Source organism: Thiomicrorhabdus sp. ZW0627 (assembly GCF_029767005.1).
Lineage (GTDB): Bacteria > Pseudomonadota > Gammaproteobacteria > Thiomicrospirales > Thiomicrospiraceae > Thiomicrorhabdus.
Genome location: NZ_JARUQR010000001.1, coordinates 1,153,270 through 1,268,612, shown reverse-complemented (window position 1 = coordinate 1,268,612; position 115,343 = coordinate 1,153,270). Strand labels below are relative to the sequence as shown.

At 48.6% G+C, this 115,343-nt stretch carries 107 protein-coding genes and 1 tRNA gene (2 of these 108 only partly in view); 61 read left to right on the top strand and 47 right to left on the bottom strand.

The genetic code is table 11. The annotated features are described in order from the left end of the window. The 3 genes from coaBC to QCB45_RS06005 all read left to right on the top strand — a co-directional run. Nucleotides 1–30: the 3' end of a bifunctional phosphopantothenoylcysteine decarboxylase/phosphopantothenate--cysteine ligase CoaBC gene (coaBC, locus tag QCB45_RS06015; protein WP_279419942.1), read on the top strand. 1,185 nt of this gene lie to the left of the window's left edge; 30 of the gene's 1,215 nt are visible here — the last part of the coding sequence; the start codon falls outside the window, past its left edge; the stop codon is at nt 28–30. 152 nt (nt 31–182) lie between these two features. After that, complete coding sequence (locus QCB45_RS06010) at nt 183–1,304, top strand: hypothetical protein (protein WP_279419941.1); 1,122 nt, start codon at nt 183–185, stop codon at nt 1,302–1,304. Between the two features lie 98 nt (nt 1,305–1,402). Further along, on the top strand, nt 1,403–3,478 hold the full coding sequence (locus QCB45_RS06005) for a BCCT family transporter (RefSeq protein ID WP_279419940.1): 2,076 nt from the start codon (nt 1,403–1,405) through the stop codon (nt 3,476–3,478). 82 nt (nt 3,479–3,560) lie between these two features. Here QCB45_RS06005 and QCB45_RS06000 read toward each other — a convergent pair whose 3' ends face one another. After that, nucleotides 3,561–4,196: a YchE family NAAT transporter gene (locus QCB45_RS06000; RefSeq protein WP_279419939.1), complete on the bottom strand. Its 636-nt coding sequence runs from the start codon at nt 4,194–4,196 to the stop codon at nt 3,561–3,563. Between the two features lie 260 nt (nt 4,197–4,456). Between QCB45_RS06000 and QCB45_RS05995 the strand changes: the two genes are divergently transcribed. Beyond that, nucleotides 4,457–4,675 carry an SHOCT domain-containing protein gene (locus tag QCB45_RS05995; RefSeq protein ID WP_279419938.1) on the top strand — a complete coding sequence of 73 codons (219 nt, stop codon included), beginning with the start codon at nt 4,457–4,459 and terminating at the stop codon, nt 4,673–4,675. 36 nt (nt 4,676–4,711) lie between these two features. Here QCB45_RS05995 and QCB45_RS05990 read toward each other — a convergent pair whose 3' ends face one another. The 5 genes from QCB45_RS05990 to arfB all read right to left on the bottom strand — a co-directional run bounded on the left by QCB45_RS05990 (nt 4,712) and on the right by arfB (nt 7,990). Further along, nucleotides 4,712–5,368 (bottom strand): hemolysin III family protein, encoded by a 657-nt coding sequence (locus QCB45_RS05990; RefSeq protein WP_279419937.1) that lies wholly within the window; start codon nt 5,366–5,368, stop codon nt 4,712–4,714. Nucleotides 5,369–5,411: 43 nt separating this feature from the next. Beyond that, nucleotides 5,412–5,924: a DsrE family protein gene (locus QCB45_RS05985; protein ID WP_279419936.1), complete on the bottom strand. Its 513-nt coding sequence runs from the start codon at nt 5,922–5,924 to the stop codon at nt 5,412–5,414. A gap of 123 nt (nt 5,925–6,047) precedes the next feature. Next, nucleotides 6,048–6,740, bottom strand: a complete 693-nt coding sequence (locus tag QCB45_RS05980; protein WP_279419935.1) for a type 1 glutamine amidotransferase — start codon at nt 6,738–6,740, stop codon at nt 6,048–6,050. A 115-nt stretch (nt 6,741–6,855) separates the two neighbouring features. Next, the gene (locus tag QCB45_RS05975; protein ID WP_279419934.1) at nt 6,856–7,617 is read right to left on the bottom strand and encodes a pseudouridine synthase; all 762 of its coding nucleotides are present in this window, start codon (nt 7,615–7,617) and stop codon (nt 6,856–6,858) included. After that, nucleotides 7,577–7,990 carry an alternative ribosome rescue aminoacyl-tRNA hydrolase ArfB gene (arfB, locus tag QCB45_RS05970; protein ID WP_279419933.1) on the bottom strand — a complete coding sequence of 138 codons (414 nt, stop codon included), beginning with the start codon at nt 7,988–7,990 and terminating at the stop codon, nt 7,577–7,579. The genes QCB45_RS05975 and arfB overlap by 41 nt, the downstream gene beginning before the upstream one ends. 202 nt (nt 7,991–8,192) lie before the next feature. Here arfB and dut point away from each other — a divergent pair, with 202 nt between their 5' ends. After that, on the top strand, nt 8,193–8,654 hold the full coding sequence (dut, locus tag QCB45_RS05965; protein ID WP_279419932.1) for a dUTP diphosphatase: 462 nt from the start codon (nt 8,193–8,195) through the stop codon (nt 8,652–8,654). A 61-nt stretch (nt 8,655–8,715) separates the two neighbouring features. Here the strand turns inward: dut and QCB45_RS05960 are convergent, their stop codons facing one another. Next, entirely contained in the window at nt 8,716–10,641 is a 1,926-nt protein-coding gene (locus QCB45_RS05960) for an EAL domain-containing protein (protein ID WP_279419931.1), read from the bottom strand. Continuing rightward, nucleotides 10,638–11,150, bottom strand: coding sequence for a hypothetical protein (locus QCB45_RS05955; RefSeq protein WP_279419930.1), 513 nt, complete (start codon nt 11,148–11,150; stop codon nt 10,638–10,640). Before QCB45_RS05955 ends, QCB45_RS05960 begins: the two co-directional genes overlap by 4 nt. A gap of 191 nt (nt 11,151–11,341) precedes the next feature. Here QCB45_RS05955 and QCB45_RS05950 point away from each other — a divergent pair, with 191 nt between their 5' ends. Continuing rightward, the gene (locus QCB45_RS05950) at nt 11,342–12,721 is read left to right on the top strand and encodes a phosphomannomutase/phosphoglucomutase (RefSeq protein WP_279419929.1); all 1,380 of its coding nucleotides are present in this window, start codon (nt 11,342–11,344) and stop codon (nt 12,719–12,721) included. A gap of 36 nt (nt 12,722–12,757) precedes the next feature. Here the strand turns inward: QCB45_RS05950 and QCB45_RS05945 are convergent, their stop codons facing one another. Continuing rightward, nucleotides 12,758–13,948 (bottom strand): aminotransferase class I/II-fold pyridoxal phosphate-dependent enzyme, encoded by a 1,191-nt coding sequence (locus tag QCB45_RS05945; protein ID WP_279419928.1) that lies wholly within the window; start codon nt 13,946–13,948, stop codon nt 12,758–12,760. Nucleotides 13,949–14,114: 166 nt separating this feature from the next. Between QCB45_RS05945 and QCB45_RS05940 the strand changes: the two genes are divergently transcribed. From QCB45_RS05940 to QCB45_RS05925, 4 genes are all read left to right on the top strand, one after another. Then, a complete protein-coding gene (locus tag QCB45_RS05940; protein WP_279419927.1) occupies nt 14,115–14,600 on the top strand; it encodes a YajQ family cyclic di-GMP-binding protein in 486 nt (161 codons plus the stop codon). 66 nt (nt 14,601–14,666) lie between these two features. Beyond that, on the top strand, nt 14,667–15,563 hold the full coding sequence (gene argB / locus QCB45_RS05935; protein WP_347710074.1) for an acetylglutamate kinase: 897 nt from the start codon (nt 14,667–14,669) through the stop codon (nt 15,561–15,563). Nucleotides 15,564–15,592: 29 nt separating this feature from the next. Beyond that, nucleotides 15,593–16,405 (top strand): mechanosensitive ion channel domain-containing protein, encoded by an 813-nt coding sequence (locus QCB45_RS05930; protein WP_279419925.1) that lies wholly within the window; start codon nt 15,593–15,595, stop codon nt 16,403–16,405. Between the two features lie 138 nt (nt 16,406–16,543). Then, on the top strand, nt 16,544–17,305 hold the full coding sequence (locus tag QCB45_RS05925; protein ID WP_279419924.1) for a sulfite exporter TauE/SafE family protein: 762 nt from the start codon (nt 16,544–16,546) through the stop codon (nt 17,303–17,305). 145 nt (nt 17,306–17,450) lie between these two features. Here QCB45_RS05925 and QCB45_RS05920 read toward each other — a convergent pair whose 3' ends face one another. The 4 genes from QCB45_RS05920 to nfo all read right to left on the bottom strand — a co-directional run bounded on the left by QCB45_RS05920 (nt 17,451) and on the right by nfo (nt 20,360). Further along, nucleotides 17,451–18,083: an OmpA family protein gene (locus tag QCB45_RS05920; RefSeq protein ID WP_279419923.1), complete on the bottom strand. Its 633-nt coding sequence runs from the start codon at nt 18,081–18,083 to the stop codon at nt 17,451–17,453. A gap of 138 nt (nt 18,084–18,221) precedes the next feature. Then, a complete protein-coding gene (locus QCB45_RS05915; protein ID WP_279419922.1) occupies nt 18,222–18,734 on the bottom strand; it encodes a histidine phosphatase family protein in 513 nt (170 codons plus the stop codon). A gap of 33 nt (nt 18,735–18,767) precedes the next feature. Further along, complete coding sequence (gene pyrE, locus QCB45_RS05910) at nt 18,768–19,406, bottom strand: orotate phosphoribosyltransferase (RefSeq protein WP_279419921.1); 639 nt, start codon at nt 19,404–19,406, stop codon at nt 18,768–18,770. A gap of 114 nt (nt 19,407–19,520) precedes the next feature. Further along, nucleotides 19,521–20,360 carry a deoxyribonuclease IV gene (gene nfo / locus QCB45_RS05905; protein ID WP_279419920.1) on the bottom strand — a complete coding sequence of 280 codons (840 nt, stop codon included), beginning with the start codon at nt 20,358–20,360 and terminating at the stop codon, nt 19,521–19,523. Between the two features lie 148 nt (nt 20,361–20,508). On the opposite strand from nfo, the gene QCB45_RS05900 reads away from it, so the two are divergent. After that, nucleotides 20,509–21,018 carry a hypothetical protein gene (locus QCB45_RS05900; protein WP_279419919.1) on the top strand — a complete coding sequence of 170 codons (510 nt, stop codon included), beginning with the start codon at nt 20,509–20,511 and terminating at the stop codon, nt 21,016–21,018. 105 nt (nt 21,019–21,123) lie between these two features. Beyond that, nucleotides 21,124–22,215 (top strand): NADP oxidoreductase, encoded by a 1,092-nt coding sequence (locus tag QCB45_RS05895; protein WP_279420018.1) that lies wholly within the window; start codon nt 21,124–21,126, stop codon nt 22,213–22,215. Between the two features lie 25 nt (nt 22,216–22,240). Here QCB45_RS05895 and ppx read toward each other — a convergent pair whose 3' ends face one another. The 3 genes from ppx to yidD form a co-directional block, all read right to left on the bottom strand. After that, nucleotides 22,241–23,746 (bottom strand): exopolyphosphatase, encoded by a 1,506-nt coding sequence (ppx, locus tag QCB45_RS05890; protein ID WP_279419918.1) that lies wholly within the window; start codon nt 23,744–23,746, stop codon nt 22,241–22,243. A 196-nt stretch (nt 23,747–23,942) separates the two neighbouring features. Then, nucleotides 23,943–26,063, bottom strand: a complete 2,121-nt coding sequence (gene ppk1, locus QCB45_RS05885; protein WP_279419917.1) for a polyphosphate kinase 1 — start codon at nt 26,061–26,063, stop codon at nt 23,943–23,945. Nucleotides 26,064–26,192: 129 nt separating this feature from the next. Beyond that, entirely contained in the window at nt 26,193–26,516 is a 324-nt protein-coding gene (yidD, locus tag QCB45_RS05880; RefSeq protein ID WP_279419916.1) for a membrane protein insertion efficiency factor YidD, read from the bottom strand. A gap of 164 nt (nt 26,517–26,680) precedes the next feature. Between yidD and QCB45_RS05875 the strand changes: the two genes are divergently transcribed. The 4 genes from QCB45_RS05875 to QCB45_RS05860 all read left to right on the top strand — a co-directional run bounded on the left by QCB45_RS05875 (nt 26,681) and on the right by QCB45_RS05860 (nt 31,528). Next, on the top strand, nt 26,681–28,024 hold the full coding sequence (locus tag QCB45_RS05875; RefSeq protein ID WP_279419915.1) for a dihydroorotase: 1,344 nt from the start codon (nt 26,681–26,683) through the stop codon (nt 28,022–28,024). A 133-nt stretch (nt 28,025–28,157) separates the two neighbouring features. Further along, nucleotides 28,158–29,363 (top strand): HDOD domain-containing protein, encoded by a 1,206-nt coding sequence (locus tag QCB45_RS05870; protein ID WP_279419914.1) that lies wholly within the window; start codon nt 28,158–28,160, stop codon nt 29,361–29,363. An 18-nt stretch (nt 29,364–29,381) separates the two neighbouring features. Further along, nucleotides 29,382–30,752 (top strand): NAD-dependent succinate-semialdehyde dehydrogenase, encoded by a 1,371-nt coding sequence (locus QCB45_RS05865; RefSeq protein WP_279419913.1) that lies wholly within the window; start codon nt 29,382–29,384, stop codon nt 30,750–30,752. 2 nt (nt 30,753–30,754) lie between these two features. Continuing rightward, nucleotides 30,755–31,528, top strand: coding sequence for an EI24 domain-containing protein (locus tag QCB45_RS05860; RefSeq protein WP_279419912.1), 774 nt, complete (start codon nt 30,755–30,757; stop codon nt 31,526–31,528). Between the two features lie 139 nt (nt 31,529–31,667). Here QCB45_RS05860 and QCB45_RS05855 read toward each other — a convergent pair whose 3' ends face one another. Together QCB45_RS05855 and ppnN are read right to left on the bottom strand one after the other, a co-directional pair. Beyond that, entirely contained in the window at nt 31,668–32,891 is a 1,224-nt protein-coding gene (locus QCB45_RS05855; protein WP_279419911.1) for a DEAD/DEAH box helicase, read from the bottom strand. Between the two features lie 21 nt (nt 32,892–32,912). Then, complete coding sequence (gene ppnN / locus QCB45_RS05850) at nt 32,913–34,283, bottom strand: nucleotide 5'-monophosphate nucleosidase PpnN (RefSeq protein WP_279419910.1); 1,371 nt, start codon at nt 34,281–34,283, stop codon at nt 32,913–32,915. 45 nt (nt 34,284–34,328) lie between these two features. Between ppnN and QCB45_RS05845 the strand changes: the two genes are divergently transcribed. Both QCB45_RS05845 and QCB45_RS05840 read left to right on the top strand, forming a co-directional pair. Next, nucleotides 34,329–35,432, top strand: a complete 1,104-nt coding sequence (locus tag QCB45_RS05845) for an AI-2E family transporter (protein ID WP_279419909.1) — start codon at nt 34,329–34,331, stop codon at nt 35,430–35,432. A 67-nt stretch (nt 35,433–35,499) separates the two neighbouring features. Then, nucleotides 35,500–36,591 carry an MBL fold metallo-hydrolase gene (locus tag QCB45_RS05840; protein ID WP_279419908.1) on the top strand — a complete coding sequence of 364 codons (1,092 nt, stop codon included), beginning with the start codon at nt 35,500–35,502 and terminating at the stop codon, nt 36,589–36,591. A gap of 220 nt (nt 36,592–36,811) precedes the next feature. Here QCB45_RS05840 and folE2 read toward each other — a convergent pair whose 3' ends face one another. From folE2 to QCB45_RS05825, 3 genes are all read right to left on the bottom strand, one after another. After that, nucleotides 36,812–37,771 carry a GTP cyclohydrolase FolE2 gene (gene folE2 / locus QCB45_RS05835; RefSeq protein WP_279419907.1) on the bottom strand — a complete coding sequence of 320 codons (960 nt, stop codon included), beginning with the start codon at nt 37,769–37,771 and terminating at the stop codon, nt 36,812–36,814. Between the two features lie 135 nt (nt 37,772–37,906). Further along, on the bottom strand, nt 37,907–38,968 hold the full coding sequence (locus tag QCB45_RS05830; RefSeq protein ID WP_279419906.1) for a GTP-binding protein: 1,062 nt from the start codon (nt 38,966–38,968) through the stop codon (nt 37,907–37,909). A 17-nt stretch (nt 38,969–38,985) separates the two neighbouring features. Beyond that, the gene (locus QCB45_RS05825) at nt 38,986–40,338 is read right to left on the bottom strand and encodes an FAD-dependent oxidoreductase (protein ID WP_279419905.1); all 1,353 of its coding nucleotides are present in this window, start codon (nt 40,336–40,338) and stop codon (nt 38,986–38,988) included. A 129-nt stretch (nt 40,339–40,467) separates the two neighbouring features. Between QCB45_RS05825 and QCB45_RS05820 the strand changes: the two genes are divergently transcribed. The 4 genes from QCB45_RS05820 to QCB45_RS05805 all read left to right on the top strand — a co-directional run bounded on the left by QCB45_RS05820 (nt 40,468) and on the right by QCB45_RS05805 (nt 43,932). Beyond that, on the top strand, nt 40,468–40,806 hold the full coding sequence (locus tag QCB45_RS05820) for a metalloregulator ArsR/SmtB family transcription factor (protein ID WP_279419904.1): 339 nt from the start codon (nt 40,468–40,470) through the stop codon (nt 40,804–40,806). Nucleotides 40,807–40,916: 110 nt separating this feature from the next. Then, on the top strand, nt 40,917–41,939 hold the full coding sequence (locus QCB45_RS05815; protein WP_279420017.1) for an ArsJ-associated glyceraldehyde-3-phosphate dehydrogenase: 1,023 nt from the start codon (nt 40,917–40,919) through the stop codon (nt 41,937–41,939). Nucleotides 41,940–42,027: 88 nt separating this feature from the next. Further along, nucleotides 42,028–43,230, top strand: coding sequence for an organoarsenical effux MFS transporter ArsJ (gene arsJ / locus QCB45_RS05810; protein ID WP_279419903.1), 1,203 nt, complete (start codon nt 42,028–42,030; stop codon nt 43,228–43,230). A gap of 81 nt (nt 43,231–43,311) precedes the next feature. Then, the gene (locus QCB45_RS05805) at nt 43,312–43,932 is read left to right on the top strand and encodes a LemA family protein (protein WP_279419902.1); all 621 of its coding nucleotides are present in this window, start codon (nt 43,312–43,314) and stop codon (nt 43,930–43,932) included. A gap of 49 nt (nt 43,933–43,981) precedes the next feature. On the opposite strand, the gene QCB45_RS05800 is transcribed toward QCB45_RS05805, so the two are convergent. Beyond that, the gene (locus tag QCB45_RS05800; protein WP_279419901.1) at nt 43,982–45,124 is read right to left on the bottom strand and encodes a YeeE/YedE family protein; all 1,143 of its coding nucleotides are present in this window, start codon (nt 45,122–45,124) and stop codon (nt 43,982–43,984) included. Between the two features lie 311 nt (nt 45,125–45,435). Between QCB45_RS05800 and QCB45_RS05795 the strand changes: the two genes are divergently transcribed. From QCB45_RS05795 to QCB45_RS05685, 23 genes are all read left to right on the top strand, one after another. After that, the gene (locus QCB45_RS05795; RefSeq protein ID WP_279419900.1) at nt 45,436–47,550 is read left to right on the top strand and encodes a choice-of-anchor O protein; all 2,115 of its coding nucleotides are present in this window, start codon (nt 45,436–45,438) and stop codon (nt 47,548–47,550) included. Nucleotides 47,551–47,635: 85 nt separating this feature from the next. Continuing rightward, entirely contained in the window at nt 47,636–48,151 is a 516-nt protein-coding gene (gene mrtJ, locus QCB45_RS05790; RefSeq protein ID WP_279419899.1) for a JDVT-CTERM system glutamic-type intramembrane protease, read from the top strand. 174 nt (nt 48,152–48,325) lie between these two features. Further along, on the top strand, nt 48,326–48,982 hold the full coding sequence (locus tag QCB45_RS05785) for a DUF2202 domain-containing protein (RefSeq protein ID WP_279419898.1): 657 nt from the start codon (nt 48,326–48,328) through the stop codon (nt 48,980–48,982). 135 nt (nt 48,983–49,117) lie between these two features. Beyond that, a complete protein-coding gene (locus QCB45_RS05780) occupies nt 49,118–50,620 on the top strand; it encodes a thymidine phosphorylase family protein (RefSeq protein WP_279419897.1) in 1,503 nt (500 codons plus the stop codon). A gap of 154 nt (nt 50,621–50,774) precedes the next feature. After that, nucleotides 50,775–50,851: transfer RNA gene (locus QCB45_RS05775), tRNA-Arg, on the top strand. Between the two features lie 182 nt (nt 50,852–51,033). Then, complete coding sequence (locus QCB45_RS05770) at nt 51,034–51,582, top strand: NTF2-like N-terminal transpeptidase domain-containing protein (RefSeq protein ID WP_279419896.1); 549 nt, start codon at nt 51,034–51,036, stop codon at nt 51,580–51,582. Between the two features lie 152 nt (nt 51,583–51,734). Continuing rightward, entirely contained in the window at nt 51,735–52,727 is a 993-nt protein-coding gene (locus tag QCB45_RS05765; protein ID WP_279419895.1) for an HlyD family efflux transporter periplasmic adaptor subunit, read from the top strand. Nucleotides 52,728–52,729: 2 nt separating this feature from the next. After that, the gene (locus QCB45_RS05760; protein WP_279419894.1) at nt 52,730–53,674 is read left to right on the top strand and encodes an ABC transporter ATP-binding protein; all 945 of its coding nucleotides are present in this window, start codon (nt 52,730–52,732) and stop codon (nt 53,672–53,674) included. Further along, a complete protein-coding gene (locus tag QCB45_RS05755; RefSeq protein WP_279419893.1) occupies nt 53,671–54,768 on the top strand; it encodes an ABC transporter permease in 1,098 nt (365 codons plus the stop codon). Before QCB45_RS05760 ends, QCB45_RS05755 begins: the two co-directional genes overlap by 4 nt. A 78-nt stretch (nt 54,769–54,846) precedes the next feature. Continuing rightward, nucleotides 54,847–56,235, top strand: coding sequence for a F0F1 ATP synthase subunit beta (gene atpD / locus QCB45_RS05750; protein WP_279419892.1), 1,389 nt, complete (start codon nt 54,847–54,849; stop codon nt 56,233–56,235). A 10-nt stretch (nt 56,236–56,245) separates the two neighbouring features. Continuing rightward, nucleotides 56,246–56,647 (top strand): hypothetical protein, encoded by a 402-nt coding sequence (locus QCB45_RS05745; protein WP_279419891.1) that lies wholly within the window; start codon nt 56,246–56,248, stop codon nt 56,645–56,647. Nucleotides 56,648–56,653: 6 nt separating this feature from the next. Next, nucleotides 56,654–56,929 carry an AtpZ/AtpI family protein gene (locus tag QCB45_RS05740; RefSeq protein ID WP_279419890.1) on the top strand — a complete coding sequence of 92 codons (276 nt, stop codon included), beginning with the start codon at nt 56,654–56,656 and terminating at the stop codon, nt 56,927–56,929. A gap of 7 nt (nt 56,930–56,936) precedes the next feature. Continuing rightward, nucleotides 56,937–57,626 carry a F0F1 ATP synthase subunit A gene (locus QCB45_RS05735; RefSeq protein ID WP_279419889.1) on the top strand — a complete coding sequence of 230 codons (690 nt, stop codon included), beginning with the start codon at nt 56,937–56,939 and terminating at the stop codon, nt 57,624–57,626. Between the two features lie 3 nt (nt 57,627–57,629). After that, nucleotides 57,630–57,896, top strand: coding sequence for an ATP synthase F0 subunit C (gene atpE / locus QCB45_RS05730; RefSeq protein WP_279419888.1), 267 nt, complete (start codon nt 57,630–57,632; stop codon nt 57,894–57,896). Nucleotides 57,897–57,921: 25 nt separating this feature from the next. Beyond that, nucleotides 57,922–58,677, top strand: coding sequence for a F0F1 ATP synthase subunit delta (locus QCB45_RS05725; protein WP_279419887.1), 756 nt, complete (start codon nt 57,922–57,924; stop codon nt 58,675–58,677). Further along, the gene (locus QCB45_RS05720) at nt 58,670–60,172 is read left to right on the top strand and encodes a F0F1 ATP synthase subunit alpha (RefSeq protein WP_279419886.1); all 1,503 of its coding nucleotides are present in this window, start codon (nt 58,670–58,672) and stop codon (nt 60,170–60,172) included. The genes QCB45_RS05725 and QCB45_RS05720 overlap by 8 nt, the downstream gene beginning before the upstream one ends. Beyond that, nucleotides 60,156–60,992: a F0F1 ATP synthase subunit gamma gene (locus QCB45_RS05715; protein WP_279419885.1), complete on the top strand. Its 837-nt coding sequence runs from the start codon at nt 60,156–60,158 to the stop codon at nt 60,990–60,992. The genes QCB45_RS05720 and QCB45_RS05715 overlap by 17 nt, the downstream gene beginning before the upstream one ends. 169 nt (nt 60,993–61,161) lie before the next feature. Next, a complete protein-coding gene (locus QCB45_RS05710) occupies nt 61,162–64,173 on the top strand; it encodes a PAS domain S-box protein (RefSeq protein ID WP_279419884.1) in 3,012 nt (1,003 codons plus the stop codon). Nucleotides 64,174–64,207: 34 nt separating this feature from the next. Further along, nucleotides 64,208–66,514 carry an EAL domain-containing protein gene (locus tag QCB45_RS05705; protein ID WP_279419883.1) on the top strand — a complete coding sequence of 769 codons (2,307 nt, stop codon included), beginning with the start codon at nt 64,208–64,210 and terminating at the stop codon, nt 66,512–66,514. A gap of 168 nt (nt 66,515–66,682) precedes the next feature. After that, entirely contained in the window at nt 66,683–68,125 is a 1,443-nt protein-coding gene (locus QCB45_RS05700) for a deoxyribodipyrimidine photo-lyase (RefSeq protein WP_279419882.1), read from the top strand. A 39-nt stretch (nt 68,126–68,164) separates the two neighbouring features. Further along, nucleotides 68,165–69,001: a MerR family transcriptional regulator gene (locus tag QCB45_RS05695; RefSeq protein WP_279419881.1), complete on the top strand. Its 837-nt coding sequence runs from the start codon at nt 68,165–68,167 to the stop codon at nt 68,999–69,001. Between the two features lie 147 nt (nt 69,002–69,148). Continuing rightward, a complete protein-coding gene (locus QCB45_RS05690; protein WP_279419880.1) occupies nt 69,149–71,827 on the top strand; it encodes a diguanylate cyclase in 2,679 nt (892 codons plus the stop codon). A gap of 53 nt (nt 71,828–71,880) precedes the next feature. Continuing rightward, nucleotides 71,881–72,462, top strand: coding sequence for a mechanosensitive ion channel domain-containing protein (locus QCB45_RS05685; protein WP_279419879.1), 582 nt, complete (start codon nt 71,881–71,883; stop codon nt 72,460–72,462). A gap of 9 nt (nt 72,463–72,471) precedes the next feature. Here the strand turns inward: QCB45_RS05685 and QCB45_RS05680 are convergent, their stop codons facing one another. Then, the gene (locus QCB45_RS05680; RefSeq protein WP_279419878.1) at nt 72,472–73,029 is read right to left on the bottom strand and encodes a RimK/LysX family protein; all 558 of its coding nucleotides are present in this window, start codon (nt 73,027–73,029) and stop codon (nt 72,472–72,474) included. Between the two features lie 39 nt (nt 73,030–73,068). Here QCB45_RS05680 and QCB45_RS05675 point away from each other — a divergent pair, with 39 nt between their 5' ends. After that, the gene (locus QCB45_RS05675; protein WP_279419877.1) at nt 73,069–74,358 is read left to right on the top strand and encodes a mechanosensitive ion channel domain-containing protein; all 1,290 of its coding nucleotides are present in this window, start codon (nt 73,069–73,071) and stop codon (nt 74,356–74,358) included. Nucleotides 74,359–74,405: 47 nt separating this feature from the next. Here QCB45_RS05675 and msrA read toward each other — a convergent pair whose 3' ends face one another. Both msrA and QCB45_RS05665 read right to left on the bottom strand, forming a co-directional pair. Continuing rightward, nucleotides 74,406–75,650: a peptide-methionine (S)-S-oxide reductase MsrA gene (gene msrA / locus QCB45_RS05670; RefSeq protein WP_279419876.1), complete on the bottom strand. Its 1,245-nt coding sequence runs from the start codon at nt 75,648–75,650 to the stop codon at nt 74,406–74,408. 298 nt (nt 75,651–75,948) lie between these two features. Next, nucleotides 75,949–76,470: a peroxiredoxin gene (locus QCB45_RS05665; RefSeq protein WP_279419875.1), complete on the bottom strand. Its 522-nt coding sequence runs from the start codon at nt 76,468–76,470 to the stop codon at nt 75,949–75,951. Nucleotides 76,471–76,596: 126 nt separating this feature from the next. Here QCB45_RS05665 and QCB45_RS05660 point away from each other — a divergent pair, with 126 nt between their 5' ends. The 3 genes from QCB45_RS05660 to QCB45_RS05650 all read left to right on the top strand — a co-directional run bounded on the left by QCB45_RS05660 (nt 76,597) and on the right by QCB45_RS05650 (nt 82,448). Continuing rightward, on the top strand, nt 76,597–77,583 hold the full coding sequence (locus QCB45_RS05660; protein ID WP_279419874.1) for a DUF1722 domain-containing protein: 987 nt from the start codon (nt 76,597–76,599) through the stop codon (nt 77,581–77,583). A gap of 22 nt (nt 77,584–77,605) precedes the next feature. Beyond that, nucleotides 77,606–78,322 (top strand): dihydromonapterin reductase, encoded by a 717-nt coding sequence (folM, locus tag QCB45_RS05655; protein WP_279419873.1) that lies wholly within the window; start codon nt 77,606–77,608, stop codon nt 78,320–78,322. Between the two features lie 130 nt (nt 78,323–78,452). Further along, on the top strand, nt 78,453–82,448 hold the full coding sequence (locus tag QCB45_RS05650; RefSeq protein WP_279419872.1) for an EAL domain-containing protein: 3,996 nt from the start codon (nt 78,453–78,455) through the stop codon (nt 82,446–82,448). Between the two features lie 20 nt (nt 82,449–82,468). Here QCB45_RS05650 and hemH read toward each other — a convergent pair whose 3' ends face one another. Further along, entirely contained in the window at nt 82,469–83,587 is a 1,119-nt protein-coding gene (hemH, locus tag QCB45_RS05645) for a ferrochelatase (RefSeq protein ID WP_279419871.1), read from the bottom strand. Between the two features lie 210 nt (nt 83,588–83,797). Continuing rightward, complete coding sequence (locus QCB45_RS05640; protein WP_279419870.1) at nt 83,798–85,150, bottom strand: Y-family DNA polymerase; 1,353 nt, start codon at nt 85,148–85,150, stop codon at nt 83,798–83,800. A gap of 258 nt (nt 85,151–85,408) precedes the next feature. Here QCB45_RS05640 and umuD point away from each other — a divergent pair, with 258 nt between their 5' ends. The 7 genes from umuD (at nt 85,409) to QCB45_RS05605 (ending at nt 94,203) form a co-directional block, all read left to right on the top strand. Then, nucleotides 85,409–85,843: a translesion error-prone DNA polymerase V autoproteolytic subunit gene (gene umuD, locus QCB45_RS05635; RefSeq protein ID WP_347710073.1), complete on the top strand. Its 435-nt coding sequence runs from the start codon at nt 85,409–85,411 to the stop codon at nt 85,841–85,843. 169 nt (nt 85,844–86,012) lie between these two features. Beyond that, nucleotides 86,013–87,851 (top strand): diguanylate cyclase, encoded by a 1,839-nt coding sequence (locus tag QCB45_RS05630; protein WP_279419868.1) that lies wholly within the window; start codon nt 86,013–86,015, stop codon nt 87,849–87,851. Between the two features lie 94 nt (nt 87,852–87,945). Then, nucleotides 87,946–88,335: a glycine cleavage system protein GcvH gene (gcvH, locus tag QCB45_RS05625; RefSeq protein WP_279419867.1), complete on the top strand. Its 390-nt coding sequence runs from the start codon at nt 87,946–87,948 to the stop codon at nt 88,333–88,335. A gap of 101 nt (nt 88,336–88,436) precedes the next feature. Next, a complete protein-coding gene (locus QCB45_RS05620) occupies nt 88,437–89,630 on the top strand; it encodes a class I SAM-dependent rRNA methyltransferase (protein ID WP_279419866.1) in 1,194 nt (397 codons plus the stop codon). Between the two features lie 32 nt (nt 89,631–89,662). Next, a complete protein-coding gene (locus QCB45_RS05615; protein WP_279419865.1) occupies nt 89,663–91,963 on the top strand; it encodes a PAS domain S-box protein in 2,301 nt (766 codons plus the stop codon). A gap of 4 nt (nt 91,964–91,967) precedes the next feature. Further along, nucleotides 91,968–93,032 (top strand): HD domain-containing phosphohydrolase, encoded by a 1,065-nt coding sequence (locus QCB45_RS05610; RefSeq protein ID WP_279419864.1) that lies wholly within the window; start codon nt 91,968–91,970, stop codon nt 93,030–93,032. Continuing rightward, nucleotides 93,022–94,203 carry a hypothetical protein gene (locus QCB45_RS05605; protein ID WP_279419863.1) on the top strand — a complete coding sequence of 394 codons (1,182 nt, stop codon included), beginning with the start codon at nt 93,022–93,024 and terminating at the stop codon, nt 94,201–94,203. Before QCB45_RS05610 ends, QCB45_RS05605 begins: the two co-directional genes overlap by 11 nt. Before the next feature lie 69 nt (nt 94,204–94,272). On the opposite strand, the gene lysA is transcribed toward QCB45_RS05605, so the two are convergent. Then, nucleotides 94,273–95,535 (bottom strand): diaminopimelate decarboxylase, encoded by a 1,263-nt coding sequence (gene lysA, locus QCB45_RS05600; RefSeq protein WP_279419862.1) that lies wholly within the window; start codon nt 95,533–95,535, stop codon nt 94,273–94,275. After that, nucleotides 95,532–95,762, bottom strand: a complete 231-nt coding sequence (locus QCB45_RS05595) for a lipoprotein (RefSeq protein WP_279419861.1) — start codon at nt 95,760–95,762, stop codon at nt 95,532–95,534. Before QCB45_RS05595 ends, lysA begins: the two co-directional genes overlap by 4 nt. Nucleotides 95,763–95,811: 49 nt before the next feature. On the opposite strand from QCB45_RS05595, the gene QCB45_RS05590 reads away from it, so the two are divergent. Then, complete coding sequence (locus tag QCB45_RS05590; protein WP_279419860.1) at nt 95,812–96,474, top strand: dienelactone hydrolase family protein; 663 nt, start codon at nt 95,812–95,814, stop codon at nt 96,472–96,474. Between the two features lie 11 nt (nt 96,475–96,485). Beyond that, entirely contained in the window at nt 96,486–96,968 is a 483-nt protein-coding gene (locus QCB45_RS05585) for a HugZ family protein (RefSeq protein WP_279419859.1), read from the top strand. A 17-nt stretch (nt 96,969–96,985) separates the two neighbouring features. Here QCB45_RS05585 and QCB45_RS05580 read toward each other — a convergent pair whose 3' ends face one another. From QCB45_RS05580 to QCB45_RS05535, 10 genes are all read right to left on the bottom strand, one after another. Further along, the gene (locus QCB45_RS05580) at nt 96,986–97,408 is read right to left on the bottom strand and encodes a hypothetical protein (protein WP_279419858.1); all 423 of its coding nucleotides are present in this window, start codon (nt 97,406–97,408) and stop codon (nt 96,986–96,988) included. A gap of 44 nt (nt 97,409–97,452) precedes the next feature. Then, complete coding sequence (locus QCB45_RS05575; protein WP_279419857.1) at nt 97,453–98,394, bottom strand: PilZ domain-containing protein; 942 nt, start codon at nt 98,392–98,394, stop codon at nt 97,453–97,455. 44 nt (nt 98,395–98,438) lie between these two features. Continuing rightward, entirely contained in the window at nt 98,439–98,705 is a 267-nt protein-coding gene (locus QCB45_RS05570; protein WP_279419856.1) for a FeoC-like transcriptional regulator, read from the bottom strand. Between the two features lie 2 nt (nt 98,706–98,707). Then, nucleotides 98,708–101,050 carry a Fe(2+) transporter permease subunit FeoB gene (feoB, locus tag QCB45_RS05565; protein ID WP_279419855.1) on the bottom strand — a complete coding sequence of 781 codons (2,343 nt, stop codon included), beginning with the start codon at nt 101,048–101,050 and terminating at the stop codon, nt 98,708–98,710. Continuing rightward, on the bottom strand, nt 101,047–101,289 hold the full coding sequence (locus tag QCB45_RS05560) for a FeoA family protein (RefSeq protein WP_279419854.1): 243 nt from the start codon (nt 101,287–101,289) through the stop codon (nt 101,047–101,049). Before QCB45_RS05560 ends, feoB begins: the two co-directional genes overlap by 4 nt. Nucleotides 101,290–101,458: 169 nt before the next feature. Beyond that, complete coding sequence (gene metW / locus QCB45_RS05555; protein ID WP_279419853.1) at nt 101,459–102,082, bottom strand: methionine biosynthesis protein MetW; 624 nt, start codon at nt 102,080–102,082, stop codon at nt 101,459–101,461. Beyond that, on the bottom strand, nt 102,079–103,236 hold the full coding sequence (locus QCB45_RS05550; RefSeq protein WP_279419852.1) for a homoserine O-acetyltransferase: 1,158 nt from the start codon (nt 103,234–103,236) through the stop codon (nt 102,079–102,081). Before QCB45_RS05550 ends, metW begins: the two co-directional genes overlap by 4 nt. 31 nt (nt 103,237–103,267) lie before the next feature. Next, complete coding sequence (locus tag QCB45_RS05545; RefSeq protein WP_279419851.1) at nt 103,268–103,846, bottom strand: YggT family protein; 579 nt, start codon at nt 103,844–103,846, stop codon at nt 103,268–103,270. A 1-nt stretch (nt 103,847) separates the two neighbouring features. Then, a complete protein-coding gene (gene proC / locus QCB45_RS05540) occupies nt 103,848–104,675 on the bottom strand; it encodes a pyrroline-5-carboxylate reductase (protein WP_279419850.1) in 828 nt (275 codons plus the stop codon). 200 nt (nt 104,676–104,875) lie between these two features. Continuing rightward, nucleotides 104,876–107,131 (bottom strand): Calx-beta domain-containing protein, encoded by a 2,256-nt coding sequence (locus tag QCB45_RS05535; protein WP_279419849.1) that lies wholly within the window; start codon nt 107,129–107,131, stop codon nt 104,876–104,878. Between the two features lie 211 nt (nt 107,132–107,342). On the opposite strand from QCB45_RS05535, the gene QCB45_RS05530 reads away from it, so the two are divergent. Further along, nucleotides 107,343–108,371 carry a hypothetical protein gene (locus QCB45_RS05530; protein ID WP_279419848.1) on the top strand — a complete coding sequence of 343 codons (1,029 nt, stop codon included), beginning with the start codon at nt 107,343–107,345 and terminating at the stop codon, nt 108,369–108,371. Between the two features lie 233 nt (nt 108,372–108,604). On the opposite strand, the gene QCB45_RS05525 is transcribed toward QCB45_RS05530, so the two are convergent. Continuing rightward, on the bottom strand, nt 108,605–109,306 hold the full coding sequence (locus QCB45_RS05525) for a YggS family pyridoxal phosphate-dependent enzyme (RefSeq protein WP_279419847.1): 702 nt from the start codon (nt 109,304–109,306) through the stop codon (nt 108,605–108,607). A 231-nt stretch (nt 109,307–109,537) separates the two neighbouring features. Here QCB45_RS05525 and ppk2 point away from each other — a divergent pair, with 231 nt between their 5' ends. Both ppk2 and QCB45_RS05515 read left to right on the top strand, forming a co-directional pair. Further along, nucleotides 109,538–110,332: a polyphosphate kinase 2 gene (gene ppk2, locus QCB45_RS05520; RefSeq protein ID WP_279419846.1), complete on the top strand. Its 795-nt coding sequence runs from the start codon at nt 109,538–109,540 to the stop codon at nt 110,330–110,332. A gap of 55 nt (nt 110,333–110,387) precedes the next feature. Continuing rightward, nucleotides 110,388–110,624, top strand: a complete 237-nt coding sequence (locus QCB45_RS05515; protein WP_279419845.1) for a hypothetical protein — start codon at nt 110,388–110,390, stop codon at nt 110,622–110,624. Nucleotides 110,625–110,633: 9 nt separating this feature from the next. Here the strand turns inward: QCB45_RS05515 and QCB45_RS05510 are convergent, their stop codons facing one another. The 7 genes from QCB45_RS05510 to QCB45_RS05480 all read right to left on the bottom strand — a co-directional run. Continuing rightward, a complete protein-coding gene (locus QCB45_RS05510; RefSeq protein WP_279419844.1) occupies nt 110,634–111,380 on the bottom strand; it encodes a hypothetical protein in 747 nt (248 codons plus the stop codon). Nucleotides 111,381–111,432: 52 nt separating this feature from the next. Continuing rightward, nucleotides 111,433–112,719: a dihydroorotase gene (locus QCB45_RS05505; protein ID WP_279419843.1), complete on the bottom strand. Its 1,287-nt coding sequence runs from the start codon at nt 112,717–112,719 to the stop codon at nt 111,433–111,435. Beyond that, the gene (locus QCB45_RS05500; protein ID WP_279419842.1) at nt 112,716–113,756 is read right to left on the bottom strand and encodes an aspartate carbamoyltransferase catalytic subunit; all 1,041 of its coding nucleotides are present in this window, start codon (nt 113,754–113,756) and stop codon (nt 112,716–112,718) included. The genes QCB45_RS05505 and QCB45_RS05500 overlap by 4 nt, the downstream gene beginning before the upstream one ends. After that, nucleotides 113,753–114,268, bottom strand: a complete 516-nt coding sequence (gene pyrR / locus QCB45_RS05495) for a bifunctional pyr operon transcriptional regulator/uracil phosphoribosyltransferase PyrR (protein WP_279419841.1) — start codon at nt 114,266–114,268, stop codon at nt 113,753–113,755. The genes QCB45_RS05500 and pyrR overlap by 4 nt, the downstream gene beginning before the upstream one ends. 66 nt (nt 114,269–114,334) lie before the next feature. Next, complete coding sequence (gene ruvX / locus QCB45_RS05490; protein WP_279419840.1) at nt 114,335–114,748, bottom strand: Holliday junction resolvase RuvX; 414 nt, start codon at nt 114,746–114,748, stop codon at nt 114,335–114,337. After that, nucleotides 114,741–115,298: a YqgE/AlgH family protein gene (locus tag QCB45_RS05485; protein ID WP_279419839.1), complete on the bottom strand. Its 558-nt coding sequence runs from the start codon at nt 115,296–115,298 to the stop codon at nt 114,741–114,743. The genes ruvX and QCB45_RS05485 overlap by 8 nt, the downstream gene beginning before the upstream one ends. An 18-nt stretch (nt 115,299–115,316) precedes the next feature. Further along, nucleotides 115,317–115,343, bottom strand: the final stretch of a protein-coding gene (locus tag QCB45_RS05480; RefSeq protein WP_279419838.1) for an FAD:protein FMN transferase. Its footprint extends 1,017 nt past the window's final position; the window shows 27 of its 1,044 coding nt (coding positions 1,018–1,044); the start codon falls outside the window, past its right edge; its stop codon occupies nt 115,317–115,319.

Genomic DNA, 115,343 nt, shown 5'->3' with positions numbered 1-115,343 from the left:
TTGACCGAAATTTCTAAAAAAAATACGTAAATTTTACAATTCCTTGAGAGTCAGTGCTTATGCGGCTTGGCGGCATTTTTTAGGGCTTACCTCGCCTCAAAACCGCATTCCGTCGGTTTGAAACCCCTGTTTTGATTTGTTATGGTGAAAAAAGTAACCAAAATTAGGGCAGGCGTTTTTTCATGAAATCTATCCACTTTTCTACAGTTTTTGTCGGTGCTTTATCGGCACTGTTTTCAGCTCAGATCTTGGCGTCAAATCAACTGACGCTTGGAGCCTGGTATAACTATGCCAACGAAAACGACAATCTTCCCGGGAATGACTATACCAAGAATGGTGAGTTCGGTGATGGTGCGGTCATTTTGTATGCGGACGGAGCGGCCGAAAAGGGACAGGGTAATTGGTCGTACTCGGCAGAGCTGCGTGTCGGGCCAGGCTCATTTACCGATACCGCAAATAATTCGACGGGTGACGAAGTTTCTTTACACAAAGCGTGGATCGGTTTTGATTTTGAAGACGATTACAAATTGATTATCGGTAAAAGTCAGGTACCTTTCGGGTGGAAAACTTCCAATTTCTGGCCGGGTGATATGTTTCAGGCCGGTTACGGTGATCAGATGGATGTGGGACTGAAACTTGAAGCCCGGAAAGGGAAGCTGAATTATAACCTGGCTTATTACCTACAGGACGACTGGTGGGCGACCAGTACCGATACGACTGACGATAACCGTCACTGGGGATCGTCCACAACGTATCGAAAAGTCGGTACGTTTGTAGCCGATTTGAATATGGATGTGGTGCCGAATCATACCGTTGGTGTGTCATTGCAAGCGGGTAAATTAGAAGACTTGACGGCCGAGCGTAGCAACGTATTGGATAAATTGAACAGTCGTCATGAATCCGACGGCGACCACTCTGCCGCTGTTCTTTACTACAAGGGTAAGTTCGGTCCGACGTTCGTGAACGCCGAAGTGATTCAGACCCGGCGTAAGATGCCGAGCGACTTGGTGGCTGTGGACAATATCGCCAGCAAATATGAAACGATGCGTTATGCATTCGAGATCGGTCGTAGCTCCGGAAATTGGACCTACTATTTGGACGCAACTTGGGCGGATTCAGCTACCAAGGGTAATGACAACGGTATGGTCGCTGCCTATGCACCGGGCATCCGTTATGACTACGGTCCAGGTTGGATCTATGCCGAATACCTGACTCAGAACGGCTACATTGATCGTTACGGTGATGTGGTGAGCGACGATTATAAGTTCAGCGCCGTTTACCTTTCCATGGACTGGTACTACTAAATCAAAACCGTTTTTTAGAGCCGTAACCGGCTTGCAATCTATGAGGGAGACGATCGGTCTCCCTGTCACTACCCAATGCAAAAAGCAAAGGTGCTTCTATGAGTGAAATCGTACAGAAAGAACCCGCGAAATTGAATCCGGCGGTGTTTTTCACTTCTTCCGGTATTATCATTTTATTGATGGTCTACGCAGCCCTTTTCCCGGAACAGGCCGAAAACTCCTTCCAAGGCTTGCAAAGCGCTTTGATCGATAACGGAGGTTGGTTTTATATTCTGACGGTCGCCATTATCTTGATTACAGTCGCGTTTCTTGGGCTTTCCAGGTATGGAGAAATCAAGCTGGGTCCGGATCATGCGACGCCGGATTACACCAATATCACTTGGTTTTCGATGCTCTTTTCTGCCGGTATGGGAATAGGTCTGATGTTTTTCGGCGTGGCCGAACCGGTTATGCACTTTTTATCGCCTCCTGTTCAGGACGGCGGAACCGTAGAGGCCGCAAGGGAAGCGATGCGAATCACATTTTTTCACTGGGGATTACATGCCTGGGCGATTTATGCCATCGTTGCCTTGATACTGGCGTTTTTCAGTTATCGACACGGTCTGCCACTGACTCTCCGTTCCGCTTTGTATCCGATTATTGGGGAAAAGATTTTCGGACCGATCGGTCATGCCGTTGATGTGTTTGCTGTTATCGGAACCGTATTCGGGATTGCCACTTCGTTAGGGTACGGGGTTCTGCAAATGAATACCGGTTTGAATTACCTGTTCGGTATTTCGGTGGACGTGGTTTCCCAGGCGTTGTTGATTGCGGCTGTAACCGCTTTGGCAGCGGTTTCGGTTGCTACGGGGCTGGATAAGGGAATCCGTCGTTTGTCCGAGCTCAACATGAGTCTGGCGGTGTTGTTGATGTTGCTGGTTTTAGTGTTAGGTTCCAGTGTCTTTTTGCTACAGGCTTTGATTCAAAATGCCGGAGCTTATCTGTCGGATATCGTGCGTGTGACTTTCAACCTTTATGCATATGAAAAAACCGACTGGATTGGTGGTTGGANGATTCAAAATGCCGGAGCTTATCTGTCGGATATCGTGCGTGTGACTTTCAACCTTTATGCATATGAAAAAACCGACTGGATTGGTGGTTGGACGATTTTGTACTGGGCTTGGTGGTTGTCGTGGGCTCCGTTTGTAGGACTTTTCATCGCTCGCGTCTCGCGTGGTCGCAGCATCCGACAGTTTGTTACCGGCGTACTTTTTGTACCGGTCGGTTTCAGTATGATGTGGTTTACCTTTTTCGGTAATTCGGCCATCGACATGATTCTTAATCAAGGCATGAACAGCTTGGGAGAGGCTGTATCCGATGATGTAGCAACGGCGTTGTTCGTATTTCTAAGCCAGTTCCCGTTCGGTTCGGTACTTTCGTTCATTGCCATCTTGATGGTCGTTATTTTCTTTGTGACTTCGGCTGATTCCGGTGCCATGGTCGTGAATATGTTGTGTTCCAACGGGCGTGACGACACGCCTCTCTGGCAGCGCATGTATTGGGTTGTTGGGGTAGGGTTGATTGCCGTCATCCTTATGCTGGCGGGTGGTTTAGGCGCGTTACAGACCATGACCATTGCCAGTGCGATGCCGTTCGCGATTGTGTTATTGATCGCTACCTATGGTTTGATGAAGGCATTGCGCGTGGATCTGGCCAAGCGTGATAGTCTGCAGGCCAACGTGTCTCCGGCACCAAGCGGTAACAGTGATAGCAGCTGGAAGGACCGTCTGCATAACATCGTTGATTATCCAAGTAGCTCTGCAGTTAGACGTTACATTCAGACCATCGCAAAGCCTGCGTGTAAGGAAGTGGCTGAGGAGTTGCAAGCTCAGGATTTGGAAGTAGAAGTTGAAACTTCGCCCGAACTTGAGCGAGTCCGTTTGATTGTTCATCACGGTGAAGAGGTTGATTTCATTTATGAAGTCCGAAGCCGTTCGCACTTACGTCCCGAATTCACTCAGACAGAATTGCCTTCAGAAGAGATGGATGAGAGCGCGCATTATTATCGTGCGGAAATCCATCTACGTGAAGGTGGTCAGGATTATGATGTGATGGGGTGGTCGAAAACGGCGATTATTAACGACATCATCGATCACTATCATAAGCATATGCATTTCTTGCACGTGTTGAGATAGACGTTTTACCGTTTTGCTGGGCAAGGGAGTTGTTTATGAGCAATTCCCGAAAACACGAAGGGGCCTTTTACGGCCCCTTTTTTTATTGCGCCAGAATTGGAAACAGACCGCGCAGACCGTTGGCGATAAATTCGACGGCAATGGCCGCCAATATTAACCCCATGATACGGCTGAAGATATTGAGGCCGGTAGTACTGGAGTGGTCTGTTATCCACGGCGCCATTCTCAGTGACGCCCAGATGATGATTCCCAATAATACGATGCCGAAGGCAATGACCAGATAGTGACCGAATGCGGTGGATTTATGCGCTGCTAAGATGACGGTACTGATGGCTCCGGGACCGGCCAGAAGTGGCATGGCAAGTGGTACGATGGCAACAGATTCCTTTTGTTCAGACTCGTCCGCTTCTTCCGGTGTTTGTCTGGCCGGACTGGTTTTGCCGTGTAACATGGCGATTGCCATCAACAGAATCAAAATACCGCCGCCGACCCGGAAAGAATCGATGGTGATTCCGAAGAATTTGAGCAGAGCCTCCCCGAAGAACAAGGAGACGAGCAAGATGCTGATGAATCCGATGGCCACCAGATTGATTGTGACCTGACGTTCCTTTTCGGTTTCGTCAGCGGTCATGCTGATGAAAAGCGGTATCGCGCCGATAGGGTTAACGATAGCCAATAAGCCGATAAAGATTTTAAAGTAATCTGCATAGTCCAGCATGGATACTTCCCTTTGAAGAGTGCTTAATGGTTCGTTTATTCGAGTTGCCAATCCGTTCCGGTCGAGTCAATTTATCACGCCTTCGGGTTTGCGTCGACGTTTCTACCGTGAATTATGTTTTGGATTTTAAATTCCTGTGAATTTTTGAGACACAAAGACCTAGTAGAAGTTAATGAAATGCAGTAACGTAGTTTGAGCAGGACGAGTGAATCGAATACTATCGATTCGGTTTTGTTCAATCAGTCTCAAAGGAGATCGGTATGCATTGGTATACAGATATGTATTGGGCAGGAGGTATGGGTATGTGGATATTTTGGATCGTTTTATTGATTGTGATATTCGTACTGATCAGGATGTTGTCCTCCTCGAATCAAAATGTCTCTTCCGAAACCCCACTGGAAATTCTTCAAAAGCGGTATGCAAAAGGCGAAATTGACCAAGAGACCTACGAGAAGATGAAAAACACTTTGGAATCCTGAATAGGTCGGACAAGTTGGTATGCGGTTACTGTGTATTTAGGCCGCATACCAATACACGGCAAAGTAATGACTGACGCTGCCGCCGAGAACGAACAGATGCCAGATCAGGTGACCGAACGGTAACTTGCCGTCTGTCGCATAGAAAATGATTCCGATGGTATACAACAATCCTCCGGCCAGAAGCCACAACAGGCCAGCTAACGGCAGACTGTTCAGTAAAGGGTGGATAGCCACAACAATCACCCAGCCCATCAGTAAATAGAGTGTGTTGTAGAAAATCGGCCGGGTTGCGCCGTCGAATAATTTGAGTATTATGCCGATGACGGCAAGCCCCCAAACGACCCCGAACAACGACCATCCCCAGGCACCGCTCAGTACCCCGAGGGTAAAGGGGGTGTAAGTGCCCGCAATCAGCAGAAAAATGAGAGAGTGGTCGATCGCCCGCAAGATGCGTTTGGCTTTTCCAGCCGGCATGGCATGGTAGAGCGTTGAGCTTAAATAGAGCATGATCAGCGTTGCGCTGAAAATGCTGACACCTACGAGGTAGCCGGTATTGCCGGTATTTGCGGCATGGATAATCAGAAAGGGCGTCCCGAGGATGGATGCGATTACACCCAGTCCGTGACTGATACTATTGGCCATTTCCTCGTTTCTGGATTGGGGGCGGTCTTTATCAAGCGTCATAGAAAGCATGTCCATTCCTTTAGAGTCGTGGTTTGGTTTAAGCCGGGTGCACTCACACGAATTTGATGTAAGCGTAGCCTTTCATTTCAAGGTCGACGATGCGCGTGTAGGCATCGAATACGATTTTCACTCCGGGTAGTATCTCACTGGCGTCCCAGTGATGGGCTTTCATGGTCACATGGCAAAGCTCTACGCTGACACCATGATCAAGCAGCTCTTGTACGACCTTGGTATTGGGGTTGACGTCGAATGGGTTGCCGGTGGCATTTTGATAAGCCTCGTCTTTCAGTAGCCAGTAGCCTGCGGCTCCGTGTATCACCAGACTGATATGGAGCTGATCCATCGGCACATTCTGGTCTTTATAGGCTTCCAACAGACCACGCGCATAATAAAGCGCTTTGCCTATACCTGCTTCGATATCGTTTTGGTTGATGTCGTAAACGATCTTGATGTCTTTCTTTTGTTCTACTTTGATGACGTTCGGAGCCGCGTAGGCGATGTCCGAAAGGGTTAAGGATAGGACGAATGCGACGACCCATTTTAGAAGATGAAACCTGTTAAACATGACGATTCTCCTTTTGGCCACTTAAATAAAGAAAGCTGGCTCAGAGTTTTGTGTTTACAGAATTTTCCTGGTGATGGTAAGTTCAGCCACTCATTGACTGAACTTAAAGTGTAGCGGTTATTATCAATTAGTGCCAGTCAAAAATGCGAGAATTTCCGACATGAGTTGCTGATTTTTCACATATTTTTCATCAGAGGCTTCGAGGATATCCTGTTTTGATTGGATGTATTTCGCAGGAATCAATTCATCGCCATATTGTTCTGCCAACATTTTGGCTGATTTCGGAGTGGTTTCGATGTGAAACTGCAGTCCGATTGCCGATGCGCCTAATTGAAAGGCCTGGTTTTTACAGCCTTCACTGCTTGCCAGCAGGATCGCCCCTTCAGGAAGATCGAAAGTTTCCCCGTGCCAGTGAAACACGTCTGTGGATTCCGGGAACTGGAAGCTGTTTTCATTCGCATCGGTAGCCGGCTTGACCGGAAACCAGCCGATTTCCTTGTTTTCTCCCGGATAGACATTAGCGCCCATTGCATTGACGATAAGTTGAGAACCTAGGCAGATACCCAATACCGGTTTGCCGGATTCGATGTACTTTCGCAGATACTCTTTTTCCGGCTTGAGCCAAGTCAGAGTTTCTTCATCGTTAACGCTCATCGGCCCGCCCATCAGGATCAGAAAATCGATATCGGCGATATCGGGTAAATCGGTTGATTCGTAGATCGGCGTGCTGGTAATTTCATAACCGGCGGAGACCAGCCAGGGTTCGATTCCGGCCAAGTCTTCAAGAGGGTCGTGTTGTATAAAATGCGCTCTCATGGGTTTTCCTTCGTTATGCTTGTTCTTTTTAAGAATAAAAGTTTACTTATTGTAAATAATGCATCGAGCCTTGGAAAGAAAAAACGAGTGGATTTTGAGCTTAGATTACACGGATTCAGTGAGTGACGTTTGCGATGTTTTGTACTTCTTCTTCGCTGAGTGTTCGACTCTGACCGGGCGCGAGCTGTGGGTCAAGTGACAGGTTGCCGATAGATTGCCGATGAAGCTTGACGACCGGATTGCGGAAGCGGCCGAACATGCGTTTGATTTGGTGGTATTTCCCTTCCTGTAGCGTTACCAAAGCCTCGTAATCCGAAAGGATCTGTAATTGAGCAGGCCTGGTGGTGATGTCTTCGTAGGCGAAATACATGCCTTCTTGAAAGGCGGCAATGTAGTCTTCGCTAAGCGGGTTTCCGAGGGTGACATGGTAGGTTTTGGGCACTTTGCTTTCCGGTGAAGCGAGAAGGGTGGACCAACGTCCGTCGTTGGTCAGCAGCATCAGGCCGGAAGTGTATCGGTCCAGTCGTCCAACCATGTGCAGGCCTTCCCGTTCTTCGGACTGCATTAAGTCGAGGATGGTAGGGTGTTGTGCGTCTTTGGTGGCGCTAACGACGCCGACAGGTTTGTGGAGCATGAAATATTTTGGGGTTTTGCCTCCAAAAATCTGTTCATCGACCTGAACAAGCGAAAATTCATCGACCAGTTGGCAGACATCTTTTGCCACGTCTCCATCCACGCGGATACGGTTTTGAGCCAGCATCGGTTTGACGTCTCGGCGGTTGATGTTAAGGCGGACACTGAGGTAACGGTCCAGTCGCATACGCTGCCCGGCCATGTCAAAAATCGACTTTGCCGCGTAAAGACTTGATCTGTCCACGTTTGGTTTTGCTGTCAAGACGCTTTCGCTGTGAACTTCGGGTCGGTTTGGTTGCGCGTCTTACCTTATGCACCACCGAGACGCTTTTGATCAGGGTCTGAAGTCTCTGTAACGCATCTTCCCGGTTGGCTTCTTGGGTACGGAACTGCTGAGCTTTGATGATGATAATGCCGTCTTTGGTGATGCGGGAGTCTTTCAGGTTCAACAGGCGTTGTTTGTAGAAATCCGGTAAAGAGGAGGCGCGGATGTCGAAGCGCAAGTGAATTGCGCTGGAAACTTTGTTCACATTTTGTCCACCGGCACCTTGCGAACGGATGGCGGTCAGTTCGATTTCGTTGTCCGGAATGGAAACGTTGCTGGATATGATGAGCAAAGCCGTGCACCTTTTATGTGAAACGTGGATGAGATAATCATTATCCCATCAAGTTTGGATGGGATTCAAACTTAAACCTGACAGGCCTGTTGGGAACGGGCGGAAGAAAAAGGATTTTGGTGTAGAATAGTTTGAGTTTGAATTAACCGAATGAATCGACGGTTGAAGTCTGTATAACGTTTAAGTGCAAAGGAAAGACGCAATGACCATGCAAGTCCAATATAAAATTTTAGATCCACGTTTGGGCAAAGAGATCGAGATGCCGCATTACGGAACCAAAGGCTCCGCCGGATTGGATTTGCGTGCTTGTATCGACGAAGATATGACGATCGAACCGGGGCAGACGGTTCTGATTCCGACGGGTATGGCGATTCATTTGGACGATCCGGGCTTGGCGGCGATGTTGTTGCCGCGTTCTGGCCTGGGGCATAAGCATGGCATAGTGTTGGGGAATCTGGTCGGATTGATCGATTCGGATTATCAGGGGCCATTGATGGTTTCTTGCTGGAATCGAGGCGACACGGCTTATAAGGTGGAAGTGGGTGAACGCATCGCCCAGATGGTGATTGTGCCTGTTATTCAGCCGGTTTTCACACAAGTGGAAGAGTTCGGTGATGCAACCGAACGCGGCGAAGGCGGATTCGGACATACCGGAACCAAATAATCGGTTTTTGGCTCGTTTCGTTAGACGGAAAAACCCGGCAGGCCTGCCGGGTTTTTTATTGTCACGCGTTTTTGATATGGCTTAGGGCGTAGTCGTTGAAAGCCTCTACCGGCAGCGGTTTCGAGAACAGGTAGCCTTGGAAAGCGTGGCAATGTTGTTGCTGGAGATAGTCGACCTGATATTGGGTTTCGACGCCTTCGGCAATGATTTCGATGTTCAAGGCATTCGCAATGTGAATGATGGCTTCGACCATGCGTTTTTGTTGGTTGTCGGCCTCGATGTAGTCGATGAAGCTCTTGTCGATTTTGATCGATTTGATCGGCAGCTGGCTGAGGTAACTGATCGAGGAATAGCCGGTTCCGAAGTCGTCCAGGTGAAAAATGAAGCCGGCGTCGGCCAGAGCCTTTAAATCTTCGATCGGCGTACTCTGATAGGCGATGAGTTCATATTCCGTGATTTCAAATACCATTAGCGACAGATCCGCGTTCAGTTGACGCATCAGTTCGGTCAGGTTTTCACGGAAGTCGGGCGCGGCGATGTGCTTGATTGAAAGGTTGATTGCCACTTTTAGATTCAGGCCTTGTTGTTGCCAGGCCTTCTGCTGCTGAACGGCTTCGGTGATGACCCATTCGCCGAAGGCGGACGTGTGGTAGCCCTTTTCGATGTAATCAATGAAGTCGTTCGGCATAATGAGCCCTTTAACCGGGTGGTTCCAGCGGACCAGGGCTTCGGCTCCGATGACTTCCAGAGTTTTGGCGTCGATTTGCGGCTGGTAGTAGAGTTCGAATTCGTCATTTTCCAGAGCGCGTTTGATCTCCAGATCCATTTCGTGTTCGAGTTGGATCATTTCGCCAAGTTGTTCGTCGTAAAAGCTGTATTGGTTTTTACCATGCTGTTTAGCGTGGTACATGGCAATGTCGGCGCTTTTGATGAGACCTTGAATGGCCGATTTACCCTGAGCGTCTTTCGGGTATTGGGCGATACCCATACTGAAAGTGACATAGAATTCGGTGTAATTGATCTGAATCGGTAGGCTGAAGGCCTGCGTGATGCGTTCCAGAATCTGGTTCAGCTCTTCATATTGAGTGAATTCGTCAAACACTAAAAGAAATTCATCTCCACCCAATCGTCCCATGATGTCTTCTTCGCGGATGACGCTGGTCAATCGCTGCGTGTATTCAATCAGCAGCTGGTCACCGGCTTCATGGCCCAGTAAGTCGTTGACGTTCTTGAAGTCATCAAGGTCGATCAGAGCGATGAAGAACGAGGTTTTGTGGCGCTGGGCGCGAACCAATTGTTTTTCGAGTAAGTTTTCGATGTTCTTACGGTTGGGGATGCCGGTTAAAGGGTCGTAAAAAGCCAGAGAAAGCAACTCCGATTCATGCGCCTTGTTGAGTTTCAACAGTTTGCGTTGCCCCCAATACAGTTTGGTGGCAAGGCCGAGCAGCAGGAAGACCACCACGGCGACTACTTGATAGAGCTGGAATACCTTGTATTCCTGGGTACGGAATTCGATGTAGTTTTCACGGATGGTGTACCAGGCATTGCGTTCGCGTGTTTCCGAATCAAGGTAGATGTCTTTGACAAGTGCACTCAACTCGGTGATTTTGTCTTTCGGAATGTCGAGCCGGTAGGTCTGGATCATGTGGACGGCTGTTTCGAGTTCGGGTTGTACGTCATCGACAAAGCGTTGGTCGATCGTGTAGCGGGTATTCAAAAAGGCGATGGAGGCTTTGAAATAATCGATGGCTTCGTCGATTCCGCTTTCGTCTTTGAGGTGAATGGCTTTGAGGTAACTTGAAAGCCCTTTTTCCGCCATTAAGCTGACTTTGAATGTGAAGCGGATGCTGTCGACGTTGATGACGGTTCCGGTCGATTGCGCGACTTCATCGGGAATGTTTTTAATCGAATAGTAGTAGTACGCGATGGCGATGGCCAACAGAGTCGTGATGGTTAAGGGGAGTTTCAGTTTTTTCAGCACAGTCATTTAAACTCGATTCGGTTAATCATCCATGCCCATTGATAGAGCTTCATTTCGTAATCCTTGTTGACGTCTTTGTAATCCGGAAAAACGAGGTAGAGCGGGCCTTTTTCACTAATGGTCATATAGCGACCGTTTTTTCGTGTTGCGAGCAGGATACGGAAATCATTCCATTCGGCTTTTTTAAACGTAACTTCATAATCGTCAATCGCTCTGAAGCGGATGGCTTTTGTTTCCGGCGTTGCGTATTTTGCCACTAAATCCGTTAGAAGAACACCGCTATAGTTGTCGGTGCTTTTTTCCCAAGGGTTGTAGAGGCGGTATTCTCTGATGGGAAGGTTGCGTTCAAGTGTTTTGAGGGTCTGGCGTTTGGGAACGGAGGCTTGTAACTGGCCGGAGAATCGGATGACTTTATCGCCTTCTGCTTCGTTGGCGTGAACCGGAAATACACTGCTCAATAGAAGCGTCAGCAGGGTCAGGTGTATCATGTGGATGAATCGGACTGAAAAAGTCATGCGGTTCTCCTAAAAGTCGTCATCATTAATGATAAGAAAAAAATGTGCTTTGTTTCATTTATTTTTTATGACTGTTTTTAAGGTAAGGATACAGGTAACTCTATTTCACCGAATTGGAAACGGATAAAAAGCAAAACCGTTTTGTAAAAACTGACTTACAATGTGGGCAAAATAGTAGAGGCTGACACGATATGACACAGGTGGTTGAGAGCATTTTCCGAGCGTATGACATCCGTGGAGTGGTGGATGAAGCTCTGACCGAAGAGACCGTGGAATTAATCGGACGGGCATTGGGATCAGAAGTAATTCAGGCCGGACAGACTAAAATCGTGATCGGTCGTGACGGTCGTCTTTCCGGCCCACGACTCATTGAGAGGCTTGCCAAGGGCTTGCAATCGACTGGGGTGGATGTGATCTACCTGGGTGAAGTGACGACGCCAATGATCTATTTTGCCGCGGCAACAATGGATGACGTCAACTCCTGTGCGGCCATCACCGGCTCCCACAATCCGCCGAACTACAACGGTATCAAGATGGTGGTCGACGGTGATACCTTGTCGGGCGAGTGGATTCAGATGTTGTTGAAACGTATTCAAAACGATGACTTTGAGACCGGTTCGGGAAGTTTTTCACAGGCGGATATTTCTCAAGCCTATCACGATGCCATTGTGGGTGAAATCAAATTGAAGCGTCCTTTGAAAGTGGTGGTGGATGCCGGTAACGGCGTAGCGGGCGAATACGCACCAAATATCATTCGTGATTTGGGATGTGAAGTGCATGAATTGTTTTGTGACGTTGACGGTACCTTTCCGAACCATCATCCTGATCCTGCGAAACCGAAAAACTTGGTCGACCTGATCTCGAAGGTTAAAGAAGTCGGTGCAGATATCGGTCTTGCGTTTGACGGTGACGGTGACCGTTGCGGCGTGGTAGATGATCAAGGCAAGGTGCTCTATGCCGACCGCCAGATGATGCTGTTTGCCCGTGATGTGCTGAGCCGACAACCGGGTGCGGAAATTCTGTTCGATATCAAATGCACCTCCCTGTTACCGAAAGAGATTGAAGCCGACGGCGGCAAGGCGACCATGTGGAAAACCGGTCACTCGTTTATGAAAGCGAAGTTGAAAGAGACTGGTGCGGCCTTGGCGGGCGAAGTGTCCGGCCATATTTTCTTCAAGGAGCGCTGGTACGGATTTGATGATGGCATTTACGGTGCCGCCAGAATGCTGGAGATTGTTGCGGGACAATCTCAACCGGCCAGTGAACTGTTTGCCGAACTCCCGGACGCTTACAATACGCCTGAAATGGACGTGGAATTTGCCGAAGGCGAACACTATGCATTTATGGAAAAGTTCAAGAAGATCGCGCACTTTCCGGATGCGGAGATTTTTGATTTGGACGGTATTCGTGCCGATTTTGCCGACGGTTGGGGATTGGTACGTCCTTCCAATACCACGCCTGTTCTGGTGATGCGTTTCGAAGGCGAAACGCCAGAGGCTTTGGCACGTATTCAAGACGAATTCAAACGATTGATCCATCAGGTCGATCCATCCTTGAAACTGCCGTTTTAAACAGGCCTGTTCGGTTTTTGGGAGCTGAAAAAGCCTTTACCGGGTTTGGATGAAATGCGCAATCTTGTCGACCGCTTGCAGTAAAAGCGCTTCGTCCGTGGTATAAGCCAAACGCAGATGCTGTTTGGCCTGATGGTCTCCAAAATCGGTGCCGGGCGTAAGAGCGACTCCTGTTTGGTGCAATAACTCGGCGGCAAAAGCTTCGGAATCGTCGGTCCATTCGGAGACGTCCCAATAGAGATAGAAAGCGCCCTGCGGCAGAGTTTTGAGCTTGAATCCAGCCTGCTGCATGGCGTTGAACAATACGTTGCGGCGTTTCTCGAAGATTTGTCTGCGTTGTTCCAGCTCTTCCAGTGCATCATCGTCCAATACTCTTAGAGCGCCATATTGAGCCGGAGTCGGTGCGGCCAGAAATAAGTTTTGACCGAGTCGATCGAGAATCGGCATCAGTTTCTGTGGCGCCACGCACCATCCCAAACGCCAGCCGGTCATGCCGAAGAACTTGGAGAAAGAGTTGATGACGATGACGTTTTCCGGCAGGCCTGTCTGAGCGAGAATGCTTTCCGCCGGACGGTCGTAGACCAGCCCTTGATAGATTTCGTCCACCAGCAAGTACGCATTGTTTTCTGCCAGAAATTGCGCCATTGCCACCAGTTCGGACTGTTCGATTACCGTGCCGGTTGGGTTGGCTGGAGAGGCGACCATGACCAGTTTGATGCCTTCTTGCCAGTGCTGTTTGAGTTTTTTCAGTGTCAGTTGGTAGTTGCTGTGGTGGTCGACCGGCACGGTCACCAATTCTCCGTAAAGCAGGTTCACGAATTGGCGGTTACAGGGGTAGGCCGGATCGGTCATCAGAACCTTGTCGCCCGGATTGAGTATGGCGGTGAGCACAAGTTGTAAGGCACTTGAGGAGCCGGGGGTGATGAAGATGCGATTTGTATCGACTTCAGCATGGTAGAAGCGTTGATAGAAGTCGGTTAGCTTTTCCCGTAATGCTGGGAGGCCGAGTGTGGGCGTATAGTGGGTCAACCCTTGCTGCATGGCTTCGAAAGCGGCTTGATGCACGCAATCCAATGACGGGAAGTCCGGCTCGCCGATTTCCATGTGGATGATGTTTTTTCCTTGGGCTTCCAAGGCCTTGGCTTCGCCCAGGATTTTCATCACCCTGAACGGTTGAATGGCTTCGGCGACTTTGGAAACGGGGGCTTGGAATGCGGTTTTGGACATGAGGAAACCGGTTTCTATCTGTATTGAAAGGCTGTCATTATAGACGCGACGGCCCGGCAAGCCAAACGTCGTTGGGGTCTATGGAGACCTGATTGAAAACAAGTGATAAAATAACGCTTTGATTTCAACAGGCCTGGTGAGAATTGAGGCCAGATAAGGAGAGAACATGCCTTCATTTGATATTGTTTCTGAATTGGATAAACATGAATTAACCAATGCCGTGGATCAGGCGAACAAGGAAGTGACTACCCGTTACGACTTTAAAGGCACGGACAGCAGTTATGAGCTGAAAGGTACGACCGTGACCATGAAGACCGAATCGGATTTCCAGTTGAATCAGATGTACGATATTCTGGTGCAAAAAGCCAACCGACGTGGAATCGATGTGAAATGCATGGACGTCAAGGATCCGAACATCCAGTTGAAGACGGCGACTCAGGTCATCGAGATGAAAGAAGGCTTGGATGCGCCTTTGGCGAAGAAGATCATCAAGGCAATCAAAGATTCCAAAATCAAAGTGCAGGCGGCCAATCAGGGTGATAGCATTCGCGTTACCGGCAAGAAGCGTGATGATCTTCAGCAGGTGATGCAGATGCTGCGTGGCATGGAAGATCTGGAGCTGCCATTGCAATTCAATAATTTCAGGGACTGATCCGGTTCGTCCCGAAGTTTTATTCCACATTACAAAAGAATTAAGCCCATGAGAGTGCAAAACACCATGAACCTAAATAAAGAACAAGCTCAAAACATCGCTTCGGTCCTGGCGGAAGCTCTGCCGTACATCCAGCGATTTTCCGGTAAAACCATCGTGGTGAAGTACGGCGGAAACGCGATGATCGACGAAAAGCTGAAAGAGGGCTTTGCGCGGGACATCGTGTTGATGAAGTTGGTTGGGATCAATCCCGTGGTGGTGCATGGCGGCGGCCCGCAGATCGGTGATTTGTTGAAACGGGTCGGTAAGGAGTCGGAATTTATCCAAGGGATGCGTGTGACTGATACCGAAACCATGGACATTGTCGAGATGGTGTTGGGTGGATTGGTCAATAAAGAGATTGTCAACCTGATTCACCGTCATGGCGGAAACTCGGTGGGCTTGACCGGTAAGGACGGTAATCTGATCTGCGCCAAGAAGATGCATATGGAGTTGAACGCGCCGGAACTGAATGCGCCGGAAATCATCGATTTGGGCCATGTGGGCGAAGTCGAAAAGATCAATACCGAGGTTTTGGATATGCTGATCCAAGGCGACTTCATTCCGGTCATCGCACCGGTGGGTGTCGGTAAGGACGGGCATTCCTACAACATCAACGCCGACTTGGTGGCTGGTAAGGTTGCGGAAGCGTTGAAAGCGGAAAAATTGATGTTATTGACCAATACGGCCGGATTGTTGGACAAAGAAGGGCAGTTATTGACCGGATTGAACACGAAAAAGGTGGACGAATTGATAAGTAATGGTACCATTTATGGTGGCATGTTGCCTAAGATTCAGTGTGCTTTGGATGCGGTGCAGAATGGCGTCAAATCCTCGCATATCATCGATGGTCGAGTCGAGCATGCGGTGATGTTGGAAGTGTTCACTGACGAAGGCGTTGGGACCCTGATCACTGCGGAATAAAACATTTAATGTTCTCAAGGGAGAAGGTTATGGATATTGAAGTCATGTTGAACGATTACGCAATTCCATGGGGAATCAAGATTGCTCTGGCGTTGTTGATTTTCGTAGTGGGTCGTATGGTGGTCAAGGTCGTCGTCAAGCTACTCAAGAAGTTGCTTGGCCGAACGGGCAAAATGGACGAAATGTTGGTCAATTTTGTCGCGTCGATTGTTAATGCGGTTTTACTGTTGTTTGTCATCATCGCATCGTTGGATCAGTTGGGTGTGGATACCACCTCACTGGTGGCGTTGATTGGTGCGGCCGGTTTGGCAATTGGTTTGGCCTTGCAGGGATCGATGCAGAACTTTGCGGCCGGTGTGATGATTTTGGTATTCAAACCTTTTAAGAGCGGTGACTTCATTGATGCGGGTGGGGTGACTGGCGTGGTGGAAGCTGTGCAGATTTTCAGCACGACTATGCGCACAGGTGATAATAAAGAGATGATCGTACCTAATGGCGCGATTTATTCTGGACCGATTACCAATTTTTCGGCGCGCGACACTCGTCGTGTGGATATGGTCTTCGGGATCGGTTATGACGACGACATCCGCAAAGCCAAATCCATTCTGGAAAAACTTGTGGCGGAAGACGAGCGCATTCTAAAAGATCCGGAGCCGGTTATTGCTTTGTCTGAATTGGGTGACAGCAGTGTGAATTTCATTGTCCGCCCGTGGGTTAAGTCAGGAGACTACTGGAAAGTTCTTTGGGATATGAACGAGAAAGTGAAATTGACGTTTGATGAAGAAGGCATTTCCATTCCTTATCCTCAAATGGATGTGCATCTGCATAAGCAGGAAGATTAATCGGGATTAAATTGAATAGCGATTCATTCCGTTTTAATCTATGCTAGAAAAGCCCCTTAAAAGGGGCTTTTTTATTTTCGTATGAAAACCTGCGATTCGACATCATCGGAACCGGGTTTGGTTTTTTGGAATTCGTGAATGTTTATAGATCAATTTGTGCTGTTTGTCGTTTCGTTGGTCGCTAACCTATTCTCGGCCTTGGCTGGCGGCGGCGCGGGGCTGTTGCAGTTGCCGGCATTATTGTTTTTGGGACTGCCGTTCGGCACGGCGTTGGCGACGCACAAGGTCGCCAGTGTTTTTCTTGGGTTGGGGGCGACAATACGCCATTTGAAGTCATCGACTTTCAATTGGCGGTTTTCAGCCTATATCCTGGCATGCGGCTTGCCCGGTGTGGTGTTGGGTGCGAGTATCATCTTGCAGGTAGACGACCGGTTATCCCAGTTTCTGCTGGGTATCTTGACGCTTGGATTGGGGCTTTATTCATGGTTCAAGCCGGAATTGGGGCAGAACGTTGAGTTAAAAAACCGTCATACGGCAGGCTTGATTATCGGCGGGTCGGTCTTGTTTTTGATCGGTGCCCTAAACGGTTCTTTGACGTCAGGAACGGGACTGTTCGTGACCTTGTGGCTGGTGCGTTGGTTTGGGTTGGATTATAAGACTGCAGTAGGCTATACGTTGATTCTGGTCGGTATTTTCTGGAACGGTTCCGGTGCCTTGACATTGGGTATTCTGGGCAATATTCAGTGGGACTGGTTGCCAGCGCTGATTCTTGGATCGTTGATTGGTGGTTATCTGGGCGCACATTTATCGATTGTGAAGGGCAATCGCTTGGTTAAGAGAAGTTTTGAGGTGATTACTGTATTGGTCGGCGTTTCGTTAATCATCAAAGCTTGGATTTGACGATTCTTATTGAACTTAGTTATTTGCGATCACAAGTGCAAATCATTAGTGGATTGTTTGCATTTTTGCAGTGTTTATGGAGGCTAAAAAAATACCCGCTTTTGCGGGTATTTTTTATCGTAATCAAGATTGAATAACGTTAAATTTATTCAACGATTTCAACTTCAACACGACGGTTTTGTGCACGACCTTCTTTCGTTGAGTTGGTCGCAATTGGAGCGGTTTCACCTTGACCGGTGACGACCATGCGGCTTGGAGCGACGCCTTTGTTACCTAGGTAATCCGCAACTTCTTGAGCACGTTCTTCAGAAAGACGTTGGTTATAAGCTTTTGTACCAGCGCTGTCTGTATGACCCGTGATTGCGATTTTACAACTGCATTCGCGGTTCATGTATTTTGCGAAAGCATCCAGTTCAGGAACGTCATCTGTTTTAAGGTTATATTTGTCATTGTCAAAGTGAGCAACAAATTTAGGTGGTGCTACCGGTGCTGGAGCCGCGACTGGAGCTGGTTTTGGTTCTGGAGCAGGTGCTACAACTGGGGCTGGCTCAGGCTCTGCGACAGGTTTAGGTTCTTCCCAACCTTCACATTTTGCGATAGCGGTTTCTTTTGTCCAGTCGATAGAGCGGACGCAGCCACCGAAATTATCACGAACCACATTGCCGTCAGAGTCAACTACATAAGCTGATGTACCTTCACTCGGAATGTTTTCAGCGTGAGCTGGTGCAAATGCGGCCATTGAAATAATGGCTGCCAATGGGAGTAACTTCGTTTTCATAGTTAATTTCCTTTCATTTTTTCTAGTTTGGGAAAATCTACTTCCTCTCGAATGGAAATATAACATTTTTAAAATTGAGTTAATAGGTTTTTTTACCTATTGCATGGGTGAAAGGCTAATGTTAATAGGGGGGAGCACTTATTCTGTAAGTTGGATATCTTTGGGGCGTATGAATTGAAGTAACTTTCCATCTCCTCTGGATAAACTTTGCCAATTATCCGGAAGAATGAAGTGTGCGAGACTGGCTGTCGGGAAAAGGTGGGTTTCCGATTCCTCTGCTGCGCTGTTCAAAAAGTTGAAAAGTCTTTCTAGACCGGGGTTGTGTCCGATTATCATAAGACGATCAACGTCTGGCGCATCGGCCAGAATGTTGATTAAAGTATTAAGATCCGCTAAGTAGAGGGTATCGAGGGTTTGGGTCTCTGATCCGCATTCGGAGCAAATACGTTTTAGAGTTTGTTGCGCCCTTGTGGCCGGCGAAGTGAGGATCAAGTCCGGTATGATGTTTTGCTGCTGTAACCATTTTCCGACTTTGGCCGCGCTCTTCTTGCCTTTGTTGCAAAGCGGGCGGTCGATGTCTTCTAAATTCTCATCCTTCCAGTCCGATTTTGCATGGCGAAGAAGGATGAGTTCACGGAGTCGATTGGACATTTATCTATCTTCTCTGGTGTGAGTCATAATCGTTTAGCCGATTCCGTATTGCTTACGGTATTCGACCATGGCGTCCAGATAAGCCTGCATATCAGGCTGGGTGTTCAGGTATTCAATAATATCGTTCAGGTCAATGATGCTGACCACCGGAATGCCGAATTCGGCTTCCACTTCCTGAATAGCCGACAATTCGCCCTGGCCTTTTTCCATTCGGTCGAGCGCAATCAGGATTCCGGCCGGTCTGGCGCCGTTGGCGGTGATGATGTCGATCGCTTCGCGAATGGCCGTGCCGGCTGTGATGACGTCATCGACGATCAATACATCACCTTCCAGCGGATGGCCAACGATGTTCCCGCCTTCACCGTGGTCTTTGGCTTCTTTTCGGTTGAAAGCGTAGGCTTTATCGATATTGTGGTTTTGAGCCAAGGCAACACTGGTCGTTGCCGCTAACGGAATACCTTTGTAGGCAGGTCCGAAAAGGACATCGAATTGAATGTTGGATTCGGCAAGAGTATCCGCATAGCCATTGGCGAGGGTTGCCAACTGTCCACCTGTATTGAACAGGCCTGCATTGAAGAAATATGGGCTTTTGCGGCCGGATTTTAGCGTGAATTCGCCTAGTTTCAGGACGCCGGCTTGCATGACAAATTCGATAAATTGATTTTTATTCATTGAGAAAAAGGTGTTCTTTGTTTAAGGGGTTCGCTTATCTTACTCCATGCATTTTCTCACCCGCAAGCTTTTTGCCTGGAGTAATGGTGAAATAAGTGCAGTTTCCAATCTATCTTACGATTTCGCAAATGACTTTAAGGTTTGGATCTCTTTCGACCAGATGTCCGGGTCGATGGTTTCCAAAGTCATGGGAATCTCGTCAATACGCGGATCCCGCATGAGTTTTTTGAATGCTTCCCAGCCGATTTCACCGGCACCCAGGCTGTGATGGCGGTCGAGTTTCTGGCCAAGCTTGGCTTTGGAATCGTTCAGGTGCATGCCCTTTAGGTATTCAAATCCGACCACGTTTTCAAAATCACTCATGACGCCTTCGTAGTCGTTTTTAAGGTCGTAACCGGCTGCATAGGCATGGCAGGTGTCGAAGCAAACGCCAATACGGGTTTTGTCTTCGACTTTATCGATCAGGTAGGCGAGTTGTTCGTGTTTATAGCCCAAGTTGGAACCTTGTCCGGCAGTGTTTTCGATGACGGCAGTGACACTTTTAGTCTGGTCGAGCGCGAAATTGATTGATTCGGCGATGTAATCGAGACATTGTTCTTCGGAAATTTCTCTTAAATGACTGCCTGGGTGAAAGTTGAGCAACGTGATCCCGAGTTGTTCGCAACGTTGCAGTTCGTCGATAAAGGCATCCAGTGACTTCTGGCGTTTGTCGACATCGGGATGTCCCAAGTTGATCAGGTAACTGTCGTGCGGCAGAATCTGTTTGGAAGTGTAACCATAACGTTCGCAGTTGGCTTTAAACTGTTCGATGCTTTTTTCGGTTAGCGGTTTCGCAACCCACTGCCGCTGGTTTTTGGTAAACAGCGCAAAGGCGGTCGCGCCGATTTCATGCGCACGAATAGGGGCGTTTTCAACACCGCCTGCTGCGGAAACGTGGGCTCCGATGTATTTCATGATCCATTCCCGTGAATTTATTCTCAATAATTTAAAAGTTGGCACACTCCCTGCATATGTCTCAGTAACAGAATGATATCTAATCATCGATAGACAAATAATTGACACCTCTTTTTGCGAGGTGGGATATGGCACAAGGAAGAAAAGTATGGCGATTGATTTGAGAAAAGTCGAGCCTTTAGGGTCAAAAAGCGTGTTGTTGGAGCAGGCGATGCGTCGTCACCGCAATAACGGTGGCTATACTCATGACAAGAAAGATCTGCACAGTGATATGGATATGTCGGATATGGTGACACCGGATTTCGAGTGGTTGAATGAAGACAAGACCGCTTTGAAAAATCTGGTTGCACAGATGGATGCTTCAATTGGTCAGATGGCTCAGCAGATGCGTACTTTGGAAGAGCAATCCAGCAAGTCTCGTAGCATGGTGGAGAAAGAGCAGCAGTTGCTGTTCAAGCAGATTCGTACCTTGAACGGTCTTTTGAAAAAGCAGGTGGATATTTTTTCTTCGGTTGAGCGTCAAATGTCCGATATTGAAATCAAGCAGAATAGCATCATTCCTCAGGTTGGAATCGGCTTGGTGGCGGGTTTGATGTCGGCTGTGACGATTTTGGTGACGGCACCCTGGATGACCGTGCTGATCGAAAGGCTCCAGTAATTTTTTCAGGCCTCTTTATCTCTAAGGGGCCGACACTTCGCTGACACTTCTTATTTGCATGCTAGAATGATTTCACTCAAGTAACTTTAGGTGAATCTTTTTGTGATGCGTCTTATTGTCAAAAGTAATCAAAACCTGACACCGCTTTGTGAAGACAAGGCAATTTATCATCTTGTTCTGGTTCCAGAGCCGGGAGAACTGCTGGAATACCGGCCGGGCGACTGGCTGACGATTCAGGCTGCAAACCAACCAGAATGGGTTGAACCGATATTGGAGCGTCTTGGGCTGCAGGGTGACGAAACCATCGAACTTAGAAAGGTTGGAATCGTCAGCGTACGCGATGCTTTGGGCAAATACCTGGAAATCTCTCAATTGAATCCCGCCATCTTGAACAAACTTCAGCGTCAGTACCAGCTGGGTGATTGGGCTGATCGTCAAGCGATGATGGACTTCGCTTACGGCAGGGATATTCTGGATTTGTTGGATGTTTTTCCAAGCCTGAATGCCATGGGCGTTGAATTTTTGAGTCTGTTGTCACCTTTGGGGCCGCGTTATTATTCGATTGCTTCGGCAACGGAAGCGGTGGGTAACGAGGTGCATCTGGTGGTCAAGCAAGTTACTTATATCAACGAACACATCTCTCCAAGAGTCCATCACGGTGTGGCCAGTTACGCAATCAGCCAATTTTCTGTTGGTACCGAAGTGGCGACTGAATTCAAACCAACCCCGACATTCCAGTTGCCGGAAGATCCGGATACGCCGATTGTCATGATCGGAGCTGGGACCGGAGTCGCGCCGTTTATTGGTTTTATGCAGCACCGAGTCGTCAATGACGCTAAGGGAGAGAATTTACTGTTCTTCGGCGAAACCCACCAGGCCTGTTCGTTTTTATTTGAAGACGTGTTGACGACTTGGCAGGATCAAAACAAGTTGGCATTGTTTACCGCATTTTCAAGGGATCAGCAGGACAAATGTTACGTTCAGGACCGAATTTGGGAGCAGCGGGACGTTTTGTGGGATTTGATGCAGAAGGGTGCGCATATCTATATCTGCGGAAGCCAGTACGGTATGGCCAAAGATGTGGCCGAGACCTGGGCGAGGATTATTGAATCGTTTGCCGGAATCGATCACGAAGCCGCTCAGCAGATGTGGCAGTCGTGGCGTAAAACCAAGCGTTTGCAGATGGATGTTTATTAAGGGGACGACGATATCCCCCATTCAACTATTCGAACGTTAATTTGAAGCCGGCGGCATCCAAACGCTTGGCTTCGATCTCCAAATCCAGTCGCGTCAATGGGTGTTGATCCAGCCACTGATCTTCGAATTCCAAATGAAGCTGGTTATCGTTTTCGATGTAAAGGATCGGTTTGAGGGCTTCGAAATCACGACCACGGTGAATCCGTACGGCCAGTCTTAGTAAAACCGTCAAATACAACAGTTTTTGCGGTTCAACGTCGATTTCTTCATAGGCTTCCGCGATGAATTTTCCGCGGTGGTTCAGCACCAGTATGCTGAGCATTTGTTTTTCCTGCTGGTCGAAACCGGCCATTTCCGCCTGCGAGATCAGGTAGGCACTGTGTTGGCGATAGCGTTTGTAGCTGATTGCGATGCCGCATTCGTGCAGCTTAGCCGCCCATTCCAGCATTTTCTTGAAGTTGTACTCACTGTTACGAAGTTGCCAGATGTTGTGCGCCTGCTTGAAAAGAGCCATGGCGGTTTGGGCTACATGTTCGGCTTGTTGGGTATCGACGCGCATCCATTTCTGCATCGCCGTTACGCTTATTTCACGGGCGTCTTCGGAAAATAGCCGGCCGAGTGTATCGAAGACCAGGCCCTCGCGCAGGGCGTTGGATGAAACTTGCATTTGTTCAATTCCAAGCTCTTCGAAGGTGGCGATAAGAACCGCTAGTCCGCCGGCCAGAACCGGACGGCGTTCATCTTTAAGTCCTTCCAAAGACAGGTTGTTGGCGTTGCCTGCTTCAATTAGGGCGTCCCTTAACTTGTACATGCCCTCAAGGGTGATGCCGCTTTCGCTCCACTGGTTGAGTTCGAGTATCTGGCCGATGGATTTGATCGAGCCGGAGGCGCCGATCGCCGAGTCCCAACCGAGTTTTTTGAGCTTGGCTCGGTGAGGGCGCAAGGTTAGACGACAGGTTGAAATCGCTCGATTCATATTGAATTCGGTGATTTCGTCGTTAGGAAAATAGGTCTGGGTGATGCTGACACAGCCCATTTCGGTACTGGTCAGGTGGCTGTGAGAGAAGCGCTTTCCGATGATGTATTCGGTACTTCCTCCACCGATGTCCATGACCAGACGTTGCTCGTCGTTGTTGGGCAAGCCGTGCGCCACACCGAGATAGATCAGGCGTGCCTCTTCCTGTCCCGCGATGATCTGGATGTTGTGCCCCAAGGCCTTACTAGCCTGTTTCAGGAACTCGCGACTGTTCTTGGCGTTACGCAAGGTGTTGGTGCCAACGGCGCGAACATTCTGCGGCGGGATGTTATTGATGCGTTGGCCGAAACGTTCCAGGCAGGCGATCGCCTTATTGAAGGCTTTCTCGCTCAACTTTCCCTCGTTATCCAGCCCGGCGCGAAGACGAACCATCTCCTTATGTTTATCAATGACTTGCATTTGTCCGTGGGCTTCACGGGCGATGATCATATGGAAACTGTTGGAGCCTAAGTCAATAGCGGCGTAGAGGTCGTTGTCTTTTTCGTTTTCTGTCATTTTTATACTGCAAACTTAGGGTGGGGCGCTCACCGGCTTCGTCGAAGAAGAAGAGGGTCCACATTAAAATTCTCAGGCTTCAGCGCTTGGAAGACCGTTTTCCAGCCTTTAAAAATGTTGATAGTTTACCCCTTTTTACAAGGGGGGGGGCGATAAAACTATTTAGGCATGCCAATAAGGCAAGAGCGCGTTTTTCTTAATGACTGTACTTTTCGATCAGAGCCTGTTGAGCGCTGAAAGCCGCCGCTCCGTTCGGGATGCGTTTGGTATAGCTACCGTCGGGTTGCAGAATCCAGGCGTTGACGTTGTCTTCCAAGTAGATTGCTAAGCCTTCCGTGTAGACTTGCTGGAAGCAGTTCTGATCCAGAATCGGGAAACAGGTCTCCACTCGTGACATTAGGTTGCGGCCCATCCAGTCGGCACTCGAACAGTAAAGTTCCGGTGCCCCGGTGCTGTTCTCGAAATAATAGACCCGATGGTGTTCCAAGAAACGGCCGACAATGCTGATGACGGTGATGTTTTCGGACAAGCCGGGAATGCCCGGGCGTAAGCTGCACATGCCGCGGATGATCAGGTCGATTTTGACACCAGCCTGGGAAGCTTCGTAAAGAGCATCGATGATGCCCTGTTCTTGAAGACCGTTCATTTTGGCGATGATGCGTGCCGGTTTGCCTTGGCGGGCGTGTTCAGCTTCGCGCTTGATGCGTTCGATCATGCCGGTCTGCAGGGTGAATGGCGATTGAAGCAACACTTCCAAGCCTTTACTTTCTCCCAGACTGGTGAGCTGCTGGAAGATTTTCGAAGCGTCACGACCGATGGCCGGATTGGCGGTGAACAGTCCGAAGTCGGTGTAGAAACGGGTGGTGATGTGATGGTAGTTACCGGTTCCCAAGTGGGTGTAGTGACGCAGCTTGTCTCCTTCGCGTCGAACCAGAAGGATCATCTTGGCGTGGGTCTTGTAACCGACCACACCATAGACCACATGCACGCCGGCATCTTGCAGGCGTGTGGCCTGAATGATGTTGGTGTCTTCATCGAATCGGGCTCGGAGTTCCACCACGGCAGTCACTTCTTTGCCGTTGCGGGCGGCTTTTTCCAGTGCATCGATAATGGCCGAGTTTTCACCTGTACGGTACAGGGTCATACGGATGGCGAGCACATCTGGGTCCACAGCGGCTTGTTGGAGAAAATCGATGACCGGCGTGAAGGCGTCGTAAGGATGGTGTAATAGTAGATCCTTGCGTTTGATGCGGTCAAACAGGTTTTCGGTCTCTTTCTTACGTTGGAACAGACGGAAGGATTTGTTCGGTTTTTGTTTGTTGAGCTGCTTCGGTGTATAGGGTTTGAACAGCAGGTCCGGACGGTCAATCAGGTCCGGAACGGCATTTAGACGATGCAGGTTCACCGGACCGTTGACCTGGTACAGCGCATCTTCACTGAGATTGAACTGGTCCAACAAGTAGTCGACCATGTGACGCGGACAGTTATCGGCTACCTCCAGACGGATCGCACCACCGTACTGACGTCCGGTCAGCTCACCTTTAAGGGCACGCATGATGTCTTCGACTTCTTCTTCGTCGATGAACAAGTTGGTATTACGGGTAACCCTGAATTGATAACAGCCGGTGACGGTCATGCCCGGAAACAGGGTAGCGACATTGGCGTGTAGAATCGACGAAAGGAATACGAAATCGTTTTCACCGTCGGTTGCTTCACTTGGCAGTTTAATCAAACGTGGCAGAGAGCGCGGAACCTGTACAACCGCCAGACCGTTGGAACGACCGAAAGCATCCTTGCCTTCTAGAGAGACGATGAAGTTCAAACTCTTGTTGAGAATTTTAGGAAAAGGGTGAGACGGATCGAGCCCCATCGGACTCAAAACGGGATGCAGTGAGTCGATGAAAAAGTTGCGGATCCATTCCTTATGCTGGTCGCTCCAGTGATTGCGGCGTAAAAAGCGAATGTTTTCTTTTTCGAGTTCCGGGATGAGGACGTTATTTAAAGTGTGGTACTGGTCTTCGACGATTTCATGCGCGGTTTCGCCGAGCATGTCGATCGCTTCCTGGGGAGACATATTGTCGGGTTTGGTACGTGCATTGGGTTCGCATTGAAGTTCATACAAACTGGCAAGGCGTACTTCGAAAAATTCGTCCATGTTACTGCTGGAGATACACAAAAATTTAAGGCGTTCCAGAAGCGGGATGTCCGGATTTTTAGCCTGGGCCAGCACTCGACGATTGAATTCCAAAAGACTGCGTTCGCGGTTGATGTAGCGCGGATAAGTTTCAGTCGTAATCGTCTCGTTTTCTGTTTGCATGGCTGCCCCTTTGTTGCCGTTGATCGAAATGCACGTACATTGCCGTAAATCTATCGGAAATGTGCTTGTTAATTGTAGCTTATTTTTGAGCAAAAATATGACAGCGTCATGAATATGAAGGTGGAACTTCTATTGTTTGGAAGGGTCGGTTTCCATTGGCTTTTCGGTTTCATCTTTCACCGCTTTGTTTTCCTGATTGTGTTCGTGACAATCGGATTTTGAGCGGCAACCGCATTCAGGGACCGGATCGACGCCTCCCGGATTGGCTGGATGGCAGCGGCCGATGCGTTTGATTGCCAGCCAGCTTCCGCATAAAACGCCGTGTTTTTGGATGGCTTCAATTGTGTAACTGGAGCAGGTTGGGTAGAACCTACAGCGAGGTCCGATCAGCGGGCTGATAAACAGTTGATAGAAACGTACAATACCAATGAGTAACCACTTGATTGGATTCATAGTCTGGCCTTAAAAGGGTGAAAACGGGGCTGGGGTTTTATTCTACCCGCGTCCCCGGGATTTTTGTGAAAAAGACCCACCTGAATAGAGGCATTCAGGATAAAATAACCCGCAAACATGGAAGCTGGATAAGGCTTGAAAGCGTCAAAAGGAAGAGTGTTGTTATGAGTGAATCCCTAAAAAGCATATTGATCTCGCAGGCCACCCTTGTCAATGAGGGTGAAAGCCGGGTTGCGGATGTTCTGATTCAAAACGGGCGTATTGCTAAAATCTCGGATAACATAGAGGCCGACGCTGATAAAGTCATTGATGCCCGGGGCTTGACCTTGTTGCCGGGTATGATCGATGATCAGGTGCATTTCAGAGATCCGGGGCTGACCAGTAAAGGGGATATCGCGACCGAATCCAAAGCGGCGCTGGCAGGCGGAACCACGGCGTTCATGGATATGCCGAACGTCAAACCGACCACGACGACGATCGAAAATCTGGAAGCCAAGTACAAGATTGGCGCGGAAAAGTCCTGGGTTAACTATTCTTTCTATTTCGGCGCGACCAACGACAATATCGAAGAATTGAAAAAGGTCAATCCACGAAATGTTTGTGGTGTTAAAGTGTTCATGGGGGCGTCGACCGGGAATATGCTGGTGGATCGCGAACAGGCGTTGCGTGAGATTTTCACTTACAGTCCGACTCTGATTACGACTCACTGTGAAGATACGCCTATGATCCAGGCTCAGGAAGCTAAGTACCGAGAGCAGTACGGCGAAGATGTGCCGATGGAAGCACACCCGGAAATCCGTTGCCGTGAAGCCTGTTACAAATCATCTTCTTTCGCCGTGGATTTGGCAAAGCAGACGGGGGCGGATTTGCACATTTTGCATTTGACCACTGCCGAAGAGATGGAGCTGTTTGAACCTGGCCCGGTTGAAGGTAAGAAGATCACCGCTGAAGCGTGTGTGCATCATCTGTGGTTCACGGAAGAGGATTACGCCACCAAGGGTGCGTATATCAAGTGTAACCCGGCGATTAAGAAACAATCTGACCGTGATGCGATCCGTCAGGCGGTTCGTGAAGGTCGTATCGATATCATCGCCACCGACCATGCACCACATACGGACGCCGAAAAACAGAATAAATATTTTACCGCGCCTTCCGGCCTTCCTCAGGTTCAACAGTCCCTGTCTGCCCTGTTGGATATGGTGCATGACGGAGTGTTTGATTTGCATACCGTGGTTCAGAAAATCGCGCACAATGTCGCCATCCGCTATCAGATCGAAGACCGCGGATTCATTCGCGAGGGGTACTGGGCGGACTTGGTATTGGTGGATATGAATAAACCACATACCGATGATAAAGAACACATTCTTTATAAGTGTCAGTGGTCTCCATGGGAAGGGCATACTTTCAAGTCGACAGTCATAGGGACAATTGTCTCGGGTGAGTTGAAATATTATCAGGGTGAATTCGCCGAATTCACGCCGGGACAGCGTCTGCTGTTCAATCGTTGATTACAATGTTGGCAAGGATGTCGAAAAAATAGCAGGGCTGCTGGGTTTTTAGGCTTTTGTAGAGCTTGAATGAATAATATAAACGTCGTAAAGTTTTAGACAATGCGGCGAAGAGGGCTCAAGGTGAAAATATATGGACAATTCTAATGTTTATATCGGTCGACAACCGATTCTTGATGGGAATATGAAGCTGTATGCTTACGAGCTCCGATTTCATCAGGGAATGAATCCAAACGTTCAATCCGTGTCGGCAACGGAAGAACTGATCGATAAGACAGAAGAAGATATAGGATTTCAAGCCATTGTAGGAAGTTATCCTTCCATGTTGCACCTGCCGGCTAGCATGTTATCAGCCGAACATATCGATAAATTCACCTCCGACCATCTGGTGGTTCTAGAGGTCAAGACCGACATTCTTGATAAAGTGGATATCCTGCGAAATCTCAAAGAGCTTAAAGTCAAAGGTTATCATTTCCTTCTGGATGAATATACCGCTAACGAGGCCTGTGAGAAGCTTTCCACCATCACAGCTTATGCAAAGATTCGAGTAAAAGACTTTTCTGAAATCCAGTTGAAAGATATGGTTGAACACCTTCATGAGAAGGGCATCAAGGTGATTGCAAAAGCGGTGCAGAGTGAAGATGAGTTCAAACACCTTAAACAGATAGGATTTGATTATTTTCAGGGCTACTTCTTTACCAATCCAACTGTCGTCAATGGACGAAAGTTGTCCGGTAACCCTCTCAACCTGTTACAGCTTATGGCTAAGGTTAATTCCCCCGAGACCGACTTTGACGATTTGACGACCGTCATTTCACAGGACGTCGGTTTAAGTCATAAATTGCTGATGGCAATCAATCATCCTGCAAACGACATTCCGGTTAAAGTTGAAAATATCGCCGACGGTCTGAAGTATATGGGCTTGAAGCGATTGAAGTTCTGGGTCAATCTTTTGATGTTGTCGAGCCTGGAAGACGTTCCGCAGGAACTTCTCACAACCTCGTTATTAAACGCCAAGTTCTGTGAGTTGATGTCCAGTCAGAGCGGGAAGTCGCACGACAAGGACAGCTTTTTCCTGGTCGGTTTGCTGTCGAATCTGGATGCCTACTTTAAAATGCCGATTAAAGAAATCGCCGAAGCTTTGCCTTTGAGCGAAGATCTGGGCAATGCGTTGATTAGTCATGACGGACCAATGGGACAGGTGTTGGAGATTTTGGATGTTTTGCAGCATCGACCAGACGAAGCCGAGAACCTTACCTTTGAAGGGATGGGAATCACCCGGATCAGCAATAATTTTCTTTCCGCTGCGGCTTGGGCTCAGCAAGCGGTCACAGCGTAAACGTTTTTAGGAGTAGTCATGGCAATGCAGTCGATCAACCCAGCGACGGGTGAATTATTAGCGGAATTTGATGTCTGGGATCAGGAAACTCTGGATGATGTGGTCACTCAGGCAGGTTACCATTTTCCGGACTGGTCCAAGTTGACACCAATCGAAGACCGCTGTGCCTTGATGAAACGCGTTGCCGATGTGCTCCGCGACGACAGCGATCTGCTGGCGGAATTGATTACGTTGGAAATGGGTAAGACCTACGCAGAAGCGGAAGCGGAAATTGAAAAATCGGCATGGGTTTGTGAATTCTACGCTGAAAACGGTCCTGCGTATTTGGCCGACGAAATGGTCGAAACCGATGCCAGCAAAAGTTATATCGCTTACCTGCCTTTAGGAGCCATCTTAGCGGTTATGCCTTGGAATTTCCCATTCTGGCAGGTGTTTCGTCAGGCAGCGCCTGCGTTGGTGGCAGGTAATGTAGTTTTGTTAAAACACGCTTCAAACGTGCCTCAGTGCGCTTTGGCCATTGAAGAAGTCTTCCGTAAGGCCGGATTCCCTGAATACAGTATGACGACTCTGATGATTTCGGCTTCTCAGGTTGAGAGCGTTATCCGTCATCCTGCTGTGCGTGGTGTGGCGTTGACCGGTAGTGAATCAGCAGGCCGTAAGGTCGCCAGCATCGCCGGTTCGGAATTGAAAAAAACGGTTTTGGAGCTGGGTGGTTCGGATGCGTTCATCGTATTGGATAACGCCAATATAAAAGATGCAATCAAAGGGGCGATCAAAGGTCGTTTCGTGAATATGGGGCAGAGTTGTATTGCCGCCAAACGTTTCATTGTCGATCAGTTCATTGCCGATGACTTCATCGAGCAGTTCAAGCAGGCGATTGAATCGCATTTTGTGGCCGGAGATCCGATGGATCCGGAAACCACTTTGGCACCGATGGCGCGCCAGGATTTGCTGGATGAATTGCATGACCAGGTAATGCGTTCGGTTGAATTGGGGGCGAAAATCGTCACGGGCGGTTATCAGTTGGATCGTCCAGGTTGTTATTACGCACCGACTATCCTGACCAATGTCACCAGTAACATGCCGGCTTATAATGAAGAGTTTTTCGGCCCTGTGGCCATTGTATTGAAAGCCAGCGAGCCGGCGCATGCTTTGGGAATCGCCAATTCGGTCGATTTCGGATTGGGTGGTTCGATCTGGAGCGACGACATCGCCACGGCGGAGACTATGGCACGTGGTATGGAATCGGGAGCGACCTACATCAACAGTACAACGTTCTCTGATCCAAGATTACCGTTTGGTGGAGTTAAGAATTCCGGTTACGGCCGCGAGCTTTCGGTTCATGGTATCCGCGAGTTCACCAACATCAAGTCAGTCTGGATCAAGTAGTCATGACGACTTTTGACCTGTTCTGGAAAACGCTGGCGGATTTGAAAGAGCCGGCGATTTTGTGGCGATTGTTCATCCCTTTCGGAGCTGCAATCGTTTTGGTGTCCTTGATGGGGTACGGTCTATTCGGATTCTTCATGATGAGCGATTTCGTCACTCAGAATCCGATGGTTCAGGACTTCAATAGCTGGACAACGTCCGCTGAAGAGACCATTGGCTCGATCCCCTTGATTGGTGGGATGATTCTGTGGATTTTGGGATTTGCGATCACCGTGATTGCGGGTGTGTTGGGCGTGTTGCTTGGCAGTTATCTGATTCTTCTGTTTGCGATGATCATCACCGGTTTCATGACCGATAGTTTGGTGAAGGCGGTGCATGACAAACATTACCCGCACACTCATTATGAAGGACATGGCACCATGTCCGGTATGTTGTGGAAGCTTCTGAAATTCGGCCTGTTGATGCTGTTGCTGTTTTTGGTGACGGTTCCGATGCTGTTCATTCCATTGATCAATATCCTATGGTTCTGGCTTCTTGGATTCTTGTTCTTTCGCTATTCGGTGGTTCTGGATGTCGGTCAGGTGATTTTGCCGGAAAAGATCTTCAATGAAGTGAAGTCGCTTGGTAACTGGACGTCTACCTTGGCACTGGCGGGTTTCTTCGCTTTAAGTCTGTTGCCGGTATTAAGTTTGTTTGCACCGGTTTTGGCGGTGATTGCCATGGCACATTATTATCTGGATGTGTTATCAACTATGCCGAAGCAAACGGAATCGTAATCAGAAAAGACAAAAAGTTATGGAAATGAAAAAGCGGTGTATCACACGGGATACACCGCTTTTTTTATGTCTTTAAGGCTGTAAAGCGAGCCGAAAAGGGTTTTGGAAAACCGGACAGGCCTGTCCGATTTAACCGGTTTTATTTTTTACTTTTCTTTTTGGCTTTGGAAGCCGGTTTCTTTTTCTTCTTTTTACTGGAAGCTTTTTTAAGCACATCTTTGAGCTTGAAATTGGCTTCTAGTCCTTCGATCTTGGCGACAGGAAGACTCTGTTGAAGGTGGTATTCGATACGCTGCAGGTGCTCGATGTCATGACGTTCTACCAGGTTGACGGCGATCCCGACCTGTTGAGCGCGTCCGGTTCGGCCGATACGGTGGATATAGACGTCACCGCGGAACGGCATGTCGTAGTTGACCACGTGCGTGATATTGAGCAGATCCAGTCCACGAGCCGCAACATCGGTAGCGACCAAGACTTTGATCTTGCCGGTCTTGAACTTATGCATCTTATCCATACGCACCGCTTGGATGAAATCGCCGTGCAGCACCTGAGCCGAGATGTTGCGCGATTGTAACCAGTCGGTGACTTCGATGGCGCGTTCTTTTTTGTTGCAGAAGACGATCGCGCTTTCGCAGGAAGCATCATTGAGGATGCTCTCCAGCAATGCTTGCTTGTGTTCCTTATCATTGGCCAGGTACACCACCTGTTGAATTTGTTCCGATTTTTGGTTCGGCGCTTCGATCTGGATGGTTGCCGGTTCCTCAAGAATCTCCTCGGCGAATTTGCGCACACCGCTGCCCGCCAGAGTAGCGGAGAACAGGCCGGCCTGGAAATCGCCAGGTATGGCATCCAGCAGTGCCAGCACGTCTTTTCCAAGCCCCATGTCCAGCATGCGGTCGGCTTCGTCGATGATGACCATCTCGATTTCGGATAGGTTAACTCCGCCTTCCGCCATCAAATAGGTCAGACGGCCGGGCGTCGCCACCAGGATGTCGAACGGTTCGGAAAGGGTCTTGAACTGATTTTTCTTGTCGAAACCACCGGTGATGATGGCGGTTTTGAAGTTGCAGAAAGTTCCAAGCTGTTTGATAACCTTGTGAATCTGAAACGCCAACTCCCGTGTTGGAGCTAACAACAGTGCACGTGGATGGCGGGCATGTTTGGGTTCGTCCAGCAGGTATTGCAACAGCGGTAACACGAATGCAGCCGTTTTACCGGTTCCGGTCGCGGCGCCGGCCAAAACGTCTTGGCGTTCCAGCATAGCCGGAATGACCTCTGCCTGAACCGGTGTCGGTTTATGGAAAGCCTGTTTTTCAATGGCACTCAGTAGTGCTTCATCTAGGTCGAAATCTTCAAATGTCATGCGAGTCTCAGGGTGGTTTTATCAACGAATAATCTTATAGCAGGGATTATACGTGCTTGCGTCGATTTTCATGCGTTTTTGTTCAACAAAACTCTCCAGAAGCACATCCATTGCCTGCATGATTTCAGGGTCACCATTCAGTTCGAAAGGCCCGTGGAATTCGATCTCGCGAATCCCGTCCGCCTTAACGTTACCGGCGACAATACCCGAGAAAGCCTTGCGCAGTTGACTTGCAAGCTGGTGAATAGGCTGGTTCTTGTGTAGATTCAGGTTCGCCATATTGGCGTGAGTCGGAACAAACGGCTGTTGTTGGTCGAGTTCGATGTGTAGTCGCCAGTTGTAGTAGTAGGCGTCGCTAGTCTCTTTGCGATCGTGACGTACTTCCTGCATGGCTTGCTTCATTTGTTGCGCGACCAGGTTGGTGTCGTCGACGACGATGTTCAGCAGTTCCAGAGCCGGTTCGCCCAGTGTCACGGAAATGAATTCACGGATGCTGTCGAAGTAACCTCTGCTGTTTTCCGGACCGGTCAGAATCAGCGGGAAAGGCATATCTTTATTCTTTGGGTGCAACAGGATGCTGATCAGGTAGAGAATCTCTTCCATGGTACCGACGCCGCCCGGGAAGACGATGATGCCGTGTCCAATGCGCACGAACGCTTCCAGACGTTTTTCGATGTCCGGAAGGATGCACAGTTCGTTGACGATGGCGTTCGGTGCTTCGGCGGCGATGATGCCCGGTTCGCTGATGCCGATGTAACGGCCGTTGGCGTAACGTTGTTTTCCATGCCCAAGCACGGCCCCTTTCATTGGGCCTTTCATTGCGCCCGGACCACATCCGGTACAGATGTCGAGACCGCGCAAGCCAAGCTCATAACCTTGGTGTTTCGAGTAGTCGTACTCTTCTCTTGAAATGGAGTGTCCACCCCAGCAAACAATGACGTTGGGAATGGCGCCAGGATGTAACAATCTGGCGTTACGCGCGATATGGAAGATCGCGTTGGTGATACCCAAGCTGTCGTTCAGGTCATACTGTCCCGATTCCAGGATTTCGTTGCGGGCATAGACCAAGTCGCGCAACACGGCATAAAGATGCTCTTTAAGACCGACGATCATTTCGCCGTCGACAAAGGCGTGTTGCGGCGGATGGGTGATGATGAGCTGTACCCCGCGACCTTTGACCGCGACATCGATTTCGAAATCGGGATAGGCCTCCAATAGCGCCAGACCGCTGTCTTCTTTAGAGCCGGTATTAAGAACAGCAAGAGCACACTGGCGAAGCAAGTCGTTCAAGCCGCCCGCACTCATGTCACTGAGCTGTTCGGCTTCTTGATAGGAGAGTATCTGTAGCGAGCCTTCCGGGCGAATTATCACTTTTTCAATTTTTTGGTTCATGGTAGGGTACTCTTTATTTTGCTCGAATACTTTCTGAGGTCTATTATGCGTTCAAATGCTCCCTATGAGGAAGGCTTTTTACTCATTTTACTGTTGTTAGCGCTGTTTGGCTTGTTGTGGTTATTTTCGCCTTTTTTGGAAGCATTGTTCTTTGCGATGATTCTTGCGACCGCGAGTTACGGGTTTTATAGCCGCTTGCTGACGCGGTTCGATGATTCGGAAACCATGGCGGCCACAGCGATGAGTTTATTGGTTTTCGTCGTGGTCATCGCTCCGGTAACTTATCTGTTGGTGGAGGTGAGTCTTCAAGTGGGGAACTTGTACGGCAGTGCCCAGGCTTGGTTTGCACAGCAGGATGCAGAAAGCTTGGCGAAAATGAACCAGACTCTGTTAAGTTATCTGCCGTTGAGCAATGAGGCGCAGTTGAGTGCTTTGGAGCAGTTGAAGAACAATTCGGAAAAAATCATCGCCTTCGCACAAAAGATCACGTTGTTTTTGTTGGAAGGGATTGTCGGCAGTACTTCCTCATTCGTGACCTTCATCGGTTTGTCGGTGTTCGCGCTGTTTTTCTTCTACCGTGATGGTCATAAGATCGCGCACCACCTCAAAATCCTGTCGCCTTTGGAAAACCATTACGACAAGATGGTAATGGATCGTTTCGCCAGTCTATCGACGGTATTGACGCTTTCGGTTCTGGGGATCGCGTTGATGCAAGGGCTTTCGTTCGCAATTGTTTCCTGGCTGTTGGGATTGCCTGGGCTGTTTATCGGTATGGCGATTGCTGTGGCGTCTTTCATTCCGGTGGTTGGCGCGGCGTTGGTCTGGATTCCGGTTGCCCTTTTTCTGATTGCGCAAGGCGATTATGTCAGTGCAGCCGTCATCGCTTTTTGGGGTGTGGTGGTCACAGGCTTTGTGATCGATAACATCATGCGCCCGATCATGATCAATAAGATCACTCGTTCACTGGGGCAAGCAGGCGAGGGTCTGGCGGTAGCGAATCACACTTTGTTGACGGTTCTGTCCACATTCGCCGGTTTGATTCACTTCGGTGTGATCGGATTGTTTTTCGGTCCAGTGATGGCTGCGATGGCGATCACAATCTTCGATGTCTACGAGCATAAAAATTCTAATCTGCTTGATAGAACATAGTAATAATCCCCATAAAATATAAATGTTAATATGATTTGGCAATCATTGACTTATATGGGGGTAGGTTATGCAAAAGCGGGTCTTGATACTGGCAATGTCGTCAGTTCTGTTGGGTTTCAGCGGGGCTGTTAGCGCCGAAGAGGATCCTTATGTCGCGGGATTCGAGCAGTATGCTAAGGAGTTGGGTGCTCACAGCGTGACGCTGGAAGATTCTGTCGATGCTTATGCCAAGGACGTTATCAAAACGGAACAGAAGGTCGGTTACATCGGTGATGCTTTGCCGATTCCGAAGGCGGTAAAGGTTAAGGACGGCGTATACACCGTTGTCGGCAGTATGATCTGGCACAACCCTTCGAACTTCGGACTCAATAACAACCTTTCGTTTATCGTTTTCAAAGACGGTGTCTTTGTTTTTAATGCCGGTGCTAACCCGGCTCTGGCATACAGTCTCCACAAGCAGATCAAGCAGGTTACCGACAAGCCTGTTAAGTGGGTCGCCGTAGAAAACAATCAAGGTCACGCTTATCTTGGAGCCAGTTATTGGGTTGATGTGGGCGTCAAGAACCTGTATTCGAGTACGATGGCGAACGACCAGTTCCGTGCCGGATTCCCGAGCATCAAAGAGGAGTGGTCGATCCGTGTGGGGAGGGCGATCACCTCTTCGGCAAGAAATGTGTGCGACAAGTTCACTACTTTCGACGGCGAGCTTAAAATCGACGTTGGCGGTGGCGAGTATGTGCTGTTGAAGGATTTCGGTCCGGGGCATACGCCGGCCTCAACGAGTGCTTACATTCCTTCCCGTAAAGTGATTCTGACCGGGGATATTGGATTTAACGAGCGAATGCCTGTATTCTTCAGCTATACCGATTCGTTTGCCTGGGAAGGCTCTTTCAAAAACATGCTTGACCAGATTCCAATGGACACAACGGTCATTCCGGGACATGGCACACCGACCGATATGCCGACCATTAAACGTCAAACCTATGACTATTTGGTCTATCTGCATAAAGCGGTACAGAAGGTGGTCGACGATGGCGGAAGCATGGCGGATGCAGAAAAGGTCGATCAGTCGATGTATAAGGATCGTCCGGTATTCCAGCAGGCGGCAAAGAACAACGCACGCCATATCTATACGGAAATTACGGGCGGCGATTTCTGATTTAGAGTTGATTTGGCAAATCTCTGTGTTGGATTCGAGTTTGTTTAGTTTGACTAAACGTTTCTCGAATCCGTCTTGAGCTTACTCAAATCAAAGCCAAATGATTACCAATTTGGTGTTGTTGCATTCGAACTTTTGTACTTCGTTTTAAAAACAAAAAAACCGAAATGAACAGGCCTGCTCATTTCGGCTTTTTATTTTTAATATGAAATGAAATTGGTTATTTCATAGGATCCATCAGGTTAGGATCGTCGATGTAGCCGTTTTCGACTCCCTTGGTGACCACAGCGACTGCGTCATGCGGGTGCAGACTTTCCAAGTGGTTCACGCGAACCCAGTAGTCAATGTAATCGCACTGGTCCAACTTGTTTTGTAAGCGGCGTCCGGCGTCCTCGCAGAACATCAGGTTGCTGGCGTTCAAACGAGCGAACTCCTGCTCGTCTTCACGTTTTACCGCCGCCTGTACCGGCGTTTGTACCGCGTCTTCGATCTGGTTGATTAACGTGGAAATTTCCAGGTTATCACTTTCCTGTACTTTGACTTTGACCTGAGCGTAAGAACGTTGGCTGTGCGGAGTGGCGTTGATGCCTTCCGGTGTACCTAGCCAGTCAAGCACGGTTTTGTAATCCAGTTCCTTGCCGGAGAATTGAGCTTCAAACGCTTCCTGAATCAATTGACGAGACAGTGCAGCAGAACATGGGCAGGTTGACGAATATGGGATTTCAATTGACAGTTCACACTCGAATTGACCGTTTCGCAGTTCACCGCGCAAGGTGGTTGGATAGTGTTTCCAGCCACTGTTGTCGCTTTTCAGTGAGTTACGGCGCTCATAGTAATCGAACTTGAATTCAACAAACGCGTTGCTGCTCAATGTCTGATGGGAATCAATAAAAGCTTCCAAAATCGCTTTGACGCGTTTCGGTGTCAGTGCCTGTTGTGTCGCCATCTGATCCAACAGTAGGTAGAGACGAGACATGTGAATGCCTTTGCTTTCCGGATCGCCTAGGTTGACGTAGGCTTGAGCTTGAGAAGACAAACGTACGTCGATTGATTCAGAACCGTCGGACTGAGCTTGTTTGACTAAAATAGGGAGTTCGATTCCACTCATTCCCACCCAGTTCAGTTTTCCTGTTGGGCCGAAATGTGGTTGGCATGCGATATCGGGCATGTTCTTGGTCATGCAATTTCCTTCGACTTTTTAAGAGAGTATTTTTATAAATCTACTCTGGATGACAATGCGTTATGAAGCGCCATTGTCAAAATGAAAACGGCAATTCTAGCAAATTTTTACCCTCTACAGAAATAAAAATGACTATTATTTAGGTTGGTTGATGCAGCTAAGTAATTGAAATTCAATGTCCTTAAAGTTTGGAGTGTCTTGTATTTCAGACGACTCTGGAGAAGAAAAGTCTGTTTTGAATAGCAGTTCCAAACGGCTGTCTTGTCGCCATGCCACGTCGGAAAACGTTAAACCGGAATCCTCGCTCCAGTTGATCAGTTGCCATTCGTTTCCGGTTTTGAGCAGGCCTTTGGCGCGGATGATAAAGGATGCTATCCAGTCAAAGAAGGCTTTCAGGCGTACCCGGTTGAACTGGACGTCGGATTCGAATAACCAGCCCAAAGCACGTAATTGGTCGTTATCTTTGGAAACTTGACAGGCCAGCATGCCGGGAAGTTGGCTTTGAAAACTGGTGGTTGTGACGTTCAGTTGGCTTTCATGTTCTTCCAATCCTTGCATCAGGACAAAGGGTTGGGGCTTATGACGTTGTTGGAGTGTTTGTAATTCCACTTTGCCATATTGTGTTGGCATCACGATTGTTTTTGGCGGGTAGAGGTTTTCAAGCAGTTCCGTAGCTGCCGCCAATTCCTGAGCAGGGGCCAGATCGGTTTTGTTCAACAGAATGACATCGGCAAGATTGACAAGGTCGCGCATGACGGCCGATTTTTCCCAGCGTTCCTGGCTTAATTGTTGTGGCGTAATTACACAACTGATGGCTTGTAATTCAATCGTGCGTGAAAAGGGTGTCTGTTTGAGAGTGTCGAGAATTTTTGCCGGATGGCCGAGACCGGTCGGTTCGATCCATAAGCGGTCGATAGGGTGTTGCAATAAGGCATTGATGGCTTGAACCAGGCCGAATTGGGCTGTGCAGCAGACGCAACCGCCAGAGACTTGGCTGATTTGGATTTGATCGCTAGAGTCCGGTTCGCGGATTCCTTCAAGCGTGGCGGCATCGATGTCTATGTCTCCAAACTCGTTGATGAGGATTCCCCAGCGTTCCTGTTCGGGCTTTTGTGCGATAAGTTGGCGGAGCGTAGTGGTTTTGCCGCTTCCCAGCAGGCCTGTGATCAGGTGAGTGGGAAGGACTTCAGTCTGCATGTTCTGCCTGCTGGAAGTTATTTGAAAAACAGTAGGTCTTCACCATCAAGCAGGTCGTTGACCAGTTGTTCTTTATCCAGATTAATGCCGAGACGCTCAGCTACAATCTGTGCGTCGCGATAGGCATTACCGAGACAAGTCGTGGCGCCCGGTGAAGGAGTCATGTTGAAGATCAGATTTTCGTTTTCAGGTACGATGCTGGCCTCGCCCAGTTTGAGCTGCATGGTGGTTTTATCAATAACCTGTGGGCGCAGACCGCCGATGCCGGAAGCGTATTCCAAATCTTCGGCCTTTAGCCCCGGAATGATTTTCTGGGCGTCTTTGGCGAACAGTTTACGGCGCAGCCAAGGAATTTCAAACGCAAAGTTGCGGAAGATGTAGTTGCGGATGGTGCTGTCTTTCATCAGATCCCAGAAGACTTTCAATACCTTGAAGTCGAGCTTCAGACTCTTCCAGAAATCCCAATAGGTTCCGCCTGTATAGCGTTCCAGTTTCGGAAGTACCAAAGCCGTCGGCCCCAAACGGGTTTTTTCCAGTTCGACCAAGTCCGGGTCACCGTGCAGTGCGGCAAACGGCAGCTTGTCGTTTTGCATGGTATAGACTTTACCGTTCAGCATTTTAGGCACATAGTAGAAGCTTCCCGCCATCGGCAAGATCGACATGTCCAGTCCGTGGCCGAGCTGGTTGGCCAGCAACAGGCTGTGGGCACCGGCGGAAACGACGACGAAATGCGCCAGAAAGGTTCCTTGTGGCGTGGTCAGTTCGTAGTGGTCGTCAAAACGCTGGATTTTTTCGACCTGGGTACCCAAGGAGACGTTGATTTCCTTGTTGCTTTTACGAGCGCTGTTGATGAATGACTTGGACAGATTGCCGTAGTTTACCGCCGAGTACTCGTCGGTACAGCCGGAAGCCAGGATTTTTTCAGGGCGTGGTTTGCCATCGACCAATGCGACGCTCGGCTCCACTTCGGCGATGCGCTTTTCATCCCACAGTTCCATGTAAGGGAAAGCTTCGGCGAATTTGTGGTGGCGTTCTTCAAGACGTTCGCACTCGTCTTCTCCGACCGCAAGAATCATTTTCGGGAATTTGTAGATGAAGTCGTTCTTTTCGACCTGATCGGCATAGCGAACCAGCATGTTTGCCTGACGTTTGACGATAACGGCTTTCTCAAGCGTGTAGTTGGTTTCGATGTCGCCGCAGTGTAGAGTTTGGCTGTTACTGCGTGCGTTCGAGTTAAGCGGCGCGAGCGAACCGTATTTTTCCAGCACGGCAATCGACTTTACATCGCTGTATTTCGATAGGATATAGGTCAGGGCACAACCGGAAATTCCACCCCCGACAATGACGACGTCAAACACTCGATTCTTCATCTACGCAACTCTACTTACTAACGTGATTGTTTAATTGGGGTATTATATAAAATTATTTGATTTTTATTCAGCAAACTCTTTTAGTTTGCAGTGTAATGTAACTATCAAACGGAAAACTGAATCGTATCTATGTCTCAATTACAGCAAAATGCCCGATTTTTTAAAGCGTTGTCTGAACCGGTTCGGTTACGCATCCTTAACTTGTTGTTGCACTCGGAAAATGAAATCTGTGTGTGTTCTTTGATGGACGTTTTGGATGTGCCTCAAAGTGTCGTTTCCCGCCATTTGGCTTATTTGAGAAAGGCTGAAATTGTGCAGTCCCGTCGAGATAGGGTTTGGATGCACTATTCATTGCATAATCAGCTGCCGGCGATGGAGCGTGCCATTCTGAATGAGCTCAAGAGTAATTCCCTGCAAGACCCGCAACTTAAAGACGATCTTACTAAGTTGGATTGCACTTTGTGCTAGACGGATTGAATTGTCATATTTGTTTCATCTAACCGAAACGGATGATATTTATAATTTTTAATATCTGCCTTGGCAAATATATTGACTGCAAACTATATTGAGAGACCGACATCATGATCAAAGTCGCCATTAACGGATTTGGAAGAATGGGGCGTTTGGCCCTAAGAGTCGCTTACGACTGGCCGGAAATTGAATTTGTACACATTAATGAAATCGCTACGGATGCTTACGGTTCGGCGCACCTGTTGAATTTCGATTCCGCCCATGGACGTTGGCATCACCAGGCGACCGAGTATGCCGACCAGATCATGATCAACGATCAGGTGATCGGCTATTCTCAAAATGCACAGATTGCCGATACCGACTGGGCCAGTTTGGGAGTCGATGTCGTAATCGAGGCGACCGGTAAATTTCGTACCCAGGAAAGTCTGCAGCCGTATCTTGAGCAAGGGGTTAAGCAGGTGATCGTTGCCGCGCCGATGAGCGAAGGCATCAAGAACATCGTGATGGGCATCAATGACGACATATTCGTGGCTGGAGAAGACCCGATTATCACTTCCGCGTCCTGTACCACCAACTGCATCGCACCGGTGATCAAAGTTCTTCAGGAACAGATCGGAATCAAACACGGCATGATCACAACCATGCACGACCGGACCAATACCCAGAAAGTGGTTGATCACGGCCATAAAGATCTGCGACGTGCACGCGCCAGTTTCGAATCGCTGATTCCGACTTCAACCGGTTCGGCCAAGGCGATCGGTACTATTTTCCCAGAATTAAACGGTCGCTTGAACGGTTTGGCGGTGCGTGTTCCGCTCATGAATGCTTCCTTGACCGATCTGGTGCTGGAAATGGAACGTAAAACCACGGTCGATGAAGTGAACGACCTGTTCAAGACGGCATCGGAAACCTACCTGAAAGATATTCTCGGTTATGAGGAGCGCCCGTTGGTGTCGGTGGATTACGAGGGGGAGACTTGCTCCTCCGTGATTGATGCACTTTCCACCATGGTTGTCGACGGGACTCAGGTGAAAGTGTTGGCTTGGTACGACAATGAGATCGGCTATGTCGCACGCATGATGGAACTGGCGATGAAAGTGGCCAAGTTGAACCGCAAGCTATTGGGATAAGTCGGGGTAAGTGACTTGTTGTGTGGTGTTTCGAATTGAATTCGGAATTCTGAACAGGCCTGTTGAGTTTTAAAGTGGAAGAACAGCGATGAACCCTATTCAGCAATATGCGATTGTAACCGCTAATTATTGGGCTTTTACATTGACCGACGGCGCCTTACGTATGTTGGTACTTCTGTTTTTCTATCAGCAGGGGTTCAGCCCGTTCGAAATTGCCATGCTGTTTGTTTTGTATGAATTTTTTGGCATTGTCACCAATTTGATTGGTGGTTGGCTCGGTGCCAAGATGGGCTTGAAGCTTACCATGGATGTCGGTTTGGCGTTGCAAATCGGTGCTTTGATGATGTTGACGGTTAACCCGGAATGGCTGACGGTCGCTTATGTGATGATTGCCCAGGCACTGTCAGGCATCGCAAAAGATCTCAATAAGATGAGCGCGAAAAGCAGTATCAAGAGTCTGGCTTCGGACGCCGAAGGTAAGCTCTATCGCTGGGTGGCGTTGTTGACCGGCTCTAAAAATGCGCTCAAGGGTGTGGGCTTTTTTCTAGGAGCCTTCCTTCTGTCGGCCTTTGGGTTTGAAAACTCGTTGTATATCTTGGCGGGCCTACTGATTCTCGCATTAGCGGTATCGGTTCTGTTGCTTGATAACAATCTCGGTAAAGCCAAAAATAAACCGAAATTCAGCGAGATTTTCTCCAAAAGCCCGGCAGTCAACGGTTTATCTGCAGCACGCTTCTTTCTATTCGGTGCTCGTGATATTTGGTTTGTGGTGGCTTTGCCCGTTTATCTGGCGGGCGTTTTGGGATGGGAAGAGACTGAAATCGGCGCCTATCTTGCCCTATGGGTCATCGGGTATGGATTCATTCAGGCCAGTGCTCCCAAGATTACCGGCAGCAAAAGCCCGCATCCGCCGACATCACGCACTGCCATGTTGTTGGCATTCGCATTGGCGACCATTCCTTTTGTGATGGGGGTGACTCTGAGTTACGAGCCTGAATGGATTCTGCTGACTGGGCTGTTGTTGTTTGCGGTGGCCTTTGCATTGAATTCCGCCGTCCACTCCTATTTGATCGTTTCTTATGCCGATGCCGACGGCACTTCCAAAGATGTCGGGTTTTACTATATGGCGAATGCGGGAGGTCGCTTGACTGGAACCTTATTGTCCGGTTATGTTTATCAAGTCGCCGGGATGGAGGCTTGCCTGTTCGCAGCCGCCGTTTTTGTCGTTATTGCCGGAGCGTTGGCCGGTCGAATTTCACCTGATTCAAAGGGTGCATCCTTAGGGTCTTAAGTTAAATCACATTCGCTTGTTTTCTTTATTCTTATAGGCAATAATGCCTATTATGTGTTTAGGCAAATTTAGGTGTGTGTGATGTTTGACTTTACAAGTTCCTTTTGGGTTGACTGGTTGGTGTTGAGTGTCTTGTTTATTGTCAGCCTGTATGTGTTGAGCTCGTACAGTAGTGTGAGGCGCTTTAGACGAGATGTTCAGCTTTCTTTTTCTGCTCTGGATGCGCTGTTTAAGCAAAGGGACCAGGAAGTGCCCAAGCTGGTGATCGCCGTGCAAAAATATCAGCTAAATGAGCAAGCCTTGTTCACTAAGTTGGCAAAAGCCCGTCTTTTGGTTTCTGAAGCAATGAAAGATCCTGAACATGTTGGTGATTTAGGGAATGCCGAAAGTCACTTTCAGTCGGCTTTGAAAAAGTTGTTGGCTTTGGCTGAGGAAAAAGTCGAATCGGACGCCTTAGATACGGTTGAGCCGCTTATCAAACAAATACGAAAGTTGGAGAGTGAGGTCGTGGCGTGTTGTACTCGCTTTAACCGCCATGCTCAAATCTATAATTCGTCGTTAGAAAAATTTCCGTCTGCGTTATTAGCCAAGCTGTTTGGATGGAAAGGATTCGGTACATTCAAACTCGATGGTCATCAAATTGATGATTATGAGTTGGATTCGCTTTTTCAAAAGTATAAGAATGGAGCCGGTCACGTTTGATGACCAGCTTGATTAGGTCCCGGTTTCGATAGAATATTGAACAGGCCTGTTAAGTTAAATAACGTCTGATTTTCACGCCGATCATATTGCCGAACAGGGCAAACACAAGCCAAACCCATCCATGTCCGCTGCCCGAAGCGATGCCGCTGAAGAAGGCCCCGATATTACAACCTGATGCCATGACGGCTCCAAACCCCATGATCGTGCCGCCGATTATGCTTCCGATGACTGCGCGGAAACTGATAGGCACTTTGCTTCTTGGTCGAATGGCCGACACGATCAATGCACCTGCAATCACGCCCATCGTAGTCAGGCTGACAGTGTTTTCCCAGATGCCTTGATTCATGCGCGTCATGTTTTCCATGCTGTAATCCCAAAAGCTCCAGTCTAATGGTAGGCCGAATAAGTCAATCAGACGGCTGCCCCAGTAAGGAAAAATCGAACTGATCGACCAAGGTTGTCCGGAAACCAGTACCAGCACAGCGTTCAGAAAAGCTAATCCAAGAGCCGCCAGAAGAAAAGGGTGGAATGTTGTTTTTATCTGGCTTCTATCCACAAGCGGTTCGACGGTTTGGTGGCGACTGTGTTCCAGACGTTTAAGCAGTAGATAGAGTCCTGCCAAGATTAATAGCTGTAGCCCCAGACCGATTATCCAGCCAAACTGTTGCTGAAATGCAAAGGGTTCAATCGCAGGCAGGCTCTGCCAATCAGAAAAGGTGTAGGCCGCCAGCGTTCCGCCAATCACCATGAAAAACAGGGTGGTGAAAGAGAGCGGTTGCAGTTGTCCGACCCGGTTGAGGGTGCCTGAGGTACAGCCGCAACCGATCTGCATGCCGATACCAAATACAAAAGCACCGATTGGAATGGCAAGACTCAGTGTTCGGATGAATCCGTTGAAGGTCTGTTGTTGCCACTGTTCGATTGCGAGCAAAGGGGCAAATAGGAGTATGGCCAGGCCAAGCATCCAGATAATGGCACGCATGCCAGCCGTTTTTCTCTCGTCAAGTAACGAGCGGAAGCTGCTGCTGAAACCGTATTGGAAATAGTTCAACGCCGCACCAAGCAGTCCACCAATCAGTATCAGGATGAATGTGTTCAACCCGTTTAAGTGTAGCTGACGATTAATAGTAAAAAGAATCAGCGGGCTGAGCAGGAGCAGTGTGGTTGCAATGTGCTTTTGTGTAATTTGCATAGTGTTCTCTTGCAAGGTTTGTTTTGTTGAATGGAATTGTAATAAGTTTTATTTATAAATAAAAATAGATAAAATTTATGGATATATTGATAATCGAATCTGTTTATAGGCTGTGGGGTAAAGATAAAGGTGTTTAATAACGGATTGGTTTAATACCATAATATTTCTAAGTAATTTTAGAAAAGATGATGTCAATCAAGTTCTTATCTATAAATCACCCTAAAAGGGGATATTAAAGCCTGTATGATTTACTTACAGTTTGGGTGGTATTTGTACGAAATGTTATTGAATAAGGAAGAGGTAGGATCATCATGTTTGCGAAGAATTATTTATTAGTCGCTATGGCGGCTTCCCTGACGAGTCCTGTTGTATATGCAGCAGGAACACAGTTGGATTTCAGTACACCGTTTAGCTTATCGGATGCCCAGTCTCCGGATTTGGGCAGCGCTTTCAAAACTAAGCTGGTCAGGTTAGGTAATGGAATGCTCATCAGCGTGTTTGGTGAAGCAGTCGACTCGACAAAAATTGTCTACGATGTAAAAGGTGATAAGGAAAGGGCTGCCAGAGACGTGTTCGTTCGTACTTGTGCAAGTGCCTCCGTCGATTGTAGTGTCGAATCGAACTGGAGCGCTCCAGTCAACGTTTCCAATACGGCGACTTTGAGCAGTATGACAACAGACTGGCAGGGGGATAATGGCGATCCTTCCGCTTTTTGGGGTGATTCAGATAAGCCTAACATTTCTAATGGTGGTTCCAACTTAATGCTGACCTGGACAGATAAATACTGTTCAGGTGGAGCTCAGAGGTCTGTAACGTATTATGAGCGCATAAATCGTGAAGTACCTTTTAGTTGTACATGGGCTTCCTACTCCGGTAACGCTGGGGCTTCCTGGAGTACACCGGTGCAGTTGTCCGACGGTTCGCGTGATGCCAAGCAGGATTCCAGCAAAGTGAACTCGGTTGGTAAGGCGGTGATTAACTGGCAGGAAGATCCTCTAGGGTTGCAATTGGGTGAAGCCGAAGGTTCCGGTGATGGTGCTGCCGGAGCGACGGCTTCTAATGGTACGGATATTTGGTTTGCGACGACGACGAATGAACTGAATGTAACCGATGCGACAAAAGGTAAACCAACCGGTTTTACAGCAGCAGCGCGTCTGACTGATAATTTGACCGGTACCGCTTCCGGGAACCATGGTGTCATTAAAGATGTGAACGGTGCAGTTGTGGCTGATTCCGCGATTGATGGTGGTCAGGCTTCGGCGACCCGTCCGAATGTGGCACTTGTCGGGCCTAAAATTGTTGTCGCTTATGAAGAAACCAAGGGTTCTAACGGTTTGGATACTGGTAAATTTATTCGTTACCACAACTTTGCTTATACAACCAATCCAAGTAGCGCGGCCGGGCAAATAGGGTGCATCATTTCTAATCCCGCTGAAAACGCCCGTCGTGTGCGTTTTGTCCCCCAGGCGACGCCTGGAACCGTAAGCGGTTTGCAGATGGGGATCTTCTGGAAAGAAGGGAAGTATGATCAGGGCGGACCTTCCGATATCGTGGCGCGTTTGGCATTTAATGGTGTGGATGCAACGAACATGCAGCCTGTGGTGGATACAAACTGTGCAACATCCGATTATGCGACAGCATCGACATTGACGAATGCGGCAGCCGTTAACTTGAGTAGCAATACGCCAACGGCTACGTCGGCGAATTTATCCGACACGACCGAAACCAACAAGATTGAAAATGCCATGGCGCACCGTGGTGCCATTATTGGTGATGATTTGTATGTAGGGTACAGCTACACAACGGATTGGGCGTTGGCAACTTACACATCAACAGTTAACTACGATTTCTGGATGCGTCATTATGACGGTGCGACAGGCACTTGGAGCAATCCTAAAAACCTATCGAATTTGCCGAGTAAAAGTATTACCGTACGTGAACCTCGTTTAGTGAAGACACCTGCCTCCACTAATGAAGCGGATAACTACAATTCAAACGCATTTGTTGTTGCGTGGGGAACACAGACAAATGTGGCGACCCATATCGAGGATCCTGTCGATTTGGATATTTTCTATACCCGTACCTTCGATAAGGGAGCGACTTACGAGCCGGTAGTGCGTGTTGCGAATCCGGACGCCAAATCTCGCTTTGAGTCACAGTTACGCCCGACACCGGATGGTTTAACCGTGTATGCAGTATGGAACGAATCAGACGGAACTAACACTAATGCTGTCGCATCGGTTGCGACCACAACGGATGCGCCGGTAGAGCCGACAGATCCTTATGAGGGGCTTGGTGAGGCGGTATCCAGTTCCAGTGGTGGTTGTACCGTTACCGAAAATGCCAAATTTGATCCAATACTGCCAGCTATTGTGTTGTCTGCATTGGCATTCTTGGGCTTCCGACGTTATCAACGACAAAAATAAACGAAGCATTACCATTTGGTAAGCCTTGAAAACGGAAGGCGTCAGTTGATTTCAGTGGCGCCTTTTTTATTGTCTAGGTTTTATAATGAGTCAAGATTCATTCAAGGAGCCATTCAGGATGGCGAAAGATAAGCCGCTACTGACTGCTGAAATCGGGCTGATCGTGTCATTCGATTTCCTTAAGCATAAAGTGTTTTATTTTGCTTTGCTGTTGGGGCCGATTGGTCTGGCGTTGTTCTGGATATTCTTTTCCGGAATGTTTAAGCCGGTTGAAACTGGTTGGTATGCGATCGTTCTTTTGGTGTTGTGGCAACCTTTTGTCGAGGAGCTTCTGTTTCGAGGAATTCTACAAGGACAATTAATTCAGCAGGCCTGGTTTGCCAAGTCGTTTGCTGGAATCAGTCGTGCTAACTTGGTAATCAGTTTACTGTTTGTGGCAGTGCACTTTTTTTATCACCCCCCATTGTGGGCATTGGTGGTTTTGTTTCCGTCTTTGATCTTTGGTTGGTTCCGTGACCGTTATCGGCAAATCTATCCAGGTGTTTTCCTGCATAGTTTCTATAATGGTTGTTTTCTGCTTTTTTCGTCTTTTCTGTTTTGAGTTTTCTTCCTTTTTAATTATTAGAAATTTCTAATATAAGCCAAAGTTTTTTATTAATAAGTTTTATTTATAATTGAATATAGAAAACTTAATCTTTAATATGGGAAAATTTTCCATATAATAAAAATCGTCGAGGGAATCCAGTGATTCCGAACCCAAAAAAGGAAGACGATTATGAAACATTCAATTAAAAATATTTTCGCATTAGGTTTGTTGGCAGCGGCTATGAGTGTCAACGCAAGTGATACAACCACGGTGGAATCAGATGTGGTTGAAGCGGAAGTTTATGATGTAACTTTGGAAGCGCTTTCTGTTGAAGAAGAACAAGGTTTGATCTTCATGCGCGAGGAAGAGAAATTGGCTCGCGATGTGTATCTGACACTCTATGATGCATGGGGTTTGAGCGTTTTCAAGAACGTTGCCGAGTCGGAGCAGAAACATACTGATACGATTGCATTGTTGATTGAAAAATACCAGTTGGCGGATCCTGTAATCGACGATACGGTTGGTGTATTTACCGATTACCACTTCACAGAGACTTATGAAGCGTTAGTGGAAATGGGCTCAGCCAGCCTTGAAGGGGCTTTGCAGGTCGGTAACATGATCGAAGAATTGGATATCAAGGACATTGCCGAAGCGATCGCTAAAGTGGATGGTAATGACGATATTGTTGCGGTTTATGAAGAACTGACGAAAGGTTCCCGTAACCACTTGAGATCTTTCTGGGATGTGTTGACTAAAAACGGATTCACTTATGAACCACAGTTTATTTCACAGGAAGAGTTTGACGAAATCATCAACTCTCCGATGGAGACAACTAACCTAGAATAAACAGCATTATTGCCATGATGTGTAAAGGGGCTTTTAAGCCCCTTTTTTTGTGTCAGATATTTGCAGAAAGTTGGGCGAATAGTCGTTAAAATGACAATATTGTGTTTTCAAACGCCCCAATCAACAGAGAAAATTATGTCGACTTTAAAATTGCGCAGCGTGGCCATCGACACCTACAAAGAAAACGTCGCTTACCTTCACCGAAACTGTGAAATCTACCGAAGTGAAGGCTTCCAGGCACTTAACAAAATCGAAGTTCATGCAAGCGAGAACGGAGCTTCGGTCGTGGCGGTACTGAATGTGGTGGATGACGATTCCATCGTCGAACCCGGTCAGCTTGGTTTGAGCGAGCAGGTGTTTGAACAGTTTAATTTACCGGAAGGCTCCAGTGTACGTATCTGTCCGGCCACTCAGCCACATTCCTTTTCTTACGTGCACCGTAAAATCGCCGGTGACGAATTGGAATACAAACACTATTTGGAAATCATCCAGGATATTGCGGCCAATCGCTATTCTAAAATCGAGATTACCGCCTATCTGGTTGCGTGTACCGAAAGCGGCATGGAGCGTGAAGAGGTATTGCACCTGACGCGTGCGATGGTCAAAACCGGTGAGCGCATCAATTGGGACGAACCATTGGTGGTAGACAAACATTGCATCGGCGGGATTCCGGGGAACCGTACCAGTATGTTGGTGGTACCGATTGTAGCCGCTCACGGCTTGTTCATGCCTAAAACCTCAAGTCGTGCGATCACTTCACCTGCCGGAACGGCGGATACCATGGAGGTGCTCAGTCATGTCGAACTGAGCATTCATCAGTTACAAAAGATTGTTCGTCAGTTGCGTGGTTGTCTGGCATGGGGCGGGACTGCCAATCTGGCGCCTGTGGATGACGTTTTGATTTCCGTTGAACGACCGTTGTCGATGGATTCTCCGGGGCAAATGGTGGCGTCGATCCTTTCCAAAAAAGCCGCAGCTGGGGCGACGCATTTGATTGTCGATATTCCGGTCGGCCCAACCGCCAAAATCCGTAGCCATGGCACCGCGATGAAATTACGAAAGTTGTTTGAATTTGTCGGCGATAACATGGGCTTGCAGCTTGAGGTAATGATTACCGACGGTCGCCAGCCTGTCGGACGAGGGGTCGGACCGGTTTTGGAAGCCAGGGATGTAGTGCAAGTCTTGGAAAACGATCCGGGGGCGCCTCAAGAACTTCGTGAAAAGGCATTGCAACTAGCGGGCAGAATCATCGAGTTCGATCCGGATGTACGTGGCGGCCGTGGCTATGCAATCGCACGTGATATTTTGGATTCCGGTCGTGCGCTGGAAAAATTTCATGCGATTGTTGAAGCACAAGGTAAAAGGAAGCGTCCGATTCCGCTAGGAGAGCTGACTTTAGAAGTCAAAGCGGACAAGGCCGGGCAGGTTACCGCCATCAATAATTTCCAGATTGCCCGTATCGCCAGTTTAGCGGGCGCGCCAAAGGACAAGGGGGCGGGGATTGATCTGCATAAGAAGCTTGGCGACACGGTAGAAAAGGGCGAGTTGCTTTATACTATTTATGCTGAGCATCAGTCAGATCTGAATTTCACCAAAGAGGCCGTTAACCACGATTCCGGTTACACCATCGGTAAATAATCGGCTGGTATTGCTGTATTCTTGAGCCGCAAATAGGTTATTTAAAACCGGACAGGCCTGTTCGGTTTTAAATACATTTTTTTGAGCGTTGGATTTTTCAAAAAACACGCTTGAAACGCGATTCTTACTTTATAATACTGGCATCCAATCTTATGCGCCCGTAGCTCAGCTGGATAGAGCGCTCCCCTCCGGAGGGAGAGGCCGGGAGTTCGAATCTTCTCGGGCGCGCCATTTTCTCTTAATTGTCTATTTATTCTTCTTTTCTGCGTATCTTTGTGGATGGCGACGGCTTGTTTATTGTGGTGAAATAGAAATTCATTATAGTTAATTGTGATCCAGCCGAAGGTTCAGTAGGGGGCTTTATAAGTTCCTAGCAAATTCGGTTGTTAAGGTGTCACAAAAGGAAGTTTGAATTGAAAATTAAATCACTATTGGCACTGGTATTTTCAGCCACCTTTTTTTTAGAGTGCTCGGCGGCTGAAGCCGATATTCAGGAAAAACAGATGGAGATCGGGAAGCTTTATTATCAAAATCTTTTGGATAATCGGCCCGGAGAAAGTTATGAATTGCTTTCGTCCAAAGACAAGGAATCGTTTTCAAAAGAACAGTTTTCACGTGTGATCAATATGAAAACCGCCATCTTGAACAAAGACCGAGTCGTCACCATTAAAGGTGCCACCATTGAGGAATCGGACGAAAACATGGCTGTTGTTAAGGTCTCTGCCGAGTTGAGTTCACCCCAGACTAACGAGGTTAAGAACATTAAGGCGACCCAACTCTTATTGAAGGAAGGTGGCGAGTGGAAAATCTATTCTGCCCATACGATTGTGTCAGCATTAATGCAAGCCAAAGCCGTTTGCGATTCAGACTATCCTTTGCCTAAGGAAGGGAAAGAGAATGCTTGCTATGTTTACTATGGGACGAAAGAGCCGGTTAAAAAGGCCGCGACTGTCGTGAATTAAAAAGGTGATTCGCCAGCCCCGTAAGGGGCAACATTTTTCCCCATCCATACTAATCCATACTATTTCACTGATTTGATCGGTAATTCCCGCTTTATTTGTTTTGTGCTTTTCAACTAGAATGAAACCTTACTTTCGACGTTGGCATAAAAACCATGCATTGTCAGAACTTGTCTAAAATCCTATTGATTCCTTTGTGTTTGCTTCTCGTAGCGGGCTGTGAGAAGCAAGATTCCCAACTTACTGTGCCCGGCTTTTTGGTGTGGGATCGGGTGGAGCTGATTAACGAAGCCCGAGAACCGATTGTGGAACGTCCCGCCAAGGAGGGGGATGTGTTGAAAGCGGGTGATCTGATCCTGACTCTTGACGACCGCAGGGCTACCGCCACTTTGAATAAAGCCGTCGCCACCCGAGACCAATTAGCGGCCAATTTGCAGGAATTGATCAAAGGTAGCCGAGAGGAAGAGATTGAACAGGCCAGACAGAATGTCGCCAAGTCCAAAAGCCGCTTGAAACTAGCCGGACTTGAGTTGAAGCGAATCGAAAAGCTGCGCGTAAAAAATCTTGTGAGCCGCGAAGACCTTGATAAAGCCCAGGCCGAGTTCGATATCGACAAGGCTCAACTGGAATACGATCAGGCCAACCTTTCGAAATTGGTTTCCGGTACGCGGGAAGAGCAGATCGAGCAGGTCAGGCATCAGCTTGAAGCCGCCGAGGCGGAGGTAGAGCTGGTTAAGATCAACCTTCAGCGTTTGCAGATTCGGGCTCCGAGTGCAGGCGTTCTGGATAGTCTGCCCTTCCAGATAGGAGAGCAGCCGCAGACCGGCAGTGTGGTGGCGGTGATGTTGGTCGGCAAGCAGCCTTATGCACGTGTCCACGTTCCCGAACAGATTCGCGCGTGGGTCAAGCCGGGTACTTTGGCTGATGTTAAAGTCGACGGCGTCGATCAAGTTTTCAAGGCAAGGGTGCGGTCGATCAGCCAGTCGGCAGATTTCACACCTTACTATGCGTTGACCAAGGATGACCGCTCTCGGTTAAGTTATCTTGCAAAAATCGATTTGCTCGCGCCGGAGGCACGTGAACTCTCCGCCGGCGTTCCGGTCAACGTCATTTTCAGACACGACAAAACCGATTCCACAACGGAGTAATCATGAATCCGGAACTGGCCATTGAATGTCATCAACTTACCAGAAAGTTCGCTGACGTGACGGCCGTGAACGGATTGGATCTGCACATTCCCAAGCAGACGATTTACGGTTTCCTCGGGCCGAACGGTTCCGGAAAATCGACCGCGATTCGAATGCTTTGCGGTCTGTTGCTGCCGACTTCGGGAGAGGTCAATGTACTCGGTCACCAGGTTCCGCAACAGGCGGAACAACTCAAAAAACATATCGGTTATATGACTCAGGCGTTTTCCCTATACAGCGACCTGACCGTCAAGGAAAACCTTCGTTTCATGGCTCAGGTCTACGGTCTTTCCGGTAAAACACAGAATCGGCGAATTGATGAGGCCTTATCTGTTTACCATTTGCAGGGTCTGCAAAACCGTTTTCCTAGCAATATGAGCGGTGGCGAGCGCCAACGTCTGGCTTTGGCGACGGCGACATTGCATGATCCGAAACTTTTGTTTCTGGACGAGCCGACCAGTGCGGTTGATCCACAGAGCCGTCGTGACTTTTGGGAATCATTATTCGACCTGGTGGCCGAAGGCGTCACCATTTTGGTTTCGACCCACTACATGGACGAGGCGGAACGCTGTCACGACTTGGCAATTTTAGATCACGGCGTCAAAGTGGCCGATGGCTCACCAAGTGACCTGATGGCTTCGATGGAGGCCTGGGTCGTACAGGTCGAAGATTCGGATGTCTTGAAGCTGAAACCCCATCTGGCTTCCTTGCCGGACGTGATCAGCGTTTCGCATATCGGCCTGCATCTGCGTATCCTGGTCAACAAAAGCATTGCCCAGCCGGTCGCTTATATCCAACAGCAAACCGGCTTTCTGGATACAGACGTTCAGGTAAGGGAAGTGGCGCCGTCGATGGAGGATGTCTTCGTCGTCGCGACGCAGAAACGCAAGCAGGAGCATGATCGATGATGTCGCTACGCCGCCTGTTTGCCGTCATGCGCAAGGAAGTGTGGCAACTCAAACGCGACCGTTTGACGGTGGGCATGATTCTGGGCATTCCGATCATGCAGGTTCTTTTGTTCGGCTATGCAATCAATACCGATATTCGCCATATACCGGCCGCGGTGGTGGATTATGCAAATACCCAGCTCTCCCATAATCTGGTGACAGATATGGAAGCGTCTCAGGTCGTTCGCATTTATGCACGGGTCGGGGAGGAGAAGGAGCTTGAGGATAGGCTGCGAACCGGAGAGGTCAGCATCGGTATTGTGATTCCGGAGGATTTCGAACGGCGAATCCAGGATGACAGCCGGGCGGCAGCCCAATTGTTGGTGGACGGCAGCGACCCGATCGTCTTGGGGGCGGCACAACAGCTAACAGCAATGCAGCAGCATCAAAGCAGTCAGAAGTCGGCGTCTTCCGGTAAGTTGTTTGAAGTCCGTAACTACTATAACCCCGAGCGGCGTTCGGCCGTGAATACTCTGCCAGGTCTGATCGGCGTCATACTGACGATGACCATGGTGATCTTCACAGCCATCTCTTTGGTGAGGGAACGTGAGAGGGGGAATCTGGAATTGTTGATCAACACCCCGATAACCTCCAACGAGTTGATGATCGGAAAGATCTTGCCCTATATCCTCATCGGTTTCATCCAGGTATCGCTGGTGCTGTTTCTCGGTTTTATGATTTTCGATGTGCCGATTCAGGGTTTGGTTGTTGATGTTTACATCATTACACTGGTGTTTGTCTCTGCCAACCTGTCCTTGGGGATTTTGTTTTCAACGTTGGCGAAAAGCCAGTTTCAGGCGTTGCAGATGGCCATTTTCGTCATGCTGCCTTCCATTCTTCTCTCGGGGTTCATGTTTCCTTTCAATGCCATGCCGACGCTGGCGCAATGGATTGCGGAGATATTGCCGATGACGCACTTCGTCCGCCTGATCCGCGGCGTGATGTTGAGAGGGGCCGGGCTAGGTGAATTGCTTCCCGAACTGTTGGTACTGATGGCCTTTACGTTCATTACCTTGGTTCTGGCAATCAAGCGTTTTCATAAGAGATTGGATTAAATTGATCTTATCTGTAAGGTATTTGTGCAAAAAATTGATAGTATATAGATAAAATTCCCTACTACTAGGATGGTGAAAATGGGCAATCCCCTTGCGGAAAAAGCGGACATCGTCATAGGCACTTTGACCGAGGTACATGGACCGGTCGTTGTCATTGCCTGCCAGAAGTTGCCTCCGATCCGGCAGGCGTTGTTCGCCCGTTTCGAAAACGGCGAGACGGTGCTGTTCGAAGTCCATCAGCATATCGACAAGCAATCCATCCGCGCGATCACCTTACATAACACCGGTGGATTGTACCGAGGCATGCCGGTTTACGACACCGGCGCGCCTTTGCATATCCCGACCAGTCAGGATGCTTTGGGACGGGTGTTGAATATTTTCGGCGAACCTCTAGACGACGGCCCTCCGCTTGAAGCCAGCGAATTCCGCAATATCCATGCGCCTCTTCCCAAGTTGTTTGAAACTACTAGCAATAGCGACATTCTGACCACCGGTATCAAGGTCATCGATTTGTTATGTCCGTTCGTGAAAGGCGGGAAAACAGGCCTGTTTGGTGGGGCCGGTGTGGGCAAGACGGTGTTGATCATGGAATTCATGAACGCCGTGACCTCGCTTCACCAAGGGGTTTCCGTGTTCGCCGGGGTCGGTGAACGTATGCGTGAAGCTCATGAACTATGGCATGAAATGCAGGAAACCGATATTTTGTCGCAATCCCTACTGGTCTTTGGTCAGATGGACGAGTCGCCCGGTGTGCGTTTCCGGGTGAGTCTGGCGGCGCTGACCTATGCGGAATACCTGCGCGATACCTTTCAGAAAGAGGTGTTGTTCGTGATGGACAACACCTTCCGTTTCGTGCAGGCAGGGAGTGAAGTTTCCAGCCTGCTTGGAAGGATGCCTGCCACGGTCGGATACCAACCGACCTTAATCACTGAGGTTGCAGAACTGGAAGACCGGATCACTTCGACTCAGCAGGGAAACATCACTTCCGTCCAAGCGGTTTACGTGCCGGCGGACGATATGAGTGATCCGGCCGTTAACGCGATTCTGAGCCATCTGGACACCACTGTTATTCTGTCGCGATCACAGGCGGGTAAGGGGATCTATCCCGCCGTCGACCCACTGCAATCCAGCAGCAAGGCGATGGACGTCTATACCTTGGGAACGCGCCATTATGCGATTGCCGAAGGCGTTCGCGACCACTTGGCCCGTTACCATGAGTTGGAAGACATCATTGCCATGTTGGGGGTCGAAGAGCTGGCTCCCAAGGATAAGCTGATCGTCAAACGCGCACGCAGACTGCAGCGATACCTGACCCAACCGTTCAAAGGAACCAGTGCCCAAACCGGTATGCCGGGCGTGTCGGTGCCTCTGGAGCAGACACTGAACGATTGTGAGGCATTCCTACAGGGCCGTTACGATGACCTCTCCGAGGAGGACTGTTACATGCGCGGTTCCATGGAAGGTTGAGGTATTCGGAATGAGGCATTTCTCGTTGGTCATCCAAAGCCCGGGGCAGAGGCAGGTGTTCGATGAAGTTCGTTCATTCGTCGGCGAAGACCCGACCGGCAGTTTCGGAATCCTGTCAGGCCACATCCGAATGATGACATCGCTTGTCATGGGGTTGTCTCGGTTTCAGGTGGAAGGAGAGGATTGGCGATATGTCGCTACACCGGGGGCGTTGCTTTATTTTGTGGATGACACGCTCACCTTGACGACAAGGCGTTTTGCGGTGGATGCGGATTACACGAAAATCAGTCATGTTCTGCATGAAAAGATGCAGAAGGAAGAGGTGCTGCTATCCCGCCAGAAACACAGTTTCAGGCGTATGGAAGAAGAAGTGCTTAAACGTTTGTGGGAAATGAACACACCGGGAGCTTGAAGGGATATGACGGACGAAGAGCGCCTGGAAGAACGGATCGAAGATCAGGTTCGGCGTATCAAAAAAGCGGAAACGGAACGGCCGACGTTGCTGGCACAGACGATTTATCTGGGGGTTCTCGGTCTGCTGTTTGTCATACCGGTGATTGGCGGTGCTTATCTGGGGAATTGGTTGGACAGTCTGGAACTGGGGGATTATTCTTTCAGTTGGACGATCAGTCTGATTCTATCGGGTGTGTTCATCGGTGCGATGAATGTGATTTTATTTATAAAACGGGTATAGCCATCTTATGCAAGAGTCAGGATTGGATATCGGAATCGTTTTTCACGTCGGGTCGTTCGAGATCACCGATACCGTGGTGACATCGTTTGGCATCACCGTACTGTTGGGCGTGGTTTTCTGGTTTCTGACCCGAGCTTTGACTCGCACTCCGGGTCGGATACAGACGGTGCTCGAAGCGGTGGTGAGCACCATCGAAGATGCCGTGGCCTCGGTGGCACCCGATCACGCCAAGCAGTTGACGCCGTTTATCGGTAGCTTATGGATTTTCATACTGATCTCTAATTTGATCGGGCTGATTCCGGGGCTTCATTCTCCGACGAGAGATTTCTCCGCCACCGCCGGACTGGCGGTGATGGTATTTTTCGCCGTGCACTGGTTCGGCATCCGTATTCTTGGATTCAAAGCCTATTTGCGTCATTTTATCCGGCCAAGCCCATTGCTGGTGCCGTTCAATATCATCAGTGAAATTTCACGCACCATTGCGCTTTCGGTACGTTTGTTCGGAAATATGATGAGCCTGGAGATGACCGCTCTGTTGATTCTTATGGTGGCCGGGTTTCTGGCGCCGGTTCCCGTATTGATGCTTCACATTGTGGAGGCGCTGGTTCAAGCTTATATTTTCGGCATACTCGCTTTGGTTTACATTGCCAGTGGCCTTCAATCACAACAAATTCACGAACAAAAAAACAAGGAATAGAACATGGTCGATATCTCCACATTCGTTACCTCATCCACGGTGGTCGCCGTTTTGGGTATTTCCATCGGAGTCGCTTTTCCGGCTCTGGCAATGGGCTGGGCGATCAGTAAGGCGCTGGATGCGCTTTCCCGTCAGCCCGAGGCGGAGTCTTCAATCATGCGAACTTTGTTCATCGGTTTGGCGATGATCGAGTCGTTGGCGATCTATGTTCTGGTCATCGTGTTGATCGTACTGTTCAGAAACCCGTTGCTCGAATACATCGTGCAGTGATTTTCCTTTTAATGGAGAAGCGATTTTGGAACTGAATTGGACAACTTTCGTACTGGAGATCCTCAACTTTCTGGTGTTGATGTGGATCTTGAAACGATTCCTTTACCGTCCGGTGATGGCGGCGCTGAACAAGCGTCGAGATGCCATTGAACAGACGCTGAGCGAGACCGAGCGTGAGCACGCCCATGCCAGTGCTTTGGAGAAAGAGTATCAAAACCGCTTGAACGATTGGAATCAGGAGAAAAAACAACTCAGGGAGAAGATGCTCGAAGAGATTCAGGACGAACGTACTAAAAGACTTCAGCAGTTACAGGACGAAATCGACAGCGAGAAGGAGAAAGCGGCGTCGGTTCGTGAGCACCGTGAAGTGGAAGCTTTCAGGGGGTATCGGCGCGAGGCGTATGAGCAGAGTGCCGTGTTCGCCTCGAAACTGTTGTCCGCTGCGGCAGGACCGGAAGTGGAAGTGAATCTGTTTAATCTGTTCATGGAGCAATTCGGTCGTCTGGAGGATGAGCAGGTCGCCAATCTGCACCGTGCCTGTGAAATTGCTTCGGGAAACATGACCGTCATCAGTGCCTATCCTTTGAAGCAGGAACAGCGTAAGCGACTGGAGACGGAACTCGGCAAAATTTGTAAAAATCCGATCAATGTCGATTATCAGGAAGATTCGAAACTCTTGGCCGGTTTACGCATCAATTTCGGAAACTGGGTGCTGGGGTTAAATCTGCAGGATGAGCTGAACGGCTATGTCGAAATAATCAATGAGCACATCAATGACTGATTCATTCCGACAAAAAAACGGGCCTATAGACGACTGGCTGGAAGGGTATCGCCCCGAGATCGGGTTTTCCGAGCTGGGAAGCGTGGTGTCGGTTGGCGACGGTATTTGTTGGGTGAAAGGGCTGCCTTCGGCGATGATGGATGAAACGGTTTTGTTCGAAGACGGCAGTCACGGTTTGATTTTTGAACTGACCCAGGAACTGGTCGGAGTCATCCTGCTTCACGAAACGCCGGAGTTGACTGCGGGCAACAATGTTTACCGAACCCAGCAGACGGTCAGTATTTCGGTCGGGGAGAGTCTGCTTGGACGGATCGTCGATCCGCTTGGCTTGCCTTTGGATGGAGGGGAAGAGCTTTCAGGCTCCGTCAAACAGCCGATCGAGCGGCGCTCACCTCCGATTGTGGCACGTGACAAGGTGCATGAGCCTTTGTATACGGGCAACAAAATCATCGACACTTTGATTCCGATCGGGAAAGGCCAGCGCCAATTGATTATCGGCGATGAAGGCTTAGGAAGGAGCGCGATTGCCATTGATACAATCATCAATCAGCGCGGAAAAGACGTGTATTGCGTGTATGTGTTGATCGGTCAGAAACGTTCCACGACGCTCAACACCATCGAGCTGTTGCGAAAATACGATGCTATGGATTACACCACCATCGTCACGGCGGAAGCGAGCGCCTTGCCGGGGCTGCAGTACCTGTCGCCGTTTGCCGGCTGTACAATCGCGGAGTTCTGGATGCAGCAGGGCAAGGATGTTTTGGTGATTTACGACGATCTGTCGACTCATGCCAAAATCTACCGCGAGTTGTCGCTGTTGCTGAGACGTCCGCCCGGTCGGGAAGCTTATCCGGGGGATATTTTCTATCTTCACGCCCGTTTGCTGGAAAGAGCGACTTGCCTCAACCCGAAGTACGGCGGTGGCAGTATGACCGCCTTGCCGATCATCGAAACCCAATTGGGTGAGATCGCCGCTTACATTCCGACGAATCTGATTTCAATCACCGACGGACAGATCTACCTCGTCCGGGAACTGTTCGTTTCCGGCTTCAGGCCAGCAATCGACATCGGGCGCTCGGTTTCAAGGGTCGGGGGGAAGGCTCAGCACTCTAGGATCAAGGATGAAGCTGGACGGATGAAATTTGGTTATCTGCAATATCTGGAACTGGAATCGTTCACCCGTTTCGGTGCGCGGCTTGAGGCCACGATGGAGCGTGCGATCCAACGCGGAAGGATATTACGCGAATTGCTCAAGCAGGATCACCTTTCTCCTTTGCCTATCGAATTTCAGATGGCCTGGTTGATCGCCTTCAATGACGATATGTTCTTGAACATGGATCGCGAAGCCTTGCCTGGCGTCATGGAAACGCTGGCATCGAAAGTGAGTCAGTCCGAATTGGAACTGGATAGCCCGAGGGAATTGTGGCGAACTCATCTCTTGGGATGGCTGAATGTCGAGGAGCATACGGAGGCGGACGATGACCCGGCGTCATGAACTAGACCTTCATCGCGAGAAGCTCCATGACATCCGGAACATCATGCATTCCATGAAAACCCTTGCCCATATGGAAGCGCATAAGCTGGAACGGACGATGGAAACGGTCTTTTCGCTTTCTAAGACAATCGATGATATGGCGACCGATTTCCTGGCGTTTTTTTCCGAAACCCGTCCAGTCACCGACGCGGGTTTAAAAGTAGTTTTGTTGGTTGGATCGGGACGTGGATTTTGTGGCGATTTCAACGGACAGGTTGTGCAGGAACTGCAAAATGCGTTTCCGGAAACCGGGCAATCGGCGGTTCACTTGATTTCAATCGGCAGTAAGCTTCAATCCGTTCTGGAGGAAGAGGGACTGGAAAGCGATTTCATCGAAGGGGCTGATGTTTCCGAAGAGGTGACAGAGGTGGTGGCTTCACTGTCGCAAGTGCTGTCGGGTTATCAAGAGACGTTTTCGCTTTATGCGATCTATCATGACGAACCTGACAAAGCATTGACGGTGGAAAAACTGTTACCGCCGTTTACCTCGCTTGATTCCGCGGGTAAGCCATTCGACTCACCGCCTATGATTAATATGCCGCCGAGAGACTTCTTTCTGGAATTGACGGACTTTTATCTTAACAACGAGTTGCACCGCATTCTGAACCGTTCGCTGCTGACCGAGAACCAGTTGCGGATTCGCCATCTTGAAAACGCGACACGCCATCTGGATAAGAAGACCGAAGCATTGTTTCTCAAGATCAATGCCCTGCGCCAGGAAGAGATCATCGAAGAGATCGAGGTCATTCTGCTCAATCAATCGGATATCAAGGCCGTTTGAATTCTAAATTTCGGATTTTAACAGGCCTGTTTAGTTTTTATAGGAAAGAAGCGGTTTGTCTTATGGGGTGATTAAGTTCGTTAATTGTTGAAACTTAAGGATTTTTTAATTGCATTTTTTGTAAGGTTTATTGATAATCGTTTGCAAGTACAGTCAAAAGAGGTGAGCGATGCAGCTTGTCCTACACCGTTTTATTTCACTTGCAATAGTCACTTTGACGGCCGGTGTTATCATCATGCTACTGTTTCTGGGATCCTACCTTTATATTAACGCCCAGTCACAGGAAGAAAAGAATAACCTTAACAATGAACGGTTGGCGATGGCCGCCCAGAAAGTTCTGGACGATCGAATCCTGTATCTTGTGACCGAACTCAGGTTCTTGTCAGAACTTCCGAGTACCCTGTCTCGTTCTGGTAATGTCGAAAATGCCAATATGACGACCTTGCAATCCATTCTGTTCGAGTTTGCCCGCAAGCAGCCCAGCATCGATCAAGTTCGTTTGTTGGGTATGGATGGGCAGGAACGCATCCGGATCAATCGTATAAACGGGCAGGTGGAGATGGTTCCACGCAAAGCGTTGCAGAACAAAAAAGACCGCTATTACTTTTCCGATGCCGCCGCCCTTCCCAAAGGCGGCGTCGCCATATCCCGCCTCGATTTGAATGTTGAGAACAATAGGGTCGAACTCCCTTTGAAACCGATGATTCGCCTGTCTGCCCCGGTGTTCGATAATGCTGGAAATAAAATCGGGGTCATGGTGCTTAATTTTTTGGCTAACGTAATGTTGGATCAGCTTAAGGAACTTCGGCGGGAGGATGATCAAAAAATTTGGTTGCTAGACGAAAGATTGGATTGGGTCATTGCGCCGAAAGGTCAGATGCCTTGGGCGACTCAGCTTGAGCACAAAGGAAACAATCTGTCCAACTTTCTACCGGAGACCGGTCGTTTACTACGACAAAACGCACGTTTTCAGGGTGTGGTTCATGAAGCTGATCAGAACCTGTTTGTCGCTTATGTCACGCCTTTTAAATCTGTCAAGCTGGTCAGCGATCTGAGTTTGTTGGTGAACCGCACCCCAAATTTACATGTGCTCGTCAGCCGTCCTAAGCCGAATCCCTGGTGGGAGATGTTGTTCAAAGATCCCGAGATACGCACACTGTTTTTTGAATTGTTGGGAATTGTTTTACTGATCTCCTTTGGTGTCGGCTTGGAATCGCGCAGAAAGCAACAGTTGATTCGTAAGGCGCAGTATCAGGAGAACGTGATTGAGATTTTCTTTGAGCACGCTCCGGATATCATCATGATCATTGGTTCAAATGGTGAAGTCCATACCAAGAACCGTAGTGCTAAAGACCTGCTCGCCATGGATTTGACCGATGCAGAGAAAAATGATGTCGGCTTGTATACCGGCGAGGACCGCCGCCTTCTTTGGAAATATTATGTGAAGGATGAAGATAAGGACTTGACGGAATTAGTGATTAAGGACAAGGGTGGACAAAGGTATTTTCACCGTCAGGGGCTTCTGATTCCAAATGAGATGGAGGAGGATGAACCTCTGGTGGCGATTATCATGAAAGAGTTCACGCCTCTTAAGTTGGCGCAGGAAAAGATCATCGAAAACGAGCAAAAAGTACGTCATCTTCTGGATGCGGCACCGGATGCCATTTTGGTCACCAATGCTGAGGGCGAAATCCTGTTAACCAACAAAAAAGCGCAGGAGATGTTTGAACTCAGTCAGGAGGAATTCTTGCAGAGTACCGTGGAAGACCTGGTTCCCCATCCTTATCGCGCTTCCCATAAAGGGTTGAGAAAGGGGTATCAGAAGTCTCCTGAGCAGAGAACCATGTCTGACCGACCGGACATCGTAGCTGAAACCAAAAGCGGGCGAAAATTCTATGCGGAAATCAGTTTGAGTCCTGTCAGGCAGAACGGGGATCTTGAAATTATCAGTATCGTGCGTGACATCAGTGATCGGAAAAAGCTTGAAGGTCACCTCAAGCAAAGTCAGAAAATGGATGCGCTGGGACAATTGACCGGAGGAATCGCTCACGACTTCAATAACCTGCTTACGGCGATCATCGGAAATCTGGATTTGGCCAATGTGATTTTGGACAAGAAACCGGAGGCCGTTGATAAGTTGCGAGAAAAGCTTGAGGTTTCCCTGAATGCAGCTTTGAAAGCAAGCAAATTGACCAAACGGTTGTTGGCATTTGCCCGTAAACAGGCTTTGATGCCGCAACTGGTGGATGTGGGTGAGTTAATCCGGGACGAGCTGAGCATCATCGAATCGGCCAGTGGCAAGATGGTAGACATTCATGTCAATGTTGATGATGACCTGTGGCAAACGGTAGTCGATGTTGAGGAGTTGACCTCCGCTTTAATCAACTTGGCAACCAATGCCAAGGATGCCATGCCGGATGGAGGAAATATCTATATTACGGTCGAGAATGCCACAATCGAAGATGAGAACCTGGAATTCCTTGGTGTTGAGATTCCGGAAGGGGATTATGTTTCGATCGCTTTTTCGGACACTGGAACAGGGATTTCCTCGGAAAATCTTGAACGGGTGTTTGAGCCGTTCTTCACGACCAAACCGAAACATAAGGGAACCGGATTGGGGTTGTCGATGGTGTTTGGATTCGTGAAACAGTCCAATGGCTATCTAAAGGTCTACTCTGAACAAGGCATTGGTACAACCTTTAGAATTTTGTTGCCTCGTTATGTCCCGGATGAAGACGGCAAGGGCCAAACGGTTAAACTAAGTTCTCCAAGCAAAAAGAATGTGTCGATGGATGACTTGAGCGGAACCGGCAAAATTCTTCTGGTGGATGACGAGCCCGATTTGAGAAAGCTGGCGATGGAATATCTGGGGAGTGCGGGTTATGAAGTGTTTACCGCAAGGGATGCGGAAAGCGCCTTGCAAGTGCTTGAAACTGAGACATTCGACCTGGTGGTTACCGACATTGTAATGCCAGGAGAGAACGGTTTTGAGTTGGCGTTGAAGATACAGGACCGCTATCCCGGCCTGCCGGTGGTTTTCAGCTCAGGATTCCCTCAGGAGGCTTTGCAACATACTCATCATTTCAAACAGGATTTGGTGTTGTTGAATAAGCCTTATCGTAAAAATGAGTTATTGGCTTTGGTGAAGCGTGAGATCGAGAAATCAAAATCGAATTCGTGACATTAAATTTGGATTTAGTTAAGAAAACAGACATATGGAAATTAAGATTCTGACTGTCGATGATGAAATCGATGTATCTGGTGTGATTGAGTCCACGGCCGATTTAATGGATGTGGAGGCGGACAGTCTTTCCAATCCGAACGATTTGGACGATACCGACGTTAACCAATACAGTTTGATTTTTCTGGATTTGATGATGCCGGAGAAAGACGGCATTGAGGTGCTTCGAGAATTGTCCGAACGCAGCTTTTCCGGCTATGTGGTTTTGATGAGCGGAATGGACAATGCCATCTTGAATACAGCCAGGGAATTGGCGACCGAGCACAATTTAAAGGTGCTTGATCACCTGAATAAACCTTTTCGTGTGGATGACATCGAACAGATAATCAGTCGGGCGCAAGATCTTCAGTTGGAATCTAAGGTGATCCTTGATCCGTTGTCCAGTTTGACGGAAGAGCAGATTAAAGAAGCCTTGGCGCAACAGAGGGTTGTGGTGCACTATCAGCCTCAAGTCGATCTCATTTCCCATCGTTTGGTTGGCATGGAAGCCTTGGTGCGTATCCAGGCCGAAGACGGGGAACTCATTTATCCTGACCGTTTTATCAGCGTGGCCGAGCAGAGTCATATTATTCATGACTTGACCAAAACCGTGATCGAACGTGCGTTTTCCGAATTCAAGGAGTTGCTCAAAGAGCATGCGAAATTGACGCTTTCCGTGAATCTGTCGAGCGATGATCTTCAGGATCTTGGTTTTGTGGACTGGATTCTGGAAAAGGCAAGGCAGTATGATATTTCCACCAGCAAAATTATTCTTGAAGTAACCGAGACGCAGGAAATCCTCTCTTACTCCAATGCTATGGAAGTTCTCGGGCGCCTTCGTCTGCGCGGGTTCAAGGTTTCAATCGACGATTTTGGCACTGGAAATGCCGTTTTGGATCAGATCAAGCGTCTGCCCGCGACCGAGTTGAAAATCGACAGAACGTTTGTGTTTGGCCTCAAAAATAATGATAAATCCAAAGTCCTGATTAGAAACACCATCAACATGTGTCGTGAATTGGATTTGGATGTGGTTGCGGAGGGTGTTGAGGATTCCGCAACGGAAGAGTTGTTACGATCGATGGGCTGCCAGATCGTGCAAGGCTTTCTTTATTCAAAGCCAATCCCGTTTTCAGAAATCGAGGCATTGATCGTCAAGAAACTGAAAAAAATCCCTACGGATACCGTCTGTTCAGAAGGCGGTAATCTGTCAGAGCCCGAGCAGGTTAGTATGGCCCCTAACGGGGCCGTTGAGGAGAAGCCTGAACCTAAGGAAAGGAAAGTCGTTCTATCGAAACGGGATGTCGAGGCAGAGCATTTATTAAGTTTTATATTACCTCTTAGTGGTCGGTTCTCGTTCATTGGCGAAAGCCATAAAGTCGGAGCGGAGCTCGCTTTTGAAGCGCACCTTAGACAGTATCCTGATTTGAAGTTGGGGCTGGAATTTCTGGATGACCAGTCGGAACTGGAGGTGTTTGCTAAGGGGTTCAATAAGTTAAGCGAGAATACTTTGGCGGTTGTCGGTCCGACTTTCCCGATTATCAAGACGGAAGAGTTTCTTAAGCATACACGGAACTCGGATATTCCGATTTTGGCGCCATTCAATGGTTGTGACCAGTTGCGAAATATCTTGGCTAAACAGGTCTATAACTTCAAACCGGGTTTTAAAGAGGAGTTGTCTTCGATTGCGGCTAAGTTAAGAGAGAAGAATGGCAGGACGGTTTGCTTTATTCCCCATGGAAGGCTGGCCGGACAGATGAGCGATGTTTGTCATACGATCAGAGGAGCAGAGAGTGTTATCTACCATTCAGACACTCTGAAGGAGAGTGTTGCTAATCTCAAGATAAAACGGCCTAACCATGTCGTTTTTCTGGGCGCAGCCAAGACTTTGGTGCAATTGATTGATGAAATTAATATCGATCAGGTTGAGTATTATGCGACCTCGTTGGTAGGAACGGGGATGGTGAAAAAACTGTTGAGCCGAAAGGCAAAACTAAAGCTGGAAATCACCGAACCTTTACCGGATTATCAGTCCGACCTTCAAGCTGCCAGTGAATTCAGGCTTGCTGCCAAGCTTCATCGGGGATTGGAGGATAAATGGATCAACACGATCAGTTTTGAGAGTTTTTTGGCAACCAAGCTTTTGCTTAATCTGTATGAGCTGAAGCAACGAAACTTGAGTCGGAAGACGTTAAAATCGAGTCTGGAAGAGTTGTTCAGCTATGATCTCGGTCTGGATGTGCCGTTGAGTTGGGCGGAGGAGAACCGTCAATTGTTGCATCATGTCTATCACATAGAAATTTAACCCTTTTTTAGAATTCTCTTAACTCCTTGTTGGTACAGTTTCTGATAAACTTTTGTATAGGAATTGTGCAAAGGAGTTATCAGACAATGTCTAGTCTTTCATACTTAGTTTCCCTTCCGTTGAAGAATCCGTTGAACGGTACCGAGTCCGAAAAGTGTGGATAAGCACATGACGACGACTTTGGTTTGGATTCAGCGCGAACTGAGATTGAGCTATTTGCCCGCATTGCAAAGCGCTTTGGTGAATTCTGAACAGGTGGTATTGGCGTATTTCCATGACCCGGATCAGGTTATAGGTGAAGCCAACAGTGTTCGGCTGGCCCATTCGTTGAATGCACTCAATCAACAGGTTATCCACAGGGGCGGTCGCTTGTTGATGTTGGAGGGTGACTTCAAGCAGAACTTGCGAAAACTGATTGAACAAAACGGGATCAACTGCATTCATTATAGCCATCAGGTGGGCGAACCTTTTTCCTCGATGCAGCAACAGGCTTTGGGGGTATGCCAGGATGCCGGTGTGGCATTGAAACCTTTCTTTTCGGAATATTGGTTCGAACCGGGCTGTATTCTTAATAAGCAACAATCTCCGTATGTGGTTTTTACACCTTTCTATAAGGCGATGATGGCCAAAATCGATCAAATGACGCCTTTGGATGCGGAGGTTGGCGATTTAAGCAAAACCTTTGTTGAACCGGCTGATTCCGCTTGGCTGACATTGCCTCAAGACCTCATTAATAAAACTGGACAGGCCTGGTCGAAAAAGTTGGCGGCACATTGGCAGGCGGGAGAGTCGGCCGCTTGGCAGCGTCTGGAAGAGTTTCTTGAGGAGTCGTTGAAAAATTATGCCTCCGACCGTGATTTTCCGGCATTGGATGCCACCAGCGGTTTGTCGGCTGCGTTACATTTCGGCGAGATTTCCAGCCGGGCTGTCTACTTTCATTTGCTTGGATTAATGGAGTCAGGCCGGTTGAAATCCGAACAGGTCTTTCCATGGATTCGACAACTGGCCTGGCGGGAATTCGCTCGTCTGTTGTTATGGCATTTCCCCCAAACACAAACCGAACCGTTTCAATCTCGATTTGCCGGTATGCCGTGGCTGGGCGAAAACGAAAGCACGCAGGCCTGGTATCGAGGTATGACCGGCATCCCGATTATCGACGCGGGCATGCGTGAATTGTGGGAAACCGGCGTGATGCACAACCGTGTCCGGATGTTGGTTGCGTCATTTCTGACTAAAAATCTTAACCAGCATTGGCTGGTCGGAAAAAGTTGGTTTGATGAGACTCTGGTGGATGCGGATCCCGCCAATAACGTTATGGGATGGCAATGGGTGGCCGGCTGCGGGGTGGACGCCGCGCCATACTACCGGTTGTTTAATCCGGTAAGGCAGAGTCAACAGTTTGATGCAGAAGGTGTTTACATTCGTCGATGGGTGCCGGAAATCGCCTCTTTATCCGACCGTGCCGTCCATTCGCCGTGGGAGCATGTACAGGAGTGTGAGATGAAAAATATTAAATTGGGCGAAACCTATCCGCTACCGATTGTAAATCTTATGCTAAGTCGTCAGGAACATCTGGAACGGGTTGCTGTCATGAAAGCGCAAATCGTCTAAAATAAGCGGAATGATATAAATTTTACTCAGGTGAATCCTATGAAATCCGAACCGCTCTATCCTATACGTGAAGTCTCTCGACTGACGGGTGTAAACTCGATCACTCTTCGAGCCTGGGAACGCCGTTATAAATTGATCGATCCGGTTCGTACTCCGAGTGGACACCGTTTGTATACTCAGGCACATATCGAGCGGATTAATGCGGCCGTCAAACTGACGGAGCAAGGGGTTCCAATCAGCCGAGTCAAGAACTTGCTGGAAAAGGCGACAGCGAGCCAGACGGCACTGATGTCGGTTGAAGACAACGACGCTTCTGCCCTGTTGTTGCAAAAGGCCCGCGATTACGATCCGGTTGGCTTGAAGCAAGCGTTGGATTTTCTGTTTTCCGACTTGCCGGAAGATCTGGCTCTGGAGACCATTCGCGCTGTGACGTTGGAATTGTCCGAGGAGTCGTCCGAATTGGAAGCTTTCTGGACAGCTATGATTTTACCCAGACTGTACTCCAAACTACGTTTTTTAACCCGCGTTCAAAAGACTTATGCGATGAGACGTTTCTGGCTACAGCCAGCAAATGACAAGCCGATGGAAGTGACTTTGTTGTTGGTGGCGATCTGGCTTGCCAGACAAGGGATTTATCCAATCGTACATTTGCACAGTCAATCCAGTGATGCATTCAGTTTTGAGATGTTGGTTAAGTTGCACTGTCAGGGATTGGCGCTGGTGGACGATTCAGGGAACTTTGATGAGCAGGCCTGGTCATCAAAGATCGAGCAATATCCGAAACTGGAACTGCATTGTTTTACCCAACGATCCGGGCCGATGAAGACGGATGAAGCGATCCATGCTGAATATCATGATCTGGAAGCGCTCTTTTGAGCGAATTTAGCCTGATTTTTAGGCGTTTGTATACCAGGATATGTATTTGCGTTAACACTTGTTTTTAATGTGGAAAATAACCTACACTACAATGAGATGTTAAGAAATTTAGCAAAAAATTAAGTTGGGGCGGTTGGAAAATTGGCGATGTGGAAAAAGATCAAAATTTACGTTCTGGTTTATCTTTTGTTCGCCGTCGGAATCGTTACGCTATTCAGTCATTTTTTCTATACCCGTAATACAGATCATATGGATGCCGAAAGTCACTTAGTGCAAGTGACGTATAAGTCTGTCGTCAAAGGCATTCAAAACAGTGCCGAGCTGTTCTATTCCAATATCATCGACCGTCCGGAAAACACCCGGCTTCTCAAACAGGTCTACCAGGCCTCTCCAGAACAACAGCAGGTTTTAAGGGATAAGCTCTATAGCAACCTGATTGATCATTATCGCTCGATGGAGGCGTTCAAGATCAAGCAGTTGCATTTTCATTTGAAGAACAACGACAGTTTTTTGCGTTTTCACCGGCCAAACAAGTTTGGCGACAATCTGAAAGATATTAGAAGTACTGTGGCGTACGTGAATGCGCACCGGAAGAAAATTTCAGGTTTTGAAGAAGGGCGTATTTTCAACGGCTATCGCTTTGTTTTTCCTCTCTATTACGGAGACGATTACGTCGGTTCGGTTGAAACTTCGGTTTCGATGCAAACCATTTTGAATGAAATGGAATTGGATCTGAGTGGACAGGGAAGTTTTATCATCGATAAGGCGGTGGTTGACGATAAGGTCTTCAAATCGGAGCAGTCGAATTACCGCTCAAGTCCGTTTTCGGCCGATTTTTTATATGAAAACAGCATTACGCCGAAAGGCCAATCCAGTCTTGCTGATATTCTCGCTATTCAGGCCTCCAAGACAACGCCGATTAATGATTTGTTGAAGCCGAATCGAGCGGCAACTTATGAACAGCGTTATCAGGGTGAAGACTATTTCTTGACTTTTCTGCCCCTGAAAAATGCCGTCTCGAAACGGACAATCGCCTATTTGATGTTGGCGCATAAGGACGAAAAGCATCACACGCTATGGAGTCAGTTCTTTATCAGCACCTTTTTGAGCTTGTTGTTGGGTGCGGTCATGCTTCGTTTGTTTTATAAGGTCAAATATAACGAAAAGAAATTACGCGAAGCGCAAGATCAGACCAAGCATCAGAATGAATTGTTGAGAAAGGCGCAGCAGGTTGCTCATTTGGGGTATTGGACATTTGATCTTGAAAAAGACCATCTGCATTGGAGTGATGAGGTTTATCGGATTTTCGGCCTTAAACCTCAGGAATTCAAGGCGACCTATGAGGCCTTTTTGGAATACGTACACCCGGATGATCGCGAACTGCTTAACCGGGCCTTTTTGACATCCGTCGAGCATAAAGCACCATACAGTCTTGAGCATCGTATCATTAAGAACGACGGTGAGGTCCGTTACGTTCAGGAAGAGTGTTTGCACCATTTGAATGACAAGGGTGAGATCACCCATTCGATTGGTACGGTTCTGGATGTGACCGATCGGGTCTGGAGTGAGAGGAATATTCAGCTGCTCAAGGAACAGTACCAGTCGTTAGTACAAAGTATTCCGGAAATCGTGTTCCGCTGCAAAATGGACAAGCATTGGACCATGTTGTTCATGAACGATGCGATCGAACAGGTGACCGGTTATCCGGCAAGCGATTTTATCTTTAACCGCAAACGCAGCTGGATTAGTGTCGTTCATCCGGATGACCGTGACGGAATCGAGTTTGTGGAGAACGAAGCTTGCGAGAACGGTGAGACTTATGAGATTGAATACCGTCTGGTTCATAAAAACGGTGACATCGTTTATGTCAAGGAACATGGTAAAGCCGTGACAATGGACAGTGGTGAGGAAGTGATTGAAGGAATCATTTCCGATATTACGTCCGAGAAAATGGCGTTGCTGAAGCTTCAGCAGTTTATCGATACGCAAAGTCAGATCATGGTGGTCGGTAATGCGGAAAGGATGACGTTTGCCAATCAAAGTTTCTTTAAATTCTTCGGGTATGCGAACCTGTCCGATTTTGAAAAGGAAAATAAATGTCTGTGCGATTTCTTCATTCCGCATGAAGAGTTTTTCGACGCTTCTCAAGTGAAGCCGAATCAGAAGGATTGGCTTGAGGCGATTCAAGCTTTACCTGGAAGTAAGCGCATTGTCTTGATGGAGAATACTAATCAGACTCGATTTGCATTTTCGGTGAGCATCAATGCGTTCGATCAGGATTCGTTGATTATCGGATTTAACGACATCAGCGACACCATGAAAGAACATATTGATTGGAAATACCGGGCGTCGCACGATCCGCTGACCGGCAGTTTCAACCGGAATTTCCTGGAAAAGAACTATCAGGAACTGTTCCATGATATGACGCGTTACGGCAAATTGGTCGGGTTGATCTTGTTTGATATCGACCACTTCAAGAACATCAACGATACCTATGGTCACAATCGAGGAGATCAGGTTCTTGAGGCATTGGCGAAATTGATTCAAACCCACGTTCGTGACACGGATCGTTTGATTCGCTGGGGCGGTGAGGAGTTTTTGTTGCTGTTCCCGACAGATTCCTTGGAGTCGGTAGAAGCGTTCGCCAATAAACTTAGAGAACAGATTGAACAAAAGCCCATGGCGAAACTGGCGTTGACTTGCAGTTTTGGGGGCACGGTCGTACAGCAGGATGAAAAACTTAAACAGGCCATTTCGAGAGCCGACAAAGCCTTGTACTACGCTAAGGAACATGGGCGTAATATGACCAAGGTAGAGGGTGTTTAACCACGTTTATTTCGGTATCATAACCTATCGGTAAGTTCTAAAAGGGGTGGGTTATGTCAGAGCTGGAAAACATACCGTACATTCAAATCGGAATCAGTCTTTTGATTCCGTTCGCGATTCTGGCGACGCGCTGGGCGGTGAAAAAACTGATTCTCAATCTGGGGCATGTCAAAGGGGTCCCGGCAGATCGCGCCTATCAAGTCTATCGCTATTTCAGAACTGTCATCACCGTTGTCTGGACGGTGGTGTTATTGGTCGTCTGGGGGGTGAATTACCAGGCTTTGCTGGTGGTGGCTTCTTCGGTATTGGCGGTTCTCGGTGTTGCTTTGGTCGCTCAATGGTCGATATTGAGTAACATCACCGCCAGCATCATCGTTTTCTTCAGCATGCCCGCTAGGATTGGTGACGAAGTGGAAGTCATCGACGGCGTTAACAGTGTCAAGGGCGTCATTACTGAAATCAATCTCTTCAATGTCTTATTGATTGACGAAGACGGCAATCAACTCGCCTATCCAAATAACCTGATTCTTCAGAAACCGGTACGCAAAACTCAGCAGCAAGAAGTTGGGAAACCGGGTAAAATCCTCGAGGCCGCGAGTCGCAGCACTGTGAGTCAACGTATCAAGAATCGTTAGCCATTTTTGTTATGGTTGTTGCGGGGCACATTGCGGCTGGGTCAAATGGGTTCGGTTGGGATCGATCAGAAAGCCGTCAGTCAGTGCGGATCGACCGATCAGCATGGGGTAACGAAAGTGCGATCGATTGACCAGGTTGACGGCGACGGTTTGCCATTGGTGGTCGATGCAGATCTGCATCTTCACCACCGGGCGTTTTTCCACGGTTGCATCCTTGCGCTTGATTGTGGCGCTGCGCAGTAAAGGATAATCCAGAATCTGGTGATCGACGCTGCGAAAACGTACCCAGGTCGTTTGCCCTTTGTCGTGAAACTGAATTTCGGTGGCATGCAGGGATGAGTGGTCGGCACCGCTGTCTATTTTGGCTTCGATGGGGTGGGGGAGCCAATTGACTTGTACCGGTTCAATCCAGCCGAGAATGATTTTAGCAGGCCTGCTTTCAGAAAGTTGGGCAGAAGGTTGATCAACAGGTTGAGCAATGGCCGCTCCGACAACCAAATAAGAAATCAGTCCGATTAACAGGCCGGGTCGGAATGCGCGGAAAGGTTTTGTAAGCGGCTGAGTCATGGATGGGCTGGCCTTGATAATGTTAGGAAGAATGAATGTATGAATTTTGAACGGATTGAACAGGCGTGGCAAACCTTTTTGTCAGAATTGTGGTTGATGGTCGGCGAAGTCGACTTTTATCTTCAACTGTTGGCCGTAGTGGTGGCAGGGGTTTTCGCTTGGTTTGTCAGCAGTAAGAGTAAGGCTCTGCTGGACCAGCGTTTGCAGAAAACACAGCGTAGCGAAAGATGGTTTTCCCAACCGGTCGGCGTCATCAAGGATTTGCTTTGGCCGGTTACAACGCTGTTGCTGCTGGGATTCGTTCAATCGGTATTCGAACAGTCGGGATACCGTTTTGAATTGATTAAGTTCGCGTTCGGACTGGTGTTGTTGGCAACCTTGTTCAGCAGTGTGCATCGGCATGTTAATCAGCTGTTCGTGGCAACCATGTTGAAGTGGGTGATGTTGCCGATGGCAACGTTATATCTGTTCGGCTGGTTGGAGCCGACTGTCACTTACCTGAAAAGTCTGGCGTTTCAGGTCGGTGACATCACCCTATCCGTTTATGCGATTCTTCGCCTGTTGGTGCTTGGGTCGATTCTGTTTTGGTTGGGTCGTTTGTCCAATCAATACGGTCAGCAAATCATTCGTAACAAGCAAAGTCTGGATGTACGCAGTCGAGAGGTATTCGCCAAGTTATTTGAAATTGCGCTGTTTGTGGTGATTTTCCTGCTGCTGCTGAACGTGGTCGGAATCAATCTGACTGCTCTGGCGGTATTCGGTGGCGCCTTGGGGGTCGGGATCGGGTTCGGTTTGCAGCAGATCGCTTCCAATTTCATTTCGGGACTGATTATTCTGCTGGATAAATCGATGGCGATCGGTAACTACATTGAGTTGGAAGACGGCAAGGCGGGCGTATTGAAAAAGATGGGCATGCGCTCCTCGTCACTGGAAACCTACGACGGCAAAATGGTGGTGGTGCCTAACGAACGTTTTATCACCACAACGTTTACCAACTGGACGCATGATGACCCGCGTCAGCGTTATACCTTGGAATTTTCCGTGGCTTACGATTCCGATATTCCCAGCATTCCCGATTTGATTCTGAATGCCGTCAAACAGCATCCTCAGGTATTGATGGAGCCGGAACGGCCGGATTGTGAAATCATTGAATTCGCCGATTCAGGCGTGGTATTTCAGCTGGAGTATTGGATTGAAGGAATCGATGACGGTAAGAACCGCGTTGCTTCGGATTTGTTGATGATCATCTGGAAAACGTTACACGAAAACCAGATTTCGATTCCGTTCCCTCAGCGCGAGGTGCGCATCTTAAACGAAGGAAGTCGGTAGAAACCGGGCAGGCCTGTCGGGAATGAGTTTCCAACAGGCCTGTTGGGTTATTTCTTCTCGTCGTCCGGCACAAATTTAAGTACGTTGCCGTTGATGCAGTAGCGTTTATAGGTCGGTGGAGGACCGTCGTTGAAGACGTGTCCCAGATGGATTCCGGAACTGGCACTGCGTACTTCAATCCGCAACATACCGTGCGAGCGGTCTTCGTGTTCGGTGATCGCGCCTTCCACCGGATTGAAGAAACTCGGCCAGCCTGTCCCGCTGTCGAATTTGGTGTCGCTTCGGAATAGTGCTGCGCCGGTGATCGGATCCACGAAGGTTCCGGGACGCTTCTCATCGAGATGCGAGCCGGTAAATGCGTATTCGGTGCCTTGTTCAAAGGCAATACGCTGTTGTTCCGGTGTCAGTAACTGAAACCCTAACCACTTCCAGAAACGCGGCTTGTCGCCGTTGTAGCCGGTGAAGCGCGACTTCTCTTTTCCGTTTTCAAACAGCACGATGGTTGGTGTGGCGAACAGGGTTTTCTGAAGCTCCCAACCTTCCGGCGGGTTGGTGTTCAATGTGGTTGCCACCGGCACGTCAGACTGCCAGTTATCCAGTACTTCGCGTTTGAAGAGTTTGCAGAATTCGCACTCTTCCGCTTCAAATACGATCAGTTGACGCTCTTGATTCAAATCGGCTGCATTCAGTCTTGGGTGTTGAGGCTTGGCGGCTTGTTCCGAGCCGGGGTAGGCAACGCCGGTTCCGCCTAGACCACAGTAACCGTTAGGGTTCTTTTTCAGGTAATCCTGATGATAGTCCTCGGCTTTATTGTAGTTTCGAAGCTCAGCAATTTCAGTTGTGATTTTAGGGTAACCCGCTTTGGTCAAGGCTTGTTGATAAACATCTCTTGTCTGGATTGCGACGGCTTTCTGAGCCTCGTCATGGTAATAGATGACGCTGCGATAGTTGCTACCTATGTCGTTCCCTTGGCGATCACCCTGGGTCGGATCGTGATTTTCCCAGAATTTGATGAGAATCGTCTGCAGGCTCACCAGAGTCGGATTGAATGTGACCTTGATGACTTCGGCGTGGTTCCGTTCTGTCGCTTTGCCCATTTTTAAGGCACGTTCTTGCCCCAAAACGTCATAGTAGCCGACTTTTTTAAAGTCGCCGCCGGCGTAACCGCTTTCGACATCGACCACACCGGGCACTTCAGACATGCGTTTTTCAGCTCCCCAGAAACACCCCATTCCGAGAACGATGTAGTCGGTTTGAATCTGGCTGTTGACGGTGTCGTTTGAATTCGACATATCAGACTCCTCGGCACAACTTTGCAGGCTGAAAATAAATGGCAAGCAGAATGCAATGAGTAATCGACTTGACCATCTTTTGAAACTATCCATCTCGTTATCCTTATTTTGGTGAAAGGCTCTTCCTATTGCGTATGGCGGCGGGTTAAGCCCGAATTCTGTTTTCAGTATTTCACGCCACATACATTAAGAACGTGATTGGACTGTTTTTGTTTCAAAATAAGTACGATTGAACTTGCTAAATTACCGGTATTTTACCGAAAAACCAACTGAATGACTCGGAATTGGGGCAGATGTTTTATTTAGTGTTCTGAAGGCGCTTCAAGTCTTCAAGTATTTCTGCAACATGGGTTTGAGGATCGACGTCACGATAGATTTTGGCAATGCGGCCCTGAGGATCGATGATGAAACTGTGACGCTTGGCGAAGTGGATAATTTTCAAATCGAGAAGAGCGTCGTATTTGCGGGCAACTTCGCCTTTTGGATCTGACAGCAGGCTGAAGGGGAGTTTGAATTTTTTCGAGAAGGCCTCATGGTCACTGATGTCATCGACGCTGATGCCCAGAATAACCGCCTGTTTCGCAATGATGGCGTTGATGTTGTCGCGAAAGCTGCAGGCTTCCGTCGTGCATCCCGGTGTGTCGTCTTTGGGGTAAAAATAGAGCACCACCCACTTACCTCGGTAGTCGTCGAGACTGTGGGTTTGCCGATATTGATCGGAGAGCGTAAAGTCCGGAGCCATTTGCCCTTCATGCAGTTCGTCGGCGAATGGAGAGGAGCTGAAAAGGAGCATCAATAGGGTGGAAACGATGGATTTCATAAAAACCTTCTTTCACGATACTATAATGACTGGAACGACGCTGAGGTCAATTGAATGGAACTCAATCCGGTTATTAATCTACGCGGATTGACGATTCATGTCAAAGAGGAATGCCAGGAGAGACGAATGCTGCAGCTAAAAAAGTTTCCAAGATTGAAAATTGCGGTATCGGATTGTTTGAAAGGGGTTGAGTGCCGATATAACGGCGGACACGCCCAGGACGATTTCGTAAAGAACCAGTTGTCTGAATATGCTGATTTTGTGCCGTTTTGCCCAGAAGCGGCTGTAATAGGTACGCCGCGTGAAACCATTCGACTGGTCGATGTGAAAGGTCAGGTTCGGGTTTTGGGTAGCAAATCGAATACCGACTATACCGATGGTTTGCAGGCGTACGCCGAGGAAAGGGTGGCGTTAATCCAGCAGCGCGATGTGGACGGTGCGGTCGTTAAGTCCCGTTCGCCAAGTTGCGGTTTGGAGCGCATCAAGGTTTATAGGGAATCGGGAGAGTGGTTTGGCTCCAGCGATCCTATGAGACAGGGGCTGTTTACAGCTCATTTGCAGAAAACGTTGCCGTATTTGGCGGTCGAAGAGGAGGGACGGCTGCAAGACGCATGGTTGCGTGAGAGCTTTGTAATGCAGGTTTTTTCGGCGGCGCGTTGGCGTGAATTCATGGGTTCTGATCCGAGCGTAGCCGATTTTCAGGCGTTTCATCGTGACCACAAGTATTTGTTGTTGTCCAAGGACGAAGCGCTTTACCGTCAGATGGGCCCTATTGCCGCGCAAGCCACCACTGCAAATTTGCATGAGTCGTTGCTTCGGTATTCCGAATTGTTTCATCAGGCGATTGCTGAAAAGGGTCGTCGTGGACAGATGATCAATGTCCTGCAACATATCTATGGTTACTTTAAAAAACAGGCCACGGCAGAAGAAAAGGCGTTTTTTCATGAAAGTCTGGAAGAGTTCCGGCAAGGAGTGATTCCGCTGATTGCGGTGATCAAAATCTTGCAGAACCTTATTCATCATTACGGGTCGGAGTATTTACAGACTCAGGTTTTTTTTCACCCTTATCCGGCGGAGCTGGCGTTGCGTTCCGATACCAGTGCCTACCGTTAGGTTTAATATTTAAGAGAGTTCAATGCTAGAGGAAGCGGTTTTCATTACAGGTGCCGGGCAGCGCATCGGTTTGCATTTGGCGAAGCAGTTTTTGGCTCAAGGAAAGTTTCCCGTGGTGTTTACGTACCGCACGCGGCACGCCGCCGTCGATGAGTTGGAAGCGTTGGGAGCGACCGGAATCCAGGTCGATTTTACCGAGCCTAAAGCGGTCGATGAGATGCTTGCTTTATTGGATATCGAAGTCAGCAGCTTGAGAGCGGTGATTCATAATGCGTCGATTTGGGCGAATGATGAAATGATTGCAAAGGATCCAAGTTTGTATGCGGCCATGTTCCAGCTTCATGTCGAGGTTCCGTACCGTTTGAATCTGGCGCTTGAACCCTATCTGAAGCGTTCGCGCAGCGACTTGAAAGACATCATTAGCTTATCGGATAGTTCTGTTTCCGGTGCAGCCGGAGATTATGTCGCCTATCTTGCGAGTAAAGCCGCATTGCAGGTTATGAGTCGGAACTTTGCCCAGAAGTTCGCTCCGGATATTAAAGTGAATGACATTGCGCCCGGACTGATTATGTTTAACGAAGACGACAGTGACATTTATAAGCAGAATCGTCTGGAGCGTTCGTTGATGGGAATCGAGCCGGGGCCGAATGTTGTTTGGGAAGCGGTTCAATACCTGATGAGCAGCTCCTATACGACCGGGGTCAGTTTGCCTGTGGATGGCGGTCTGAAACTGGTATAAAAAGGGTTCTCTAATAAAATCAATACTTTAATTGTGGGTATTTTATCTGTGAGTATGAGTATTTTACCCTACCGTTTGTGTGGAAAGCTGTGCTATTATCGCTTTAAACAGTTCTTTACGGTAGGTTGTTATGAATCAGCACCGTGTTTTAAGCCAAAGTGATACGCATCCCAGAAAGTGGCCTTTTCTGGTGTTTTGGCTTGGGTTGCTGTTTTTGATTCTTGCCACCTTATCCGTTCTGTATTACTACCAATCCCGGGAAATCGAAAAGCATACTCTTCAACAGCTTGAAGACATTTCCCATTTCAAAGTTGCCCACATCCATTCCTGGTTGAATGAGAGAAAGGGGGATGCCCGTACTTACTCCCAGCATGAGAAATTCATTGAGCAAATACAGCATTTGAAAAAAGACTCTTTTGTCTACGGAGCCATGTTGAGCCGTTTTAAAGCGTTTATCGAAGCCTATGGTTACGACGAAGTGACGCTATTCGATGCACAGGGCCGCGTTCTGATTGACGTGAATGAAAGTGGGAAGGGATCGAATCCTGAAATTCACAATGGGGTTGTTAAGAAAGCCTTGTCTAATCCAGAGGGCGTTAAAACGGAGCTGTTTATCGATCATAAGGATTTTCATCTCGACATTGTTGCGCCTTTGGTCGATAGCGTCGATGTCAAAAGTCCTAAAGTAGTCGGTGTCTTGGTTCTGCATATTAATCCTAAGCACTTCCTAATGCCTTTTATCAAAGATTGGCCTGTCGAAACCCAAACGGGTGAGAATGTTCTGATTGCTCGTTATGGAAATCAGGTGATGAGATTGAATCGCCTTCGCTTTAAGACTGACGGATCAACCGATATCTTCCAATTAAAGCATCCCAAAGAGACGTTGAAGAAAATTTTCCGTAGGTTGGACCAAGGGGATACGGAGGGCTTTTTAAGTATCATCGATTATCGCCATCATCCGGCATTTATTTTTTATCAGAAAATTGATGATACCAATTGGGTTTTAGTAAGCAAAATCGACCGTGATGAAGTTTATAAGCCGCTTTATCAATTGTTGTTCTGGGGTGTCTTGGTCGGAAGTATTGCTTTGATCATGACCGCTTACGGCCTGATGAGGATATTCAATGGTGAGCAGGCCCGGCGTAATGCCGAGCGGATTGAAGAACGTCAGGCCTTTTTGGAAGCCAGTCAGAATTATTTTATTAGTTTGTTTATGAACGCCCCGATCGCCTATCTGTTGCTGAATCGGAAAGGGGATATTTTGGACGTCAATCAGGCTTGGTGTGATCTGTTAGGTTATTGCGTCAGCGACGTGATTGGCAAACATTATTCGGAGTTCTTGTGTTGCGATCTTTCAGTCTCTGATGAAGGTTGTGAACTCTGGTTGGATCACGCAGAGGTGCATCCGGAAGTCGTGTTCTCAATTCGTTGCGGTAATGGCGTAAACCGTCATGTCAGTCTGCATAGCAGTGTTTCGGAAGATATGGTGACGCATGAAGAAAGAATTCACTGTCTGCTGACGGATATTACGGAAAAGCTCCAATATGAAGCTTCACAGAAGAGGATTCTTCAGCGTACACAGGCCTTGTTTGAATTGATGCTCAAGGCACCGAACCTGGACGAGTCGGAACTGTTGAAGATGGCGATGGATAAAATCGAAGCGCTGAGTGACAGCCGGATCGGATTTGTCCATTTCGTCAATGAAGACCAGAACACCATCGAGTTCGTGACTTGGAGCAGTAATACGTTAGACCATCACTGCACGGCGATGTATGACAGCCATTATCCGGTGGAAAAGGCCGGAATTTGGGCAGATTGCGTGCGTAAACGTGAGCCGGTCATCATCAACGATTATGCGACGGTTGAAAATAAACAGGGGGTGCCGGAAGGACATTCCGACTTGAAGCGGTTTGTGTGTATTCCGATTCTGAATCAAGGGCTGGTGAAAATGATCATCGGAGTAGGAAATGCCGATCAGGATTACGATGAATTCGATGTCGAATCGATACAGTTGTTCGGTTCCGAGCTGTATCAAATCGTATTGTTAAAGCGCGCTTATGATGATCTGAACCTGAGTGAGAAAAGGTTCCACGAATTATTCGCCAAGGCACCGGTGGCCTACCAATCTCTTAACGAACAAGGTCAGATTGTGGAAATTAACGAGGCCTGGCTGAGAATGTTCGGCTTTGATATTGATGATGTGGAGAAGGTGGCCGGTCGTTCCATTACCGAATTTATGACGAACTCCCATCAAAACGGTTTTGAACGGGCGTTTTCCCAGTTTCTGAAAAGAGGAAAACTGCATCAACAGTATTTCAGGATTGTGCGTCAGGACGGAGTCGTACGTGATATTGAGGTGACCGGACAAACGTCGTTGACCTATGACAATCACCTGCGTACGCATTGTATGTTGTTGGACATCACAGAAAAGTTGCAAACCGAAAAGTCGTTGAAGTTGTCGGCCAAAGTGTTCGAGCATGCCGGGGAAGGGATTATGGTGACCGATCCTCAGAGACGGATCGTGTCAATCAACCAGGCTTTTACCGATATTTTAGGTTATACAGAAGAAGAAGTTTTAGGGCAGACGCCAAGAATTCTTCATTCCGGGAAGCATCCCGAGGAATTTTACAAGCAGCTTTGGGATGAATTGATTCATAAAGGTTTTTGGCAGGGAGAGATCTGGAATCGAAACAAGAGAGGGGAATTGATTCCGGAATGGTTGACCATCACCGAATTGAAGAACGAGTCCGGAGAAGTGGAAAATTACATTGGCGTGTTTGCCGATATTTCCAAAGTTAAAGCCTCGGAAGCGGAGCTGGATTTTATCTCCTATCACGACGTCATGACCGCCTTACCGAACAGGCAGAAATTCATGGTGAATTTGGAATATGCAATCCAACACAGCAAACGTCGTGAAATGCTGTTTGCGGTTTTGATGCTCGATCTTGATCGTTTCAAGGAGGTGAACGACAGTTTTGGGCACGGTGCCGGAGACGAAGTGTTGATGGATGTAGCTAAAATCCTGAAAGAACATACCCGTGAAACCGATTTCGTCGCACGCTTTGGCGGTGACGAGTTTGCGATTCTTCTCGATGACCTCAAACATGCGGACGATGCGGCGCGCATTGCTCGTAATCTGATTGAGGCGATTTCCGAACCGATTACCTTGACCGGTCAGAAACAGACCGTCAGTGTCGGTTGCAGTATTGGTATCAGCTTGTTTCCCGATCATGGGGACGACCCGGATGTGTTGATGCAGCACGCTGATAGTGCTTTATACCTTTCCAAGCAGAAAAAAAGCGGCAGTTTCGAGTACTTTAATACCGATATGACCCATAAGGCTCAAGAACGTATCTCGATTGAAGTTGAGTTGAAAAATGCAATTAAAAACAATGAGCTGAGGGTTTTTTACCAGCCTCAGATTGAATTGTCGAGCGGCGAGATGATCGGTGCGGAGGCGCTGGTCAGGTGGCAGCATCCGGAACAGGGATTGGTCTCGCCGGCCTATTTCATTGGCGTGGCCGAGGAGTCGGGCTTGATCGCTGATATTGGGGAGTGGGTGCTTAAAGAGACTTGTCGTCAAGTGAAACAATGGTCCGAACAGGGCTATAAGGAACTGGTCTTTGCCGTAAATGTTTCACCGAAACAGCTGGTCTATCGGGACATGCTTGCAACGGTCATGCAGGTCTTGTCGGAAACAGAGCTTCCAGCGGAAATGTTGGAGCTTGAGATCACCGAAAGCGGCCTGTTGACGTTAGGGGAAGACGCGGTTCAGTTGTTCGATCAGTTACGAGGATTGGGGGTGCGTATCGCGATCGATGATTTCGGAACCGGCTATTCCTCGCTTGCCTACCTGAAATCCCTGCCTTTGGATGTATTGAAAATCGACAAACAGTTCGTGGACGATATTCCGCATGACGAAGCGGGGATGCAGATCGTCAACTCCATCATTTCGATGGGCCATAATCTACATCTGTCGGTTTTGGCGGAAGGGGTGGAGACCGAGTTTCAGCGCGAATTCCTGAGATTAAAAGGGTGCGATTATTATCAGGGGTATCTGACCAGCCCGCCGGTTGATGCCCAGCGGTTCGAACGTCAGTTTCTGCAAAAGGACGGCCGGAACTGACTCCGGCCGAAAGCGTCGGTTTAAAACGGACAGCCCATGGCTTGTGCGTTCTGTTTAATCGTTTCACGTTCCTTGCGGTCGGTTTCCGCATCGAAACCATCGCGTTCATACCATCCCATCGTATGCTGTAGAACGACTTCCGCCAAAGCTTCGGTGTGGTCGGGACGGTCGTTCAGACAAGGGATGTAACCGAATTTCTCCCCACCGGCTTCCTCGAAATATTCGCGGTTTTCTTCACCAATCTCTTCGATGGTTTCCAGACAGTCGGCTGAAAAGCCCGGACAGATAACCTGGATGTCCTTGATGCCTTCTTTAGGGAGCGACATCATGGTTTCGTCGGTGTAAGGTTTAATCCATTCCTCTTTACCGAAGCGTGATTGGAAGGTGACTTTGTATTCGTCTTTGCCCAATCCCAACTCTTCTGCAACCAAACGGGAGGTTACAAGGCATTCGCAATGGTATGGATCGCCGTTGTCCAGATAGCGCTGCGGGATGCCGTGGTAAGACATCACCAATAGCTGCGGCTTGCCATGCTCCGCCTGGTATTCACGGATCGAGTTGGCGAGTGCTTTGATGTATCCCGGATGGCGGTGGTATTTGTTGACGAAACGCAGTTCCGGAATCCAACGCCAGGTTTGCAGTTCGGCCGTAACGGCATCAAAGGTGGACGCGCTGGTGGCTGCGGCGTATTGCGGATACAAAGGCAAGACCAAAATACGCTGACAACCCTTGTCCTGTAGTTTTTTCAAAGCGCTTGGAATGGACGGATTGCCGTAGCGCATACCCAGTTCGAATTCGACGCGGCCTTGGAAATGCGGTCGTACCTGTTCGGCAATGGCGTCCACCTGTCGCTGGCTGATGTTAAGCAGAGGCGCCCCCGGGCCTTCGGAATCCCAGACCGTTGCATAGGCTTCCGCCGATTTGGCCGGACGGGTATTGAGAATGATGCCGTTCAGGATCAGCTTCCACAGCCAACGTGCCGGTGGTGGCTCGACCACGCGCGGATCCATCAAAAACTCTTTCAGGTAAGGTTTTAGCGCTTCTTTTGTGGGAGCGTCGGGAGTACCAAGGTTGGTGATTAAAATGCCGGTCGCGGTTTCCGAACCGTGTTGATAGTCGGTAATTCCTTGATAGTGCAAAATGTGTACTCCCTTGGCGAACTTGAACAAAATCGGCGTATTGCGCCGTGAATTCGTGTCGGTTTGTCTGCTTAAGCCGGCATAGGCCGACGTATTGTCATGAAATTATACAAGAAGTCGGGACGCTATGAGAGTCCTGTGTCGCCTTGTCTGTTATTGGAATTCGCAATGGATCGGCTGTCGAACCGGGCAAGGTTCATTTCAAAAGCGTTAGTGAATCGCTTTGACTCTAAGCAGCTCTTGCCAGCGGGTCGTGTACCGCGGCGACATCAGGTTGCGGTTCATTTTCCAGTGGGCTTGTTGTTGCAGGCCGCAGTTGGCAAGACTTAGGGTGCCTTTTCCCATCTTGAGATTGAGCTGGTCCATAACCTGCATCATTCGGTCGGATTTATCGTTGCCGGAGTAACGTGGGTTTGGCGCGAACAGGTCGGTTTGCAATGCACCTTTGTCGGAAAGTTCCGATAGCGAGACGGTCGCTTTTTGGTAAGCATATCCCGGTTTCCAGATGTGTTTTAGGGCGCGGATCGCAACCTTGGTGATCAGGACGCTGTTATCGGTCGGATAAATCATCGGAATCTGGTACACGTTTCGGTATTGCGGTCGGTCGGTTTGGTAGCGCGGTGTGGTGATGGCGACGGTGACCTTTCGACAGACGCCGTTTTGCTGGCGTAATTTACGGGCGGCGGTGGCGGCATAGCTGGCGACCGCCTGTTTCATGAAGTCGTACTGGGTCACCAGTTCGCCAAACGAGCGTGAGGAAATAATCTGTTGCTTGTTCGGATGAGTTTCGTTGAGGTGGAAACAGGCCTGTCCATTAAGTTCTTGGACGATACGCTCGACTTGGACGGAGAACTGTTTGCGGATCGATTTTGGACAGGCCTGTTGTAAATCGTAAGCGCTGTCAATCTGTTTGGCCTGAAGTTGTTGACTCAGTTTTTTGCCGACGCCCCATATTTTTCCGACTTCAACCTGTTTCAGCAAAGCGGCTTGCGTTCTTTCGGAAAGCGAGCCGAAATCCAGTACGCCATCGAGGTTTGCTTGTTTTTTTGCCAGATGGTTGGCGAGTTTCGCAAGCGTTTTACTCGGGCCTATGCCGACGGCTACGGGGATACCAATCCACTGGCGGACGCGTTTTCTAATCAGTTGGGCATAGGCCGTGAGGTTTTCGATTGGCAGGTCACTGAGTTCCAAAAAGCTTTCGTCGATTGAATAGATTTCCTGGTGCGGTGAGAACTGGCCGATGATGCGATGCATGCGTTGGCTCATGTCGGCATAGAGTTCATAGTTGGAGCTGAATACCGCAGTGTTGTGCTGTTTCAGCAGTTTGGCGACTTTGAAATAGGGTTGGAACATCATGCTGTCCGGCCGCGCGGCATGGTAACCGCCGGAACCCAGTTGGCGGACAAGTTGCCGGTCAAGTTCTTTGGCATGCTGATTGGCGGCGACAATACAGCCGTCGTTGTTAGACAGTACCACCACCGGACGGTTTTGCAAAGCCGGTTCGAAAGCGATCTGGCAGGAGGCGTAAAAGGAGTTGCCATCGATTAGGGCAAAGGTCGGCATGGTATTGTCTCCGTCAATCCGTTATTTGAAAGTGGGTGAAAATGAATTATTATATGAATATTGTAACGGTATTCAAAAGGGGCATTTATGCGTGACGATGAAAAAAAACATGGCGGAGCCCGAATCGGTGCCGGACGCAAAAAAGGCAGTGGAAAATTTGGTGAGCCGACTAAGGTGATTCGAGTGCCGGAATCTAAGGTCGAACCCATTCAGAATTGGTTGGAACGGCAGAAACGAAGCAAACAAAACTGGGCAGGCCTGTTGGAAAATTCCGGGTTTGCGGTGCATCAGCCGGCGAACGACAGTTATGTGTCTCTGCCGTTATTCAGTCATAAGGTGGTCGCCGGTTTCCCCAGTCCGGCGGACGATTACATCGAAACCACGTTAGACCTGAACGAGAAGTTGGTGCGGAACAAAGAGGCGACTTTTTTACTGGTAGTTGAAGGTGATTCCATGCAAAAGGCAGGTATTCAGGATGGTGATATTCTGGTGGTGGACCGCAGCATCGAACCAACAGACGGAAAGATTGTGATCGCGGCGTTGGACGGCGAACTTACAGTGAAACGATTGTCGGTCAAATCCACCGGCACCTGGTTGGTGCCGGAGAACGATAACTATCCGCCGATTCCGGTAAGAGAAGAGGCGGACATGGTGATATGGGGTGTGGTGACGGCAACGATTTCACAATTTTGAACGGTAGGGCTTTCCGGTTGTCGAATGAAAAATCATAAGCGCCGAATGATATTTTTTATTTTGATGGCGCCCAAGAAATTTTTAGGAAGTAAGGCCTTTAAGTGCTTGAATATTGGCGTAGTCGAGAGCAGAATACTAGACAATATCCATAAATAAAATGGCGGATTTGGTGAGGAAGTATCGGTATTCCGTATTGTTGGTTGTGTTGGTTGCCATTGCCGTGGTGATTGCGACATTTATTTACGGTTATGCAGAGCAGAAACTGAAGCGCCAAGTGTTTCAAGAATATCAGCAACAGACGGCTGATAAAGTCCATGGTCTGATCGAGAATCAGCAACATTCGTCGAAAACGCTAGCGATGAGCCTGGCGGAAAATCCATTTATTGAAGATCTGTTGGTTCGTCCGAATGAGGAACTACGGAGCAAGTTGAGCAATTTGGTCACCCATATCAATACACACGACGGCTTCAAAAACCTGTGGGTGCAGTTGATCAATGTTGAGGGGCATAGCATTTACCGGAGCTGGACCGGAAAAGTCGGTGACGACTTGACGGATATTCGTCCGGAGGTCGGCACATTATTACAGGCGCCGAAAATGACACAGACAATCAGTGTTGGCCGGTTTTCGCTCACTTTTAAATCGATTGTGCCGGTGGTGAATGATAAGAATCATTTCCTGGGACTGATTGAGGTTATTACACAATTTACACCGTTAGTCGATCGGTTGCGTGAGCAAAACGGTATCGATTCCATCTTATTGACGGACAAGCGTTACCGGAAGCAGCTGACCAAAGCCATTACCGGGCAGTTCGTCGACGATTACTATGTGACGAATGATGGTGCGAAATCCGATTTATTGGCACTGGTCCAGCATTTAGGTGCGGCAAATCTGGTGAACGCCCAAGGTTATGTTGTTTCAGAGCCTTATCTGATTACCCGTGTTCCGGTTCAAAATGAATATCATGAAAATTTGGCCTATTGGTTAACGTTTACCGATATCGGGCAGATCGATTTCACTCAAACCACCTGGGTGTTGCAGAAGTATCTTGTAATCAGTTTAAGCATCATTCTATTGCTGTTGTTGCTGTTTATGCTCTATATGAGTAAGCATCAGTCGGATCGTGAGAAACGTTACTACCGTCAGATCATCGATTCGGTCTCGGATATCATTTATATCGCTAACGGATCGAGAGGTGTGGATGTAAACCGCCACTTTCTGGAGTTTTTTAAGGAATACGACAGTGTTGAGAGTGTATTGGAGCAGTACGATTGCATCAGTGACGCCTTTGAAGAGGAAGAGGGGTTTTTAACGAAACAAGTGAACGGTCAGTACTGGCTGGATTATGTTCTGAACCATCCCAAAGAAAGTCATAGGGTTAAGATCGTTCGTGATGGCGTTCCGCACATCTTTTTGATTAAGGTTAAACCAATGCGGGGGCTGAAAGAGAAGCTGTATAACGTTCTGATGCAGGATGTCACTCAGATAGAGGAATATGAAAAGGAGCTGAAAACTCTAACGGTGACCGATGAATTGACCGGAGCCGGTAACCGTTTAGCCTGTAATCAGGCTTTGGAGAAAGAGATTCAACGTTCGCGTCGTTATCACACGCCGGTTTCGATCATCATGTACGACATCGACCACTTCAAGAAGGTTAACGATACCTATGGTCACGATGTCGGGGACAAGGTTCTGGTTGAAGTGACCAAGGCCACGCAACAGTTACTGCGTAATACGGATGTGCTGTGCCGTTATGGGGGCGAGGAGTTTTTGATCATTCTGCCGGAAACCGATGAGCATGAAGCGTATCAGATTGCACAGCGGCTCAAGGAGGCCATAAACTCCTTGACGGCGATAGATGTGCCAACGCAAATAACGGTGAGTTTGGGAGTTGCCGAATTGACGAAATGGGATACCGATAACACGCTCTTGAAACGTGTCGATAAGGCTTTATATAAAGCCAAGCAGAATGGGCGCGACAGAGTTGAAGTGGTTGCCCAAGGAAATTGACGGTTTTTATCGTAAAAAACGGCTGTTTTTGAGGTCGTAGAAACGATATTAATGTTATTATTCTTCGATAGAACTGTTGTTTTGGAGAGAAAGAATGAGTGTTTTACCAAGTCACCTGAAATATGCCCAGACGCACGAGTGGGTATACATCGATGAAGATGGCAATGCGGTCGTCGGCATTACAGACTTCGCACAGGATTCTCTGGGCGAGTTGATGAGTGTGACTTTTCCTGAGTTGGGTACGGATGTATCGGCGGAAGAGGATGTGATGTCATTGGAATCGGTTAAGACCGCTTCTGAAATCTATGCGCCAATCAGCGGGGAAATCGTTGAAATCAATGAGGCGTTGGAAGACGAGCCGGAGTTGATCAACGACGAGCCTTATGATGGTGGATGGTTGTTCAAGATTGCACCGCATGATGATTCAGAGTTGGAAGATCTAATGTCCGACAGTGAGTACCAAGCGTTGATCGATAGCGTCTGAGTACGGCTAAACATCAAATTTGTATATAGCAAAATGCACCCAAGCGGTGCATTTTGTGTATTTAATACCCTTACAATAAATAAGTGAAGTTGCGTAAAAATATGTTAGCCAGTTTACGTTTGAAAAAAAATGAAGAGCGCCGGATCAAGCAGGGGCATCTGTGGATATTCAGTAACGAAGTCGATAATACAATCACGCCATTGAAAGATTTCGAGGCGGGTCAGCAAGTGATTATTGAGGCGGCAAACGGCAAACCGCTGGGAATGGGGTACGTGAATCCCAACACGCTGATCTGCGGCCGTCTGCTTAGCCGTAATTCGAAAGTGGAGTTGAACGCCAAGTTCCTGAAGCGTCGGATTCAGGCTGCACAGGCCTTGCGTGAATTGAACTTCGATCAGCCTTATTACCGTCTGGTTTTCGGTGAAAGTGATGGTTTGCCGGGGTTGGTGGTTGACCGTTTTGGCGACGTTTTCGTGGCCCAAATCACAACAGCTGGAATGGAAGCGGTTAAAGATGACATCATTCAAGTTTTGGAGAACTTGTACCATCCCCAGGCGGTTGTACTCCGTAATGACACCAAGAGCCGGGAGTTGGAAGGGTTGGCTCTCTATGAAGAGGTTGCCTTAGGTAGCTTACCGGAAGAGATTACGATTGAAGAGAACGGTGCCAAATTTGCCATTCCGGTGGAAGGCGGACAAAAAACCGGCTGGTTCTATGATCACCGTATGGCCCGTAAACGTCTTCAGGATCTGGTCAAAGGTAAGCGTGTTCTGGATGTATTCAGTTATCTCGGTGGTTGGGGAATTGAAGCGGCCGTGGCCGGTGCTGAATCGGTTACTTGTATCGATGCTTCGGAAGCTGCGCTGGATGGCGTCGAACGCAATGCCGCCCTTAACGGTGTGTCAGAGAAGATGACTCTGATTCAAGGCAATGCCTTTGACGTACTCAACGCTTTGCGTTTGGAAGCGGATAAATTTGATGTGGTGATCGTTGATCCTCCTGCATTTGTGAAGCGTAAGAAAGATTTGAAGCAGGGCTCGGAAGGGTATCGTCGAATTAATGAAATCGCTATGCGTCTGTTGGAGATCGACGGGGTATTGGTGTCTGCTTCGTGTTCGCACCACATGAGCAGAGACCTTTTGTTGGCACAGGTCCAGTCGGCGGCGAGACACATTGACCGCCAAGTTCAGCTGTTTGATCAAGGACATCAGGGGCCGGATCATCCGGTACATCCTGCGATTCCGGAAACCGAGTATCTGAAATCGTTCTTCTTCAAGGTTTCGCAAAGCTGGTAAGTAGGGTCATTGGTAGAGGTTAAAGGACGAGTATGAAGTCAGGGGTTCAGGTAGCAAACTTCATTGCAAATGAGATTTATGCCATCAGCATCTTATGCGATAAGTTGGCATGTTTCACCTCTCTTGATTCTCGATTAGTCCATGCTCTGGGTATACAGCTTAAGATGGTGACAGAACTGTTCGAAGCACTTCCCGAACAGACCCAGCAGCATTTCGCGGAACCGATGGCCGTTTTCCAAGAGTGTTATCCAATCATCAGAGATGGTACGTTCGACGAAACCATCGCTTTGAATCAAATCAAACCGGTGTTACAAAAAGCGATTCACCAACTGACGGAAGATGATGGGTTGCTTGACCAATATTCAAGCGTTTTTCTCACCAATGTCTGGGGGGATATGTTTGCGGTTAACAACCACGCGATTGTATCGAAAACGGATAAGAATGGAACAATCCTGTCGGCCAATTCCAAGTTCGTTGAAATTTCCGGCTATTCACTGGAAGAATTGATTGGAGAGGATCATGCGATTCTGAATTCCGGTGTTCATGTGAAAGGTTTTTTTAGGGAGGTCTGGCGTACTATTGCTGGCGGACAGGCTTGGCATGGAACCATTTGTAACCGGAACAAGCGTGGAGATCTTTATTGGGTGGAATCGACGATTCAACCGATTATGAATCATGTAAGTGAGGTTGAGCACTATATCTCCATCCGTACGGATGTAACCGACCTGAAAAAAGCCCAGCTACAGTCGGAGGCCAATGAGCTGGAGTGGAAGCTGTTGCTGGATTCCGTCGGCGCGATGATCCTTTATAAGGATACCCAGAATAACATTATCAAAACCAATCCGACTGCCGCCAAATGGTTTGGCCTGCCATCCTCTGAGATGGATGGAAAAAGTACTGAAGAGCTATGGCCGAATGAGGCCGAGGCTTATTACCAAGCGGACCTGGAGGTTATTCAAAGCCAGAAGCCTAAGACAGGAATCGTCGAGCCATTTGAAACGTTGAATAAGAAAATGTGGGTCAGAAGCGATAAGTTCCCGATTTTCGATGAAGACGGAAAGGTCAAAGGGATTCTGGTTTCCGCAATTGATATTACCGAATTGAAGGAAGTCGAAGAAGCTCTGAAAGAGAAGTTGAGTGAGCTTGAAAAAGCCAAGCAGGAAGCGGAATCGGCGAACCGGGCCAAATCGGAGTTCCTATCCAGTATGAGTCACGAGTTGAGAACGCCGCTTAATTCCATTCTGGGGTTCTCCGAATTATTGGAAAATTCGGAGTTGTCTGGTAAACAGGCCCGTCAGTTACAGAATATCCGCCAATCCGGTCAGCATCTGCTTGAACTGATAAATCAGGTGTTGGAATTGTCCAAAATCGAGACCGGTTCTCTGGCAATGAATCTTGATGCGATCAATATGAAATCCGTTATTCAGAGTTCGTTGTCGACGATCCAGCCGATGGCGGAACGCAGTGGCATCAAAGTGACTTATCTGCCTCACACGAATTGTCAGATAAAAGTGTTGGGGGATTCGACACGGGTCAAGCAGGTGCTGTTGAACTTCCTGTCCAATGCGATCAAATACAATCGTCCTGAAGGCGAGGTACAGATTCATTGTGAGGAAACGTTAAACGGCTCCCGGCCGATGTTCAAAGTAAGTGTCGCCGATACGGGAATCGGTATTCCAGCCGAAAAACAGGGTAAAGTGTTTGAACCGTTTAATCGCTTGGGGCATGAAAGCAAGGCCATTGAAGGGACCGGAATCGGTTTGAGTATCACCGAAAAGATTGTGCACCTTATGGGCGGCGGTATCGGGTTCAATAGTGTTGAGGGTGAGGGATCCGTATTCTGGTTTGAGTTACCAATTGTGGATGACACTCAATTCGATTTAGCTGAGCTTCAAAAGCAGATCTTTTCACAAGGTTTAAAAGAAGAGCCGACAAGTAAGGAAAAGATTGTACCCGTTCCGAATAACAAGCAGGTGTTGTACATTGAAGACAATCCTATGAACATGCAGCTTATGAGCGAGGTGTTTGAGATGTTGGATGGCTTTGAATTGACGATTGCACCGATGGCCGAAATCGGTATTGAAAAAGCCGACGAGCTGTTGCCGGAATGTATTTTTATGGATTTGGATCTGCCAGGGATGAGCGGAGAAGAAGGGCTTCAAATCTTGAAGAAAATGCCGTCTTTGATCGAAAAAGGTACGAAGATTTATGCCCTAACTGCGAAAGCAATGCCTCATGAAATCGAACATGGAATGAAAATCGGTTTTGATGGCTATTTAACGAAACCAATGGACGTGAAACAGATCATGTCATTATTGCAAAACCTGGATTAAGAAAATGGTCCCAAGTGAAGTATTACGACAAGCGAAGATCTTGGTTGTGGATGATCAAGAGGTGAATCTGGAGCTGGTTCAGGATGTGTTCGAGAGCCGGGATTATTCGAATGTGATTACTTGCTCTAATCCTTTACATGTTGCCGGCATACTTAACGAAACGCCGGTCGACCTGATTCTGCTCGACATCAATATGCCGGTTTTAGACGGTTTTGGCGTTCTGTCTTTGATTAACCAGAAGTTTAGCGGCGGTTATAAACCGCCGGTTATCATGCTGACGGCGCAAAACGATCAGTCTAACCGCAATAAAGCTTTGAACTCCGGCGGTAACGATTATGTGATGAAGCCGTTTGACCAAAACGAGTTGGTTAAACGTGTCGAGTTGCAGTTGGAAAATTGGTTCCTACGCAAGCGGTTGATGGAACAGAATCAGAAGCTTGACCAGAAGGTTCGTGAAAGAACCAAAGAGTTGAATGAAGCCAATCTTGAAATCGTTCAGCGTTTGGGGCGTGCCGGTGAATACCGGGATAATGAAACGGGTAACCACGTCAAACGTGTGAGCCTGTTCTCATATTGGATTGCAAAGCAGTGTGGTTTGAGTGAAGAGCATGCACGTCTGATCGAACTCGGTTCTCCGATGCACGATATCGGTAAGATTGGTGTTTCCGACAACATTCTGCTGAAGCCGGGAAAACTGAGTTCGGAAGAGTTTCAGGCTATGCAGAATCATGTCCTGATTGGAGCTAAGATCCTTGAAGATTCCAAGTCGGAAGTGTTGAAGGTTGCCTATAAGATTGCGCTCACCCATCACGAAAAATATGACGGTAAAGGCTACCCTAATGGGTTATCGGGCAAGGATATCCCGATCGAGGGACGTATCGTGGCAATTGCAGACGTATTTGACGCCTTGACCTCGGAGCGTCCGTACAAGGCGGCTTGGTCTGTTGAAAAGGCCATCGATCTGCTTGAAAAAGAGAAGGGCAAGCACTTCGATCCTGACTTGGTCGACTGTTTTGTTCAGGTGTTGCCTGAAATACTGAAAGTCAGGGAAACCTATTTTGAAGCGTAAACTGCTTCCTTCATCCCCTCTGGCACAAGTACAACAACGTTTAGCCAAAGAATGTTACTGGGATGAAGTCGAACAGACCTTGTGGATTGACGGACGTAAGGAAATGCCGTCACTTGGTGTGATTGAAGTGATTGGCTGGGATCGAATGATGCTCGATTCCGATCCCATACCGGATTATCCAGCCGGTCTGCTGGTGTTTGAATGGTCGAATTTCTCCCAACTCTCCTATTGGCGCAAACAGATTCCCAAGTGGGTTTGTGACAGCTGTGCCTTGTTTCCAAGCCATCAATTGACCTTACTGCATTATTGCGGCAAATATCCTCAGATTCTTGAACTGCTCGATCATGCGCCTTTATTGGCTTGGCGTTTGGTTTCTTCCGGTTTGGAAGAGCCGGAAATCGTGGCGTTATTGTCGGGTAAACGCGTGGAAATGGCCGCTCAAGTCGGTTGGCCGGGCAAGGAAGAAACGGTCAAGTTTTTGCGTAATTTACGTTTACGCTGGATCAATCAGGAGATTGCCGAACAGGTCGAAATTTGTCTGATGGATGATCGGCGTTTGCAAGCCTTGCAGTCGCTACCTCGAATCAATTCGATGGCCCTGTCTTTGGCGGCCCGTTTTCCCGAACTGATCGGTTGTCGTCTGCATCAGGCTTTGGCGCAGCTTCCTTGCCGTCCGATGCAGTGTCAGAGCATGGTGGCACTGTTGGAGGACGCTTACCGTCTAGCCGAAAATCTCGAATTGTCCGAAGAGGAAGTAGCACGTATCGGAAACAGCCGTTATCTGGTTGAAGTGACTGAAATCTATCAGGCCTGGTTAAAGATGGCTGTGGACAGAGCGGAGCCTCAAGGTGCAGAGGTTGAAAGCGACTTGATTGAGCGATTGCGTGCTTCGTCGCGGCCTTTTGAGAAATTGACGAACCTGAAGGATTGGATTCAGTTGAGTGTCGAACAGCAGCATGCCTGGATGACTGACTATCCGTCAGATGTTTCTAAAGCATCTACGATATTGATCGCCTGGATGGACGGGGATAAATTATGGGCGGCATTGATTGATTCCGATCCACAGCTCGAGCACAGCGAAATCATACGTGTGAGAGGGGAAGAGAATTGTTTGCCGACGTCCAAGCAATTAGCCGATTTGCATCTTTGGCAGGCAACAGGGAAGTTGTAATGTATTCCAATTAAAGAAATCCCCGGTGTCTGGTAAAACGATGACACAGGGGACTTTCGTAAGGGATGTTTATTCTTGGCTTTCGCCGACGAGTCTTTCCGATCCCATTAGCTCTTCATAAGTCTCACGAGGGCGAATCAACCAGGCCTGTTCGTTTTGAACCAGGATTTCCGCCGCACGCGGGCGCGTGTTGTAGTTGGAGCTCATGGTGAAACCGTAAGCGCCAGACGACATAACAGCCAGTAAATCGCCTGCCTTAAGGTTTAGCTGACGATCCTTACCAAGGAAGTCACCGGTTTCACAGACGGGGCCAACGATATCCCATTTGGCATCCATACCGTCTTCACGTGGAGAGACCGGCAGGATTTCCTGATAGGCCTGGTAAAGAGCCGGGCGAATCAGGTCGTTCATGGCTGCATCGATAATCGCGAAGTTCTTATGCTCGGTCGGCTTTAAAAATTCCACTTCCGTTAATAAGACACCGGCGTTACCGGCAATGGCGCGACCAGGTTCGATAATCACCTCGACACTGTCATCGTTAAGTTTATTAATCAGAGCCTGAATGTAATCGCTAATCGGCGGAGGTGTTTCATCTGTGTATTGAATGCCGAGACCGCCGCCCAAATCCAAGTGGTGAATGTCGATACCGACTTCGGCCAATTGTTCTTTCAATGCCAAAACACGCTCAAGTGCATCCACAAACGGGCTGATTTCCGTTAGCTGAGAACCGATATGACAGTCGATTCCAATCGGGTTAACGTGAGAACAGGCACAGGCATCGGCATACAGTTCAGGCGCCGTGTTGATGTCGACACCGAATTTGTTGTCTTTCAGACCGGTGGAGATGTACGGATGGGTTTTCGCATCCACATCCGGATTCACGCGAATGGAGACATTTGCAATCTTATCCATGCGTTCCGCCACTGCTTGAATGCGGTCCAGTTCGGCGTGTGATTCGATGTTGAAGCAGCGGATTCCGACTTCCAGAGCGCGTTCGATTTCCGACGACTGTTTCGCCACACCCGAGAACACTACTTTAGACGGCTCACCGCCTGCACGTAGTACGCGTTCCAGCTCACCTTGAGAAACAATGTCGAAGCCTGCACCCAATTTGGCCAATACGTTCAGAACAGCAATGTTTGAGTTGGTTTTGACCGCGTAGCAGACCAGGTGCGGTTGGTTGCCGAAGGCTTGGTCAAACGCCAGCCAGCGGTTTTCCAGCTCGGTTCTGGAGTAGACATAAAGCGGTGTGCCGAAATCCTGGGCCAATTTTTGCAAACTGACGTTTTCGACAAACAGGGTGTCGTTCTTGTAGTGAAAAGGCTGTGTCATTGCGTTTCCTGTTCTGAAGTCTTGGAAGGGGTCTGAGTAGCTTGGTCGTCCTGCGATTGTTTGACCGGATCCGGCAGGTAAAGCGGACCTTTTTTACCGCAACCACCGACCACAAGGCCGATAGCCAACAAGCTGCCAACCAAGCATAAGGTTTTAATGCCTTTTCTGGCTGATACTCGATGTTTTAGGTGGCAGGTGAACGCAGGCATTTTTACTGTATTACTCAATTTAAACCGTTAAAATGAGGCTTATTTTATCAGAAATATGAGAAGAGCAATGCAAGAACCGCAAGACGACCTGCCAATTGTAATAGAACCGCCTCAGTTGGCTGATTCAGCAGTAATATGGCTTCATGGATTGGGAGCGGACGGCAACGATTTTGTCGGCATAGTGCCGGAGCTTGGGCTCCCTGAAAGCCATGGTGTTCGATTCGTCTTCCCTCACGCCAAACACCAGGAAGTCACGATTAATGGCGGTATGAGTATGCGTGCCTGGTACGACATTCGTTCATTGGATTTCATGGGCGATGTGGATGCGGCCGGAATTCGTGTTGCGTGCTATCAGGTGTATGACTTGATCAAACAGCAAATCGCCTGTGGGATTCCGGCCGACCGGATTCTTTTGGCCGGGTTCTCGCAAGGCGGATTGATTGCACTGCACGCGGCGTTGAGTTACGAACAGGAGCTTGCAGGCGTGCTGGCTATGTCTACGTATTGTCCGATGTACGAACAGTTTTATATGCACCGCGGGATTCCAATCATGATGGTGCATGGCCTGAGTGATCCTGTGATCCCTCTTGAAGTGGCGGAGCATTCCAGACAGATGTTGTTGAAGAAGGGCTATCAGATCGAATGGCATACTTATCCGATGCAACATCAGGTCTGTGCTGATGAGATCGCTGACATCGCGGCATGGTTGAAACAGGTTCTTAAGTTGTAGGGGTAAAGACGATGAGCGTGTCACAGGCCTGTCGAAAATTTTTCGAGAGCCGTAAAAGCCTGATTTTGGGCACTCTTTCTGATGAGGGGGTATTGGAGACCAGTGCGACGCCGTTTGTGGTAATTGAAGAAGGCGAACTGGCTATTTTCGTTAGTGAACTGTCCGCTCATACACAGAACCTGTTGCATTCAACAGGCCTGGTCAGTGGTCTTTTGGTGGCCGATGAAAGCGAAACGCCGGAAATGTTTGCCCGTGAACGTATCAGTTTGCAGCTTCAGGTTTCTCATATCGGACAGGATGATGCGGAACGGGATCGGATATTGGATCTGTTTTCGCAACGTTTTGGTGAGGTGGTAGATGTATTAAGAGGCTTGCCCGATTTCCACTGTTTCAAGTTGAAAGTCGCTCAAGGGCGTTATATTCAGGGATTTGGTTCGGCCCACGCTTTTGAGGGTTGTCCTTGCCGGGATATGAAGGGGATAAAAGGTCGTTAGACGGGCATTAGGTGCGTTTACGCTTTGGCGGCGTTTTTACGTGCTTTTTGCTGTTTGACGACCAGACAGTTTTTGATCCAGTTCGCAAACAGCGGATGCTCCTGCACCATGGCCTGGTAGAGTTCCAATTCATTGCAGCCGTGCATGTGAAATGCATAGGTGGCAATTTCAATCAGCTTGTCGATATACGTATTTGGGAAGTCTTCCGAAATCTGAAAGTAACTGATTTTGGTTAAGATCACGGCATTTAATACGGTTTCCCATTGATCCGAATTTAAGGCGCTGTATTTTTCGCTGTAATAGGCGCTGGGCCCATTTTTACGCATGGTCAGCATCTCTTTCAGGGACGAAAAGCGAATCAGATCGAGAGCCGGGTCGCGCAACGACAAAGCTAGGCTGTCCATAAACGTAGGATCAACATCATGACTGCTTCCTGGCATGCTCTTTCCTTAATTTAATATTGAAACGTCAATCGTTAATCGAATCATAAGGCGATATCCATACATTCTTTTACTTCTTGTTTCTGGATTTGGGTTTGCAGGTAATTTTGAAGTTCGCCGTCCGGGAATTCGAAATTAATTGCCACTCGCTCTTTATAGTTTTTCTCGTCGGTACGAACATCAACAATGCTGCCGTCAAAGTGAAGCGTTTTGTCATCAATGGGAAAATACAGGTAAACGTCAACATTTGAGTAGAGAGGGAAGCGCTTGCCTAAATTCACGGCCATGCCACTGGCACTGATGTTGACCATGGTTGACTTCCATTCCTTTGGAAATTGCTTTAGGTAATTGTCTTCGTGAATGTTTCGGTATCCTTCCAAGTAGGAATCCATGTAAGCAGCCGTGTGCAGCAACGCTTGCACAAGCGGGATTTTTTCCAGTTTTGGGGACTGAAACTTTCCGATCATTTCGTCCAGTTGAAACCCGGTCGGAAGATGGCCTTGTACGGCGAAGTCGGTTGCGGTCGAATGCTCCAAGCTCCAGACCATGCTTTTCAGAAAGGCCAGATACTTCTCTTCAATCATCTTGATGTATTGGAATGTCTTCGGTGAGGAGGGTTCGATTTTTCGAGCTGTCTGGAAGCCTTCCAGATGGCGTTTCACTCGAGTCCAGTATTCGGAGCTCATACGAGGGTTGCGTCCTTCAGCGATGGAATGGGCGCATTTTCCGAAGAAGTCGATGAACTCAAAGATTTCATCAAAGATTTCCGTGAGGATGTCGGCATGTTCCTGGATGCGCTTAACCCAGTTTTGCGCACTGAATTTTTGAATGTCGACTTTGTTTTGAAAGCTGGTGGGAAAATATTCAGCGCCGGTTGCATAGATTTGTCGGTCGTCGATTGGAGAACTCGGCACAATATAGTGACGCACCGGCATGTCTATCCGGTAAAAGCGTCTGGAGTTTCCTTTTCTGAACCATCTATTCATTTTGCTTTAACGACGTCCCTGAATCGTTTGAATTCTTCCCAATTCTATATAACTTGTACGGGAATTGATAGGGATGTAAAGCATTTATCACGCCAAAGGTAACGTTCGTTACCATTTGCTTGGGAGCAGCCGCTGGAGCATTTTCCAGTCGAGCAGCTGGCGGAGTCCAAAACCTGGATGTGGCCTTGATTGATGAGGGGCGTCATAATCCCTCTGACCGTGTCTTCGGTAAGATCGAAATGGTTTTGAATGTCTTCTAAACTGACTTCATGATGCTGTTTAATATAGCGTTTTATGTCCAGTAGAATCATATCTACCTCCGCTGTTGCACCTTCTTGGAATAATAGGTTTGTCCAATTTTACGCAATGTCAGGGCAATAGTGAGAAAGCCTAACGTGATCACGGTTAACCAAATAGTAGCACTTTCGGGGTGTTTGTTAAAGTTTGCGAGCTGGTAGAAACCGACCGCGACGCTATAACCCAGGAACAGACTCCAGCTACCGCTGTAAAGTGCCCAGCGCCACCCCAGTTCCTGTTTGATGGCACCAAAAGTGGCGACGCACGGAAAGTAGAGCAAGACCAGTAAAAGATAGGCATAGGCTCCGATCTGGCCGTCAAAGTAGTAGGCCATCTTATCCAGGGTATTCAGCGTGAACCCTTGTTCTTCCGCAATTGCCTTTTTGTCTTCGACGTTCTCCAGGGATTGAAGTCCTAGAGGATCGTCAACGTCCGTGACGATCCCCGGCAAGTTTGCAGGAATGCTGGCAAGGGCTTCTTGCATGGCGGCAAGAAAGTCGTACGACTCTTCCTGTTGCGGTTGATTGGTGTCATCCATGCTTTGGTACAGGGCATCTAGGGAACCGACAACGACTTCTTTTGCCAGTAAGCCGGTAATCAATCCGACTGTTGCCGGCCAGTTTTCTTCGGTGATTCCGAGTGGTTCCACGATTGGGGTTGCGGCACGTGCAACCGTACTGAGTACAGAATCGGAACGGTTTTCGTGCCCGAAGGAGCCATCGGTTCCCAAACTGTTTAAGAGGTTCAATGCCAGCACCACAAGTACGATGACCTTACCGGCGTCTAGGATAAAGCTCTTCAGTTTGTTTCGTGTGTTGAGCAGCACGTTGATCGGTGCCGGTTTGTGATAGATTGGCAATTCCATCAGCATCGGAGGCGCTTCGCCTGGCAGCAGAGTGTGTTTGAGCAACAGAGCCGTTAGTACGGCAGCCAAAATCCCCATCGCGTATAGCGAGAAGACGAGTAATGCGGCATTGTCGGCGAAGAACGCCGTGGCGAACATGACATAAACGGTTAATCGCGCGCTACAGGACATGAACGGTGTCATCATGATGGTCATGATGCGATCGCGTTGATCCGGCAGAGTTCTGGAAGCAAGAACCGCCGGAATGTTACAGCCGAAACCGACTACAAGCGGGATGAACGCTTGTCCGGACAAGCCTAGGCGACGCATCAGTCCATCCATGATGAAGGCGGCGCGTTGCATATAACCGGTTTCTTCGAGAATCGAAAGCAGAAGGAACAGGGCACCGATGACCGGTATGAAGGTAGCAACTACCTGTATGCCGCTTCCGATTCCCTGTGCCAGTATGGCTATCAACCAATCCGGAGCATTGACGGATTCCAGCAGGGCGGTCGGACCATCGACAAAAATGGCTTGAGCACCTAGATCGAAGAAATCGAGGAAAGTGTTGCCCACGGTAATCGACAGCGCGAACACCAGATACATGATGACCAGGAATATCGGTAGTCCCAGGACGGGATGCAGCATCCAGCGATCCAACACGTCTGTGGTATTACGGGTAAAGCGGTCTGTATGGACTAAACTGGCATGAGCGGCGTCATGCGCGAATTGAAAGTAAAGATCCGCTGCGATCAGGGCCAGGTCTTCCTGATAGTACTCTTCAAGTTTGACCTTTTCGGCTTCGCAGAAACTTCTCAATTCAAGCGGAGCCTGTTGAGGTTTGATCAATAACTGCAGGGTTTTCCAGCAGGAATCCGAATCAGGCTGTTCTTGCAAATCGCGAACTGAGTGAACCGATTTATGTAGGGTTTCCGGTAAATCGAAATGCAGGTCGGATTTTTTATTCAACAGATGAGGCAGTTGCTGTTTGAGTTCGTCGATTCCCTGGTTGAAATAGGCGGACACTGGAATGACCGGGCAGCCCAGTGATTCGGAAAGTGCTTCAATATCGATTTCCAGGTGACGTTCGTTCAGCAGATCCATGCGGTTGAGTACGACGACGACAGGCAGTCCCATGTGCAGAAGTTGTGCGGTCAGGAACAGTTGGCGTTCAAGACTGGTCGCATCGACGACATTGATGATCAGGTCAGTCGGCTGGCATTGCAGATAATCCAAAGCGACCTTTTCGTCCAAGCCGGTATGGCTGGAAGTTTCCAGGCTGTAAACGCCCGGGAGATCCATCATGTGAAAGTTTGCGTCGCCGATGTTCATGAAGCCGGATTTTTGTTCGACGGTCACTCCGGGCCAGTTCCCAGTGGTCTGTTGAGACCCGGTCAAACGGTTGAACAGGGTCGTTTTACCGCAGTTCGGGTTGCCGATCAAAGCAACTTGGTAGGCGTGCTTTGACTGCCCCGAGTTTTTTTTGAATTTGATCTTTGGTTTTACGACGGTCATGACAGAACTTCTACCTGAATGTTTTCCGCAATTTTCTGGTCAATTGCAAAACGACTACCATCTACGCAGACCACTAGATTTTGTCCACGCATCATCACAAGCTTGACGATGCTGTGTGTGTGAAATCCCAGATTGACAAGGCGCATTTTCATTTGCAAGTCGCCTTTCAAAGCGGTAATTTCACTTGTTTGGCCCACTTGGCAATGGTCTAAAGTGGTACGTTTGTGATGAGTCTGCATAGCTAAATGATAATTGTTATTATTTGTTTTCGGATGCGTAGGATAGCAAACCCAATGTTGAATCTCAAGTTAAATGATAGTTATTTTCATTTACTAAATGGATTTAACTTCTTGGATTGAAAGGAGATTTCTTTTCAAGTCAGCGGGTTTGCCGGTAAAAATGGGCTTGTTAGACCTTTTTCTGTACTTTATACAGTGCAACTTCACCGAGTAAGTTGGGTGCGATCTTCATGCCTAAGGTGCTTCGATGTTCTGAATTGACCACGGCGCGCTCCACCACTTCAATACCTTTCGATTCACACAGGTCCTCAAAATCATTGAAGGTGCAAAGGTGGATGTTTGGAGTATCGTACCAGTGATACGGTAAGGTTTCCGTTTCAGGCATGCGACCTTTAAAGGCAAGCTGAGCCCGCATTCTCCAGTGACCGAAGTTAGGGAATGTAATGATACTTTGTTTACCAACCGCCAACATGTCGTCCAACAGTTCATCCGGACGTCTGACCACCTGCAAAGCTTGCGTCATGATGACGAAATCGAACGAGTCTTCGTCGAAGTAATGGCAGATGTCGTGATTGTTCAGGTTGCTCTGAATCACATTGATGCCCGCCTTAATGGCTTGGATGTTTCTATCGGGATCCAGTTCCATACCGTAACCGGTGATCTTGTGTGTCTGGATAAGGTGTGTCAGTAACTTGCCGTCGCCGCAGCCTAGGTCAAGTACCCGGCTGTTGGGCGTGATCCAATCTGAAATCAATTTGAATTCCGGTGAAATAGGTAAGGTTGTGGCACTCATGATTGTTTCTCAGTCTTAGGTGAGGTCTGCATTTCGTCTTCAATGCGCTGCATATAGGCTCTGAACACGCCTTCGTAATGTTCGTTCGGCAACAGGAAGGCATCGTGCCCGTGTTGGGATGTGACTTCGGCATAGCTGACGTCGGCATCGTTATCTAGTAAAGCCTTGACGATTTCGTGCGAGCGTTCCGGCGAAAAGCGCCAGTCGGAGGTAAAAGAAATGACCAGGAATTTAGCCGTCGCTTTAGCAAGTGCTTTGGTCAGATCGTGGTCGAATTCCGCAGCCGGATCGAAATAATCCAATGCCTTGGTCATTAGCAGGTAAGTGTTTGCATCGAAGTTCTGTTTGGTGGCGAACTTCTCGCCCTGATAGCGCAGATAGCTTTCGACCTGGAATTCCACTTCATAGTTGTACTGTAGCTTTTCTTCACGGAGCTCACGACCGAATTTGCTGCCCATCATATCGTCGGAAAGATAAGTCAAATGCCCAAGCATGCGTGCCAGTGCCAGCCCTTGTTTCGGAGTCGTGTTCGCCTCGATGAAGCGGCCATCGTGAAAATCCGGGTCTGACATGATTGCGCGTCGTGCTACTTCGTTGAAAGCGATGTTTTGTGCAGACAGTTTTGGTGCGGCAGCAATCACGACTGCATGTCTGACTTTTTCCGGGTAGTCGATGGCCCATTGCATGACCTGCATGCCACCCATTGATCCGCCAACCAGCGCTGCCCATTGATCGATTCCAAGATGTTTACGAAGTTCGTTCTGACTGTTTACCCAGTCGCGACAGGTGACGATCGGGAAGTCCGGGCCGTACACCTTACCTGTTTCTGGGTTGATGGAGGTAGGACCGGTGCTGCCGCGGCAGCCGCCCAGATTGTTGGAACAGACGACAAAAAACTTGTCGGTATCGATCGGCTTGCCCGGTCCGATATAGCCGTTCCACCAGCCTGGTTTACCGTCCGCATCCACACCGGCGACATGGTGGTCGCCGCTCAAAGCGTGACAAATCAGGATAGCGTTTGAGGCATCCGCATTCAATTCCCCGTAGGTTTCATAGATTAGCTCGTATTTTGGCAAGGTGCTGCCACTCACCATTTCCAATGGCGTGTCGATTTGCAAAATCTTTGGCTCGGTGACGTCCGTGGTTTGATTCATCGTCGAATTTATCCTTAATCCAATCTATCGCTTATAGGAAACCTTGCGCAATCTGGGCAATGGAGCCGACTACGACAATTTGAAACAGTTTGATCGCCAGGATGGCGGCAAGCGGAGACAAGTCCATTCCGCCAATCGGAGGGATGAACCTTTGAAAAGGTGCCAGAATCGGGTTCGTCAGTTGGTTGAAAATCACCATGTTCGGGTTGTAGCCCGGCGATACCCAGCTTAGGATAACCTGGATGATGATCAGCCAGAACATCATGTCGAGCAGTTGGTTCAGGATTTCCGTCACCGACGCCAGTGCGATGGCGACCGCACCGAAATCACGGCCGGTAAGCATGCCGACGCCCCAGACAAAAATCGCATGGATGACCAATGCCGTGATAATCGCCGCCCAGTCCCAGCGACCGCGTGTCGGTACAATTTTGTTGGCCAGTGCACACAGGGGGTTGGTGATCTTGGCGATGAACTGGACGATCGGATGACGCCAATCGGCATGGGTGGCGCGCAACAGAAAACGCAGCATCAAAGCAAAGATAACCAAGCCGACAAGGAATTGAAGTAGATATAAGCCGCCTTGGCCAATCGGTGAGCTGAAGTTATCCATGTTAAGCGTCGCCTCCTAATTCGTTTGCAAGTTCTTCGGCACGGTTTTTAGCAGCCTGCATCGCCTTTTCTACCGTTTCTCTCAACCCTTGGTTTTCAAAGGTATTGATGGCCTGTTCAGTTGTCCCATTTGGAGAAGTGACGTTTTTGCGCAAGGTGGCGCAGTCGTCATTGCTTTCCATGACCATTTTGGCAGCGCCCAGAGCTGTCTGCATGGTGAGTAGGTGTGCGGTTTTTTCGTCCAACCCGAGTTTTTGGGCCGCTTGCTCCATGGCTTCCATAAACAGGAAATAATAGGCTGGCCCGCTGCCGGAAAGTGCAGTGACCGCATCAAGCTGTGACTCTTCCGGAACCCAGATGGTTAGACCGGCGGCACGCATAATGTGTTCGGCTTGGTTCTTTTGTTCGTCCGTTACTTGAGTATTGGCAAATAATCCTGTCGCACCGCTTTGAATCAGAGCTGGGGTGTTGGGCATGGTGCGCACAATGGCAAGGTTGCCACCCAGCCAACGGTCAATGTCGGCCGTGCGGATGCCTGCTGCGACCGAAATAATCAGACAGTTTGCCTGCTGCACGCTGGATTGAATGCTTTTACATACGCTTTGCAGGATTTGCGGTTTGACGGCCAGTACGACCACGTCGGATTTTTGAATGGCGTCGTTGTTCTCAGCATAGCAGGTGATGCCGAACGTTTCGGTTAGGTGGTCGCGTTGTGCTTGAGTTGGGTCGGAGGCGATGATTTTGTCTTTTGGGTAGCCGCTGGCGATCAATCCACCGATCAGGCTTTTCGCCATGTTGCCGGCACCAATAAAGCAGAGGGTTGCTTGCATAACCGAAGTGTTCCGTTTTCAAAGTTAGAATGTGCTTATTATAAAGGATAAACACTTAAAAAATAGCCTAAGCGGGCAGATGGTTTTGAGGAGATAAAAAGGCATTTGGAAAATGAACAGGCCTGTTCGGAATTTGAAAGCGTATTTAAACGAAAACACCGCCTTCAGGCGGTGCTTTTTTGAGAGGTTTTTGTTAACGCCTAGGGCGTATGAGTTCTCGTTGCCGATGCCAATACTTCAGGAGTTGGAGGCGTTTCTTCGTACATGTATTTGAATCGACGAACATAGCTGTCATTCTCAATTCCGCCGTGCTCAACATCGTCGGCATGCATACCGTACACAAAGCTCGGGCGAATGCTTTGGTAAAGCAGTTCGACGGAAATGCTAAATGGACCGGTGTAGGCAGAGGTGTCGACGTTGTAGGTGACGGTGTCTTTACCGTCTGCTCCGGCAGCCTCTTTCCCCGTGGCAAAGTTAGCATCCGAAGTCGCAGCGCCGACCACATCGTCGTCATATTGGCCCGGCGTGACCGGATTAGGGTGACGATTTGCCAAGGTCCAGCCGATTGGCGGAATCCGGTTGTCTTTCAGGTAGGTATCGGCATGCAACAGAACGTGGGTGATGTCGCCGTTGAGATCGCCCAGAACCGGCTCGTAAATCTGCGTCATGGAGGCGTCGTTAATGATGTCATGATGTACTTCGTAGCAGCTTGAATAATCGAAATCCGTATAGGTTTTTTCAATTGCCATGCATTTGTAGTTGATGAAATCTTCATCTTTCGTCAGGAAGCCTTTGGCGTCGACTTTACCTGACTCGAAAATGACCGTGTTGCTACTGGTGTCGGTGACGGTGATGTGTACCCACATCCGTCTCGACGGGAAGCTGGTTGGCAAGCGGTGTCCGGTCAGGTTGGTGATAGTGACCGGAATGCTCAAGGTGCTTCCGGACATGGATGAAGCCACTTCCAGATTGGCGGCTGATGCAAGCATAGAGCGTGATTGAGCGATTTTCTGATCAAACCCGGCAGTTGTGGTTTTGTCGTCAATACCCAACTCGACCATGTACTTGCTGAGTAAGCCCAGCAAGTAACTGTTGCCGCCGACGAACTCGTGGACTGAAAATACGCTGTCCGTATTATCTTTTGCCGGATCCGGTCTTGCTGCAATGCCTGTAGGACGGGTTGTAATCGGCGTTGTATAACCGGGTTCGGGTTGTGCCATATGACAGGCCTGACAGGTTTTTCCGGTTGCTGGATTTGAATACTGGCTGTTGAGCCAGTCCCAATATGGCGTCTGTTCCGGGAACTGGGCCAATTTTCCATCCACCAGATGTGGGTCGCCATTCAAGTCCAAGGTTGGGGTATAGAGATTATGGCAGGTCGCACACATAGCCGATTCGTGGATGTGCGCCGCATATGCTGGTATGTACTGGGTCTGATTCTGCATTGCTGAGCCGACCGGAATTTGGAAAGGTCCGAAAATGCTCGGTGCCGCACCAGCATTATCGGTGGCCGATTTAATCGAGTAATGGCCGCTCATGCTGGCGAGCAGGTTTTCTTCTGCTGTACCGCTGCCTGTTGTCGGGTCTTGAATCTGGTGGCAGGCTGTACAAGAAATTCCCTCACGCGCATGCGGTTCGGTGATGGCGGTGGCGAATGGGTAACCGCCGTCCGGAAGCAATCCGGTTGGGTCGTCGACCAACCCCGTGAGTGTCTGGTGAGCGTGTGTAGACGCCATTGGCGCGTGGCAGCGTAAGCAGGTGTCTTCGATAAAGACTTTTTTGTCAGGGAATATGTGCACCTCTTCTTCCACCACGGCATTGAAGTAAGGGTCGTTCAGGGAGTGCGCCATGACACTGTGTTTCCACTGCGTTGCCGGACTAACGTCGGTATTGTTGTAGATCATGACTGTCGGCGTGGCAGTGGCGCTTCCGGTATGACAAGACGCACAAGTCAGAGCGTTGGTGAAAACGCCTGTGATTGGCCATGCCGAGCTGTAAGTCGGGTTGTTGAACATGGAGCTGTGGAGTGCGTCAAGTAATGTGACTAGGGCTTGTAAATCGGAAATCGTCGCATTGACCGGATTGCTCAGGTTGACAGTAAATGTTTTGGTCGTTGACGTGTCTCGGGTACTGATAAGCGGAACTTCGATGATAAGGCTGGTGGTTCCCTCCGGAAATTGCAAGGTTCCACTGGTTGCCGTGTAATCCTGACCGGCCAAAGCTGTCCCGTCAACCGTTGCATAGCCAACCGAAATCGTCTGTGTGCTGGCTTGAGACAGCGTCACAGTTACTTCAACGCTGGTTTGGGAGTCCAACACTTCTTTATCAGCAATCGACACACTGACGGCCGTCGAATCCGAGCCACCGCCGCCGCCACAGGCACCTAATGTGAGTGACAAGAACAGAATGGATAACCATTTGAACAGTGAATAAACGGAGAGAGGAATGGTGCGCATGGCTTTGCGTCCTGTGCTGATAATTTACATGAATTTAATTACAGCATTAGCGCGGGTTGTGAGTCAAAAGGAAACCGCGCCGTTATTGATGGTAATCAATAATTTATCCTAAAGTTTCACGGGGTTAGGCCGATATAGAATTTAAAAATAAATAGTCATAAAAAATATAAGCTCCGAAAGGAGTCATAAGCCAGAAAAATGAGTTATATCTATGTTGAATTCCATCACTCCTCACTCCCTTCTTAACCGACTTTTCGATGACGGCAAAACAGATGGCAAAAAATCCAATTCGTCTGACTTGGGTGATTTGATCCAGGCCAAACAGAAAGCGGATGACATGCAAATTTCAAATCCTCGTCTACAGGATTCGGTTTCCACCTCCGATCAGGCTAAGATGACGGCTGCGAGAATGCAGCAGATTGAGCAAGCTTACCAGTACAGTGAAACCATGAGTCTGCAACTGACAACCCGTGAAGGTGATACGGTTTCGGTCGATTTTAGACAGTTGTACGCCCAGTACCAATCTGCTCGTGTTGAACAACAGGCTCAACAAGGCCCGCAAGGCGTGCGTTATTTTGAAAGCCGTGAAACGATGGAAATGACGGCATTTGAAGAGAGCTTGGCGTTTTCGGTAGATGGAGATTTGAACGAAGATGAGTTGAATGCGGTCTTCAAAGTGTTTGAGCAGGTCGACAGTTTGGCGAATGATTTTTACGGTGGCAATCTGGATGCCGCTCTGCAAAAGGCGATGGAATTGAATATCGATTCCGAGCAGTTGCAGGGTATGCAGTTGAACTTGACTCAGACCACCGCGGTTTCGACAACTTATAAACAGGCGGCAATGGCGCAGTACGCCGCGTTGCAAGATCAGGCGAAAGCGATTTCCGATGCTTCGCAAACACCGGAATCCTATGGTGCTTCTGTGTCCGATCTACCGCCTTACCTGCAGAAGTGGCAGGATACCGTCGATAGCTTGAATCAGCAGTTTCAGGATGCTCAGGAATTTGTCGATCAGCTAATGGCGAAAGTGTCCGAGCAGCGCTTTCCGACTCAGGAAGGACAGCCGGGATGGTTGGAACGTCTACGTGATTTTCATTCGAAGTTGGCTGATCTGGCTGCACAGAATCAGGACTTGAAAGCTTCCCAAGAAAAAGTGAAATCCCAAGTGGTTGATTTGCCTGAAAATAGTGAAAAACCCACTGAAAAAGTGGAAGAAAGTACTGAAGAAATTGGCGGATAAGCCGATAACTTTAATTAGAGAGGCGACGAGTTTTGCCGTAGAGCAAAGTCGAATAAGTTGCCCTCACAGTTTGCCGTCTAACTTGATTCAAGTACGACTGTAGACTGTTCAAAAAGGAGATCAGGCCGGAATCAGTGTCACTGTTCCGGTTTTTCCCCTCCCCTAATAAACTCCCTATTCTAAATTCAATTTAAACGTCGCTCTGTATTTTGAACAGGCCTGTTCAGAAGCGTTCAATTCTTATTAGAGTAATCCCTGGCTCCGAAAATATCGGTTCCGATGCGCACAATCGTCGCGCCCTCTAGAATAGCGGCTTCCAAATCCCCGGACATCCCCATTGATAAGGTATCCAGTTGACACTCCGGCAATTCTTTTTGCAAGCTTTCGAGTAGCTGTCTCATCTTTGCAAATGGAATGCGTTGGTTTTCCAAGCCAGTCGCCGCTTGAGGAATGGCCATAAGTCCTCTGAGTCTTAGATTCGGCAGAGCGGCAATCTGAGGCGCAGCTTCCATTAGCTCTTCCGGTGTAAATCCAGCCTTGCTGGCTTCGCTACTGATATTGACTTCCAGAAGGATGTTAAGAGGTTCGAGTTGTTCAGGGCGTTGATGGCTTAGGCGTTGGGCGATCTTCAGGCGGTCGACACTGTGCACCCAGTTGAAGTGTTCGGCGATCGGCTTGGTTTTGTTGGATTGAATCGGGCCGATAAAGTGCCAGTCAAGATTGGGGTGGAGGTCGATTTTTTGCAAGGCTTCCTGGAGATAGTTTTCACCGAAGGACTTCTGTCCTTGTTCAGCCAAGACTTCAATGTCTTCGACCGGTTTGGTTTTACTGACCGCCAGCAACGCGACCGAATCCGAAGATCGGTTCGCTTGCTCGACCGCTTTTTGAATACGTTGTAAAACCTGATTGTAGCGTTCGATTAGTTCGGCGGACATGGCTGTTCTCTTGCTGGTGGAATAATAGCCGCACGTCTCCAGTGCGTATCGCGCTCATTATACTGTTTCCTGTTCTGTTTCGACAGGTCACCTATCGTGCATGATTGAACGGAATCGGCGTTAAGTTGCTTCATATCAATTAATTGATTGGTGACCGTTTAGATGGAGTGCCTTCAAGCGTATACTGGTACTAATTACTTATGGATTATGGATTGATTAACGGAGAGGCGGATGAAGAAAGTCAAATCGAGCGAGAGTAATTACCCTTACGACGAGAAGATGTCCAGAGACGAATACGAGGATATTAAACGTCTGTTGCAAATCGAACTGTTGAAAATGCAAAAGTGGGTCAAAGGGAATAACGAGCGTATCGTGATGTTGTTCGAGGGTCGGGATGCGGCTGGAAAAGGGGGGACCATCAAACGCTTTATGGAACACCTCAACCCACGTGGTGCGCGCGTCGTGGCCTTGGATAAACCGAGTGAGATCGAGAAGGGGCAGTGGTATTTCCAGCGGTATATCCAGAATCTTCCGACCGAAGGGGAGATGGTGCTGTTTGACCGTTCCTGGTACAACCGGGCTGGTGTTGAGCGAGTGATGGGATTCTGCACGCCTCCGGAATATAACCAGTTCATGCATCAAGCGCCCGAATTTGAACGCATGATTACGGCGGACGGCATACGTTTGATGAAGTTCTGGTTTTCCGTGGGCCGTAAGGAGCAGTTGCGCCGGTTCAACGCCCGTAAACACGATCCTTTGAAACAATGGAAATTGAGCCCGATGGATTTGGCTTCACTGGATCGCTGGGAGGATTACACCAAGGCGAAAGAGGATATGTTCTTCTATACCAATACCGTTCACGCGCCTTGGACTGTAATCAAATCGAACGATAAAAAGCGTGCCCGTTTGGAGACCATGCGTTATGTACTGAGCCAGATTCCTTATGACGGTAAAGATGAAAACGTTGTGGGCAGGCCGGATCCTTTGATTGTGAGTTCAGGTGAAGATATTTTTCAGGAAGATTAAGCCGTAATTTGATTCCGTAAGCGCTAGAAGAGAATGATTAGAGAGGGAATGGAACATGAATATGAAAATTGAAGATCATGCCGCCAATGTGGTGCGTCGTTTTAAAGAGATGCTAAGCGAAGAGCAGATTGCCGTGATTGGTGACGAACACTTTGAAGAGCTTGAAGTTTTGATCGAAGCGGCCATCGGTTCTTCCGAAGCGAAGGCGTTGTTGGATGCTGTTGTCCAAGTGGAAACCTTGGCGAGATCTTTGGCAAAGCATGCCGCTGCGGTTCAAAACTTGAACGATTAGGTTTGTGCATCAGACCGAAGGGGTTGTGATGCCGCTGAACTTGATCCAGTCTTTAGACTGGGTCAGTGTTTGGCAATTAGCAAGTTGTTCCTGATTCAGGAATGCAATGACGTGCCAGTCGAAATGGGTGGTTTTGTTTGTTTGAGCCTGTTCCGAGGCTTCCCGTAATTTCGTTTCACTCTCTAACCATTCTGCAAACAAGGCTTCCAAGCTGCCGTCAAAACAGCCCGGTAGTCCCAAGTCACTCGCTAAGCGATTGGGAATGTTCCAGTCTTCCAATAACGGACAGCTTCCAATTGCTTCAGCAGGCAGTTCGGGCAACATGAATTGAGCGGGCTTGATGACAAAGGGGAAACCGGCGGTGGCATGCAATAACGCTAAATAAGGTTTCTCATCTGTCGAACGGGTTCTTTGCCTGGCTTGTGCGAAAAGTGGCGCGATACCCAAGTCGCTACCCAATAATAGGGTGGCAGTACCGGTCAGGTTTTTTATGGGCAATTCGATTTCAGGGTTTTCCGAAACCAAAATCAGCGGTTCAGACTGGTTTTGCAAGTCATCAGGAAGGGCTTTCATGCTTAGAAGATGCAACTTTCCTTGTTGGGCTTGGAACAGGGAAAGTGATATTTCCGGATAGGCATCAAAGTAGAACGTCGTGCCATTCGGTAGAATCGAATCGTTCAAATCCAGTGTTAGTAGCCAAAAACCTCCCGGTTGTTGGGTTTGTTGAAACTGAGCGATTTCGATTTTTGGATGCATGTGGTTTCGACCTTTACCGTTGCCTACGATTTGCTTTGCCGAACCCGGTTGGTTAAACCGGGTTGTTGCGATAGACCGGGCGTCCCTGGAATAGGGTCTGCTCGACCATGCCTGTAAATTCCCAACCGATGAACGGCGAGTTCTTACCTTCGCTTTGCATCTTGTCGGCTTCGAGTGTCCAGGTTGCATTCGGATCGATAATACACAAATCTGCCGAGTTGCTGGTTTCCAGACTACCGATGTTGCGTCCTAGGATGCCTGCCGGATTTTGAGTGACGCTACGCACGGCGGTCATCAGGTCAAGCTGGCCTTCATGAACCAATTTCAATAGCAATGGCAACAAGGTCTCCAAACCGCTGATCCCTGGACGGCTTTCACCGAACGGCAGTAACTTGTCGTCTTTTTCCAGAGGGGTATGGTCGCTGACCACTGCGTCGATTACGCCGGTTTTTAACCCCATGCGCAAAGCGTCTTTGTCCTGCATGCTTCGAAGTGGTGGCGTGACATGGAAAAGGCTATTGAAGCCCAGCACGTCCATTTCTGAAAGGTGCAGTTGATGAATCGCCACGTCACAGGTCACTGGCAAGCCGCGTTTTTTTGCATCGGCGATCATTTCTACCGAGCGTGCGCAGGACAGTTGGGAGAAGTGGGCTCGAATTCCCGCTTCTTCCACCAATAACAGGTCACGAGCTAGAGCGGTGGTCTCGGCTGATGGAGAGATGGCTGGCAAGCCCAGGCGTGAACTGACCGGTCCACTGTGTGCTACCCCGTTATTCTTTAGTTTTTGATCTTCAGAACGCAACATAACAACTAAGTCGTGCGACACCGCATATTCCAACGCGTTCTTCATGGTCAAGGCGTTTTGGATCGGCTGGTTTGCCTGGCTCAGTGCGACACAGCCCGCTTGTTGTAGCGAGTACATCCCACTGAGCAGCTCACCTTGCAAGCCTTGAGTCAGGGCTCCGATTGGCATGACGAATGCCGTAGCCGCCTGGCGTGCGCGGCGCTGAATCAGTTCGGTGACGGCCTGTGAGTCATTAACTGGAGAGGTATCCGGAGGACAACACAAACTGGTTACGCCTCCGGCGACAGCCGCTTTGGTTTCCGATGCGATATTGCCTGCATAATTGCTGCCGGGATCCCCAAGGCGAGCTTGCAGATCCACCAGGCCTGGCAAGATCCATTTGCCGGTGGCATCGATTTCCTGGTCTGGGGTGAAACCTTCCGGCAGTTCATCGCTGATGGCGACGATACGCCCTCGTGAAATATAGAGGTTGCTGACTCGATCGAGATTCTGACTTGGGTCGATGATGCGCCCGTTGTTGATTGCTAATCTCATTCCTGTTCCTCCTCATTTTCCGCATCCAGTTCTAAGGAGGCCTGTTCAGCTTGGTGCTGTGCCAGCTGGGCAGCATTACTCATAATAATAGACATGACAGCCATTCTGACTGCAATTCCGTAGGTGACTTGCTGAAGGATGACTGACTGAGGACCGTCCGCGACTTCCGAATCGATCTCGACTCCGCGGTTGATTGGGCCGGGATGCATGACGATTGCATCGGGCTTGGCAAGTGCCAGACGTTCTTTGGTCAGACCGAAAAGCTTGAAGAACTCTTTTTCACTTGGGATCAGGGCGCTTTTCATACGTTCGTTCTGTAGGCGCACCATGATGATGACATCGACGTCTTTCAGGCCTTCTTCGATGTTGTCGTAATAGTGAACCCCCATCGCCTCAGGATGGGTCGGCATCAGGGTTTTTGGCCCGATTACACGGATTTCACGCGCTTCGAGAATACTGAGTGCTTGAATCTGTGAGCGTACCACTCGTGAATGCAGAACGTCGCCGACAATCGCGACATTTAAATCGTAGATATCGCCCTTGTGGCGACGGATCGTGAACATGTCGAGCATCGCCTGGGTAGGGTGGGCGTGCTGGCCATCACCGGCGTTGAGAACATGCACGTGCGGAGCGACGTGTTGCGCGAAGAAATGGGCCGCACCGCTTTCCGCATGACGAATGACAAACATGTGGGCCTGCATCGCTTGGAGGTTCCAAAGGGTATCCAGTAGGGATTCCCCTTTTTTGGTGGCCGAAGTGGCGATATCCAAACTGGCGACGTCTGCAGAAAGACGTTTTTCGGCAATTTCGAACGTTGTACGGGTACGTGTACTTGGCTCGAAAAACAGGTTCATGATGGTTTTACCACGCAGAATCGGTACCTTTTTGATTTCGTCCGTCTGAGGGTTGATAAACGACTCCGCGGTATCCAATATTTCCAACAAATGATGTTGCTTCAAACCTTCCAAAGTCAGGAAGTGCTTGATTTTACCGAGTTCGTTAAGTTGAAGGTTGGGGGCGGATAAACGCGAACTCATGCTTGCTCCTCTTCACTTTGATCGACGATGGATACGGTAAGCGGTTCCGGACCCGAAACCTTAAGTGTTTGATTGCATTCAATCGACATCCCGATGACGTCAGCCTGGATTGGCAGTTCACGACAGCCCTTACGATCCAGTAAGGTGACTAACGTGATCGAGGCAGGGCGACCGAAATCGAAGATTTCGTTCATGGCCGCACGAACGGTACGCCCGGTGTAGAGGACGTCGTCTACGAGAATGATGTGTTGGTCATCGACTTCCCAAGGAATGTCCGAAGGTTTGACGGTTGGGTTCAGGCCGATCTTGGAAAAGTCGTCACGATAAAAACTGATGTCGATCACGGCAAGCGGGTCTTCAAGTTCCAATTTTGCATGAAGCGCTTGAGCAACCCATTCCCCACCAGTACGAATCCCGATCATTTTAGGAGACTGCTGCAAAATGGCTTTGTGCTGCAGTACGTGGCTGATGGTTTCAATCAGTTCATTGACATCGATATCTAGTTCCGTCATTCGTGGTTCCCGTTGGCGTGATATTGGCAAGTTGCGTTCATGTGTCTGCTCATTCCCTTGAAACAATCAATTGGCTTCCAGCCAGTTTTCCAAAATAATCTGTGCGGCATGGTCATCGACATGTGCCTGCTTGACCTGACGGCTTTCGGCTTCGATCGAGCTGAGTTGCTCTTCGATGTAAAACACCGGACAGTGATAGCGTCCGCTCAAACGTTGTCCGAATTTGCGAGCCGGTTGTGTCAGCGCTTGTTCGCTACCGTCCAATCGCATTGGCAGGCCGACGACGATAGCAACCGGCTGCCATTTTTCGAACAGCTTAGTGATATGCTCCCAGTCCGGTTTGCCGTCCTGACTTCGGACGATGGCCTCTGGAGCCGCTGTTTGAGTGACCGTTTGACCGACCGCGACGCCAATGCGTCTGAGACCGAAGTCGAATCCGAGTACGACACCGGTTAACGTTTGCGGTTTGCTGTCAGGCATGACCGGCCTCGGCCGTTAAAAATTCCGGTGATATTCCAAGGGTGCCTAATGCCACTTCCCATTTGGAATCGACGTCGGTCTCGAACAACAGGGCTTGGTTATAGGGGATGGTCAGCCAACTGTTGTCCTGAATCTCTTGAGCGAGTTGTCCCGGTTTCCAGCCTGCAAAACCAAGACAGACAAGAAACTCTTCCGGCCCTTCATTATGTGACAGAGCTTGCAATAGGTCGTCAGACACCGTCATTGCCAGGTCGTCACTCAGCGTCATGCTGCTTTTCCAGTTTCCGATCGGGTTATGCAGGATGAAGCCGCGTTCCATGTCCACGGGGCCACCCATCATCACCTGATCCGTCAAAAAGGGGTAGTTTTCCTCTGGATGGTAATCAAAATGCTCCAAAAGCTCTTGGATATTGAGCTTATGGGGCAGATTGATGACCAATCCCATCGATCCGTGCTCATTGTCTTCGACCATATAAATAACGGTTTTTTCAAACCAGCTATCATCCAGGCTGGGCATGGCGATCAGGAAATGATGTTCGAGTGATTGCATTTGTTTCATAGTTGCAAATTATAACAGTTTGGTGCGTTTTGCCAT

Excerpts from the sequence above, each read along its gene's own strand:
- QCB45_RS05515 (WP_279419845.1), top strand. The coding sequence starts at position 110,388 with ATGAATATGAAAATTGAAGATCATGCCGCCAATGTGGTGCGTCGTTTT.
- QCB45_RS05990 (WP_279419937.1), bottom strand. The coding sequence starts at position 5,368 with ATGCTTTCTATGACGCTTGATAAAGACCGCCCCCAATCCAGAAACGAG.
- QCB45_RS05870 (WP_279419914.1), top strand. The coding sequence starts at position 28,158 with ATGGACAATTCTAATGTTTATATCGGTCGACAACCGATTCTTGATGGG.
- QCB45_RS05500 (WP_279419842.1), bottom strand. The coding sequence starts at position 113,756 with ATGAGTTCGCGTTTATCCGCCCCCAACCTTCAACTTAACGAACTCGGT.
- QCB45_RS05755 (WP_279419893.1), top strand. The coding sequence starts at position 53,671 with ATGATGTCGCTACGCCGCCTGTTTGCCGTCATGCGCAAGGAAGTGTGG.
- QCB45_RS05945 (WP_279419928.1), bottom strand. The coding sequence starts at position 13,948 with ATGTCCAAAACCGCATTCCAAGCCCCCGTTTCCAAAGTCGCCGAAGCC.
- QCB45_RS05610 (WP_279419864.1), top strand. The coding sequence starts at position 91,968 with ATGGTCCCAAGTGAAGTATTACGACAAGCGAAGATCTTGGTTGTGGAT.
- QCB45_RS05530 (WP_279419848.1), top strand. The coding sequence starts at position 107,343 with ATGTTGAATTCCATCACTCCTCACTCCCTTCTTAACCGACTTTTCGAT.
- QCB45_RS05830 (WP_279419906.1), bottom strand. The coding sequence starts at position 38,968 with ATGCAGACTGAAGTCCTTCCCACTCACCTGATCACAGGCCTGCTGGGA.
- yidD (WP_279419916.1), bottom strand. The coding sequence starts at position 26,516 with ATGAATCCAATCAAGTGGTTACTCATTGGTATTGTACGTTTCTATCAA.
- QCB45_RS05585 (WP_279419859.1), top strand. The coding sequence starts at position 96,486 with ATGAGCGTGTCACAGGCCTGTCGAAAATTTTTCGAGAGCCGTAAAAGC.
- QCB45_RS05930 (WP_279419925.1), top strand. The coding sequence starts at position 15,593 with ATGGATATTGAAGTCATGTTGAACGATTACGCAATTCCATGGGGAATC.
- QCB45_RS05545 (WP_279419851.1), bottom strand. The coding sequence starts at position 103,846 with ATGGATAACTTCAGCTCACCGATTGGCCAAGGCGGCTTATATCTACTT.
- QCB45_RS05695 (WP_279419881.1), top strand. The coding sequence starts at position 68,165 with ATGAAATCCGAACCGCTCTATCCTATACGTGAAGTCTCTCGACTGACG.
- QCB45_RS05865 (WP_279419913.1), top strand. The coding sequence starts at position 29,382 with ATGGCAATGCAGTCGATCAACCCAGCGACGGGTGAATTATTAGCGGAA.
- lysA (WP_279419862.1), bottom strand. The coding sequence starts at position 95,535 with ATGACACAGCCTTTTCACTACAAGAACGACACCCTGTTTGTCGAAAAC.
- QCB45_RS05780 (WP_279419897.1), top strand. The coding sequence starts at position 49,118 with ATGTCGACTTTAAAATTGCGCAGCGTGGCCATCGACACCTACAAAGAA.
- QCB45_RS05840 (WP_279419908.1), top strand. The coding sequence starts at position 35,500 with ATGCAAAAGCGGGTCTTGATACTGGCAATGTCGTCAGTTCTGTTGGGT.
- QCB45_RS05590 (WP_279419860.1), top strand. The coding sequence starts at position 95,812 with ATGCAAGAACCGCAAGACGACCTGCCAATTGTAATAGAACCGCCTCAG.
- QCB45_RS05535 (WP_279419849.1), bottom strand. The coding sequence starts at position 107,131 with ATGCGCACCATTCCTCTCTCCGTTTATTCACTGTTCAAATGGTTATCC.
- folE2 (WP_279419907.1), bottom strand. The coding sequence starts at position 37,771 with ATGACCAAGAACATGCCCGATATCGCATGCCAACCACATTTCGGCCCA.
- atpD (WP_279419892.1), top strand. The coding sequence starts at position 54,847 with ATGGGCAATCCCCTTGCGGAAAAAGCGGACATCGTCATAGGCACTTTG.
- QCB45_RS06010 (WP_279419941.1), top strand. The coding sequence starts at position 183 with ATGAAATCTATCCACTTTTCTACAGTTTTTGTCGGTGCTTTATCGGCA.
- QCB45_RS05680 (WP_279419878.1), bottom strand. The coding sequence starts at position 73,029 with ATGACTCAGCCGCTTACAAAACCTTTCCGCGCATTCCGACCCGGCCTG.
- QCB45_RS05690 (WP_279419880.1), top strand. The coding sequence starts at position 69,149 with ATGTGGAAAAAGATCAAAATTTACGTTCTGGTTTATCTTTTGTTCGCC.
- QCB45_RS05745 (WP_279419891.1), top strand. The coding sequence starts at position 56,246 with ATGAGGCATTTCTCGTTGGTCATCCAAAGCCCGGGGCAGAGGCAGGTG.
- QCB45_RS05575 (WP_279419857.1), bottom strand. The coding sequence starts at position 98,394 with ATGAATAGATGGTTCAGAAAAGGAAACTCCAGACGCTTTTACCGGATA.
- QCB45_RS05620 (WP_279419866.1), top strand. The coding sequence starts at position 88,437 with ATGTTAGCCAGTTTACGTTTGAAAAAAAATGAAGAGCGCCGGATCAAG.
- QCB45_RS05915 (WP_279419922.1), bottom strand. The coding sequence starts at position 18,734 with ATGTCCAATCGACTCCGTGAACTCATCCTTCTTCGCCATGCAAAATCG.
- QCB45_RS05875 (WP_279419915.1), top strand. The coding sequence starts at position 26,681 with ATGAGTGAATCCCTAAAAAGCATATTGATCTCGCAGGCCACCCTTGTC.
- msrA (WP_279419876.1), bottom strand. The coding sequence starts at position 75,650 with ATGTCGAATTCAAACGACACCGTCAACAGCCAGATTCAAACCGACTAC.
- QCB45_RS05715 (WP_279419885.1), top strand. The coding sequence starts at position 60,156 with ATGACCCGGCGTCATGAACTAGACCTTCATCGCGAGAAGCTCCATGAC.
- QCB45_RS05820 (WP_279419904.1), top strand. The coding sequence starts at position 40,468 with ATGTCTCAATTACAGCAAAATGCCCGATTTTTTAAAGCGTTGTCTGAA.
- QCB45_RS05640 (WP_279419870.1), bottom strand. The coding sequence starts at position 85,150 with ATGCCGACCTTTGCCCTAATCGATGGCAACTCCTTTTACGCCTCCTGC.
- QCB45_RS05845 (WP_279419909.1), top strand. The coding sequence starts at position 34,329 with ATGCGTTCAAATGCTCCCTATGAGGAAGGCTTTTTACTCATTTTACTG.
- QCB45_RS05510 (WP_279419844.1), bottom strand. The coding sequence starts at position 111,380 with ATGCATCCAAAAATCGAAATCGCTCAGTTTCAACAAACCCAACAACCG.
- QCB45_RS05740 (WP_279419890.1), top strand. The coding sequence starts at position 56,654 with ATGACGGACGAAGAGCGCCTGGAAGAACGGATCGAAGATCAGGTTCGG.
- QCB45_RS05660 (WP_279419874.1), top strand. The coding sequence starts at position 76,597 with ATGCTGCAGCTAAAAAAGTTTCCAAGATTGAAAATTGCGGTATCGGAT.
- QCB45_RS05760 (WP_279419894.1), top strand. The coding sequence starts at position 52,730 with ATGAATCCGGAACTGGCCATTGAATGTCATCAACTTACCAGAAAGTTC.
- gcvH (WP_279419867.1), top strand. The coding sequence starts at position 87,946 with ATGAGTGTTTTACCAAGTCACCTGAAATATGCCCAGACGCACGAGTGG.
- ppk1 (WP_279419917.1), bottom strand. The coding sequence starts at position 26,063 with ATGCAAACAGAAAACGAGACGATTACGACTGAAACTTATCCGCGCTAC.
- folM (WP_279419873.1), top strand. The coding sequence starts at position 77,606 with ATGCTAGAGGAAGCGGTTTTCATTACAGGTGCCGGGCAGCGCATCGGT.
- QCB45_RS05735 (WP_279419889.1), top strand. The coding sequence starts at position 56,937 with ATGCAAGAGTCAGGATTGGATATCGGAATCGTTTTTCACGTCGGGTCG.
- QCB45_RS05700 (WP_279419882.1), top strand. The coding sequence starts at position 66,683 with ATGACGACGACTTTGGTTTGGATTCAGCGCGAACTGAGATTGAGCTAT.
- QCB45_RS05855 (WP_279419911.1), bottom strand. The coding sequence starts at position 32,891 with ATGACATTTGAAGATTTCGACCTAGATGAAGCACTACTGAGTGCCATT.
- QCB45_RS05505 (WP_279419843.1), bottom strand. The coding sequence starts at position 112,719 with ATGAGATTAGCAATCAACAACGGGCGCATCATCGACCCAAGTCAGAAT.
- feoB (WP_279419855.1), bottom strand. The coding sequence starts at position 101,050 with ATGACCGTCGTAAAACCAAAGATCAAATTCAAAAAAAACTCGGGGCAG.
- QCB45_RS05720 (WP_279419886.1), top strand. The coding sequence starts at position 58,670 with ATGACTGATTCATTCCGACAAAAAAACGGGCCTATAGACGACTGGCTG.
- QCB45_RS05650 (WP_279419872.1), top strand. The coding sequence starts at position 78,453 with ATGAATCAGCACCGTGTTTTAAGCCAAAGTGATACGCATCCCAGAAAG.
- QCB45_RS05765 (WP_279419895.1), top strand. The coding sequence starts at position 51,735 with ATGCATTGTCAGAACTTGTCTAAAATCCTATTGATTCCTTTGTGTTTG.
- QCB45_RS05685 (WP_279419879.1), top strand. The coding sequence starts at position 71,881 with ATGTCAGAGCTGGAAAACATACCGTACATTCAAATCGGAATCAGTCTT.
- ppk2 (WP_279419846.1), top strand. The coding sequence starts at position 109,538 with ATGAAGAAAGTCAAATCGAGCGAGAGTAATTACCCTTACGACGAGAAG.
- QCB45_RS05525 (WP_279419847.1), bottom strand. The coding sequence starts at position 109,306 with ATGTCCGCCGAACTAATCGAACGCTACAATCAGGTTTTACAACGTATT.
- QCB45_RS05900 (WP_279419919.1), top strand. The coding sequence starts at position 20,509 with ATGGCGATTGATTTGAGAAAAGTCGAGCCTTTAGGGTCAAAAAGCGTG.
- QCB45_RS05615 (WP_279419865.1), top strand. The coding sequence starts at position 89,663 with ATGAAGTCAGGGGTTCAGGTAGCAAACTTCATTGCAAATGAGATTTAT.
- QCB45_RS05675 (WP_279419877.1), top strand. The coding sequence starts at position 73,069 with ATGAATTTTGAACGGATTGAACAGGCGTGGCAAACCTTTTTGTCAGAA.
- QCB45_RS06000 (WP_279419939.1), bottom strand. The coding sequence starts at position 4,196 with ATGCTGGACTATGCAGATTACTTTAAAATCTTTATCGGCTTATTGGCT.
- proC (WP_279419850.1), bottom strand. The coding sequence starts at position 104,675 with ATGCAAGCAACCCTCTGCTTTATTGGTGCCGGCAACATGGCGAAAAGC.
- QCB45_RS05895 (WP_279420018.1), top strand. The coding sequence starts at position 21,124 with ATGCGTCTTATTGTCAAAAGTAATCAAAACCTGACACCGCTTTGTGAA.
- QCB45_RS05570 (WP_279419856.1), bottom strand. The coding sequence starts at position 98,705 with ATGATTCTACTGGACATAAAACGCTATATTAAACAGCATCATGAAGTC.
- ruvX (WP_279419840.1), bottom strand. The coding sequence starts at position 114,748 with ATGCCTGACAGCAAACCGCAAACGTTAACCGGTGTCGTACTCGGATTC.
- QCB45_RS05995 (WP_279419938.1), top strand. The coding sequence starts at position 4,457 with ATGCATTGGTATACAGATATGTATTGGGCAGGAGGTATGGGTATGTGG.
- QCB45_RS05825 (WP_279419905.1), bottom strand. The coding sequence starts at position 40,338 with ATGAAGAATCGAGTGTTTGACGTCGTCATTGTCGGGGGTGGAATTTCC.
- QCB45_RS05785 (WP_279419898.1), top strand. The coding sequence starts at position 48,326 with ATGAAACATTCAATTAAAAATATTTTCGCATTAGGTTTGTTGGCAGCG.
- QCB45_RS05960 (WP_279419931.1), bottom strand. The coding sequence starts at position 10,641 with ATGACTGTGCTGAAAAAACTGAAACTCCCCTTAACCATCACGACTCTG.
- QCB45_RS05560 (WP_279419854.1), bottom strand. The coding sequence starts at position 101,289 with ATGCAGACTCATCACAAACGTACCACTTTAGACCATTGCCAAGTGGGC.
- QCB45_RS05485 (WP_279419839.1), bottom strand. The coding sequence starts at position 115,298 with ATGCAATCACTCGAACATCATTTCCTGATCGCCATGCCCAGCCTGGAT.
- QCB45_RS05805 (WP_279419902.1), top strand. The coding sequence starts at position 43,312 with ATGTTTGACTTTACAAGTTCCTTTTGGGTTGACTGGTTGGTGTTGAGT.
- QCB45_RS05950 (WP_279419929.1), top strand. The coding sequence starts at position 11,342 with ATGACACAGGTGGTTGAGAGCATTTTCCGAGCGTATGACATCCGTGGA.
- QCB45_RS05925 (WP_279419924.1), top strand. The coding sequence starts at position 16,544 with ATGTTTATAGATCAATTTGTGCTGTTTGTCGTTTCGTTGGTCGCTAAC.
- arsJ (WP_279419903.1), top strand. The coding sequence starts at position 42,028 with ATGAACCCTATTCAGCAATATGCGATTGTAACCGCTAATTATTGGGCT.
- QCB45_RS05985 (WP_279419936.1), bottom strand. The coding sequence starts at position 5,924 with ATGTTTAACAGGTTTCATCTTCTAAAATGGGTCGTCGCATTCGTCCTA.
- dut (WP_279419932.1), top strand. The coding sequence starts at position 8,193 with ATGACCATGCAAGTCCAATATAAAATTTTAGATCCACGTTTGGGCAAA.
- argB (WP_347710074.1), top strand. The coding sequence starts at position 14,667 with ATGAACCTAAATAAAGAACAAGCTCAAAACATCGCTTCGGTCCTGGCG.
- metW (WP_279419853.1), bottom strand. The coding sequence starts at position 102,082 with ATGAGTGCCACAACCTTACCTATTTCACCGGAATTCAAATTGATTTCA.
- QCB45_RS05705 (WP_279419883.1), top strand. The coding sequence starts at position 64,208 with ATGGAAATTAAGATTCTGACTGTCGATGATGAAATCGATGTATCTGGT.
- pyrR (WP_279419841.1), bottom strand. The coding sequence starts at position 114,268 with ATGACGGAACTAGATATCGATGTCAATGAACTGATTGAAACCATCAGC.
- QCB45_RS05795 (WP_279419900.1), top strand. The coding sequence starts at position 45,436 with ATGTTTGCGAAGAATTATTTATTAGTCGCTATGGCGGCTTCCCTGACG.
- nfo (WP_279419920.1), bottom strand. The coding sequence starts at position 20,360 with ATGAAATACATCGGAGCCCACGTTTCCGCAGCAGGCGGTGTTGAAAAC.
- QCB45_RS05860 (WP_279419912.1), top strand. The coding sequence starts at position 30,755 with ATGACGACTTTTGACCTGTTCTGGAAAACGCTGGCGGATTTGAAAGAG.
- atpE (WP_279419888.1), top strand. The coding sequence starts at position 57,630 with ATGGTCGATATCTCCACATTCGTTACCTCATCCACGGTGGTCGCCGTT.
- QCB45_RS05580 (WP_279419858.1), bottom strand. The coding sequence starts at position 97,408 with ATGCCAGGAAGCAGTCATGATGTTGATCCTACGTTTATGGACAGCCTA.
- mrtJ (WP_279419899.1), top strand. The coding sequence starts at position 47,636 with ATGAGTCAAGATTCATTCAAGGAGCCATTCAGGATGGCGAAAGATAAG.
- QCB45_RS05920 (WP_279419923.1), bottom strand. The coding sequence starts at position 18,083 with ATGAAAACGAAGTTACTCCCATTGGCAGCCATTATTTCAATGGCCGCA.
- pyrE (WP_279419921.1), bottom strand. The coding sequence starts at position 19,406 with ATGAATAAAAATCAATTTATCGAATTTGTCATGCAAGCCGGCGTCCTG.
- QCB45_RS05665 (WP_279419875.1), bottom strand. The coding sequence starts at position 76,470 with ATGAAATCCATCGTTTCCACCCTATTGATGCTCCTTTTCAGCTCCTCT.
- QCB45_RS05940 (WP_279419927.1), top strand. The coding sequence starts at position 14,115 with ATGCCTTCATTTGATATTGTTTCTGAATTGGATAAACATGAATTAACC.
- ppnN (WP_279419910.1), bottom strand. The coding sequence starts at position 34,283 with ATGAACCAAAAAATTGAAAAAGTGATAATTCGCCCGGAAGGCTCGCTA.
- ppx (WP_279419918.1), bottom strand. The coding sequence starts at position 23,746 with ATGACAGAAAACGAAAAAGACAACGACCTCTACGCCGCTATTGACTTA.
- QCB45_RS05800 (WP_279419901.1), bottom strand. The coding sequence starts at position 45,124 with ATGCAAATTACACAAAAGCACATTGCAACCACACTGCTCCTGCTCAGC.
- QCB45_RS05955 (WP_279419930.1), bottom strand. The coding sequence starts at position 11,150 with ATGACTTTTTCAGTCCGATTCATCCACATGATACACCTGACCCTGCTG.
- QCB45_RS05710 (WP_279419884.1), top strand. The coding sequence starts at position 61,162 with ATGCAGCTTGTCCTACACCGTTTTATTTCACTTGCAATAGTCACTTTG.
- QCB45_RS05550 (WP_279419852.1), bottom strand. The coding sequence starts at position 103,236 with ATGAATCAAACCACGGACGTCACCGAGCCAAAGATTTTGCAAATCGAC.
- QCB45_RS05980 (WP_279419935.1), bottom strand. The coding sequence starts at position 6,740 with ATGAGAGCGCATTTTATACAACACGACCCTCTTGAAGACTTGGCCGGA.